The 115,343-nt window shown below is 59.7% G+C and carries 98 protein-coding genes, 2 tRNA genes and 1 pseudogene (2 of these 101 cut by a window edge); 63 read left to right on the top strand and 38 right to left on the bottom strand.

Translation table 11 applies throughout. The annotated features are described in order from the left end of the window. A protein-coding gene (gene cytX / locus IB250_RS24735) for a putative hydroxymethylpyrimidine transporter CytX (protein ID WP_192346007.1) crosses the window boundary here: on the top strand, positions 1-1,265 show its 3' portion. Its footprint begins 28 nt before the window's first position; only the last 1,265 of its 1,293 coding nucleotides appear in the window; its start codon lies beyond the left edge, outside the window; it ends in the stop codon at positions 1,263-1,265. On the opposite strand, the gene IB250_RS24730 is transcribed toward cytX, so the two are convergent. Next, complete coding sequence (locus IB250_RS24730) at positions 1,234-1,980, bottom strand: RsiV family protein (protein WP_123500103.1); 747 nt, start codon at positions 1,978-1,980, stop codon at positions 1,234-1,236. The genes cytX and IB250_RS24730 overlap by 32 nt on opposite strands. A gap of 229 nt (positions 1,981-2,209) precedes the next feature. On the opposite strand from IB250_RS24730, the gene IB250_RS24725 reads away from it, so the two are divergent. The 9 genes from IB250_RS24725 (at position 2,210) to IB250_RS24685 (ending at position 11,588) form a co-directional block, all read left to right on the top strand. After that, complete coding sequence (locus IB250_RS24725) at positions 2,210-2,827, top strand: NUDIX domain-containing protein (protein ID WP_123500105.1); 618 nt, start codon at positions 2,210-2,212, stop codon at positions 2,825-2,827. Further along, positions 2,818-3,270: a DUF1249 domain-containing protein gene (locus IB250_RS24720; RefSeq protein WP_123500106.1), complete on the top strand. Its 453-nt coding sequence runs from the start codon at positions 2,818-2,820 to the stop codon at positions 3,268-3,270. Before IB250_RS24725 ends, IB250_RS24720 begins: the two co-directional genes overlap by 10 nt. Before the next feature lie 111 nt (positions 3,271-3,381). Continuing rightward, positions 3,382-4,197, top strand: a complete 816-nt coding sequence (gene cpdA, locus IB250_RS24715; protein ID WP_192346005.1) for a 3',5'-cyclic-AMP phosphodiesterase — start codon at positions 3,382-3,384, stop codon at positions 4,195-4,197. A gap of 148 nt (positions 4,198-4,345) precedes the next feature. Beyond that, the gene (locus tag IB250_RS24710; protein ID WP_192346003.1) at positions 4,346-4,954 is read left to right on the top strand and encodes a YqiA/YcfP family alpha/beta fold hydrolase; all 609 of its coding nucleotides are present in this window, start codon (positions 4,346-4,348) and stop codon (positions 4,952-4,954) included. A gap of 54 nt (positions 4,955-5,008) precedes the next feature. Then, a complete protein-coding gene (gene parE / locus IB250_RS24705) occupies positions 5,009-6,913 on the top strand; it encodes a DNA topoisomerase IV subunit B (RefSeq protein ID WP_192346001.1) in 1,905 nt (634 codons plus the stop codon). Continuing rightward, positions 6,913-7,902 (top strand): esterase-like activity of phytase family protein, encoded by a 990-nt coding sequence (locus tag IB250_RS24700; protein ID WP_192345999.1) that lies wholly within the window; start codon positions 6,913-6,915, stop codon positions 7,900-7,902. Before parE ends, IB250_RS24700 begins: the two co-directional genes overlap by 1 nt. Further along, on the top strand, positions 7,899-8,420 hold the full coding sequence (locus tag IB250_RS24695; protein WP_192345997.1) for a TIGR02281 family clan AA aspartic protease: 522 nt from the start codon (positions 7,899-7,901) through the stop codon (positions 8,418-8,420). Before IB250_RS24700 ends, IB250_RS24695 begins: the two co-directional genes overlap by 4 nt. 10 nt (positions 8,421-8,430) lie before the next feature. Beyond that, positions 8,431-10,698 carry a DNA topoisomerase IV subunit A gene (gene parC, locus IB250_RS24690; protein WP_123500118.1) on the top strand — a complete coding sequence of 756 codons (2,268 nt, stop codon included), beginning with the start codon at positions 8,431-8,433 and terminating at the stop codon, positions 10,696-10,698. A 176-nt stretch (positions 10,699-10,874) separates the two neighbouring features. Continuing rightward, entirely contained in the window at positions 10,875-11,588 is a 714-nt protein-coding gene (locus tag IB250_RS24685; protein ID WP_008074671.1) for a membrane integrity-associated transporter subunit PqiC, read from the top strand. A gap of 248 nt (positions 11,589-11,836) precedes the next feature. On the opposite strand, the gene IB250_RS24680 is transcribed toward IB250_RS24685, so the two are convergent. Beyond that, entirely contained in the window at positions 11,837-13,366 is a 1,530-nt protein-coding gene (locus tag IB250_RS24680) for an AhpA/YtjB family protein (protein ID WP_192345995.1), read from the bottom strand. A 134-nt stretch (positions 13,367-13,500) separates the two neighbouring features. On the opposite strand from IB250_RS24680, the gene serB reads away from it, so the two are divergent. After that, on the top strand, positions 13,501-14,715 hold the full coding sequence (serB, locus tag IB250_RS24675; RefSeq protein ID WP_007939616.1) for a phosphoserine phosphatase SerB: 1,215 nt from the start codon (positions 13,501-13,503) through the stop codon (positions 14,713-14,715). A gap of 129 nt (positions 14,716-14,844) precedes the next feature. Here the strand turns inward: serB and IB250_RS24670 are convergent, their stop codons facing one another. From IB250_RS24670 to IB250_RS24655, 4 genes are all read right to left on the bottom strand, one after another. Then, positions 14,845-16,635: a molecular chaperone gene (locus IB250_RS24670; RefSeq protein WP_192345993.1), complete on the bottom strand. Its 1,791-nt coding sequence runs from the start codon at positions 16,633-16,635 to the stop codon at positions 14,845-14,847. A gap of 232 nt (positions 16,636-16,867) precedes the next feature. After that, complete coding sequence (asd, locus tag IB250_RS24665) at positions 16,868-17,728, bottom strand: archaetidylserine decarboxylase (RefSeq protein WP_185022225.1); 861 nt, start codon at positions 17,726-17,728, stop codon at positions 16,868-16,870. Positions 17,729-17,746: 18 nt separating this feature from the next. Continuing rightward, positions 17,747-18,562 carry a thiosulfate sulfurtransferase gene (gene rhdA / locus IB250_RS24660; protein ID WP_192345992.1) on the bottom strand — a complete coding sequence of 272 codons (816 nt, stop codon included), beginning with the start codon at positions 18,560-18,562 and terminating at the stop codon, positions 17,747-17,749. 265 nt (positions 18,563-18,827) lie between these two features. After that, positions 18,828-20,360, bottom strand: coding sequence for an HDOD domain-containing protein (locus tag IB250_RS24655; RefSeq protein WP_192345990.1), 1,533 nt, complete (start codon positions 20,358-20,360; stop codon positions 18,828-18,830). A 165-nt stretch (positions 20,361-20,525) separates the two neighbouring features. Here IB250_RS24655 and motA point away from each other — a divergent pair, with 165 nt between their 5' ends. From motA to IB250_RS24615, 8 genes are all read left to right on the top strand, one after another. Further along, on the top strand, positions 20,526-21,377 hold the full coding sequence (gene motA, locus IB250_RS24650; RefSeq protein WP_008009851.1) for a flagellar motor stator protein MotA: 852 nt from the start codon (positions 20,526-20,528) through the stop codon (positions 21,375-21,377). Positions 21,378-21,380: 3 nt separating this feature from the next. Then, complete coding sequence (gene motB / locus IB250_RS24645) at positions 21,381-22,403, top strand: flagellar motor protein MotB (RefSeq protein ID WP_192345988.1); 1,023 nt, start codon at positions 21,381-21,383, stop codon at positions 22,401-22,403. A 271-nt stretch (positions 22,404-22,674) separates the two neighbouring features. Next, on the top strand, positions 22,675-24,768 hold the full coding sequence (gene tssI / locus IB250_RS24640; protein WP_192345986.1) for a type VI secretion system tip protein TssI/VgrG: 2,094 nt from the start codon (positions 22,675-22,677) through the stop codon (positions 24,766-24,768). Then, positions 24,765-25,331 (top strand): DUF4123 domain-containing protein, encoded by a 567-nt coding sequence (locus IB250_RS24635; RefSeq protein ID WP_123500131.1) that lies wholly within the window; start codon positions 24,765-24,767, stop codon positions 25,329-25,331. The genes tssI and IB250_RS24635 overlap by 4 nt, the downstream gene beginning before the upstream one ends. Continuing rightward, on the top strand, positions 25,328-28,021 hold the full coding sequence (locus IB250_RS24630; RefSeq protein WP_192345984.1) for a toxin VasX: 2,694 nt from the start codon (positions 25,328-25,330) through the stop codon (positions 28,019-28,021). The genes IB250_RS24635 and IB250_RS24630 overlap by 4 nt, the downstream gene beginning before the upstream one ends. Next, positions 28,012-28,962, top strand: coding sequence for a hypothetical protein (locus IB250_RS24625; protein WP_192345983.1), 951 nt, complete (start codon positions 28,012-28,014; stop codon positions 28,960-28,962). Before IB250_RS24630 ends, IB250_RS24625 begins: the two co-directional genes overlap by 10 nt. A gap of 97 nt (positions 28,963-29,059) precedes the next feature. Continuing rightward, positions 29,060-29,491 carry a hypothetical protein gene (locus IB250_RS24620; protein ID WP_192345981.1) on the top strand — a complete coding sequence of 144 codons (432 nt, stop codon included), beginning with the start codon at positions 29,060-29,062 and terminating at the stop codon, positions 29,489-29,491. A 212-nt stretch (positions 29,492-29,703) separates the two neighbouring features. Then, on the top strand, positions 29,704-29,973 hold the full coding sequence (locus IB250_RS24615; protein WP_192345979.1) for a hypothetical protein: 270 nt from the start codon (positions 29,704-29,706) through the stop codon (positions 29,971-29,973). 87 nt (positions 29,974-30,060) lie between these two features. Here the strand turns inward: IB250_RS24615 and rsgA are convergent, their stop codons facing one another. Then, positions 30,061-31,092 carry a small ribosomal subunit biogenesis GTPase RsgA gene (gene rsgA / locus IB250_RS24610; protein WP_007902636.1) on the bottom strand — a complete coding sequence of 344 codons (1,032 nt, stop codon included), beginning with the start codon at positions 31,090-31,092 and terminating at the stop codon, positions 30,061-30,063. A 107-nt stretch (positions 31,093-31,199) separates the two neighbouring features. On the opposite strand from rsgA, the gene orn reads away from it, so the two are divergent. Both orn and IB250_RS24600 read left to right on the top strand, forming a co-directional pair. Continuing rightward, positions 31,200-31,742 (top strand): oligoribonuclease, encoded by a 543-nt coding sequence (gene orn, locus IB250_RS24605; protein ID WP_008068863.1) that lies wholly within the window; start codon positions 31,200-31,202, stop codon positions 31,740-31,742. A 182-nt stretch (positions 31,743-31,924) separates the two neighbouring features. Continuing rightward, positions 31,925-32,536, top strand: a complete 612-nt coding sequence (locus tag IB250_RS24600) for a trimeric intracellular cation channel family protein (protein ID WP_030128339.1) — start codon at positions 31,925-31,927, stop codon at positions 32,534-32,536. A 101-nt stretch (positions 32,537-32,637) separates the two neighbouring features. Here the strand turns inward: IB250_RS24600 and queG are convergent, their stop codons facing one another. Then, positions 32,638-33,702, bottom strand: a complete 1,065-nt coding sequence (gene queG / locus IB250_RS24595) for a tRNA epoxyqueuosine(34) reductase QueG (RefSeq protein WP_192345977.1) — start codon at positions 33,700-33,702, stop codon at positions 32,638-32,640. A gap of 63 nt (positions 33,703-33,765) precedes the next feature. Between queG and IB250_RS24590 the strand changes: the two genes are divergently transcribed. The 12 genes from IB250_RS24590 (at position 33,766) to IB250_RS24535 (ending at position 48,775) form a co-directional block, all read left to right on the top strand. Then, positions 33,766-35,265 carry an NAD(P)H-hydrate dehydratase gene (locus IB250_RS24590; protein ID WP_192345975.1) on the top strand — a complete coding sequence of 500 codons (1,500 nt, stop codon included), beginning with the start codon at positions 33,766-33,768 and terminating at the stop codon, positions 35,263-35,265. After that, positions 35,253-35,723, top strand: a complete 471-nt coding sequence (gene tsaE / locus IB250_RS24585) for a tRNA (adenosine(37)-N6)-threonylcarbamoyltransferase complex ATPase subunit type 1 TsaE (protein ID WP_123499855.1) — start codon at positions 35,253-35,255, stop codon at positions 35,721-35,723. The genes IB250_RS24590 and tsaE overlap by 13 nt, the downstream gene beginning before the upstream one ends. After that, a complete protein-coding gene (locus tag IB250_RS24580) occupies positions 35,724-37,154 on the top strand; it encodes an N-acetylmuramoyl-L-alanine amidase (RefSeq protein WP_192345973.1) in 1,431 nt (476 codons plus the stop codon). Positions 37,155-37,162: 8 nt separating this feature from the next. After that, complete coding sequence (gene mutL, locus IB250_RS24575) at positions 37,163-39,061, top strand: DNA mismatch repair endonuclease MutL (protein ID WP_192346068.1); 1,899 nt, start codon at positions 37,163-37,165, stop codon at positions 39,059-39,061. After that, positions 39,061-40,032: a tRNA (adenosine(37)-N6)-dimethylallyltransferase MiaA gene (gene miaA, locus IB250_RS24570; RefSeq protein WP_192346066.1), complete on the top strand. Its 972-nt coding sequence runs from the start codon at positions 39,061-39,063 to the stop codon at positions 40,030-40,032. Before mutL ends, miaA begins: the two co-directional genes overlap by 1 nt. Before the next feature lie 94 nt (positions 40,033-40,126). Further along, the gene (gene hfq / locus IB250_RS24565) at positions 40,127-40,387 is read left to right on the top strand and encodes an RNA chaperone Hfq (protein WP_007902656.1); all 261 of its coding nucleotides are present in this window, start codon (positions 40,127-40,129) and stop codon (positions 40,385-40,387) included. Between the two features lie 12 nt (positions 40,388-40,399). Further along, entirely contained in the window at positions 40,400-41,701 is a 1,302-nt protein-coding gene (hflX, locus tag IB250_RS24560; RefSeq protein ID WP_008009827.1) for a ribosome rescue GTPase HflX, read from the top strand. 96 nt (positions 41,702-41,797) lie between these two features. Next, on the top strand, positions 41,798-42,970 hold the full coding sequence (gene hflK, locus IB250_RS24555) for an FtsH protease activity modulator HflK (protein WP_192345971.1): 1,173 nt from the start codon (positions 41,798-41,800) through the stop codon (positions 42,968-42,970). Beyond that, on the top strand, positions 42,970-43,839 hold the full coding sequence (gene hflC, locus IB250_RS24550) for a protease modulator HflC (RefSeq protein WP_123499847.1): 870 nt from the start codon (positions 42,970-42,972) through the stop codon (positions 43,837-43,839). Before hflK ends, hflC begins: the two co-directional genes overlap by 1 nt. A 317-nt stretch (positions 43,840-44,156) precedes the next feature. After that, complete coding sequence (locus tag IB250_RS24545; protein WP_192345969.1) at positions 44,157-45,344, top strand: ATP phosphoribosyltransferase regulatory subunit; 1,188 nt, start codon at positions 44,157-44,159, stop codon at positions 45,342-45,344. Between the two features lie 54 nt (positions 45,345-45,398). After that, on the top strand, positions 45,399-46,691 hold the full coding sequence (locus tag IB250_RS24540; RefSeq protein WP_008068879.1) for an adenylosuccinate synthase: 1,293 nt from the start codon (positions 45,399-45,401) through the stop codon (positions 46,689-46,691). Positions 46,692-46,840: 149 nt separating this feature from the next. Next, positions 46,841-48,775, top strand: coding sequence for a methyl-accepting chemotaxis protein (locus tag IB250_RS24535; protein WP_192345967.1), 1,935 nt, complete (start codon positions 46,841-46,843; stop codon positions 48,773-48,775). 91 nt (positions 48,776-48,866) lie between these two features. On the opposite strand, the gene IB250_RS24530 is transcribed toward IB250_RS24535, so the two are convergent. The 4 genes from IB250_RS24530 to IB250_RS24515 form a co-directional block, all read right to left on the bottom strand. Further along, entirely contained in the window at positions 48,867-50,432 is a 1,566-nt protein-coding gene (locus tag IB250_RS24530) for an ABC transporter permease (protein WP_192345965.1), read from the bottom strand. Then, the gene (locus tag IB250_RS24525; protein WP_192345963.1) at positions 50,432-51,442 is read right to left on the bottom strand and encodes an iron ABC transporter substrate-binding protein; all 1,011 of its coding nucleotides are present in this window, start codon (positions 51,440-51,442) and stop codon (positions 50,432-50,434) included. Before IB250_RS24525 ends, IB250_RS24530 begins: the two co-directional genes overlap by 1 nt. Positions 51,443-51,777: 335 nt before the next feature. Beyond that, a tRNA-Leu gene (locus IB250_RS24520) sits at positions 51,778-51,864 on the bottom strand. A gap of 165 nt (positions 51,865-52,029) precedes the next feature. Then, a tRNA-Leu gene (locus tag IB250_RS24515) sits at positions 52,030-52,116 on the bottom strand. A gap of 226 nt (positions 52,117-52,342) precedes the next feature. On the opposite strand from IB250_RS24515, the gene rnr reads away from it, so the two are divergent. The 11 genes from rnr to IB250_RS24460 all read left to right on the top strand — a co-directional run bounded on the left by rnr (position 52,343) and on the right by IB250_RS24460 (position 69,205). After that, a complete protein-coding gene (rnr, locus tag IB250_RS24510; RefSeq protein WP_192345962.1) occupies positions 52,343-54,982 on the top strand; it encodes a ribonuclease R in 2,640 nt (879 codons plus the stop codon). Further along, positions 54,979-55,746, top strand: a complete 768-nt coding sequence (gene rlmB / locus IB250_RS24505; protein WP_192345960.1) for a 23S rRNA (guanosine(2251)-2'-O)-methyltransferase RlmB — start codon at positions 54,979-54,981, stop codon at positions 55,744-55,746. Before rnr ends, rlmB begins: the two co-directional genes overlap by 4 nt. A gap of 310 nt (positions 55,747-56,056) precedes the next feature. After that, positions 56,057-56,479: a 30S ribosomal protein S6 gene (rpsF, locus tag IB250_RS24500; protein ID WP_095052890.1), complete on the top strand. Its 423-nt coding sequence runs from the start codon at positions 56,057-56,059 to the stop codon at positions 56,477-56,479. Between the two features lie 28 nt (positions 56,480-56,507). Next, positions 56,508-56,738, top strand: a complete 231-nt coding sequence (rpsR, locus tag IB250_RS24495; RefSeq protein WP_002551829.1) for a 30S ribosomal protein S18 — start codon at positions 56,508-56,510, stop codon at positions 56,736-56,738. 36 nt (positions 56,739-56,774) lie between these two features. Continuing rightward, entirely contained in the window at positions 56,775-57,668 is an 894-nt protein-coding gene (locus tag IB250_RS24490; RefSeq protein ID WP_007902692.1) for a hypothetical protein, read from the top strand. Positions 57,669-57,687: 19 nt separating this feature from the next. Next, the gene (gene rplI / locus IB250_RS24485; protein WP_003197251.1) at positions 57,688-58,134 is read left to right on the top strand and encodes a 50S ribosomal protein L9; all 447 of its coding nucleotides are present in this window, start codon (positions 57,688-57,690) and stop codon (positions 58,132-58,134) included. Positions 58,135-58,257: 123 nt separating this feature from the next. Continuing rightward, the gene (gene dnaB, locus IB250_RS24480) at positions 58,258-59,652 is read left to right on the top strand and encodes a replicative DNA helicase (RefSeq protein WP_008068885.1); all 1,395 of its coding nucleotides are present in this window, start codon (positions 58,258-58,260) and stop codon (positions 59,650-59,652) included. Positions 59,653-59,842: 190 nt separating this feature from the next. Beyond that, complete coding sequence (locus IB250_RS24475; protein WP_192345958.1) at positions 59,843-62,146, top strand: YgiQ family radical SAM protein; 2,304 nt, start codon at positions 59,843-59,845, stop codon at positions 62,144-62,146. Between the two features lie 318 nt (positions 62,147-62,464). Continuing rightward, positions 62,465-65,740: a DUF2126 domain-containing protein gene (locus tag IB250_RS24470; protein ID WP_192345956.1), complete on the top strand. Its 3,276-nt coding sequence runs from the start codon at positions 62,465-62,467 to the stop codon at positions 65,738-65,740. A gap of 88 nt (positions 65,741-65,828) precedes the next feature. Further along, positions 65,829-68,315, top strand: coding sequence for a circularly permuted type 2 ATP-grasp protein (locus IB250_RS24465; protein WP_192345954.1), 2,487 nt, complete (start codon positions 65,829-65,831; stop codon positions 68,313-68,315). Continuing rightward, entirely contained in the window at positions 68,315-69,205 is an 891-nt protein-coding gene (locus IB250_RS24460) for a transglutaminase family protein (RefSeq protein WP_192345952.1), read from the top strand. Before IB250_RS24465 ends, IB250_RS24460 begins: the two co-directional genes overlap by 1 nt. A 224-nt stretch (positions 69,206-69,429) precedes the next feature. On the opposite strand, the gene IB250_RS24455 is transcribed toward IB250_RS24460, so the two are convergent. Together IB250_RS24455 and IB250_RS24450 are read right to left on the bottom strand one after the other, a co-directional pair. After that, entirely contained in the window at positions 69,430-69,618 is a 189-nt protein-coding gene (locus tag IB250_RS24455; protein ID WP_007902706.1) for a hypothetical protein, read from the bottom strand. Positions 69,619-69,686: 68 nt separating this feature from the next. Next, positions 69,687-70,274, bottom strand: coding sequence for a TIGR00730 family Rossman fold protein (locus tag IB250_RS24450; protein WP_192345950.1), 588 nt, complete (start codon positions 70,272-70,274; stop codon positions 69,687-69,689). Positions 70,275-70,618: 344 nt separating this feature from the next. On the opposite strand from IB250_RS24450, the gene azu reads away from it, so the two are divergent. Next, positions 70,619-71,065, top strand: coding sequence for an azurin (gene azu, locus IB250_RS24445; protein ID WP_192345948.1), 447 nt, complete (start codon positions 70,619-70,621; stop codon positions 71,063-71,065). Between the two features lie 190 nt (positions 71,066-71,255). Here the strand turns inward: azu and nadE are convergent, their stop codons facing one another. The 3 genes from nadE to IB250_RS24430 form a co-directional block, all read right to left on the bottom strand. Continuing rightward, positions 71,256-72,083 carry an ammonia-dependent NAD(+) synthetase gene (nadE, locus tag IB250_RS24440; protein WP_123358670.1) on the bottom strand — a complete coding sequence of 276 codons (828 nt, stop codon included), beginning with the start codon at positions 72,081-72,083 and terminating at the stop codon, positions 71,256-71,258. 4 nt (positions 72,084-72,087) lie between these two features. Beyond that, on the bottom strand, positions 72,088-73,314 hold the full coding sequence (pncB, locus tag IB250_RS24435) for a nicotinate phosphoribosyltransferase (protein WP_192345946.1): 1,227 nt from the start codon (positions 73,312-73,314) through the stop codon (positions 72,088-72,090). A 264-nt stretch (positions 73,315-73,578) separates the two neighbouring features. Beyond that, positions 73,579-74,487 carry a LysR family transcriptional regulator gene (locus tag IB250_RS24430; RefSeq protein WP_192345944.1) on the bottom strand — a complete coding sequence of 303 codons (909 nt, stop codon included), beginning with the start codon at positions 74,485-74,487 and terminating at the stop codon, positions 73,579-73,581. Positions 74,488-74,671: 184 nt separating this feature from the next. Here IB250_RS24430 and IB250_RS24425 point away from each other — a divergent pair, with 184 nt between their 5' ends. The 8 genes from IB250_RS24425 (at position 74,672) to IB250_RS24390 (ending at position 84,713) form a co-directional block, all read left to right on the top strand. Next, a complete protein-coding gene (locus tag IB250_RS24425; protein ID WP_095634030.1) occupies positions 74,672-76,162 on the top strand; it encodes an aldehyde dehydrogenase family protein in 1,491 nt (496 codons plus the stop codon). Positions 76,163-76,328: 166 nt separating this feature from the next. Next, complete coding sequence (locus IB250_RS24420) at positions 76,329-77,612, top strand: NAD(P)/FAD-dependent oxidoreductase (RefSeq protein WP_192345943.1); 1,284 nt, start codon at positions 76,329-76,331, stop codon at positions 77,610-77,612. Positions 77,613-77,975: 363 nt separating this feature from the next. After that, complete coding sequence (locus IB250_RS24415) at positions 77,976-79,109, top strand: ABC transporter substrate-binding protein (RefSeq protein ID WP_192345941.1); 1,134 nt, start codon at positions 77,976-77,978, stop codon at positions 79,107-79,109. Between the two features lie 240 nt (positions 79,110-79,349). Beyond that, complete coding sequence (locus IB250_RS24410; protein ID WP_192345939.1) at positions 79,350-80,264, top strand: ABC transporter permease subunit; 915 nt, start codon at positions 79,350-79,352, stop codon at positions 80,262-80,264. Positions 80,265-80,267: 3 nt separating this feature from the next. Continuing rightward, the gene (livM, locus tag IB250_RS24405) at positions 80,268-81,551 is read left to right on the top strand and encodes a high-affinity branched-chain amino acid ABC transporter permease LivM (RefSeq protein WP_008009773.1); all 1,284 of its coding nucleotides are present in this window, start codon (positions 80,268-80,270) and stop codon (positions 81,549-81,551) included. Next, positions 81,548-82,420, top strand: a complete 873-nt coding sequence (locus tag IB250_RS24400) for an ABC transporter ATP-binding protein (RefSeq protein WP_008009771.1) — start codon at positions 81,548-81,550, stop codon at positions 82,418-82,420. The genes livM and IB250_RS24400 overlap by 4 nt, the downstream gene beginning before the upstream one ends. Further along, a complete protein-coding gene (locus IB250_RS24395; RefSeq protein ID WP_007902726.1) occupies positions 82,417-83,133 on the top strand; it encodes an ABC transporter ATP-binding protein in 717 nt (238 codons plus the stop codon). Before IB250_RS24400 ends, IB250_RS24395 begins: the two co-directional genes overlap by 4 nt. A gap of 818 nt (positions 83,134-83,951) precedes the next feature. Continuing rightward, entirely contained in the window at positions 83,952-84,713 is a 762-nt protein-coding gene (locus IB250_RS24390; protein WP_192345937.1) for an SDR family oxidoreductase, read from the top strand. Between the two features lie 47 nt (positions 84,714-84,760). Here IB250_RS24390 and IB250_RS28750 read toward each other — a convergent pair. From IB250_RS28750 to IB250_RS24355, 8 genes and pseudogenes are all read right to left on the bottom strand, one after another. After that, a pseudogene (locus IB250_RS28750) lies at positions 84,761-84,901 on the bottom strand (metal ABC transporter ATP-binding protein); the annotation flags it as partial. An 8-nt stretch (positions 84,902-84,909) separates the two neighbouring features. Continuing rightward, complete coding sequence (locus tag IB250_RS24385) at positions 84,910-86,037, bottom strand: AGE family epimerase/isomerase (RefSeq protein ID WP_192345935.1); 1,128 nt, start codon at positions 86,035-86,037, stop codon at positions 84,910-84,912. 186 nt (positions 86,038-86,223) lie between these two features. Then, a complete protein-coding gene (locus IB250_RS24380) occupies positions 86,224-86,796 on the bottom strand; it encodes a HupE/UreJ family protein (RefSeq protein ID WP_192345933.1) in 573 nt (190 codons plus the stop codon). 28 nt (positions 86,797-86,824) lie between these two features. Beyond that, positions 86,825-87,439 (bottom strand): urease accessory protein UreG, encoded by a 615-nt coding sequence (ureG, locus tag IB250_RS24375; protein WP_038360437.1) that lies wholly within the window; start codon positions 87,437-87,439, stop codon positions 86,825-86,827. A gap of 37 nt (positions 87,440-87,476) precedes the next feature. Then, positions 87,477-88,151 carry an urease accessory protein UreF gene (locus IB250_RS24370; protein WP_192345931.1) on the bottom strand — a complete coding sequence of 225 codons (675 nt, stop codon included), beginning with the start codon at positions 88,149-88,151 and terminating at the stop codon, positions 87,477-87,479. Further along, positions 88,148-88,648: an urease accessory protein UreE gene (gene ureE, locus IB250_RS24365; protein WP_192345929.1), complete on the bottom strand. Its 501-nt coding sequence runs from the start codon at positions 88,646-88,648 to the stop codon at positions 88,148-88,150. Before ureE ends, IB250_RS24370 begins: the two co-directional genes overlap by 4 nt. A gap of 260 nt (positions 88,649-88,908) precedes the next feature. Continuing rightward, positions 88,909-89,541, bottom strand: coding sequence for a TetR family transcriptional regulator (locus IB250_RS24360; RefSeq protein WP_192345927.1), 633 nt, complete (start codon positions 89,539-89,541; stop codon positions 88,909-88,911). A 156-nt stretch (positions 89,542-89,697) separates the two neighbouring features. After that, positions 89,698-90,126: a hypothetical protein gene (locus IB250_RS24355; protein WP_192345925.1), complete on the bottom strand. Its 429-nt coding sequence runs from the start codon at positions 90,124-90,126 to the stop codon at positions 89,698-89,700. A 387-nt stretch (positions 90,127-90,513) separates the two neighbouring features. Between IB250_RS24355 and IB250_RS24350 the strand changes: the two genes are divergently transcribed. Continuing rightward, positions 90,514-92,589 (top strand): AsmA family protein, encoded by a 2,076-nt coding sequence (locus IB250_RS24350; RefSeq protein ID WP_192345923.1) that lies wholly within the window; start codon positions 90,514-90,516, stop codon positions 92,587-92,589. 74 nt (positions 92,590-92,663) lie between these two features. Here IB250_RS24350 and IB250_RS24345 read toward each other — a convergent pair whose 3' ends face one another. Then, positions 92,664-93,623: a LysR substrate-binding domain-containing protein gene (locus tag IB250_RS24345; protein ID WP_192345921.1), complete on the bottom strand. Its 960-nt coding sequence runs from the start codon at positions 93,621-93,623 to the stop codon at positions 92,664-92,666. Positions 93,624-93,746: 123 nt separating this feature from the next. Between IB250_RS24345 and IB250_RS24340 the strand changes: the two genes are divergently transcribed. The 3 genes from IB250_RS24340 (at position 93,747) to IB250_RS24330 (ending at position 95,688) form a co-directional block, all read left to right on the top strand. Then, on the top strand, positions 93,747-94,385 hold the full coding sequence (locus IB250_RS24340; RefSeq protein ID WP_192345919.1) for an FMN-dependent NADH-azoreductase: 639 nt from the start codon (positions 93,747-93,749) through the stop codon (positions 94,383-94,385). Next, a complete protein-coding gene (locus tag IB250_RS24335) occupies positions 94,386-94,691 on the top strand; it encodes a DMT family transporter (RefSeq protein WP_192345917.1) in 306 nt (101 codons plus the stop codon). It begins immediately after the preceding gene. A gap of 106 nt (positions 94,692-94,797) precedes the next feature. Then, positions 94,798-95,688, top strand: coding sequence for an esterase/lipase family protein (locus IB250_RS24330; protein WP_192345915.1), 891 nt, complete (start codon positions 94,798-94,800; stop codon positions 95,686-95,688). 124 nt (positions 95,689-95,812) lie between these two features. Here IB250_RS24330 and IB250_RS24325 read toward each other — a convergent pair whose 3' ends face one another. Next, positions 95,813-96,700 carry a DMT family transporter gene (locus IB250_RS24325; RefSeq protein ID WP_192345913.1) on the bottom strand — a complete coding sequence of 296 codons (888 nt, stop codon included), beginning with the start codon at positions 96,698-96,700 and terminating at the stop codon, positions 95,813-95,815. 97 nt (positions 96,701-96,797) lie between these two features. Here IB250_RS24325 and IB250_RS24320 point away from each other — a divergent pair, with 97 nt between their 5' ends. The 3 genes from IB250_RS24320 to IB250_RS24310 all read left to right on the top strand — a co-directional run bounded on the left by IB250_RS24320 (position 96,798) and on the right by IB250_RS24310 (position 99,210). After that, complete coding sequence (locus IB250_RS24320; protein WP_007903456.1) at positions 96,798-97,586, top strand: AraC family transcriptional regulator; 789 nt, start codon at positions 96,798-96,800, stop codon at positions 97,584-97,586. A 72-nt stretch (positions 97,587-97,658) separates the two neighbouring features. Beyond that, complete coding sequence (locus tag IB250_RS24315) at positions 97,659-97,964, top strand: PsiF family protein (protein WP_123499780.1); 306 nt, start codon at positions 97,659-97,661, stop codon at positions 97,962-97,964. A gap of 232 nt (positions 97,965-98,196) precedes the next feature. Then, entirely contained in the window at positions 98,197-99,210 is a 1,014-nt protein-coding gene (locus IB250_RS24310; protein ID WP_030128291.1) for an AI-2E family transporter, read from the top strand. Between the two features lie 136 nt (positions 99,211-99,346). On the opposite strand, the gene IB250_RS24305 is transcribed toward IB250_RS24310, so the two are convergent. Then, positions 99,347-100,621 (bottom strand): Hsp70 family protein, encoded by a 1,275-nt coding sequence (locus tag IB250_RS24305; protein ID WP_192345911.1) that lies wholly within the window; start codon positions 100,619-100,621, stop codon positions 99,347-99,349. Between the two features lie 297 nt (positions 100,622-100,918). Here IB250_RS24305 and IB250_RS24300 point away from each other — a divergent pair, with 297 nt between their 5' ends. Together IB250_RS24300 and IB250_RS24295 are read left to right on the top strand one after the other, a co-directional pair. Further along, positions 100,919-101,866, top strand: a complete 948-nt coding sequence (locus IB250_RS24300; protein ID WP_192345910.1) for a DnaJ C-terminal domain-containing protein — start codon at positions 100,919-100,921, stop codon at positions 101,864-101,866. A gap of 24 nt (positions 101,867-101,890) precedes the next feature. Further along, complete coding sequence (locus IB250_RS24295) at positions 101,891-102,196, top strand: chaperone modulator CbpM (protein ID WP_192345908.1); 306 nt, start codon at positions 101,891-101,893, stop codon at positions 102,194-102,196. A 135-nt stretch (positions 102,197-102,331) separates the two neighbouring features. Here the strand turns inward: IB250_RS24295 and IB250_RS24290 are convergent, their stop codons facing one another. Next, positions 102,332-103,459, bottom strand: coding sequence for a sensor histidine kinase (locus IB250_RS24290; RefSeq protein WP_192345906.1), 1,128 nt, complete (start codon positions 103,457-103,459; stop codon positions 102,332-102,334). A gap of 242 nt (positions 103,460-103,701) precedes the next feature. Here IB250_RS24290 and IB250_RS24285 point away from each other — a divergent pair, with 242 nt between their 5' ends. Continuing rightward, a complete protein-coding gene (locus IB250_RS24285; protein WP_192345904.1) occupies positions 103,702-108,960 on the top strand; it encodes a dermonecrotic toxin domain-containing protein in 5,259 nt (1,752 codons plus the stop codon). Positions 108,961-109,028: 68 nt separating this feature from the next. On the opposite strand, the gene ureC is transcribed toward IB250_RS24285, so the two are convergent. From ureC to urtC, 9 genes are all read right to left on the bottom strand, one after another. Further along, positions 109,029-110,729, bottom strand: a complete 1,701-nt coding sequence (gene ureC / locus IB250_RS24280) for an urease subunit alpha (protein ID WP_192345902.1) — start codon at positions 110,727-110,729, stop codon at positions 109,029-109,031. Positions 110,730-110,860: 131 nt separating this feature from the next. After that, positions 110,861-111,169, bottom strand: coding sequence for an urease subunit beta (locus tag IB250_RS24275; RefSeq protein ID WP_008011171.1), 309 nt, complete (start codon positions 111,167-111,169; stop codon positions 110,861-110,863). Further along, positions 111,169-111,702 carry a GNAT family N-acetyltransferase gene (locus IB250_RS24270; protein WP_007907362.1) on the bottom strand — a complete coding sequence of 178 codons (534 nt, stop codon included), beginning with the start codon at positions 111,700-111,702 and terminating at the stop codon, positions 111,169-111,171. Before IB250_RS24270 ends, IB250_RS24275 begins: the two co-directional genes overlap by 1 nt. 5 nt (positions 111,703-111,707) lie before the next feature. Continuing rightward, positions 111,708-112,241 (bottom strand): GNAT family N-acetyltransferase, encoded by a 534-nt coding sequence (locus tag IB250_RS24265; protein WP_192345900.1) that lies wholly within the window; start codon positions 112,239-112,241, stop codon positions 111,708-111,710. Positions 112,242-112,250: 9 nt separating this feature from the next. Continuing rightward, on the bottom strand, positions 112,251-112,553 hold the full coding sequence (gene ureA, locus IB250_RS24260) for an urease subunit gamma (RefSeq protein ID WP_007907366.1): 303 nt from the start codon (positions 112,551-112,553) through the stop codon (positions 112,251-112,253). Positions 112,554-112,711: 158 nt separating this feature from the next. Continuing rightward, positions 112,712-113,551 carry an urease accessory protein UreD gene (locus tag IB250_RS24255; protein WP_192345898.1) on the bottom strand — a complete coding sequence of 280 codons (840 nt, stop codon included), beginning with the start codon at positions 113,549-113,551 and terminating at the stop codon, positions 112,712-112,714. A gap of 30 nt (positions 113,552-113,581) precedes the next feature. Next, the gene (gene urtE / locus IB250_RS24250) at positions 113,582-114,280 is read right to left on the bottom strand and encodes an urea ABC transporter ATP-binding subunit UrtE (protein WP_007907370.1); all 699 of its coding nucleotides are present in this window, start codon (positions 114,278-114,280) and stop codon (positions 113,582-113,584) included. A gap of 168 nt (positions 114,281-114,448) precedes the next feature. Further along, positions 114,449-115,318 (bottom strand): urea ABC transporter ATP-binding protein UrtD, encoded by an 870-nt coding sequence (gene urtD / locus IB250_RS24245; RefSeq protein WP_192345896.1) that lies wholly within the window; start codon positions 115,316-115,318, stop codon positions 114,449-114,451. Continuing rightward, positions 115,315-115,343, bottom strand: partial view of an urea ABC transporter permease subunit UrtC gene (gene urtC / locus IB250_RS24240; protein ID WP_192345894.1) — the 3' end only. 1,051 nt of this gene lie beyond the right edge of the window; only the last 29 of its 1,080 coding nucleotides appear in the window; its start codon lies off the right edge, out of view — the gene reads right to left on this strand; the stop codon is at positions 115,315-115,317. The genes urtD and urtC overlap by 4 nt, the downstream gene beginning before the upstream one ends.

Below are 115,343 nucleotides of genomic sequence, written 5' to 3'. Positions count from 1 at the left end.
CGGATACCGCGGTGCCGACCGACAAACGTGTCTTCGGCGGTCGTGATCTGTGTTCCCTGTGGTTCTCCCTTGGCATCGGCCTGATGGTGTTGCAGACCGGCGCGCTGCTCGCTCCAGGTCTGGGCCTGTCTGGCTCGATGCTGGCAATTTTTCTCGGCACGCTGGTCGGCGTTCTGTTGCTGGCCGCCGTCGGTGTGATCGGCAGCGACACCGGCCTGTCGTCGATGGCGGCACTCAAACTCAGCTTGGGCCGTCATGGCGCGAGTCTTCCGGCGGTGTTGAACCTGCTGCAACTGATCGGTTGGGGTTCGTTCGAAATCATCGTGATGCGCGACGCTGCCAGCCTGCTCGGCGCCCGCGCATTCAGCGAAGGCAGCCTGCTGTCGAGTCCGCTGCTTTGGACAGTTTTCTTCGGTGGTTTGGCGACTTTGCTGGCGGTCAGCGGCCCGTTGACCTTCGTGCGCAAGATCCTGCGCAAGTGGGGCATCTGGCTGCTGCTGGCCGCGTGTATCTGGCTGACCTGGAACCTGTTCGCCAAAGCCGACCTTGCGGCGTTGTGGGTGCAAGCCGGTGATGGTTCGATGCCGTTCGCCGTGGGCTTTGACATTGCGATCGCCATGCCGCTGTCCTGGCTGCCGCTGATTGCCGATTATTCGCGGTTCGGCAAGCGTGCGAAAAACGTCTTCGGCGGTACGGCGCTGGGCTTCTTTATCGGTAACTTCTGGCTGATGAGCCTGGGCGTGGCCTACACCCTGGCGTTCGCGCCGAGCGGTGAAGTGAATGCATTGCTGCTGGCATTGGCCGGTGCAGGCCTGGGGATTCCATTGCTGCTGATTTTGCTGGATGAGTCGGAAAATGCCTTTGCCGATATTCACTCGGCGGCGGTATCCAGCGGGATTCTGTTGCGCTTGAAAGTCGAGCATCTGGCCTTGGCCATCGGCGTCATCTGCACGCTGATCGCCTGCCTGGCGCCATTGGCCCAGTACCAGAACTTTCTGCTGTTGATCGGCTCGGTGTTTGCGCCGCTGTTCGGCGTGGTGCTGGTGGATCACTTCATCCTGCGCAGGCGCAGCGCTCACGTAGCGTCAGCCGCATTGCGCTGGCCGGCATTGCTCGCCTGGTTGGGCGGGGTGAGCACCTATCATTTGCTGGCCAATCTCTATCCGGACATCGGCGCAACCCTGCCGTCGCTGGTACTGGCAGGGTTGCTGCAACTGCTGCTCGGTCGGGCCTTCAGCTACGGCCGGGAAACAGTTCAGGCTTGAGAATACCGTTCAGGCGCGGGTAGGGGATCTTCAGTTCGACGTGGCCCAATGCGTAAGGCGCAAGGGTACTCACTTCGTACTTGAGGATCACCCCGCCGTAGGTCAGCGCTACGTTCTGGGTTTTCACGAAGGGCCAGCTCTTCACGAACTCCGGTTCCTGATCGAGCTTGGTGCTGATCAGCCAGCTGTTGTGCGCCACTTGGGCGGCTTTCCAGAACGCCTCTTCCTGTCCCGGGATCAACATGTCCGAGAGGGTCAGCACTTTATGCTGTTGACGTGAATAGTTGATAAAACCGCGGCCCGGCGTGCCATGGGCTCCGCCGGTGTCCAGGTAGCTGGATAATTCAACGATCACCAAGCCGTCATGCTGCTCACGTACCTTGGCTTGCAGGTAACTGCTGTAGCGCGGCCCGGCACTGCTCAAGAACTGCTCGCGATACGCCGCCAGCGTTGGCGCTACGGGGGCTTCGGGTGAGGTGCGGGTCATTTGCAACAGGCGTTTTTCGATGATGCCGTCAAGTGCAGGCTCATCGGGGAAACGCAGCGTATCGATATTCACCAACGGGCATTCAGGGTTGGCACAGCCTGGTTTCAACTGTTCCGATGCGTCGCGGGTAGTTTCCAGCGGCGCCCGATAGTTGGGCTGGAACAAACTCTGGCAGGCGCCCAGGGTTAGGGCGATGGCGGCCACGGAGGCGATTTTAAAAAGCGACATGGGCGTCCTTCATAAAACAGGGAAAGGCGAAAAGTTACCCGCTTCGACTCTCAACGAAGCAGTCAGTTCGCCACTAAGCTAATTAGAGTTGGTTTCGCCCTCACCGTCTATCCCGCTGACTGGAAAGGGGCTGCATCAAACATCGCGGGCGCGTTAGGATGGCGCGAAGTCGAGGTTGCAAGTAACAAAAAGGAGCCTCGTAACGGATTTGTAGTAAACGAGGATTGTCATGACTGATTTTGCCAACGCCATTCCGACCGCCGTTGATATCGTTCGGCGCGAAAAGTGCTACGAGGGTTTCTACAAGCTCGACCGCGTGCACTTGCGTCACGAATTGTTCGCCGGTGGCATGAGTCGCGAGATCAATCGTGAACTGTTTGTTCGCCATGATGCGGTGTGCGTGCTGCCTTACGATCCGCAGCGCGATGAAGTGGTGTTGATCGAGCAGTTTCGCGTCGGCGCCATGGGCAAGATCGATAACCCGTGGCTGATCGAACTGGTCGCCGGTCTGATCGACAAGGATGAAGTACCGGAAGAAGTTGCTCACCGCGAAGCGCAGGAGGAAGCTGGGCTTGTATTCGGGGCGCTCTGGCCGATGACCAAATATTTTCCATCGCCGGGCGGCAGTAACGAATTTGTGCATTTGTACCTGGGGCGTTGCGAGACAACCGGGGTTGGCGGCCTGCATGGGCTGGAGGAAGAGGCAGAAGATATTCGCGTCACGGTCTGGGCGTTCGAAGATGCCCTGCAAGCCGTACGCGACGGACGTATTGCCAACGCGCCAAGCATCATTGCCTTGCAATGGCTGGCTTTGAACCGCGTTGAAGTGAGGGGGTTATGGTCGTAAACAAGCTGCGCGATCGCTACCGGATCGACCTCGTGGGGCTGCAAGCCTCCTGCGAGGCCAACTACGCGCGCCTGATGCGACTGCTACCGGATATGCGTAGCGAACCGGAGGCGCGGCGCATCGCCGTCACCCACGGCGACCAGATGCTGGGCGTGCTGGCCCTCGAAGTGCTGCAGGTCTGTCCGTACACCACGACCCTGCAAATACGCCAGGAACACAGCCTGCCGTGGCTGCCGGTGCCTCAACTGGAAGTTCAGGTGTATCACGACGCGTGCATGGCCGAAGTGGTCAGCGCCGAACATGCACGACGCTTCCGGGGCATCTATCCTTACCCGAACGCCGCAATGCATCAGCCGGATGAAAAGGCTCAGCTCAATCTGTTCCTGGGGGAATGGCTGAGCCATTGCCTGGCTTGCGGTCACGAGTACGCTGTTGTGCGCTAAGAGCCCTGTGTAGTTGTGAACTGCGTCCGGTTCACAGATTTCCTCTTTTGATCGCCCCCCAGCATAATTGCGGCACTTACCCATCCCGTGATAACGCCCTGGGAGAACGCCTTGCCGAGCGTATCCACATTGACCACCGCCGATCCGGCGTTGCTGGTGCAACTCTCCGACAGCCATCTGTTTGCCGAGGCGAACGGGACATTGCTGGGCATGAATACCCGCGACAGCCTGCAACAGGTCATTGAGCTGGTATTGAAGCAGCAGCCGCAGATTGATCTGATGATTGCCAGCGGCGATCTTTCCCAGGACGGGACGCTGGAGTCGTATCAACTGTTTCGTGACCTGACCCGGCAGATTGATGCGCCGGCACGCTGGATTCCCGGTAATCATGACGAGCCGCAGGTCATGGCTGTGGCGGCGGTGCAGAGTGCGCTACTGGAGCCGGTGGTGGATATCGGCAACTGGCGGGTCACGTTGCTCGATTCGGCGGTGCCGGGGTCGGTGCCGGGGTATTTGCAGGATGAGCAATTGCAGTTACTCGCTCGCTCGTTGAGTGAGGCACCGGAGCGGCATCATCTGGTGTGTTTCCATCATCATCCGGTATCGATCGGGTGTGCCTGGATGGAGCCCATTGGCTTGCGCAATCCAGAAGCGTTGTTTGCGGTGCTGGATCGCTTTCCACAGGTGCGAGCGGTGTTGTGGGGGCATGTGCATCAGGAAATTGACCAGGTGCGCAACGGTGTGCGCCTGATCGCATCACCCTCGACCTGCATTCAGTTCGAGCCGGGCAGTGATGATTTCAAGGTGAGCGAGCAGGCGCCGGGGTATCGGTGGTTGCGGTTGTTGCCGGATGGCCAGCTCGAAACAGGCGTTGAGCGTGTCACCGGTTTCGATTTTCAGGTTGATTACGGCTCCAACGGCTACTGACAAAGCCCCTGTAGGAGCTGTCGAGTGCAACGAGGCTGCGATCTTTTGACTTTGTTTTTAAAAGCAAGATCAAAAAATCGCAGCCTCGTTGCACTCGACAGCTCCTACAGTAAACTGCGCCTCTTTACCCGACGCACAGGGCGCTCAAATGTCTGGTTCGATCCTTTATATCCACGGTTTCAACAGCGCGCCGGCGTCGAAAAAGGCCTGTCAGTTGATTAATGTGATGGAACGGCTGGGCTTGAGCGATCAGTTGCGTGTGCCGGCCTTGCATCATCATCCCCGCGAGGCCATCGGTCAGTTGGAGCAGGCGATTGCCGAGCTGGGGCGGCCGCTGCTGGTCGGCAGCTCACTCGGCGGCTACTATGCGACTCACTTGGCCGAGCGCCATTGCTTGAAAGCCCTGTTGATCAACCCTGCCGTCAGCCCGCACCGGATGTTCGACGGGTTCCTGGGGACGCAGAAAAATCTGTATACCGATGAGACTTGGGAATTGACCCACGACCACATAACGGCCCTGGCCGAGCTGGAAGTGCCGGCGCCCAAGGATCCGCAGCGGTTTCAAGTATGGTTGCAGACCGGCGACGAAACGCTGGATTATCGCCTCGCCCAGCAGTATTACCGGGCCTGTGCCTTGCGCATCCAGGCGGGCGGCGACCATAGTTTCCAGGGTTTTGCCGAGCAATTGCCGGCAATGCTGAGTTTCGCCGGCATCGGCGCAGATTTGTATCAGGCGATTGATTTCACTGCACTGTGATTTGTCGCCTCTTTTTCACCGAACACTCTTTTTACAGGCGGACGACGAGACCCCATGGCCACTCCCAGCGCTAGCTCTTATAACGCAGACGCCATCGAAGTCCTCTCGGGCCTCGACCCGGTGCGCAAACGCCCCGGCATGTACACCGACACCAGTCGGCCGAACCACCTCGCCCAGGAAGTCATCGACAACAGCGTCGACGAAGCCTTGGCCGGGCATGCGACATCGGTACAGGTCATCCTGCATGCCGATCACTCTCTGGAAGTCAGCGATGACGGCCGTGGCATGCCGGTGGACATTCACCCTGAAGAGGGTGTGTCGGGTGTCGAGCTGATCCTCACCAAGCTTCATGCGGGCGGCAAGTTTTCCAACAAGAACTACCAGTTCTCCGGCGGTCTGCACGGGGTGGGTATTTCTGTGGTCAACGCCTTGTCGACCGAAGTCCGGGTGCGTGTAAAACGCGACGGCAACGAATACCAGATGACTTTCGCCGACGGTTACAAAAAGACCGAGCTGGAAGTGGTCGGCACCGTCGGCAAGCGCAATACCGGCACCAGCGTGTTCTTTGCGCCGGACCCGAAGTATTTCGATTCACCGAAATTCTCCATCAGCCGCCTCAAGCACGTGCTCAAGGCCAAAGCCGTTCTGTGCCCGGGGCTGCTGGTCAGTTTTGAAGACAAGGCCACCGGCGAGAAAGTCGAATGGCATTACGAAGACGGCCTGCGCTCCTACCTGGTGGACGCGGTCAGCGAATTCGAACGCCTGCCGGACGAGCCGTTCTGCGGTAGCCTGGCCGGTAACAAAGAAGCGGTCGATTGGGCGTTGCTGTGGTTGCCCGAGGGCGGCGACAGCGTTCAGGAAAGCTACGTCAACCTGATCCCGACAGCCCAGGGCGGTACGCACGTCAACGGTCTGCGTCAGGGCTTGCTCGATGCGATGCGCGAGTTCTGCGAGTTCCGCAGTCTGTTGCCGCGTGGCGTGAAGCTGGCGCCGGAAGACGTCTGGGAGCGCATCGCGTTCGTCTTGTCGATGAAGATGCAGGAACCGCAATTCTCCGGTCAGACCAAGGAGCGCCTGTCATCCCGTGAAGCGGCGGCCTTTGTTTCCGGTGTGGTCAAGGATGCCTTCAGCCTGTGGCTCAACGCCAACCCGGAAACCGGCATGCTGCTGGCGGAACTGGCGATCAACAACGCCGGCCGTCGTCTGAAGGCCAGCAAGAAGGTCGAGCGTAAACGCATTACCCAAGGGCCGGCACTGCCGGGCAAACTCGCTGACTGCGCCGGGCAGGACCCGATGCGCTCCGAGCTGTTCCTGGTGGAAGGTGATTCCGCCGGCGGTTCGGCCAAGCAGGCGCGGGACAAAGAATTTCAGGCGATCCTGCCATTGCGCGGCAAGATTCTGAACACCTGGGAAGTCGACGGCAGCGAAGTGCTGGCCAGCCAGGAAGTGCATAACATCGCCGTGGCCATCGGTGTCGATCCGGGCTCGGCGGACATCGCCCAGCTGCGTTACGGCAAGATCTGCATCCTCGCCGACGCGGACTCCGACGGTCTGCACATCGCCACGTTGCTGTGCGCCTTGTTCGTCCAGCATTTCCGCCCGCTGGTGGATGCCGGTCACGTCTACGTCGCCATGCCGCCGCTGTACCGTATCGACCTGGGCAAAGAAATTTACTATGCCCTGGACGAAGCCGAGCGCGATGGCATCCTCGATCGCCTGGTAGCCGAGAAGAAACGCGGCAAACCACAGGTCACCCGATTCAAAGGTCTGGGTGAAATGAACCCGCCGCAGTTGCGCGAAACCACCATGGACCCGAACACGCGGCGTCTGGTGCAGTTGACGCTGGAAGATTTCGACGCGACCTCGGAAATGATGGACATGCTGCTGGCGAAAAAACGCGCTGGTGATCGCAAGTCCTGGCTGGAGTCCAAGGGCAACCTGGCCGAGGTTCTGGGCTGATGCGATTTGGCTGGGCCCTGGCGTGTGCGTTGCTGCTGACCTCGGTAACGGTTTCGGCAGAGCCTGCGCCCGAGCTGCGCCTGTTATCCGAGCATGCCGTCGACGGCATGCGCGGCGGCAATCTGTCGGGGCTGGCCCAGTGCGGCAAGGACCTGTGGACTGTTTCGGATCGGGACGATGATCGAATCTATCGCCTCGACACCCGCAACAACACCTGGCAAGCCGAAACCGTGCGCATCGACGTACCCGTGGCGCCCGATAGCGGTTTGCCTTGGGGCTTGCGTTCACGGACTTGGGTGGCATCGTTCGTGCGGGGCGGGAACCTGGATTTCGAAGGTATCACCTGCGACAGCGCCGGCAATCGTTACATCGTCAGCGAAGCGCACGCCGCGGTGTTGCAAGTGCCGCCAATCGGGCCTGCGTCCTGGCTGAAAATCTCGCCGATGCTGGTACGCGAAGCACGGGCCAGCGGTATGTTGCTGCACTTCAATGCATTGTTTGAAGGGCTGGCGATCAATCCGGCCGGTGACACGCTGTGGCTGGCTGCCGAACGCGAGCGCCGCGGTTTGCTGCTGATCAAGCGCCAGCAAACGGTCTGGGACTGCAAGGGTGGTTGTGTGCTGCTGAGTGAGGCAGGGGTGGAGATGCAGCCAGCGCAATTTCCCAAGGCCAGAGCGCGCTCCCGGGATTTTGCCGATCTGTCATTGTTCGACGGCAAATTGTTTACCCTTGAGCGCAATGCCTTTCAGGTTTGCCGTCGCGATGCGGTGACGGCCAAGGTCGAGCGCTGCTGGTCGTTTGCCGCCGAGGCCTTGCAGGAAAACCGTCGTTATTCACAGGCCTATGGGCTGGCGGAGGCGTTGATCGTGGACGCCGACGGCGCCTGGGTCGGTATCGACAACAATAATGGTGCGCGCGTCGACGGCGAGAAACGCCCGATTGTCTGGCGCTTTGCCGCGCCTGAAGGTGGCTGGAGTGCCAAGTCATGAGTCAACAACCGCCAGGCAAACGCGCCGGTCGAGTATTGATGGTACTGGCCTGGTGCGCGGCGTTGTTTCTGGCAACACGGTTTTTCGGTCAATGGGAAGAGCGCCAGCAAAACCCGAATGGGGTGGTCAGCTCCGAACAGGGCGAAGGTTTTATCGAAGTGAAGCTGATCAGTAACAGTCAGGGGCATTTTGTCGCCACTGGCCAGATCAATGGCCAGCCGGTGGATTTCATGCTCGACACCGGCGCGACCGATGTGGCGATCCCGGCTGAAATGGCCGAGCGACTGAAGCTGGAAAAAGGCTTTGGGGTGACCCTGAGCACGGCCAATGGCTTGAGCGAGGGTTATCGAACCCGGCTCGAGCGCCTGCAATTGGGCGACATCGTGCTGCGTGACGTTCGCGCGCTGGTGGCGCCCGGTTTGCACGGCAATCAGGTGCTGCTCGGTATGAGCGCACTGAACAAACTTGAATTTACCCAGCGCGGTGGCACCATGCTGCTGCGCCAGACAACGAACTGATGAGGCCCGCATGAGCGACTCCCTTGATCTCAGCCTGGACGGTGTAGAACGCCGGTCACTGGCTGACTTCACCGAAAATGCCTACCTCAACTACTCCATGTACGTGATCATGGACCGTGCCTTGCCGCATATCGGCGACGGCCTGAAACCGGTACAGCGGCGCATCATCTATGCGATGAGCGAGTTGGGGCTGGACGCCGATTCCAAACACAAGAAGTCGGCGCGTACCGTCGGTGACGTGCTCGGTAAGTTCCACCCGCACGGCGACTCGGCGTGCTACGAAGCCATGGTCCTGATGGCCCAGCCGTTCAGCTACCGCTACACGCTGGTCGACGGCCAGGGTAACTGGGGTGCGCCGGACGATCCGAAGTCCTTCGCCGCCATGCGGTACACCGAAGCGCGGCTGTCGCGTTATTCCGAAGTGCTGCTCAGCGAGTTGGGCCAGGGCACCGCGAACTGGGGCCCGAACTTCGACGGCACGCTGGAAGAGCCTTTGGTGTTGCCGGCGCGTTTGCCGAACATCCTGCTCAACGGCACCACCGGTATCGCCGTGGGCATGGCCACCGACGTACCGCCGCATAACCTGCGCGAAGTCGCGACCGCTTGCGTGCGCTTGCTGGACGAGCCGAAAGCCACGGTCGAGCAGCTCTGCGAACACATCCAGGGCCCGGATTACCCGACCGAAGCGGAAATCATCACGCCGCGCGCCGACCTGCTGAAAATCTACGAAACCGGCAAGGGCTCGGTGCGCATGCGCGCCGTGTACCACATTGAAGATGGCGACATCATCGTCACCGCGCTGCCGCACCAGGTGTCCGGTGCCAAGGTGCTGGAACAGATTGCGGGCATGATGCAGGCCAAGCCCTCCAAGGCTCCGCAGATCGCTGACCTGCGCGACGAGTCCGACCACGAAAACCCATGCCGCATCGTGATCATTCCCGGTGCCCGCAAAAACTTCGATCACGACGCGCTGATGCAGCACCTGTTCGCCAGCACCGAGCTGGAGTCGAGCTACCGGGTCAACATCAACATCATCGGTCTGGACGGCAAGCCGCAGTTGAAAAACCTGCGGGCCTTGCTGGTCGAGTGGCTGGAGTTCCGGGTGCAGACCGTGCGTCGTCGTCTGCAATTTCGCCTGGACAAGGTTGAGCGTCGCCTGCACCTGTTGGACGGTTTGTTGATCGCTTACCTCAATCTGGATGAAGTGATTCACATCATCCGCACCGAGGAACACCCGAAAGCCGCACTGATCGAGCGTTTCGCCCTGAGCGAAATCCAGGCCGATTACATCCTCGACACCCGTTTGCGTCAGTTGGCGCGACTGGAAGAAATGAAGCTGCGTGCCGAGCAGGATGAACTGCTCAAGGAACAAGCCAAGCTGCAAGCCCTGCTGGGCAGCGAAGCCAAGCTGAAAAAGCTGGTACGCACTGAACTGATCAAGGACGCCGAAACTTACGGCGACGACCGTCGCTCGCCAATCGTCGAGCGTGCAGAAGCCAAGGCCTTGACCGAGCACGATCTGCTGCCGAACGAGAAAGTGACTGTAGTTCTGTCGGAAAAAGGCTGGGTTCGCTCTGCCAAGGGGCACGAAATCGACGCCACTGGGCTTTCCTACAAGGCCGGAGATGGTTTCAAGGCCTTGGCGCCCGGTCGCTCCAACCAGTTTGCGGTGTTTATCGACTCCACCGGTCGCAGTTATTCGGTCGCGGCCCACACCTTGCCCTCGGCCCGAGGCCAGGGCGAACCGCTGACCGGCCGCCTGACGCCGCCGCCAGGGGCGAGTTTCGAATGTGTGCTGATGCCTGAAGACGATTCGCTGTACGTGATCGCCTCCGACGCCGGTTACGGATTCGTGGTCAAGGGTGAAGACCTGCAAGCCAAGAACAAGGCGGGCAAGGCCCTGCTGAGTTTGCCGAACAACGCCAAAGTGATTCTGCCGCGCCCGGTAGCCGATCGCGAGCACAACTGGCTGGCCTCGGTGACCACCGAAGGTCGGCTGCTGATTTTCAAAATCAGCGATTTGCCACAATTAGGTAAAGGAAAAGGGAATAAGATCATCGGGATTTCCGGTGAACGTGTTGCCAGTCGCGAAGAATATGTCACGGACATTGCCGTTTTGCCGGAGGGTGCCACTTTGGTGCTGCAGGCCGGAAAACGTACCTTGTCACTGAAGGCGGACGACCTCGAACACTACAAAGGTGAGCGTGGGCGTCGCGGTAACAAACTGCCACGTGGCTTTCAGAGGGTTGATGCGCTGTTCGTCGAAAACCTCAATTAAGCGTCCTAGAGCGCTCGATCTACGATTTAACGCGTAGATCGACGCTTTGCCGCTGGAGTCGGAACGCATATTCACGGATGATATGGCCTTTCAAGCGCCGGCGTAGCCGAGCGTTCTTCATATTTTTTGAGTATTTTCACTGTGGTTAGCCTTGTGGCAGCCACCTGGATGGGACGATGACTGCTCTGCGCCTTCCTTTTATTTTGATGCTCGCCGGCGTACTTGGCCTGGCGGGTTGCAGCGTTCACCAACCGGTGTCGCTGTATCAGCTGGACAGCGGAAGTCCGGCTCAGCCTGCGCAAAGCGCGGGCATGGCGGTATTGCTGGGCCCGGTAACGGTTGCCGACTACCTGCAACGCGAAACCTTGTTGCAGCGTCAGCCCGATGGCAGCCTGCAAGCTTCGGCTGATGGTCGTTGGGCGGGTAGCCTGTCTTCCGACATCGATCAGCTGTTGCTGCGTCAGGTCGCCGGCCATCTGGACAGCCAGCGCGTTGTCCTGGCACCGGCGACATTAGGCTTCACGCCGGATGTTCAGGTGCTGCTGACGATCACGCGTCTGGACTCGGGTGCATCGCAACCGGCGATCCTTGATGCCCAATGGCGGCTGATTGACCGTCGTGGTCAGGTGCGCGATAACCGCATCATTCATCTGCAGGAACAGCACACTGGCGGGACTGCGGCTCAGGTTCAGGCTCAGGGTGTGTTGCTGCAGCGTCTGGCCGAGCAGCTGTCGACGGCGCTCAAGCCACTGGCGAATCAGCCGCCGATCGCCGAAGCACCTCGCAAGCCAGCTGCCAAACCAGTGACACCGGCAGCAGAACCGGAGAAGCAGCCGAAAATCCCGATGGCTTCGCCGATTCGCACGGATATGGAAGTGTTCAGGTTCTAAGCCTGGATTGAGTCCAGAACAAAGCCCGCCTTGTGCGGGCTTTGTTGTTTGTGGCGCGTACTGATCATTCCCACGCTCTGCGTGGGAATGCAGCCGTGACGCTCTGCGTCACATCGGTGCCAGGTTCTGGGTATGAGGTGGGGCTGGAACGCGGAGCGTCCCTGGAGGCATTCCCACGCAGAGCATGGGAACGATCAGCCCGCAGACAATCACTCATCTGCGGGCTTCTTTATAGCGGGGGCTAGCGTTTACGCCCGGCGTTCGTGCATCCGTGCCAGTTGCCGTTCCAGCATCGACGGATAAGGCTCCATCAGGCGCTCTACGCAACATGCACCTTCAGGGCTTGCGATCGGGCGAATCCGCGCACGCTGGCGAATCAGCGCGTCGTCACTGATCTTGCGCTCAACCAGCAGCAGGTTGCGGCTGTGTTGCGACAGGGCCAGTGCATCCTGAGCGGTTTCAGTCAGCAGCAAATCGATCTGGCTCAAGCCGAACAACTCGTCACCCAGCGTCAGACCCAGCTGCAATTGCAGGGTGATGCCGCTGTCGGCGACTTCGATCTGCAACTGATGACCCAAGGCACGCAGCAACTCGCCGCAGCAGATGGCATTGGTCAGGTAATCGTCGCCGCTGTCTTCGGTGTGGAACAGCATCAGCGTGCTGCCATCGTTCAGGGTGTGCAGTTCGCTCTGGTAGAGCGACGCGGCCTGATCGAGGCAATCGCGGTAGCGTTTCAGCAGCTCTTCCAGACGTGCGCGGGGCAGGCGGCGCAATTGATCTTGCGCACCCAGCTGCACGGCCAGTACCGCGCTGTGCTGCGGCAGGTTCGATACCTTCGGTTTTACGACTGGTTTCGGTGTGCTGTCTGTCGCGTCGTCACGCAGATCGGCAAACGGATCTTCGTCGTCCTCATCGTCCTCGACGGTGCTGACTATGCGTCGTGGCGCAGGCTTGAGACCTGCCACCGGTCGGGTTTCATCGAAGCTCGGATCACGCAGGTTGCGCACTTCGAAGGCTGGATCGGTCTCTTCGTCGTCATCGCTGTCGTCGAACTCGGGCTCCGGAACAGGCTCCGGTTCGGCCGGCTCTGGTGCGAAATTGGCGTGTAGCTGACGAGCGAGATCGCCAACTTCATCCTGACGCTCGGTGGCCGGGGTGTATTCGTCGATATTGCGCAGCCACACCCGCAATTGCAGCAGTGGTGTGGAGATATTGCGCCCCAGGCGCAGGCTCAAGGCCAGGGACAGCGCCAACAGAATCGCACTCAGAATGCCCATGCTTTGCAGGCTGATGGTCATCGGCTGCTGGAACTGGTCCATGTCCAGGCTGATGCGCAGTTGCCCGGCGGTCACGTCCTGGAAAGTGATCTTGCTCTGGTACATGCCCTCGGCTTCGCCCAAGAGGCTATGCTTGGGGCGCTGACCGGCTTCGGCGAGGATGCGGTTATCCACGCTGTAGATGGCGGCGTGGGCCACCAGTTTGTTCTTGGTCAGGTTGTTGAGCAGCACGTTCAGGCTGAGGATGTCATTGGACACCAACAGTTCCGTGGCCGAGGTCGCGGTCTGGGTGGTCAGGCTTTCGCCCAGGGCATCCGCCTGCTCGTGCATGGCCTGCTTGAACTGCAAACCCATCACACAGGCATAGATCACCAGGGCCAGAGCGACCAGGATCACGTTATGGCTGGCAATGCGCAATGCAATCGGTACACGGCGATGACGCAGTGCCCGGAAGATCAGCAGAAAGAAGTTATCGGTTTTTACTGGCGTGGGCCGGTTCACTTGAGCTCGGCTCTTTGTCCGTGAAGTTGACGCGCAGTATAGCGACAGGCCCTAGGCCGTCAAAGCGCTCGCGGTGCCCGATGGTCACTGAAAATGGGTAGAATGCGGTTTTTTTCCACCTGCGGGGGTGCGCCTTGCGCGAAATCGTCCTGATAAACATCACGGGAGTCGACCGTCCGGGTCTGACTGCGGCCATTACCGGCGTTCTGGCCCAGGGTGGTGTGAACATTCTCGACATTGGTCAGGCGGTGATCCACGACACCCTGTCGTTTGGCATCCTGGTTGAAATTCCCGATACCGAACAAGGTAACTCGGTGCTCAAGGACATCCTGTTCAAAGGCTATGAGCTTGAGCAACAAGTGCGTTTCACGCCGGTGTCCGAAGAGGATTACCAGCAGTGGGTCGGCAATCAGGGCAAGAAACGCCACATTGTCACCCTGCTCACCCGCAAAGTGACCGCCGAGCAATTGCAGCGCGTGAGCTCGATCACCGCCAAATATGGGCTGAACATCGATCATATCGATCGCCTGTCCGGGCGCATGCCGCTGGACACTCCGGCCGACAAAGGCAAAGGCTGCATCGAGTTTTCCGTGCGCGGCGAGGCGGCGGACCCGCAAGCGCTGCGGGCCGAATTCCTCAGCGTTGCTCAAGAATTGAACGTCGATATCGCCTTCCAGGAAGATTCACTGTTCCGCCGTAACCGCCGCCTGGCGGTGTTCGACATGGACTCGACGCTGATCGAAGCCGAAGTCATCGACGAACTGGCCAAGGCCGCCGGTGTGGGCGACCAGGTGTCTGCGATTACCGAACGGGCGATGGCCGGCGAGCTGGACTTCCGCGCCAGCTTCAAAGAGCGCCTGGCCTTGCTGCAAGGTCTGGACGTCAGCGTGCTGGATTCCATCGGCGCCTCGCTGCGCCTGACCGAAGGCGCCGAAACCCTGTTCGCCGAACTCAAGCGTCTGGGCTACAAGACGGCGATTCTGTCGGGCGGCTTCACCTACTTCGCCAAGCAACTGCAGGCCAAGCTGGGCATCGACTATGTATTTGCCAACGAACTGGAAGTGGTCGACGGCAAGGTGACTGGCGTGGCGGTCGAGCCGATTGTCGATGCGCAACGCAAGGCGGATCTGCTGCGTGAGCTGGCGCATAAGGAAGGTTTGCGTCTGGAGCAGACGATTGCCGTCGGTGACGGTGCCAACGACCTGCCGATGCTGGCGATTGCCGGGCTGGGTGTAGCGTTCCGTGCCAAGCCGCTGGTCAAGCAATCGGCGAAACAGGCGATTTCCACCCTTGGGCTGGATGGTGTGCTGTATCTGCTGGGCTTCCGGGATCGCGACGGGCAGCTCTGAGTTTCAGGTTGTCTGGGCGGGCCTCTTCGCGAGCAAGCCCGCTCCCACATTGATCGTGTGATCGACATAGATCCAATGTGGGAGCGGGCTTGCTCGCGAAGGGCGCGCCGCGGTTTTACAGACGTACGCTCAAAGCGACTTCCACAACGAATCAAATTCTTCCGTTACCCCGACCACGCCGTTCCCCGCGTCGTTTTCGTTTCTGGCGGTCTCAAGCGAACGGTAGGCAAACTGATTGAAGCTGTTGGTGCTCGCCACCCGACGCTCCAGCCCGGCCCGGCGTTCCTCGCCGTTGGTATTGATCAACACCTTATTGCCTTCCTGGAACGGCAGGCGCGGCGTGAGCAGGGTGGCCGGCAGGTCGATGGCACTGATGGCGGGCAGTAACAGCCCGCGCAAGTACTGGCTGTGCTCGTCGTGGGAGCGTATCAGCTGCAGGCCGCAGGGTTCGGCGCAAGGCGCGACTTGCTCGATACCCATCTGCGTGCCGCCGCCCCGCACCTGGCGGATCCAGCGCACCACTGCAATGCTCCAGCCTTGACCGGCGACATCCTCGATACCGACCATTTCGCCAGCCTGTAGCTCGGCGGGCACCGCGCCGGGCCAGGCCAGGCAATAGCCGCCAGGACTGTGATTGATCACCGGCAGCGCATAGGTCGGGAAATGCTGCTGGCGGTCGGATGCCTCGTGGCTGTCATCGTTTTGAAGGTGCGGGTATTCGATCTCTTCGTAGGGCAGCAGCGTGTCTGCCGTGCCATGAGGGGCGGCGTCGAAGGCGTGGCGCCATTGGTCTTTGGCGCGAGCTGTCGGGTCGGTCGCCGAGAACTGCGCGGGGCGGGCGCCGGGTTTTTTCAGGATGTCGTTGAACGAGCGTTGCCCGCCCAGATAAAAGTGCAAAGCGCTCATACCCACGCACAGGGTCAACGTGCCGTGGCCGACAGTGCGCTGGAAACTGCGCTCGGCGGCCTGGCCCCAGGCGGCATGCAGGTGTTGCAGCGTATCCAGATTCAGCCCCACCGGAATGGGCAACGGCGAGACCTTGTCGGCCGACTGCTGCAGATGGTTTTCGATGGCCATGACCAAGGGGTGCGGGTCGATTCCCAGCAAACGCTCCTGTTGTTCGGCGAGGAATTTGGAGCGGTAGCGCGGCCCGGTGTCGAGATCCGGGGCGATGGCAAACAGCCCGTCGTCCGGTTTGGCCGGTTGCAGCTTGATCCACTGGCTCCAGGGCTCGAGCACCTCGGCGAGCCGGGCGATCTGGTTCTGGCGCAGCTGATTGCAACGTGAAGCGCCTAGCAGAAGGGCGACGATGTAGGTTTGCTCGATGCTCAGCTTTTGCGTCTGGCTGGCCAGTTCATCGCGCACACTCAGATTTTGCAGTTGGAACTGACAGCCAATCCGATACAGCTGATGCAGTTCCAGCCACAGGTTTTCGGGCACCGGGCAATAGAGTTCAGTGGCGCGGATCAATGCGCCGTCCAGGCAATGGATTGCCCGCTGCAAAGCCTGGGTCAGCAGCGGCGCGCGATCCTTACTGAAGCGCGGCGTGACGCGAATGACGATTTGCTTGTAGCCGATCGCCAAGTGGCTCTGCAACGCCTGGCAAAGGTTGGCGATCTTGCGCGAGCGCTCGTCGAGCACAATGGTCTGATGCAGGAAATGCCGCTCCAGGTGCTTGCAGACGTAATACACCTCGGGCCGCAGCAGTTCGAGCAATTGCAGGCGATTGTCGCTGGGGGTGAGCAGTTGATTAAGTTCGCTCAAGCCTTGATACAACTGGCGAGCGGTTTCGCCGATGTTGGCTTTGGGCAGGTTGGCGATCCAGCGCTTGAGGTCGCGAGGCGTGGCTTCGCAGAAAGACAGACGCGACTGCGTCGGGATCGGTGCGCGTAGCAGCAAGACAGGATTGGTCTCATTCATGCCGTAGACAAACTCCGACCGGGAAATGGGCAGTGAATGACTTGACTGTAGCAGCTATGAACGTTGGAGGGAGTATCGCGATATTTGCGTCACGCTTGCCCTCGCAGGAGCTGCCGAAGGCTGCGATCTTTTTTCAGAGCGCGCCGTAGATCAAGATCAAAAGATCGCAGCCTTCGGCAGCTCCTACAGGGGGATGTGCCGCCCGGAAGAATTCGGGGCGGCGGGCCCGGGATCAGGCGCTTGGCAAGCCGATGCTCTGACCCATCTGCACTGGCGAAAGAGCGCCCAGTCCTTCAGCCCATTTCACTTGATCCGGCCCGAACAGCACGACAGCCGTAGAGCCGAGTTTGAAGCGACCCAGCTCCGCGCCTTTTTCCAGATGGATCGGCGCACGGGCGGCTTCATCGTAACGGAAGGTTTTCAGCTCGCGTTTTGGCGGCGTGATCAGCCCGGCCCAGACAGTTTCGATCGACGCCACAATCATCGCACCCACCAGCACTACGGCCATCGGGCCGCGTTCGGTGTCGAAAATGCACGCCACACGCTCGTTGCGCGCGAACAGCTCCGGTACGTTTTCAGCGGTGGTCTGGTTGACCGAGAAGATGCGGCCGGGGATGTAGACCATCTCGCGCAGAGTGCCGGCCAGCGGCATGTGCACGCGGTGGTAATCCTTGGGCGACAGGTAAATGGTGGCGAAATCACCGCCCATGAATGGCGCTGCGTTGGCCGCGTCACCCCCCAGCAGTTCCAGCACGCTGAAGCTATGACCCTTGGCCTGGAAAACGCGACCGTGTTCGATCGGGCCAAGCTGGCTGACGGCGCCATCGGCCGGGCTGAGGATCGCGCCTGGGGTTGGGTCCAGCGGGCGCGCGCCGTCTTTCAAGGCGCGGGTGAAGAACGCATTGAAGTGCTCGTAAGCCGTCAGGTCTTCGACCAGCGCCTGGGACATGTCCACTTGGTAACGCTTGGCGAACCAGGCGGTAAGGGCGTTCTTGAACCAGCGCACGCGGCATTCGGCAATGCAGCCGGCCAGTCGCGAAAGCAAGTGATGGGGCAGCAGATACTGGCTGAGGATAAACAAACGCTTATTCATTAACTGTCCTTAAAAACCTTAAATCTCTACGGGCGTGTCGGGATGGTTGCCCCATTCGCCCCAGGAGCCGGCGTAGCCTTTGACCCGCGGATAACCGAGCGACTTGGCTACTAGATACGTGAAGCCAGAACGATGATGAGTCTGGCAGTGGGTAATGACTTCTTTGTCTTTGGTGATACCGAGTTGTTCCAGGATTTTTGGCATGTCGGTGCGGATGCGCAGGTTGCGCGCCTGATCCATGCCCGCTGTCCACTCGAAATTGACCGCACCGGGAATATGCCCGCCCTTGGCCGCCAGCACTTTCTCGCCGGAGTATTCCAGCGGCCCGCGTGCGTCCCAGATCGCCAGGTCGGCGGCACCGAGACGGCTTTGCAGGTATTCGCGGGTGGCGGTGGGTTCGTCGTGCAGCGTCAGGGCGACCGGTCCACCGACCGCTGGCGGGATCTGGATCGACATGGGCATGCCTTCTGCGAGCCAGGCCGTCAGGCCACCGTTGAGATAGTGGTAATGGTTGTGGCCGATGACATCCAGCAGCCAGATAAAGCGCCCGGCCCAACCGCCGCCTTCGTCGTCATAGACGACATAGACTGCATCGGGGTTGTGTCCCAGTTCGCCGAACAATGCTTCAAGAGCGGCTTGGGTCGGCAGCAGGCCTGGCGCAGGCGCCTGACCCAGTTGGGTGCGTTTTGGATCGACAAAGCGTGCCCCGGGGATATGCCCTGCGGCATAGCGGGCGCTACTGGTCAGGTCCACCAGAATCAGTTCGCGGGAGTCGAGACGCGGGAGCAGGTCGCTCGGCTCGATCACCAGCGCCAAGCCAGAGAAGTCAGACATGTGAGGTCTCCAGAGCACAAAGGGGAGGATTGTAGCGCAGCGTCATGAGGGCCTGTTATCAGTTATTTCGGCGCAGGAAACAACGTGGCTTGTAGCAGCTGTCGAGCCCCAGCGAGGCCGCGTTCGGCTGCGTAGCAGTCGTAAAATCAGAGATTGCGGTATATCAGGCAGACCGAATTCGCCAGGTTCACGACTGCTTCGCAGCCGAACGCGGCCTCGCTGGAGCTCGACAGCTGCTACAAAGAGTGCGTCGCGGCTTAACTGGCTAGCGGTGGCTAAAGCTGTGCAGGGCCTTTTCGATGCACTGCGCGGTTTTGCCGAATGCTTGCACGGTAATTTCCGAGAACGGCCCGCCGCCCTGATCCGCCACCACGATCATGATCACCCGACCATTGTTGACCAGAGAACGCAGCAGCAGGTGTTCACCGCTGAACAGCGAACGCAGGCTGGCCGGCAACAGGGCCGAGAATTGGGCGTTGTTGGCCGGCGTCAGGCGCACCTGAGCCTGTTGTGCGAGCAGACGCTGCAGCACCGCACTCTGGCTGACCACCAGGTTCAGGCCGGCCACTTCTTTGGGCAGCCCGGCAATCTGGTGCACGCGCAGACTGGCGTGTGTGCGATCGGCCATCAGGATCATCACTCGCCGCATGCCACACGCCACCAAGGCATCTCGGGCCGACGTGGTCAAGTGCATGGCATTGGTAAACCGGCTCGGCTCCACCAGCAATTCGGCGCATTGTTTACGCCACTTCGCCAGGTCTTCGGCGGTGGGCGCCGGGGCCGGCAGCAAACCGGCGTGAACGCGGTTCATGCCCTGCGGCCAGATCAGCGCTTCGGCCGGGTGCCAGAGGTCCGGCATGGCATGTTGCCGGGCGCTGTTGGCGGCCTGTTGGTGCAACTGTTGCTGCACTTCATCCATCGGCATTTGCAGATAAAGGCTGGTCAGGTACTGCCAGCGTTCACAGTGAGGACTGTCCCAGGCCTGTTGTGCCGACAACGCCAGACCATTGGCCAGCAGCACGGTGTTGGCGGGCTGATTAAGCCAGCGCCGCAACGTCGGGTCATCATCGAGACGATTCTGTTGGCGCAGCGGGTGATCATTGTCCCGTGCGATGCGCAGGACTTTCACCAGTTCGCGTTGTTCATTGAGCAGCAGCCGATAACCCTGCTGGACCCAGATCGGCAAACGCCAGACATCCACCAGCGCCATACAGATTTCCAGCAGACGCACGCCGAACAATTGCTTTTCGACTTTGCGCGCCGACTCGCCTTTATGGATGACCCGCAGTTCCCACTCTTCAAGCAACTGCGGATGGGTCAACGCCATGGGCCACAGTGGCGAAAGAAACAACAGGCTGCCCCAGTGAATGTCCTGCCACAACCGCGCCAGGCGACTGGCAAAAAAACCATTGGCCTGTTGAGTGGCGTGCTGACTGATCAACTGAAGCTGGCGCAGGGCAACAGGAATCTGCGATTGGGGTTCGGCGGGCAGGCGCTCGAGCAATTCTTCGGTGCGTTTCAAACCGAGCCGATTGATCGCCACTTCAAGATTTTCAGCGGGCTCGGTCATGCTGCCATGGGTATGGCGGTTAGCTTCGCGAATCACGCACAAGGCCAGGGCCGGGCTGTCCTGCATCAGTTCGGCGATGTCTCGCAGCGAGCTGCGGTTGTCGCGGATGGCTTTGCAGACTTGGTCGTGACTGGCTTGCGGAACCGGCAGGCGTACGCCATCGAGAAGCTTGACCCAGCCTTCGAGCGTGGTTGGTTTTGGCGTTGGGACGTTCGTTTCGTTAGCCATGGTTGCACGCGATCATTGTCTGCATTACCTGTCCCTGCGCGGGCTAATTTAGCTTTTCGATTGAACTGGCTATAGTCTGGCGCAGTTTTGCCGATAAGGAGAAGAAGAGATTTTTTAACTTCCGAATATGACCTTGAACCCGACTCAGTAAGTGCTCTCCTACCTATGGCTAAAATTATCGGCATCATCGTCGTATTCGCGAGCGTGCTCGGCGGATACGTGCTTTCCCACGGCAAGATTGCCGCCCTCATTCAGCCTTTCGAGGTGATGATTATCGGTGGCGCGGCCCTGGGTGCATTCCTGCAGGCCAACCCCGGTCATATGACGATGCACGTGCTCAAGAAGTCTTTGGGCATGTTCAGTTCGCGTTTCAACCACACCTTCTACCTTGAAGTGTTGGGGCTGATTTACGAGATCCTCAACAAGAGCCGTCGCGAAGGCATGATGGCAATCGAAGGCGACATCGAAGATGCCGCCGCGAGCCCGATCTTCGCCAAGTACCCGGCAGTTCTGAAAGATGACCGCATGACGGCGTACATCTGCGATTACCTGCGCATCATGTCCTCCGGCAACATGGCTCCCCATGAGCTTGAAGGCTTGTTCGACATGGAACTGACCAGCCTCAAGGAAGACCTGGATCACCCCTCCCACGCAGTCAACGGTATCGCCGATGCCATGCCGGGTTTCGGTATCGTTGCGGCGGTATTGGGTATCGTAGTGACGATGGCTTCGCTGGGTGAAAGCGACCAGAAAATGATTGGCTTGCACGTAGGTGCGGCTCTGGTAGGTACCTTCTTCGGTATTCTCGCGGCCTATGGTTTCTTTGGCCCGCTGGCCCACGCTCTGGGCCACGATGCCAAGGAAGAACTGAACGTCTACGAAGCCATCAAGGCCTCGCTGGTGGCTTCGGCTTCCGGCATGCCGCCATCGCTGGCAGTGGAATTCGGTCGCAAGGTTCTGTACCCGGCGCACCGTCCTAGCTTCGCTGAGCTGGAACAAGCGGTTCGCGGTCGCTAAGTCATGGAAAATAACCAGCCGATAATCATCAAGCGCGTCAAAAAGTACGCGGGCGGGCATCACGGGGGCTCCTGGAAAATCGCCTTCGCGGACTTCGCGACGGCGATGATGGCGTTCTTCCTGGTGTTGTGGCTGTTGTCCACGGCAACGCCGGAACAGAAGATCGCCATTGCCGGTTACTTCAAGGACCCGGTCGGTTTCAGCGAAAGCGGCACGCCATACATCATCGATCTGGGCGGCTCGCCGACCCTGGCACCGGAGAACACCCTCAACCCCGAGGTGAAATCCCAGCCTCAGCCGGACAAGGTGACTATCGATTCCGAACAGGTCGAAGGTATGGCCGAGCAGGTTGAGAAAGAGCGCCTGGAATTGCTGCTGCAAGAGTTGCAGAACAAGGTCGAAGAAAACCCGCAGTTGCAGAAGTTCAAGGATCAGATTCTCTTCGAGATTACCCAGGACGGTTTGCGCATCCAGATCGTGGACGCCGAAAACCGCCCGATGTTCGACTCCGGCAGTGCGCGTCTGAAGCCGTATTTCGAAGACATCCTGCTGGCCATGGCCGACACCATCAAAGCGGTGCCGAACAAGATCAGCATCAGCGGCCACACCGATGCCAAGCCGTACTCGGGCACCGGCGACTTCGGCAACTGGGAACTCTCGGCCAACCGTGCGAACGCGGCTCGCCGTGCATTGATCGCCGGCAGCTATCCGGACGCTCAAGTAGCGCGAGTCGTGGGTTATGCCTCGTCGGCGCTGTTCGACCGGGAAAACCCGTTCAACCCGGTCAACCGCCGCATCGACATCGTCGTGCTGACCAAGAAAGCCCAGCGTGCCATCGAAGGTTCGCAAGGTGCAGAACCTGCGCCAGTGCCGACGCAAGGGCAGGGCGGCCCGGGCGAAGTGCCCACGCCGCCAGCCGATCCGAATGCCTTGCCGGCGGATAAGGAGCCGCTGCCGGCACATGAGCTTCGTGAGCGGTTGAATCTGTTTGATGATCCGGTGCCGAAACCAGCCCCCAAGCAGTGACCTACAAAAAAGCCGACAGCGATGTCGGCTTTTTTGTGCCTGCACGCTGCTCCACATCAGTATTCGCTGCCCCTTCGGTCGCAGACGTAACTTTCTGAAACGCCGGAAGGTTCGGATGGGATATCAAGATGCATCCTACATAAATCCCTTTTTCCCCTTGCTAACGTACTCGGCAGTTTGCGTTTGCTCACGCCGGGGATGGCGTGGGCATCGCGATTTGTATCTTCATTCGGCTTAAGGACGAGCCACGGAAAAGCAAAAGGATAAGCGCATGTTCGCCCCCGCCAATGCTGCTCACTTCACGTTACTGATCCCGATTGTTCCTAACGATTTCAAAGTCCTCACATTTGAAGGTACTGAAGCCATCAGTGCCTTGTATGCGATCCAGATTGAACTGGTCAGTGAACACCCTGCTTTCGATCTGGAGAGCCTGCTCAGTCAGCCCGCTTTTCTCCAGTTTGGCCTTAACGGGGAAGGTCTTCACGGTCGTATCGAAGATGTGTTCAGGGGGGAAACCGGCAAACGCCTGACCCGTTATCACCTGACCCTCGTACCGACGCTGCACTACCTGCAGTTCAGCCACAATCAGCGGATTTTCCAGAAGCTGACGGTGCCGCAAATCATCGCTCAGGTACTCAAAGGCCACGGCATTCAGGCCGATGCGTTTACCTTCCATGTCAGTACCAGCCCCGAGCGCGAGTACTGCACGCAGTATGGGGAAAGTGATTACGAGTTCGTCCAGCGCCTGTGCGCCGAAGACGGCATCGCGTGGCATCACCAGCATTCACCGCAAGGCCATGTGCTGGTGTTCACCGATGACCAGACCTGGTTCCCCAAACTGGGTGCAACCCCCTATCTGCAAGACTCCGGCATGGTGGCGGAGCACCCGGTCGTCAGCCAGTTCTCCATGCGTTTCAGCACCCGCCCCAGCACCACCACGCATCGGTACTACGACTTCCAACGCCCGAGTCTATTGCTGGAAAGCCGCTTCACCGCTGAGTTTCACCCTGAGCTTGAAGACTATCGCTATCCGGTCTCTATCGAAAACGAAAAGCGCGGCAAACAGCTGGCCCGGCAGGCGCTGGAACGGCACCGTACCGATTACCAGTTGGTCGAAGGTAAAAGCGATCAGCCAAGCCTGCGCAGCGGTCACTTCTTCGACCTGACGGAACACCCGGATAAAACTTGCAACGATTTGTGGCTGCTGCTCAGTGTGTCGCACGCCGGAAAGCAACCCCAGTCACTGGAAGAGGCGATCACCAGCGACACCAAACCCGAGGACGGCTTCACCCAAGGCTACCGCAACCGCTTCAGCGTCATTCCATGGGATGTGTTTTACCGGCCACCGCTACCTGCACCAAGACCGACGCTGGTCAGCCAGACCGCCCGCGTCACCGGCCCCGCCGGCGAGGAGATCTATTGCGATGAGTATGGTCGCGTCAAAGTCGAGTTCCCTTGGGACCGGGCCGAACTCAACAGCGAAAAAAGCAGTTGCTGGCTGCGGGTATCTACCCACTGGGCAGGTAAAAATTTTGGAGTGGTGATCATTCCGCGTATCGGCATGGAAGTCATGGTCACCTTTCTGGACGGCAATCCCGATAACCCGCTCATTACCGGGTGCGTGCCGAACAAGGTCAATGCGGTGCCCTATCCCTTGCCCGAAAACAAGACCAAAACCGTATTGCGCAGCCACAGCTCCCCCAGCACGGGGGGTTACAACGAACTGTCGATTGAAGATCGCGCCGGGCAGGAACAAATCTACCTGCGCGCCGAACGCGACCTGGAACAGCTGATCCTCAACGACAGCGATACCAAAATTGGCAACGACCGCCGCGAACAGATTATCCGTGATAGCCACAGCCTGATCGGTAACGACCGCTTTGAACAGGTGGACAACAACAGCGCTAGCCTGATCAAGGGCGACGAATTGCACACCACCGAAGGTGCGCGCAACACGCTGATCGGCGGCAACGAGGTGATCTCCATCACCGGCAACAGCAGCACGACGGCAGAGGGCACGTTGGTGATTCAGGCCGGGCCTCACGCCCATGTCACTGCGGCCAATGTGGTTATCAAGGCTGACCAGAGCCTGACGTGGGAATGTGACGGTCATTTCATCGTCATTAACTCCAGCGGGATATTCAGCAGTGTGGACATTGTCGTGGGTGGTTCGCCGCTAACTGGCCTACCCGGGCAGGCGGCACTGTCAGCAGCTCCCCAAGTCGCCGAAGCTGTGGTTATCGACACCCTTCCCATGGAAGCCCTGCTCAAACAGAACATCGTCTTTCGCGAGGCCGATTCCGGTGTTTGCCCGGTATGCAACGTTGCCCAGGAATCCCAGGAAGCAGAGAGGGGTGAAGCATGACACCAGTCATCCCGAACAAAGGACTGCTCCTGCTTGATGGCGCCCAGTACGAAGGCGCTATCGATTGGCTTAACGAGCACTACGGCGCAGATTCTCCGCAGCCGCTATTCAAGGGGACCGCTTATGAGCCGATCAGCGCCGCAGGGCCTTTTCTGCTGAATGCCTCGATTGGCAGCGCAGCCTATGCCGCGTGGTGGGGCGGCACCGACTTGCAACACAGTGTTTGGCTGGCTTCTCCACGGAGCGCCCAACAATGGCTACCGATCCTGCAACGTCGGTTGCGCATTTTTGATGAGCAGCAGCGAGAGCTGTGGTTGCGTCTGGCGGATGGCTCGGTTCTGCGACGCGCCTGGTTGGCCGGCGTGCAATGGCCAGCAGGCTTTTGGTTTGGTGTGGAAAGCGTCTGGCTACGCCATGGCAACGCGCCAGTGTGCGCTTGGGAAAACGAAGCGCCTGAATATGACTCAGCACCGGCCAATAAAGGTCTGGCCGCGCAAATCACCCTGCCTGAGCCGGTTCTGGAGGCACTGAGCCTTCCAGCCAACCCGGAGAAGAACGCATGAGTACCCAGAGTAAAATCCGCGTTGGAACCTGCCCGCTGTTCGCTGCCGTTTTGCCTCTGCGATACGCCCTTGGCCCAACCGTCGCTGTCGATTCCGAAGCCTACGACTTGCCGGCATTGAGCGGCTCGTTTCCCGAATTGGGGCCTCGTCATCCTGACTTGACCGGGCATGCGCTCAATTACACTTCGCGTTTGTTGCGCGACGGTTGGCTCTACGTCTGGGAGAGCAGCCCACCCAAGTTGGTGGAGTATCAGGTCGAGAAAGCTCAGCTCACCCAGACCCCGCGCGCGGGCAGGGTGATCGACACCCGGGTCAAACCCCATCTGGTGTTAAGAGCTGGCGACCCTGCCGGATTGGTCTGGTCGCCCGTTCGCTGGAGTGAGGCGCAGTATCGGGCCGCCAAAACAGACCCCGCCGTACGCCAGCGCATCATGCGAAGTTTTGTGCCAGGTGTCGCACCGTTCAGTGGCAAGGTCGACACCGTCGCCAAGCAGATTGGCGAATACAACGATGCGACGAGCTACGGCTGGAGCGCGGAGCCTGAAACGGAACACGCACCCAACTGGCTGAAAGCTCTCAAGCAGATGAGGGCTTGCGAACAGCAGACCTACGCCGTCATTGATGATGCATGGGGCGTGCTACTTGACCTTGCCGCGCTGATGCGTGTGCGTAAAGAAGCGTTCGACAGTTACCAGGAGCATCACGCTGAAGAGTGGGCGATAGCCAGTGTCATCAAGTCACTGAGCGAAGGCGACCGGCAACTGAGCGCACAGTTGCCGTCCATCACCCGCCATGACGAACTCCAGAGAGCCTGGAAGGATCAAGAGACCCAGAACGACCGATATACCGCAGACCTGCGGCGTCTGGCCCAACTCTGGGTGGCGTGGTTTAACACCCTGCAAGTGACCGGTGCGTCGAGCATGGACACCGCTTGCGGCCATTTCGACATTACCCAGTCGCTTGCCCGTGAGGCACTGGAATTGCATTTCGCAGCGGCTTGCCTGGGACCGGCCAGCACCAGCGTCGGGGCCGAGGCCATTACCCTCAGTCTTGAAGGTAACAAGGCTGGTAAGCCATGGTTGCTTTGGGCTTTGCTCGGGTTGCCGTCACGGCTGGGTGTTGGCGAAATCAAATACCTTGTGGACTTCAGCGATGTGGCCCGAGATAACCAGGCTGCTATTCAAGAAGGCGCCAGCAAACTCGCCAGAGCCTTTGGTTATACCGATGCGCTGAACAAGACCGCCGACAAACTGAAGCAACACAAGCCGGCCTCAAGCGTTGAGGCCCTATTTCTGTCTCTTGCCCCGGTGGCTGGGTTGCAATTGCATCAGGGTGAAAAGGGCACTGGTGCGGCGGGACGTTTGTACATGGCGGCAGCGCTGGCCCGCAGCGACCAGCGCATCCAGACCTCGGGCGTCACATCGCGTCAGTTGGGCGAGTGGTACAGCGATTTGATGGGGACACGCCAGTCAATGCCCACGCATTTGAGTGTTACACCGCTGACCAGCGGGGTGGCTGACGGTATCCCGTTCATGCATTTGGTCCCAGCCAGCACCAAGCTGCCACCGTTGCCGGTGAATCTGGCGGCGAGTGTTGAATTGAGCAGTGTGTTTGATTTGAAAAGTACGCTGAGCAAGGCGCCGATCAAGTCGATTGTGACGCTGGTGGCGGGGGTGAATTTTGTTTCATCGGGCAATGCGTTTCTTGATAACAAAACGGTCAAAAACGGTTTTAGCGCAGTCGGGGCGGCGTTTGGAGTTGGTGCGGCAGGCGCAGCTGTGTGGCAGCGAGTCGGCGAACTTGATTGGGCGGAGTCAGTCCGCCAGACCGGAAAGTTTTCAGTCTCCTCAAGGCTAATGTTGATTAAAACCTTGGGGCGTGCAGCGATTACCGCGGGGGCGCAGGTTGCCGTGTTGGCCTTCGACGTTGTGTTCTATGGGATAGAAGCCTTTGAGGCGTACCAAAAAGGCGATTTAGACACGATGGCGACGAGCCTGGCAATCGCCAGCACCGAAATGGCCGGTATCGTGCTCTATGTAAAACTTTTCCGGGCCTACCGTGCCGCACAAGTCGCCGTGATGCTCGGTGAGGCTGCGGCCATTGCAGGGGGGATGAATGCCGCACCACACCTAGCTATAAAAATACTTGGTCTCACTGTAGTGATTGTCACGGGGGTTATTGCTCGGCTCTATACAGCAGACACGCCGCTGGAGCTGTGGGTAAAAAACAGCCGTTTTGGGATCCGTCCAGACGACAACTGGTCGAACAGATACACCTTGTCCATGGATAAGCTGTACCCCATTTTGTTTCCCATCAGTTTTGATGCTCGCCGTCTGGCCGAAATGCACCCCCATCAAGGGCAAATCATCTCCACGTATCTGATGTTGAAATTGCCTGGAGAAAATGTGCCATTGACCGATGCCATGATTCACTTCAAGGGCATCGAAGTTTGGGGCGATACACTCGGCTATCACGCCGATCAAATCAAAAAGGTCGAATGGACGGGTAAAGACTTTGCTCGACACAGCGGTGCTCGCATTCCAGTGCCGGCCGGCGTCACCCCCTATCGCCGTGTGTACCATGAGGATGGCGTGCGGGATCTGCGGCGTATCGAGGGCGAATTGATTTACTCCCCACAAGAAGGACTGACGCTGCCAGCGGTAAAAATTATGGAACGAGCATGGATATGAATACGCCGGAAAAACCCCGGTACAGCGCTAAACCCACGGTCATGCTTGAAGCGGAAAAGCCCACGGGTGAACAGCCGATGGAGCTGTTCATTACCGATGAACACACCGAGCATTACCTGGCTTTGCAAGCAGGTGGCGACTCTTATCGAGGACTGATGACCGGTGTGTTGGGCGGTATTGGTGGGGTCGCAGGAATCGGGCTTGGACTTGTCAGCCTTATGCACAGCGGTGAAGCCGAAGGCCTTTTCATAATGCTTTCGATATGTACCCCGCTATTTGTAGTACCGTTCCTATGGGAAACCCTACGTCCGCTACCGCTACCTATCCTGTTTAACCGCCGCACTCGCGAAGTGTACTTTGATCATGAAGGCGAACTATTCCACGCTCCATGGGATGGTATTTCAGCCGTTGCTAATGAATTTCAACTAGTTGGCACTCACATTGGTGGCATGCAAAGCGCCTCACTAGAAGTTCGGGTGTGGCAATTTCAAAAACCGGAATCGGCGTTGATGGTCAGCCTTGGTGCGCCTTTTGGTAAATCACTGGCGATGCAAATCGGCTTTTGGGAATACATCCGTTCCTATATGAACAATGGCCCTTATTTCGACGAGCGCGGCAACCACAGTGAGTCGGATGCATTTGTACAAAGTCAGTTATCCGCGCGGCCCAGAATGAGCGAAAGTTTCATGCAAACACTGGAGCGGATAAAACAGACCAAGCAAGAGAATGGAGGTAAAAACTATCTGCGTGGTATCGACGTTCTGAGCTTGGTACTTGATCTCTGCTTTTATCCCACCTGTCGCATTCAAGAGCTCACCTACAGCATCGCCAAGCGTCGCTCCCGCAACCTTTGGCCCAAAGTTGTAACCGAACGCTTAAAAACTAATGGTCCCACGACAAGGCTTGTTGATCTCGAATGCATGCAGAAAGCCAGTGCTTGAATACCGAGGCTGGTGCGTGTGCTAGGGCAACACAATATTTTTCTAAACTAAAATCGCTTTAATCCATTGATACGCAAGGAGTGGTAATGAAAGCTGTATGGAATGCAAAAGTTGGTTTTGGGATTATGTCCTGGACTGTTGCAAGTTACGCCGTTACTACGGCGATGTTTATACTTATATTTTTCCCATTTCTTCCGCTAGTAAGCTATCTAGCGGGTTGGCCATTTGGTTTGTCAGTTTTAATAAGCATAATATTTTCGCTGTCTGCAATTTCGCAAAACGCGACCATAAAGTCAGTGTCTCAATCATCCCGGAAGGACTTAGTTTTCGTGACGAGGCTGCTGGTTACGAACGTCAAGACCTCATTCGATACGAAGATATCCAGTCAATTCGAGTTCGGCGCAACCCGTTTTTCAGGTCGCTTGAGATAAATCTGAAAGAAAAAAATCAACGGTTTTCTTTAAGTAACGTTCTTTTGTCTGATGATTTTCTTGCCGGTATGCACGCTCGCATTGATGTTAAGAGCTAAGGGTGACACCTGCTGCGTTGTCATGCCGCGCTAGCGCTTTCGAGGGGGGCGCGTTTGCTCAATAGCTGTAGGAACGATCTGAAATTTCGCGCCTGGGTTTTCAGTCGCGCAAGCATCTGCCTATAGTTCCACCGTTGCTGCCAACGTGGCGACCGATCTTAGCCGGTCTAAATACAGATGAAACCTCTCGAACGTATCCGGAGTTTTTGACCATGGCTAAGTACCACCCGCTCCAAGGCAACTTCAGCGTCAGCCCGACGCTGTACATCGACACCGAAGCCCGCGCTTCCGATCTTCTTGAAACCGCCGTCCACCGACTCAAAGCCGCGCGCAATCTACTCAACAGCGTCACCTGCCTGTGCATCAAAAACGCCGAAGGTCACGACCTGGAGCATTTCGCCAATGCTGCACACATGTTGATTCAGGACGGCTGTGACGCCTTGGATGCGCTGGGCTGGAAGCTGGAAAAAGCCGCACGCTGAAAATCAGAAAGCCGCGATTATCGCGGCTTTTTTGTCTCTGCAGGCTGGTGATCATTTTCGTAGCGTCACGAAAATGATCAAAACTACTTAGTAGCTGCTTTCAGGCAAACTGGCGATGATCGAGCGGTAGCTGTTCATCCGCTGCTGCTGCACGCGGCCTTCTTCCAATGCCTTGAGCAGGGCGCAACCCGGCTCGCGGTCGTGCTTGCAGTCACGGAAGCGGCAGGTGCCGATCAAGTCGTTGAACTCGATGAAACCGGCTTCGACGTCGGCACGGCTGACATGGCCCAGGCCGAATTCACGGATACCCGGGGAGTCGATCAACTCACCGCCACCGGGGAAGTGGAACAGTCGCGCGGTGGTGGTGGTGTGGGTGCCTTGGCCCGACAGCTCGGACAGCGGGCCGACACGGGTGTCGACTTCCGGCAGCAGGCTGTTGACCAGCGAGGACTTGCCGACGCCGGATTGGCCGACGAACACGCTGATGTGCCCGTCCAGCTGCTTTTGCAACTGTTCCATGCCATTGCCGTGGTGGGCCGACACTTCCAGCACCGGGTAACCCAGCGTGCGGTAAACCGCCAGCAAGGCATTCAGCGCCGGGGCGTTCTGCTCGTCGATCAAGTCGAATTTGTTCAGCAGCAGCAACGGCCGAATACCGGCGTGTTCCGCAGCGACCAGGTAACGGTCGATCAGGTTGGCGTGAGGCTCGGGCAGCGGCGCGAAGACGATCACGATCAGGTCGACGTTGGCCGCCACCGGCTTGAGCTGGCCACGGCTGTCGGGACGGCAGAGCTCGGTTTTACGTGGCAGTTGCGCCACGATCACGCCGATGCCCTGGTTGCCGGCACGCCACACCACCTGATCGCCGGTCACCAGCGCTGGCAGGTTAGCGCGCAAATGGCAGCGGAACACCTGGCCGGCCAATTCGCCATCGAGGGCCTCGACTTCGACCTGCACACCGAAGTGCGCGATCACCAGGCCCGTCTGTTCCGGACCCAGGTCGCCGCCTTCGAGTGCCTCGACAGCGGAGGACTCGCGTTTGGCGGCGCGGGCAGCGCGCTCGCCCTGAATCTTTTCGATGCGCCAGTTTTGACGACGATTGAGTTGGCGTTTGGCCATGGGTGTTCCGTATCGAGAATGCAGCGATTAGGTAAAACGGCCGCGAGTTTAGCACGCCCGGTGGCCTCCCTAGGCTAAACTGCGCACCTACGCCGAGGAGCCGACTCATGCAAAACCCGCTGAACCTGATCTGGATCGACCTGGAAATGACCGGTCTGAACCCTGATACCGATGTCATCATCGAGATGGCCACTATCGTCACCGACAGTAATTTGAACACCTTGGCCGAAGGTCCGGTGATCGCCATCCACCACAGCGACGAGATCCTCGCCGGCATGGACGAGTGGAATACCCGTCAGCACGGCGGTTCCGGGCTGACCCAACGGGTTCGCGACAGCCGCATCAGCATGGCCGAAGCCGAAGCCGAGACCATCGCCTTCCTGGAAAAATGGGTGCCGAAGGGCAAGTCGCCGATCTGTGGCAACAGCATCTGCCAGGATCGTCGCTTCCTTTATACCCACATGAAATCGCTGGAAAGCTACTTCCACTACCGCAACCTCGACGTGTCGACCCTTAAAGAACTGGCCGCGCGCTGGGCACCGGACGTACGCGACAGCTTCAAGAAGGGCAGCACCCACCTGGCCCTGGACGACATCCGCGAATCGATCGCCGAGTTGCAGCATTACCGCAAGAACTTCATCAAGTTCTGATTGGGTGGTGTGTCTGTTCTGACGCCTTCGCGGGCAAGCCTCGCTCCTACGGGACCTGTGTTGTACCTGTAGGAGCGAGGCTTGCCCGCGAAGAAGGCGACGCGGTCTATTTGAATGTGTGCCCCCTTTTGGTGCCGGCCCTAAATGGCTAGACTGCGCGCCTTTCTGCCAGGACCGCCACCATGTTGCTGATGCTCTATCTGATCGCCATCACTGCCGAAGCCATGACGGGCGCCCTGTCTGCGGGCCGTCGCGGCATGGACTGGTTTGGCGTGGTGCTGATTGCGTGCGTCACGGCGCTGGGCGGCGGTTCGGTACGCGACGTGCTGCTCGGCCACTACCCGCTGACCTGGGTCAAACACCCGGAATACCTGGTGCTGACCTCGGTCGCGGCGATGCTGACGATCTTCATCGCTCGCTGGATGCGCCACCTGCGTTCGCTGTTTCTGGTGCTCGATGCCGTGGGCCTGGTAGCGTTCACCCTGATCGGCTGCATGACGGCCCTGGAAATGGGCCACGGCATGCTGGTGGCCTCGGTCAGCGGTGTGATCACCGGCGTGTTTGGCGGCATCTTGCGGGACATCTTCTGCAACGACATCCCGCTGATCTTCCGCCGCGAGCTCTACGCCAGCGTCTCGTTTGCCGCGGCATGGTGCTATCTGCTCTGCATCTACCTGCAATTACCCGGTGAACAGGCGATCCTGATCACCCTGTTCGGCGGCTTCCTGCTGCGCTTGCTGGCGATCCGTTTCCATTGGGAAATGCCCAAGTTCGTTTATAACGACGAGGCCTGACACGGTCTCTGTAGCAGCTGCCGAAGGCTGCGTTCGAGGCCGCAGGACTCGCTTTGCGAAATGACGACTGCTGCGCAGCCGAACGCAGCCTTCGGCAGCTGCTACAGGAGTCCGTGTTGTTTCAGGGCCCATTCGACGTGTTCGCGCACCAGCGCCGACGGATAGTCCCGCCGTGCCTTCAGCGCTTCCAGCACCGGAATGCTTGACGGCGCATTACCCAGGCCGACCGCCAGATTGCGCAACCAGCGCTCGTAGCCCGCGCGTCTGAGCGGTGAGCCTTCGGTGCTGCTGAGGAACTTCTCTTCGTCCCACATGAACAGTTCGGCCAGTTCGGCGTTGTCCAGATTGTGCCGAGGCTTGAAATCGCTTTCGCCGGAAGGCCGGGCGAAGCGGTTCCACGGGCAGACGATCTGGCAGTCATCGCAACCGAACACCCGATTGCCGATCAGCGGCCGCAAATCTTCAGGAATCGCACTTTTCAGTTCGATGGTCAGGTACGAAATGCAGCGTCGGGCGTCCAGTACATACGGACCGACGAAGGCGTTGGTCGGGCAGATGTCCAGACAGGCGGTGCAGCGACCGCAGTGTTCGGTGGCGTGGGGCGGGTCGACCGGCAGCGGCAGGTCGACGAACAGTTCGCTGAGGAAGAAGTAGCTGCCAGCCTTGCGATTCAAGACCAACGTGTTTTTGCCGATCCAGCCTAGGCCTGCCTGTTCGGCGATGGCTTTTTCCAGCACCGGGGCGCTGTCGACAAAGGCGCGGTAGCCGAACGGGCCGATCACTGCCTGAATTTTTTCTGCCAGTTGTTGCACGCGTTTACGGATCAATTTGTGGTAATCGCGGCCCAAGGCATAACGCGAGACGTAGGCTTTTTCCGGTTCGGCCAGGCGTTTGGCCATTTCGGTGTCACCCGGCAGGTAGTCCATGCGCAGGGAAACGACTCGCAAGGTGCCCGGCACCAGTTCTTCCGGGTGCGAACGTTTGCTGCCATGGGCGCCCATGTACTCCATTTCGCCGTGGTAGCCGGCCGCGAGCCAGCGCTCCAGGTGCTGCTCATGCTCGGCCAGGTCGAGGCCGCTGATGCCGACTTGCTGAAAGCCCAGCTCGCGGCCCCAGTCCTTGATGGATTGGGCGAGGGCGGGCAGGTCTGTGGTAATAGCGGGCATGAGACGAGAGAAACCGGAGCTGAGGTGCGTATAATTCTGCCAGACATCGGAGCCTGAAGACGCATGCCGCACACTAAAGATGAATTACCCGACGCGCTGTATAGCGCCGCGCAAGTCCGAGGGCTCGATGCGAGCCTGATTGCGGCCGGTACACCGGGCTTCGAATTGATGCGGCGTGCAGCGCGGGCGACCTGGCGCGCGCTGGTCCGCCATTGGCCCACGGCCCACGAATTGAGCGTGGTGGCCGGCCACGGCAATAATGCGGGCGACGGTTACCTGGTGGCCGTGCTGGCCCGACGTGCCGGCTGGCACGTGCGGGTGCTGGCCGCCGGTGATCCCGGGCGTTTGCAGGGCGATGCCGCATCGGCCCATGCCGAGGCCGTAGCCGAAGGCGTCGCCATTCAAGACTGGAACGCGCACTGCGAATTACGTGGCATTGTGCTGGATGCCTTGCTTGGCACTGGCCTGACCGGTGAAGTGCGCGAGCCATACGCCAGTGTCATCGCCGCGATCAACGCCAGTGGGTTACCGGTTGCAGCGGTGGATATCCCCTCGGGGCTGTGCGCCGATACGGGGCGCCAGCTCGGCATTGCGGTTCGAGCAGACCTCACGGTGACGTTCATCGGCTTGAAGCTGGGTCTGTTCACCGGTGGCGCTGCGGATGTGGTTGGCGATTTGGTATTCAATGATCTGCTAGCCGCCCCTGAGACGTTTATCGGGGCCACGGTCAGTGCTCGTCGCCTGACGGCCGGTAATGTGCCGCGTCTGACCGGTCGCGCACCAACTGCCCACAAAGGCAAATTTGGCCACGTATTGCTGATCGGCGGTGATCGCGGTTTTGGCGGCGCCATCCTGCTCAGCGCACAAAGCGCCCTGCGCAGCGGCGCCGGCATGGTGTCCGTGGCCACCCGCAACGAGCATGTTCCAGCCGCCTTGGCACGTTTGCCAGAAGCGATGGTGCTCGGCACTTCGTCGGCCAATCAATTGATGGGGCTGCTTGAGAAGGTCACGGTGCTGGTCGTCGGCCCAGGGCTGGGGCAGGCCGCCTGGGGGCGCAGTCTGTTGTCGGCCGCGGCCAATGCGCCGCTGCCGCAAGTCTGGGACGCCGATGCGTTGAACCTGTTGGCCGAAGGTGGCGTGAGTTTGCCCGCCCATTGTGTTATCACGCCGCACCCTGGCGAGGCGGCGCGATTGCTGGGGCTATCGACGGCCGATGTTCAGGCCGATCGTCCTGCCGCTGCCCATGCATTGAGCAAAAAATATACAGCTGTCGTGGTGCTCAAAGGCGCCGGCAGCCTGATCGCCAGCCCCGACGGGCGTCTGGCACTGTGTCATCAGGGCCATCCGGCCATGGCATCTGCCGGTTTGGGCGATGTGCTGGCCGGTCTGGTCGGCGCCTTGCTCGCTCAGGGTATGGATGCGTATGACGCGGCATGCCTGGCGGTCTGGCTGCACGCCAATGCCGGCGAGCAACAAGGTAAATTCGGCCGCGGGCTGGCGGCCAGTGATCTGATTCCAGCCATTCGTCAGTTGTTGGAGGAGCAAGCACCGTGTCTGAAGTAACCCTGTACCTGGCTGATGAAGAGGCGATGACCGCATTCGGTGCGCGCATTGCACAAACCACTGAAGGGCACGGTCTGATTTTTCTCGAGGGGGATTTGGGTGCAGGGAAAACCACGTTGTCCCGGGGCATCATCCGTGGCCTTGGACATACAGGCGCGGTAAAAAGTCCGACCTTCACCCTGGTCGAGCCCTACGAGATCGGCGACATCCGCGCCTTCCATTTCGACCTGTACCGACTGGTCGATCCGGAGGAGCTGGAGTACCTGGGCATCCGCGACTATTTCGAAGACGATGCACTGTGCCTGATCGAATGGCCCCGTAACGGTGCAGGCTTTTTGCCAAAGCCCGACCTGACCATTACCATTAGCCCGCAAGACAGCGGGCGTTCGCTGAAAATTTTGCCCCAGGGCTCGCGTGGCGAGTCGTGGTGTGCCGCTTTGGCATTGGAATTCAATTAAATGATGGGGTTAGGTATGCGCTTTCGCGCGTTGGTTGCTGCCGTAGGATTGTTGTTTCTGGCGGTGACCGTCGACGCTGTGGCCGAGACGAAGGTCAACAGTGTTCGCCTGTGGCGGGCGCCGGACAACACGCGGCTGGTGTTTGACCTGACAGGGTCTGTCCAGCACAGCGTTTTTACCCTGACCTCCCCGGATCGGCTGGTGATCGACATCAATGGCGCAACTCTGGGGGCGCCGCTGAACGTCAACACCTCGAACACTCCTATCACCGCAATGCGCTCGGCTCAACGTACGCCGACCGACCTGCGGGTGGTCATCGACCTGAAAAAAGCCGTCACGCCAAAAAGCTTCACCCTGGCGCCAAACGCCCAATACGGCAATCGCCTGGTCGTCGACCTGTTCGACAATGCGGCCGACGCCGCGCCACCACCTGCGCCAACGCCGTCTGTGGCGACGTTGCCCGCGGTCCCTGTCGCACCCTCCGAGCCTTCGATCAAATTGCCGCCCGCCCCGGCCGGCAAGCGCGACATCATTGTGGTGATCGATGCCGGCCACGGTGGTGAAGACCCGGGAGCTTCGGGCTCTCGCGGTCAGCGTGAGAAAGACGTGGTGCTGGCCATCGCCCGTGAGCTGCAGCGTCAGGTCAATGGCATGAAAGGCTTCCGCGCCGAACTGACTCGCACCGGCGACTACTTCATTCCGTTGCGCGGTCGTACCGAAATTGCCCGTAAGAAGGGGGCTGACCTGTTCGTTTCGATCCACGCCGACGCCGCACCTTCGGCTGCTGCGTTCGGTGCGTCGGTGTTCGCCCTGTCCGACCGCGGCGCTACGTCGGAGACCGCCCGTTGGCTGGCCGACAGCGAAAACCGTTCCGACTTGATCGGCGGTGCAGGCAACGTCAGCCTCGATGACAAGGACCGCATGCTGGCCGGCGTGCTGCTCGATTTGTCGATGACCGCTTCCCTGACGTCCAGCCTCAACGTTGGCCAGAAAGTCTTGAGCAACATCGGCCGCGTCACGCCGCTGCACAAACAGCGCGTAGAGCAAGCCGGGTTCATGGTGCTGAAGTCGCCGGACATCCCGTCGATCCTGGTGGAAACCGGGTTCATCTCCAACGCCAATGAAGCTTCGAAACTCGCCGCTGCGAACCATCAGCAGGCGCTGGCGCGTTCAATCAGCAGCGGCGTACGGCAGTTCTTCCAGCAGAATCCACCGCCGGGCACTTACATTGCCTGGCTGCGTGATTCCGGCAAAATCGCCCAGGGCCCGCGTGACCATCGCGTCAATCCCGGTGAGACCCTGGCGATGATCGCCGTGCGCTATCAGGTGTCTCCGGCCACCTTGCGCAGCGCTAACAACCTCAAGAGCGACGAGCTGAAGATTGGTCAGACGTTGACCATCCCCGGCACTGAACTGGCGGCCAAAGAATGAACCAGGTGCTGACCAACGCTGCGCGCATCGAGCTGCTCAGCCCGCGGCTGGCGAACCAGATTGCCGCCGGTGAAGTGGTCGAGCGCCCGGCCTCGGTGATCAAGGAGTTGCTGGAGAACAGCCTCGACTCCGGCGCCAAACGCATCGATGTCGATGTGGAGCAGGGCGGCGTCAAGTTGCTGCGGGTGCGCGACGATGGCAGCGGCATTTCTGCCGATGACCTGCCTTTGGCTCTGGCCCGTCACGCCACCAGCAAGATTCGTAACCTGGAAGACCTTGAACAGGTGATGAGCCTGGGGTTTCGTGGTGAGGCGCTGGCGTCCATCAGCTCCGTGGCGCGTCTGACCCTGACGTCCCGCACTCGCGATGCCGATCAGGCGTGGCAGGTGGAAACCGAAGGCCGGGACATGGCGCCGCGGGTGCAACCGGCAGCTCATCCGGTGGGGACTTCGGTGGAAGTGCGCGATTTGTTCTTCAATACGCCGGCGCGCCGCAAGTTTCTCAAGACCGAAAAAACCGAATTCGATCACCTGCAAGAAGTGATCAAGCGTCTGGCGCTGGCGCGGTTCGACGTGGCGTTCCATCTGCGCCACAACGGCAAAACCATCCTCAGCCTGCACGAAGCCCACGATGACGCGGCCCGCGCCCGGCGTGTGGCGGCGATCTGCGGGGCGGGTTTCCTGGAGCAGGCGCTGCCGATCGAGATCGAGCGCAATGGCCTGCATTTGTGGGGTTGGGTCGGGTTGCCGACCTTCAACCGCAGCCAGGCGGATTTGCAGTATTTCTTCGTGAACGGCCGCGCGGTGCGCGACAAACTGGTGGCCCACGCGGTGCGCCAGGCTTATCGCGATGTGCTGTTCAACGGTCGGCACCCGACGTTCGTGCTGTTTTTCGAAGTCGATCCGGCGGGCGTCGACGTCAACGTGCACCCGACCAAGCACGAAGTACGCTTCCGTGACGGACGCATGGTTCACGATTTCCTCTATGGCACTTTGCACCGCGCTCTCGGCGATGTGCGGCCGGAAGATCATCTGGCCGCGCCTGTCGCGACCGCGATGGTGCGGCCGACCGGCATCGAAGCCGGTGAGTTCGGTCCGCAGGGCGAAATGCGTCTGGCGGCCAATGCGCTGCTGGAACAGCCTCAGGCCCAACCGTCATTCAGCACGCCGGCTGGCTCGGGCGCTGGCACCGGTTATCAGTATCAATACACGCCGCGGCCTCAGTCCGGCGTGCCCGTCGCCGAAGCTCAAGCGGCCTACCGTGAGTTTTTTGCGCCGTTACCCGAGGCCAACGCGGTCGCGCTGCCAGCCGGGCAGGACGACATTCCACCGCTGGGTTATGCGTTGGCGCAGCTCAAGGGCATCTATATTCTTTCGGAAAACGCCCAAGGCCTGGTGCTGGTGGACATGCACGCCGCCCATGAGCGGATCATGTACGAACGCCTGAAAATCGCCATGGCCAGCGAAGGCCTGAGTGGTCAGCCGCTGTTGGTGCCGGAGTCCCTGGCGGTCAGTCAGCGCGAAGCCGATTGCGCCGAAGAACACGTCGCGTGGTTCCAGCGGCTGGGCTTTGAATTGCAGCGTCTTGGCCCGGAGTCGCTGGCGATCCGGCAAATCCCCGCGCTGCTGAAACAGGCGCAAGCCAATCGATTGGTCAGTGACGTTCTGGCGGATTTGATGGAGTACGGCACCAGCGACCGGATTCAGGCACACCTGAACGAACTGCTCGGCACCATGGCCTGCCACGGCGCGATTCGAGCGAATCGGCGTCTGGCCTTGCCGGAAATGAACGGTCTGCTGCGGGACATGGAAAACACCGAACGCAGCGGTCAATGCAACCATGGCCGACCGACCTGGACCCAGCTGGGCCTGGACGATCTGGACAAACTGTTTTTGCGCGGTCGTTGATGAGCCAGCTTCCTCCTGCGATTTTCCTGATGGGGCCGACGGCTGCCGGCAAGACCGACCTGGCCATCGAACTCACCAAGGTTCTGCCCTGCGAGCTGATCAGCGTCGATTCGGCGCTGGTTTACCGTGGCATGGACATTGGCACCGCCAAGCCTTCCAAAGAGTTGTTGGCCGAATTTCCGCATCGGTTGATCGATATTCTCGATCCGGCCGAGAGTTATTCCGCTGCGGATTTTCGTCGCGATGCGCTTGAGGCCATGGCCGAGATCACCTCTCGAGGCAAAATTCCGCTGCTGGTAGGCGGCACAATGCTCTACTACAAGGCTTTGCTCGAAGGTCTGGCCGACATGCCGGCGGCCGATCCGCAGGTGCGCGCGCAAATCGAAGAAGAAGCTGCACGCCTTGGCTGGCAAGCCCTGCACGATCAATTGGCGGTCATCGATCCGCAATCGGCCGCGCGAATTCATCCGAACGATCCGCAGCGCCTCAGTCGCGCGCTGGAAGTTTATCGCGTCAGTGGTCAGAGCATGACTGAGCTACGCTTGCGACAATCTGCGCAAAGTACTGAAGCAGCCGCTTCGGGACTGCAACAATTGCCCTATACTGTCGCGAACTTGGCTATCGCCCCGGCAAATCGCCAGGTACTGCACGAGCGTATTAAACAAAGATTCACAAATATGTTGGAACAGGGATTCATCGACGAGGTCGTAGCCCTGCGAGATAGAGGTGACCTGCATTCGGGGATGCCGTCTATACGTGCTGTAGGTTATCGACAAGTCTGGGATTACCTGGATGGCAAGCTGACGCAAGCCGAGATGCAGGAGCGTGGAATCATTGCCACGCGCCAATTGGCAAAGCGCCAGTTCACCTGGCTACGCAGTTGGGCTGATTTACACTGGTTGGACAGCCTCGATTGCGACAATCTGCCGCGCGCCTTGAAATACCTTGGGACCATCTCCATATTGAGCTGAGTCCTTGCAATTGCCGTCTATCCTTGGGGGTGTGACGGCCCCAAGCCATCTGTTTACCTATTTTTTATATTGAATCCTTAAAGGAGTGCGGCACATGTCAAAAGGGCATTCGCTACAAGACCCTTACTTGAATACTTTACGTAAAGAGAAAGTGGGGGTTTCCATCTACCTGGTCAACGGGATCAAACTGCAAGGCACGATCGAGTCTTTCGACCAGTTCGTTATCCTGCTGAAAAACACCGTTAGCCAAATGGTTTACAAACACGCTATCTCTACAGTGGTGCCGGTTCGTCCAATTCGTCTGCCTAGCGCAACCGAATCCGAAGCAGGTGACGCTGAGCCAGGTAACGCCTGATAGGAGTCTCCTTTGTTCTTTGAGCGCCACGGTGGTGGTGAACGGGCAATTCTCGTTCACTTGGATGGTCAGGACCCTGAGGCGCGCGAAGATCCGCAGGAGTTTCAGGAGTTGGCAATTTCGGCTGGCGCCGAGACCGTCGCGTTTTTTAACGTGCCGCGTCATCGGCCAACCGCCAAAACCCTGATCAGCAGCGGCAAGGTCGAAGAGTTACGCGATCTGGTCAGCGCCGAACAGGTCGATCTGGTGATTTTCAATCACATTCTCACGCCCAGTCAGGAACGTAACCTCGAGCGTATTTTCGAGTGCCGCGTGATTGACCGCACGGGTTTGATTCTCGATATCTTCGCCCAACGCGCCCGCACCCATGAAGGCAAGCTCCAGGTTGAACTGGCTCAGCTTGAACACATGAGTACGCGGCTGGTTCGTGGCTGGACTCACCTTGAGCGGCAGAAGGGCGGTATCGGTCTGCGCGGCCCGGGTGAAACCCAGCTGGAAACCGACCGGCGCCTGTTGCGGGTTCGCCTGCGGCAGATCAAGGGGCGCCTGGAAAAGGTCCGCAGCCAGCGCGAGCAATCTCGTCGCGGGCGCAAACGTGCTGACATTCCGACGGTTTCACTGGTGGGTTATACCAACGCCGGCAAATCGACGCTGTTCAACTCGGTCACCGATTCCGACGTCTTCGCCGCCGACCAGTTATTCGCGACCCTCGACCCGACCTTGCGCCGACTCGAACTCGACGACCTCGGGCCGATCGTGCTGGCTGACACCGTAGGCTTCATTCGCCACCTGCCGCACAAACTGGTCGAGGCATTTCGGGCTACGCTCGAAGAGTCGAGCAACTCCGACCTGCTGCTGCATGTGATCGATGCGCATGAGCCTGAGCGTATGGCCCAGATTGAACAGGTCATGGTGGTGCTCGGGGAGATCGGGGCACAAGACTTGCCGATCCTTGAGGTATACAACAAACTCGATTTGCTCGAGGGTGTTGAGCCGCAGATCCAGCGCGATGCCGATGGCAAACCGCAGCGGGTCTGGTTGTCGGCCAAGGACGGTACCGGTCTTGACCTGCTCAAGCAGGCCGTGGCCGAACTGTTAGGCAGTGATTTGTTTGTTGGCACCTTGCGCTTGCCGCAACGTTTTGCTCGACTGCGTGCGCAGTTTTTCGAACTGGGTGCAGTGCAAAAAGAAGAACACGACGAAGAAGGCATCAGCTTGCTGGCCGTTCGCTTGCCACGGATTGAATTGAATCGACTCGTGAGCCGCGAAGGTCTGCAACCGATGGAATTCATCGAGCAACACACTTTGCAATAAAAGCCTGAGAAAGCGGTTGTGCCGCGGTGACAGGCATTCTGTAGCATTGGTCGGCGCGCCGTGGGTGCGTCTTTGCTTTATCAGATGGAGAGCGCTATGGCTTGGAATGAGCCGGGTGGCAACTCGAATAATCAGGATCCTTGGGGTGGCAAGCGCCGCAATAACGGCGACCGCAAGGGACCACCGGATCTCGACGAGGCCTTCCGAAAGCTGCAGGAAAGCCTGAACGGGTTGTTCGGTGGTGGTAAAAAACGCGGTGACGAGGGCAGTCGCCCGGGCAAGAGTGGCGGCTTCGGCGGCCTGCTCGGCATCGGCCTGGTCGTGCTGGCGGCTGTGTGGCTGTACAGCGCTGTCTACGTGGTCGACGAGCAGGAGCAAGCCGTAGTGCTGCGCTTCGGCAAGTACTATGAAACCGTCGGCCCGGGCCTGAACATCTATTTCCCGCCGATCGATCGCAAGTACATGGAAAACGTCACGCGTGAGCGTGCCTATACCAAGCAGGGTCAAATGCTGACCGAAGACGAAAACATCGTCGAAGTGCCGCTGACCGTGCAGTACAAGATCAGCAACCTGCAAGACTTCGTGCTGAACGTCGATCAGCCGGAAATCAGCCTGCAACATGCAACCGACAGTGCCTTGCGTCACGTGGTGGGTTCTACCGCCATGGATCAGGTGCTGACCGAAGGTCGTGAGCTGATGGCCAGCGAAATCAAGGAGCGTCTGCAACGCTTCCTCGATACCTACCGCACCGGTATCACCGTCACCCAGGTCAACGTACAGAGCGCAGCTGCACCGCGTGAAGTCCAGGAAGCCTTCGATGACGTGATCCGCGCCCGTGAAGACGAGCAGCGTTCGCGAAACCAGGCTGAAACCTACGCCAACGGCGTCGTGCCGGAAGCCCGTGGTCAGGCCCAGCGCATTCTCGAGGATGCCAACGGTTACCGCGACGAGACCGTCTCCCGCGCCAAGGGTGAGGCTGATCGCTTCACCAAGCTGGTGGCCGAGTATCGCAAGGCCCCTGAAGTCACCCGTCAGCGTCTGTATCTGGACACCATGCAGGAAATCTTCAGCAACACCAGCAAGGTTCTCGTGACCGGCAACAAGGATGGCCAGAACAATCTGCTGTACTTGCCGCTGGACAAGATGATTGACAGTGGTCGCAGCCCCGGCGCTCCGGTGACCGGTGCGGCAGCCAGCAGCAATGAAGTGAATGCGCGTGCGGCAGCTGATCTGCAGCAACAGCAAGCACGTACCAGGGAGAGTCGCTGATGAGCAATAAATCGCTGATCGCCCTTATTATCGGCGTCGTCGTGGCGATCGTTGCCTGGAACTGCTTCTACATCGTGGCTCAGACCGAGCGCGCGGTGATGCTGCAGTTCGGTCGCGTGGTCCAGACCGATGTTCAACCGGGCCTGCACATGAAAGTGCCTTACGTGAACAAGGTGCGCAAATTCGACGCCCGCCTGATGACACTGGATGCACCGACGCAACGCTTCCTGACGCTGGAAAAGAAAGCCGTAATGGTCGATGCCTACGCCAAATGGCGCGTGAAAGATGCCGAGCGCTTCTACACCGCGACTTCCGGCCTCAAGCAGATTGCCGACGAGCGTCTTTCCCGTCGTCTGGAGTCGGGCCTGCGTGACCAGTTCGGTAAGCGCACCCTGCACGAAGTAGTGTCCGGTGAGCGTGATGCGCTGATGGCTGACATCACCAACTCGCTGAACAAGATGGCGGAAAAAGAACTGGGCATCGAAGTTGTCGATGTCCGGGTCAAAACCATCGACCTGCCGAAGGAAGTGAACCGCAGCGTGTTCGAACGTATGAGCACCGAGCGTGAGCGTGAAGCTCGCGAGCACCGCGCCAAGGGTAACGAGCTGGCTGAAGGCATCCGTGCCGACGCCGACCGTCAACGCCGTGTGCTGCTGGCTGAAGCCTATCGTGAATCTGAAGAGGTTCGCGGTGACGGTGATGCCCAGGCTGCTGCGATCTACTCCAAGGCATACGGTCAGGATCAGGAGTTCTACGCGTTCTACCGTAGCCTGCGTGCCTACCGTGAAAGCTTCGCGAACAAATCCGACGTCATGGTCCTGGACCCGGGCAGCGACTTCTTCCGTTACCTGGAAAAAGCCAAGCCTTGATACGGCGTTGACCTGAATCATCCCCCGCCTGGCGGCTAAAACCTCGGGCGGGGTGATCCTTTGGGAAAACGTGTGTATGATGCGGCAGCCGGGAAATTCCCGGCTTTTTTGCGTCTGCACGTTTGATTGCTGTTTTTATGCAGGCGCCCGAGTTGAATGACTCGACAGGTTTTTCGAGGAAAGTGGTTGGCGAAGCCGGTTTCAGGCTTTTCGCCCCGTTGTCCATGCGCGCGGTTTGTGCGCATGGGCCGATCATTTTCTGCTTCACTCAAGGCTCGCCCAAAGGCTTGTCGCCCGGATCATAGGGGAATGGCGTAATGGCAACGGTAGACCGCTGGCTGCTGCCAGATGGCATCGAAGAAGTACTGCCACCAGAAGCTGCGCGCATCGAAATAGCGCGTCGCCAGGTGTTGGATCTGTTCCAGAGCTGGGGTTACGAGTTTGTCGTGACTCCCCATATCGAGTACCTGGAATCCCTGCTGACTGGTGCGGGCTCAGACCTCGATCTGCGTACCTTCAAGGTCATCGACCCGCAGTCGGGCCGGCAGATGGGTTTCCGTGCCGACATCACGCCGCAAGTGGCGCGCATCGATGCGCATACCCTGCGTCGCGAAGGGCCGAGCCGTCTGTGTTATGCCGGCAGCGTGCTGCACGCTCAGCCACGTGCCTTGTCGTCCTCGCGCAGCCCGATTCAACTGGGCGCCGAGTTGTACGGCGATGCCAGCCCGAGCAGCGACGTGGAAGTCATCAGCCTGATGCTGGCCATGCTGCAACTGGCCGATGTGCCAGATGTGCACATGGACCTCGGCCATGTCGGCATCTACCGCGGCCTGGCCCGCGCCGCCGGTTTGTCCGGTGAAGTCGAGCAACAGTTGTTCGATGCATTGCAACGTAAAGCCATCGACGAGGTCATTACCTTGACCGAAGGCTTGCCTACCGATCTGTCGGGCATGCTGCGAGCGCTGGTCGACCTGTGTGGCGGTCGTGAAGTGTTGAGCGCAGCGCGCGAGCGTCTGGCCAATGCGCCGGCGCCCGTGCTGGCGGCCCTGGACGATCTGCTGGCAATTGCCGAGCGTCTGTCCACGCGTTTCCCGGAATTACCGCTGTATTTCGACCTGGGCGAGTTGCGCGGCTACCACTACCACACCGGTGTAGTGTTCGCCGTGTTCGTCCCGGGTGTTGGCCAGTCCATTGCTCAGGGCGGTCGTTACGACGACATCGGCGCCGACTTCGGTCGTGCCCGTCCGGCGACTGGCTTCTCTACCGATTTGAAAACCCTGGTGACCCTGGGGCGTGCTGAAATCGAGCTACCGTCTGGCGGTATCTGGATGCCTGACAGTACGGATGCAGCACTCTGGCAGCAGGTTTGCCAGTTGCGCAGTGAGGGTCAGCGTGTCGTTCAGGCATTGCCTGGGCAGCTTTTGGCCGCCGCCCGTGAAGCGGACTGCGACCGGCAATTGATTCAGCAGAACGGGCTTTGGCAAGTATTGCCGCTGGCTTCTTGAGTTTTCCTGCCGGCCGCCGCCGGCACCAAGTTTGCGCGAATGAGGACAAGTGTTATGGGTAAGAATGTCGTAGTCCTGGGCACCCAATGGGGTGATGAGGGCAAAGGCAAGATCGTTGATCTGCTGACCGAACATGCTGCCGCCGTAGTGCGCTACCAAGGTGGCCACAACGCTGGCCACACCCTGGTGATCGACGGCGAAAAAACCGTCTTGCACCTGATTCCGTCGGGCGTGCTGCGCGAAGGCGTGCAGTGCCTGATCGGTAACGGCGTGGTGGTTGCACCCGACGCCCTGCTGCGGGAAATCATCAAGCTGGAAGAGAAAGGCGTACCGGTGCGCGAGCGCCTGCGTATCAGCCCGTCCTGCCCGCTGATCCTGTCCTACCACGTAGCGTTGGACCAGGCCCGTGAAAAGGCCCGTGGCGAGCTGAAGATCGGTACTACCGGTCGCGGCATCGGCCCGGCTTACGAAGACAAGGTTGCCCGTCGCGGTCTGCGCATCGGTGACCTGTTCCATCGCGAGCGTTTCGCCGCCAAGCTGGGCGAGTTGCTGGATTACCACAACTTCGTACTGGTCAATTACTACAAAGAACCGGCAATCGACTTCCAGAAAACACTCGACGAGTGCATGGAATACGCCGAGCTGCTCAAGCCGATGATGGTCGACGTCACCGCTGAACTGCACGAGCTGCGTCGCGCTGGCAAAGACATCATGTTCGAAGGCGCCCAAGGCTCCCTGCTGGACATCGACCACGGCACCTACCCGTACGTCACCAGCTCCAACACCACCGCGGGCGGCATCGCCACTGGTTCGGGTTTTGGCCCGATGTACCTGGATTACATCCTCGGCATCACCAAGGCTTACACCACTCGCGTGGGTTCGGGTCCATTCCCGACTGAACTGTTCGACGACGTCGGTGCTTTCCTGGCCAAGCGTGGCCATGAGTTCGGCGCTACTACCGGCCGTGCTCGTCGTTGCGGCTGGTTCGACGCCGTCATCCTGCGTCGCGCCATCGACGTCAACAGCATTTCGGGCCTGTGCCTGACCAAGCTGGACGTACTGGACGGTCTGGAAACCATCAACATCTGCGTGGGCTACAAGAATCAGGACGGTGCAGTGATCGATGCACCGACTGACGCCGACAGCTACATTGGCCTGGAGCCGGTGTACGAGCAAATGCCAGGCTGGACCGAATCCACCGTCGGTGCCAAGACCCTGGAAGAGCTGCCTCAGGCTGCACGCAACTACATCAAACGCGTCGAAGAGTTGGTCGGTGCTCCGATCGACATTATTTCGACGGGCCCGGACCGCAACGAAACCATCGTTCTGCGTCACCCGTTCGCTTAATAAGTCGTTGATGTAAAACACAAAGGCCCCTTAATTGGGGCCTTTGTCGTTTATGCCTGTCGAACGGCATGACCTTTGCTGTGAACATTGAAAAAGCATCGTTTCTGACGTGCTATCAATTTGATGGCGTCAAAGCAGAGGGATTTTCAGTGTCGGCCGTTCTCTCACTGTTACAAAGCCGTCTCTTGCGGCCCGTGTTCGTTACCCTAGGTATCGCCCTTTTGGTGCAGGTGCTGGTAGCTGTCGCTCTGACCCGGAGCACAGTGACTGCGCTGGAAGCTGATTTGGGTATGCGGTTGGACGCCGATAGCCAAAAGCTCTCTGGTGAGCTTGAGCAGGCAGGTCGTGAAGTCACGTCGAGCCTGGATAGCCTGTCCACCAGTACCCGTCAGCGCCTGACGGCCGGGCTGTCTTCGCGTCTGAAGGACGAACAGGCGCAATTGCGTACGACGCTGGAGAAGGACCTGAAGGATTCGGCCAACGACATGGCGCAGCTTCTGGCTTCGGTCGCACCTCGCGCCATGTGGGACAGCGACATTCCTACCCTGTCCGAATTCGCTCGCCGTGCCCAGCGTAATCCCAACGTTTTGTTCGTGGTCTACGACGACGCCACGGGCCAGCACCTGACGCGCTACCTCAACCGGGAGAACCCGATCAACAAGGCGCTTCTGGAAAAAGGTCAGGGCGAGCGGGCGCTGGACAAGGTACTGGATGCGGCGAAGAACGATCCGTCGGTCTACTACCTTGAAGCCTCGATCAACCCCAATGGGGTGGAGATCGGCAAGGTGTTGATGGGCGTCTCGACCGCCTCCGTGGAAACCGATGTGGCGGCGCTGGACAAGCGATTCTCGGCGCTGATCGCCAGCAGCGATCAACTGGTGGGTGACAGCCTCAAAGGCGCGGCAGCTGACAGCGCGACGGCGATGCGCGGGCGCCTGCAATCGGCACAGTCCACCGCCACTGAAATGAAAGCCAATACCACCACTGCCGTGCAGGAAGCTGCCGGGACTTTGCGCTGGCGCATCGGCATGGGCCTGGCGCTGGTAGGTTTTGGTGTGCTGCTGTTGCTCGCGGTGGTGCTGGGTCGTCGGGTGGTCAATCGCTTGAAGCTGCTGATCGCCGCCATGGATGACCTGGCGGCAGGTGAGGGTGATCTGACCAAGCGTGTGCAGATCAACAGCCAGGACGAGATTGGCGACATGGCCTCGGCGGTCAATCGCTTTGTGGATAAGTTGCAGCCGATCGTGCGGGAGGCGGGCGATGTGGCCCAGCGGACCGGCGTGGAAATCGGCGCCATGACCCTGCGCAATGCCGGCGCCGATGCCGCGGCGGGAATGCAGCGCGATGAAGTGGCCGAAAGCTTGCGCGCGTTATCGCAAATGGCTGACGAAGCTCAGTCTGAAAGCCACGCCATGCAGGCCGCTTTGCAGCAGGTGGTGGGCATTCGTCAGGCCACGGATGAAAACACCCGGACCTCGGCGAAAGTCGGCAGTCTCATTGAGGCATTGGCCGGACAAGTCGACACCGGCGCGAAAGTCATCGAGCGCCTGGCGCAGCAAAGTGAGCAGATTGAAGTGGTGCTGACGGTGATTCACGGGATCGCCGAACAAACCAACTTGCTGGCGTTGAACGCGGCCATTGAAGCGGCGCGTGCCGGCGAGACCGGTCGCGGGTTTGCCGTGGTGGCGGATGAGGTGCGGGCACTGGCGAGCAAGACTCAGAGCTCAACCGGCGACATTCAGGCTCACATTGTTGCGTTGCAGCAGGGCGCGCGCGAGGCCGTCGCGGCAATCGGGCAGGCCGGACGTCAGGCCAGCGAAGGGTTGCTGGTGTTGCGCGACAGTGCGCGGTTGCAGCAGTCGGTGCAGGCGTCGGTCGAGCAGGTGCATGCGGCGATCGGTCTGGCGACACAGGCTGCGGCGCATCAGGCGCAAGGTGCGCAGGCCGTGCGTGGGCGGGTTGAGACCATTCATGCTCAAGCTGAAAAGGCTGCTCAGGCGGTGGTGGAAACCACGGCCAGTGGCAAAGTGCTGGATGGCTTGGCGGCGCAGTTGAAGGCGAGTCTGGGGCAGTTCAGGGCCTGAAGATCAAAAGATCGCAGCCTTCGGCAGCTCCTACACAGGAATATGCGTTTCCCTGTAGGAGCTGCCGAAGGCTGCGATCTTTTTTGCTTTATCAGCGGCTCAAATACATCCGAGTCGTTAGAAGATAAACCGGCAACCCAGATACCACAATCAACAGCGCCGCATAAGGCGCCGCCGCCGCGAACTCCACATTTGCGGTATGCGCCCAGACTTCTGTCGCCAGCGTATTCAGTCCGGTGGGACTCAGCAGCAGCGTTGCCGTCAGCTCCTTCATCGCATCCAGAAACACCAGCGCAAAGGCTGCCCCCAAGGCAGGGAAGATGATCGGCAACGTCACCCGACAAAACGCGCTGAAGGACGACGCTCCCAGCGTGCGTGCGGCCTCTTCCAGTTGCGGTGCTGCCTTGTTCAGCGCCGTACGAATCGGTGCCTGCGCCAACGGCAGAAACAACAGCGCATAAGCAATCAGCAGCAGCGCGGAGGTCTGGTACAGCATCGGCACATAATGCAGGGCGAAATACACCAGAGTCAGCGCAATCACCAATCCCGGCAGCGCATGCAGCAGATACGGTAGGCGCTCGGCCCAGATTGCCAGTCGCCCTTTATGGCGCACCACCAACAATCCCACCGGTACCGCCAGCACCAGGCACAGCGCCGCACCACCGAGAGACAGCGCCAGGGACGACAACAACGCCTCGCTGATCGCGGCGACCGGGAACGCCGCCGACGAACCTACCATCAGCCAGTAAGCCAGCATCCCCAGCGGAATGCCGCTGCCGATGATCGCCAGCAGCAGGCAGTAAAGCTGTCCGACAGTCGTCCATGGCCCCAGGCGAACCTGTTGCGCCTGCCTCGCCGCGCCCTGGCCGGTGCGCACATGTCGGCCCTTGCCACGCACGCGTAGCTCCAGCCATAGCAGCACCAGACACAGCGCCAACAGCACCGCCGAGAGCATCGCTGCGTTAGCGTTGCTGAATTCCAGCTCGAACTGTTGGTAGATCGCTGTCGTGAAAGTCTGCAGCCCGATGATCGACAGCGCGCCGAACTCCACCAGCATGTGCAGCGCAATCAGCAGCGAACCGGCCAGCAGTGACGGCCAGAGCAAAGGCAGGGTGATTTTAAAGAACACGCCCCAGCGATTCTGCCCCAGGGTACGTGCGGACTCCTCCAGGGACGGATCGAGATTGCGCAGGGTTGCCGCCACTGGCAGAAAAATCAGCGGGTATTTGGACAGGGTCATCACCAGAATCGCGCCGCCTAGCCCTTCGAAGTGAGCGCTCAGGGAGACCCAGGTGAAGCTGCTGACAAATGCAGGCACCGCGAACGGCAGGCACAGGATCACGCCCCATAGCCGTCGACCTGGCAGAGTGCTGCGTTCCAGCAACCAGGCGAGCGACAGGCCAATCACGCCGCAGGCCAGGGTGACGCCCACCATCAGCGCCAGCGTGTTACGCAGCAGGCCAAGCACGTAAGGGCGCCACAACAGATGCAGCGCCTCGGCCCAGCCTGCTTGCCAGGTTTTGAGGCTGACATAAGCCAGTGGCAACAGGCTGAGCACCACCAGCAGCAAAACCGGCAGCAACAACCAGATCGACGGCCGCTTGCGCCGTGGCACGTAGCCCCCACGCAAGGCGAGGGCAGATAACGATGCGCTCATCAGTTCAGGCCAACGTCACGTTCCAGGTCCAGGGCTTCTTCGGCGTTGCCGAGATCGGCGGGCGTGACTTTCGGCGCTTGCAGTTCGCTGAACGGCTTGAGGCCGCGATCCGATTCCATGCCTTTGTGCAGCGGGTATTCGGCGGTGGTCTGGGTGATCACGCGCTGACCTTCTTCGCTGGCCATGTAGGCGAGGAATTGCTGGGCTTCTTTTGGATGTTTGCTGGATTTCAGTACAGCGGCGCTGGAAACGGTGATCAACCCGCCGACGTCGCCGCCGGTGAAGTAATGCAGTTTCGAATCGAGCTGGCCTTTTTCACGCTGCAAGGCGAACCAGTAGTAATTGTTCACCAGTACGGTGGCGACTTCGCCGTTTTCCACAGCCTTCAGCGCGACCATGTTGTTGCTGTAGGTCTTGCCGAAAGCGCGCAGGCCGGTGAGCCATTCTTCGGCGGCGTCCATGCCGTGGACTTTAATGATCGCTACGGCCTGTTCCTGGAATGCGCCGCTGGTGGGCACGAAGCCGACTTTGCCTTGCCATTTCGGGTCGGAGAATTCCATTACCGACTTGGGCAGGTCTTTTTCATCGATCAACTTGGGATTGAACGCAACCACGCGGACTCGCGCAGTGATACCGATCCAGGTGCCGTTGCCGGCGACGTAGTCCTTTGGCAGAACGGCGAGGGTGGCGGCGTCGGTCTGAGCCAGCAGGCCTTGTTCGCCGAGTTTGTTCAGTGGTGGGGATTCTTCGGTGTAGATCACGTCGGCGGGGGAGCGATCACCTTCTTCGACGATCTGGCTGGCGAGCTGGTTGCTGCTGCCCTTGCGCACATTGACGTGAATCCCGGTCCTGGCTTCGAAGGCTTTGGCGACGGCGTCGCCGACTTCCTTGTGTTGGCCGTTATAGAGTGTCAGGGAAACCGGATCGGCGGCTTGGGTGAGGGGAGTGGCGAGTGTCAGGCCGAGCAGGGTGATGGTCAGGCCGCGGCGCAGGGTATTTCGAAACATCATTCGCAGGGTTCCTCACTGTCGCATTGCAAAAACTTGTAACAATGATAAACGATATTGTTTCTCATGTGCGTCTTGCGGGTCTGAGGAGTGTTTGCTAGAGGGGTGGGGGCGAGTTTTTGTGGCGAGGGAGCTTGCTCCCGTTCGGCTGCGAAGCAGTCGTAAATCCTGAGAGTGCGGTGTAACTATTGGAATGATGAGGAGCGCTTCGCGCTCCAGCGGTAGCAAGCTCCCTCGCCACAGGGAAGTAATGGCTTGGGGTTTTCGAAAACCAGAAACGCAAAAACCCGCTTTCGCGGGTTTCTGTGAAATTCAAGATCGTGACCTTGAATTTGAATTGGTGCCCAGAAGAAGACTCGAACTTCCACGACCTTGCGGTCACCAGCACCTGAAGCTGGCGTGTCTACCAATTTCACCATCTGGGCATAATCGCAAGCGTTGCCGCTGTTGATGTGGCGCACTATACGGAGAGCATTTTGATCTGTAAACCCCTGATTTAATTTTAATAAACCGGAAGCCTTAAATGCAAAAACCCGCTTTCGCGGGTTTTTGTGTGAGCCTTGAAATTGTTCTAATCTCAAGCTCGAAATTGGTGCCCAGAAGAAGACTCGAACTTCCACGACCTTGCGGTCACCAGCACCTGAAGCTGGCGTGTCTACCAATTTCACCATCTGGGCAGTATCGGCAGCGCGTGTGCGTCGTCGATGGCGCGCACTATACGGAGCGTCTTTTTAACTGTAAACCCCCGACATCGAAAAAACCTGGAAAATTTCTCCAGTGGTATTCAAATCAGCTTTGCGATGTCGATAAAGGGCTTTAGATAGGCTGTCATAGCCTGAAATTTCCCGTTTCATTACGCCTATGCCAAACTAACCCGCATATAGACAAGGTGAAAACTCTCTAATGGCCGATTGGCAGTCCCTCGATCCCGAGGCCGCTCGTGAAGCGGAAAAATATGAAAACCCTATTCCTAGCCGCGAACTGATCCTTCAGCACCTTGCTGATCGAGGTTCGCCTGCTAACCGCGAACAGCTGGTCGAAGAGTTTGGTCTGACCACAGAAGACCAGATCGAAGCCCTGCGTCGTCGCCTGCGCGCCATGGAGCGCGACGCTCAACTCATCTATACCCGTCGCGGCACCTATGCGCCGGTGGACAAGCTCGACCTGATCCTGGGCCGCATCAGCGGTCACCGTGACGGCTTCGGCTTTCTGGTCCCGGACGACGGCAGCGACGACCTGTTCATGAGCCCGGCGCAAATGCGTCTGGTGTTCGATGGCGACCGTGCCCTGGCGCGTGTTTCCGGCCTGGACCGTCGCGGTCGCCGTGAAGGCATGATCGTCGAAGTGGTGTCCCGTGCCCACGAGACCATCGTCGGTCGTTACTTCGAAGAGGGCGGTATCGGTTTCGTCGTCGCGGACAATCCGAAGATCCAGCAAGAAGTGCTGGTGACTCCGGGCCGTAACGCCAATGCCCAGATCGGTCAATTCGTCGAAGTGAAGATCACTCACTGGCCGACGCCACGCTTCCAGCCGCAAGGCGACGTGGTCGAAGTCGTGGGTAACTACATGGCGCCGGGCATGGAAATCGATGTCGCCCTGCGCACCTACGATATTCCTCACGTCTGGCCTGAAGCGGTGCTCAAGGAAGCCGCCAAGCTCAAGCCGGAAGTCGAAGAGAAAGACAAAGAGAAGCGCATCGACCTGCGCCATTTGCCGTTCGTGACCATCGACGGCGAAGATGCACGCGACTTCGATGACGCGGTCTACTGCGAAGCCAAGCCGGGCAAGCTACGCCTGTTCTCCGGTGGCTGGAAGTTGTACGTGGCGATTGCCGACGTTTCCAGCTACGTGAAAATCGGTTCGGCACTGGATAACGAATCCCAGGTTCGTGGCAACTCGGTGTACTTCCCCGAGCGCGTCGTGCCGATGCTGCCTGAGCAGTTGTCCAACGGTCTGTGCTCGCTGAACCCGCACGTCGATCGGCTGGCGATGGTCTGCGAGATGACCATCTCCAAATCCGGCGAAATGACCGACTACTGCTTCTACGAAGCGGTGATTCATTCCCATGCTCGCCTGACCTACAACAAGGTCAGCGCCATGCTGGAGACCCCGAAAGCCACCGAAGCGCGTCAGCTCCGTGGTGAGTACACCGACGTCCTGCCACACCTCAAGCAGCTGTACGCGCTGTACAAGGTTCTGCTGGCGGCCCGTCACGTGCGTGGCGCGATCGATTTCGAAACGCAGGAAACCCGGATCATCTTCGGCTCCGAGCGCAAGATCGCCGAAATCCGTCCGACCGTTCGCAACGACGCCCACAAGCTGATCGAGGAATGCATGCTGGCGGCCAACGTGGCCACTGCAGAGTTCCTGAAGAAGCACGAAATCCCTGCGCTGTATCGCGTCCACGACGGCCCGCCGCCGGAGCGTCTGGAAAAACTGCGCGCCTTCCTTGGCGAGCTCGGTCTGTCCCTGCACAAAGGCAAGGATGGTCCGTCGCCGAAGGATTACCAGGCTTTGCTGGCGAGCATCAAGGACCGTCCGGATTTCCACCTGATCCAGACCGTCATGCTGCGTTCGTTGAGCCAAGCGGTGTACAGCGCCGATAACCAGGGCCACTTCGGCCTGAATTACGAAGCCTATACCCACTTCACCTCGCCGATTCGCCGCTACCCGGACTTGCTCACGCACCGGGCGATTCGCAGCGTCATCCATTCGAAAATGGACACCCCGCACGTTCGCCGTGCCGGTGCGATGACCATCCCGAAAGCGCGCATCTATCCGTACGACGAAGCGATCCTGGAGCAGCTCGGCGAGCAGTGCTCGATGAGCGAGCGCCGTGCCGACGAAGCGACCCGCGACGTGGTGAACTGGCTCAAGTGCGAGTTCATGAAAGACCGTGTGGGCGAGTCGTTCCCGGGTGTGATCACTGCCGTGACCGGTTTTGGTCTGTTCGTCGAACTGACCGATATCTACGTCGAAGGCCTGGTGCACGTCACCGCGCTGCCGGGCGATTACTACCACTTCGATCCTGTACACCACCGCCTCGCCGGTGAGCGTACCGGTCGCAGCTTCCGCCTTGGCGACACCGTTGAAGTTCGCGTCATGCGCGTCGACCTCGATGAGCGCAAGATCGATTTCGAGATGGCTGAAAAAACCATCAGCGCGCCGATCGGCCGCAAGAAGCGTGGGGCTGAAACCGCTGCTCCGGCTGCCTCTTCTACAAAAACAGCCGCAGAGCCGGCGCCGGCGAAAACCGGCCGTCGTCCTGCCAAGGAAAAGGCTGTCGAAGCCTATCGCCCGAGCGATGCCGCGGCAAAAAATGCCGAGTTGCGCAAAAGTCGTGAACTGAAACAGGCGTTGCTGTCTGAAGCGAAAAGCGGCGGTAAAGCGGCGTCTGGGGGAAAGACCGGGCGGTCGGCGCCTGAGAAGGCCTCCGGCGGCAAGCCAGCAAAACCGAGCAAACACCGTAAAGGCCCGCCAAAAGCGGGTTCCGCTCCAGCCGCCAGAAGCGGCGGGGCGCGTAAACCTAAGGCCAAGTCATGAGTCAGTTGGAAAAGATCTATGGCGTGCACGCTGTAGAAGCGTTACTGCGTCACCACCCAAAGCGCGTCAAGCAGATCTGGCTGGCTGAAGGCCGCAGTGATCCGCGGGTACAGACGTTGATCGAACTCGCTGCCGAAAATCGCGTAGCGGTCGGTCAGGCTGAGCGTCGTGAACTGGATGCGTGGGTAGATGGCGTGCACCAGGGCGTGGTCGCGGACGTGAGTCCGAGTCAGGTCTGGGGCGAAGCGATGCTCGACGAATTGCTCGATCGCACTGAAGGCGCACCGCTGTTACTGGTGCTCGACGGCGTGACCGATCCGCACAACCTCGGTGCTTGCCTGCGTTCCGCCGATGCGGCGGGTGCGCTGGCGGTGATCGTGCCAAAGGACAAGTCAGCCACCCTGACCCCGACGGTGCGTAAAGTCGCCTGCGGCGCGGCGGAAGTGATTCCGTTGGTGGCGGTAACCAACCTGGCGCGCACCCTGGAAAAACTCAAGCAGCGTGGCTTGTGGGTTGTCGGTACAGCGGGCGAGGCTGAGCAGGATCTGTATCAGCAAGACCTGACCGGCCCGACCATCCTGATCATGGGTGCGGAAGGCAGCGGAATGCGTCGCCTGACTCGCGATCTTTGCGATTACCTGGTGCGTCTGCCAATGGCGGGCAGTGTCAGCAGTCTCAACGTTTCCGTGGCGACTGGCGTGTGCCTGTTCGAGGCCCTGCGTCAGCGTGGCGCCAAGGCGAAGGTTGCTGCCAAGAAGTCCTGATTCAGCGGTAAACCTCTCCTGTGGGAGCTAGCCTGCTAGCGATGGCGGAGTAACATTCAGCATCAATGTTGAATGTTATTTCCTCATCGCTAGCAGGCTAGCTCCCACCGTGGTTTGTGTTTTGGGCAAATAATCGTGGTTGTTCAAATAATCACCAATTGCCTTGCGCCTCTCTTGTCCCTTCTCTACAATTGCGCCCCTTGCTGTGACGGCAGGCACGCATGTGTCTATCGCAAGCAAGTCCATAAGTGTCATTCACTCCTTGTCTGACCGCTTTTGAGCGGCAGGCTACAACCCGTAAGGAGCATTCATGCGTCATTACGAAATCATCTTTTTGGTCCACCCGGATCAAAGCGAGCAAGTCGGCGGCATGGTTGAGCGTTACACCAAGCTGATCGAAGAAGACGGCGGCAAAATCCACCGTCTGGAAGATTGGGGCCGTCGTCAACTGGCCTACGCAATCAACAATGTTCACAAGGCTCACTACGTGATGCTGAACGTTGAATGCACTGGCAAGGCCCTGGCCGAGCTGGAAGACAACTTCCGCTACAACGATGCAGTGATCCGTAACCTGGTCATCCGTCGCGAAGAAGCCGTTACCGGCCAATCCGAGATGCTCAAGGCTGAAGAAAACCGCAGTGAGCGCCGTGAGCGTCGCGACCGTCCTGAGCACTCCGACGCTGATAGCGTTGATGGTGATGACAGCGACGCCAGCGATAACGCTGACGAGTAATCCACGGACCTTTTGAGGAGCCTATTACATGGCACGTTTCTTCCGTCGTCGTAAATTCTGCCGCTTCACCGCTGAAGACGTGAAAGAGATCGATTACAAAGATCTCAACACTCTGAAAGCTTACGTATCCGAGACCGGCAAAATCGTTCCAAGCCGCATCACCGGTACCAAAGCTCGTTATCAGCGTCAGCTGGCCACCGCTATCAAGCGCGCCCGCTTCCTGGCCCTGCTGGCCTACACCGACAGCCACGGCCGCTGAGACCGGGCAGTCGACACGTAGCAAAGGATTGAATGCATGCGCGCCTTAGCTGAGTTCATCATGCGCGGCCGTATGCAGGCCACTCTGGTAGTGGCCGGATGCGCAACGTTGCCGTTGTTGTATTGGTTGGGTGCTGCCGCCGGATGCCTTGTGCTCCTGCGGCGCGGATTGAAGGACGCCTTGGGCGTTCTTGCTCTGGGACTGCTGCCGGCGTTGATCTGGTGGCTTTACTCCGACGACCCACGGGCACTTCTGGTGCTGCTGGGGTCTTCGAGCCTTGCGTTGGTTTTGCGCGCAAGCGAGTCCTGGAACCGCGTGCTGCTGGTCAGCATAGCGATGGGATTGGTGTTTTCAGTGGTGCTGGGGGCGGCTTTTGCGCCCCAGATCGAGATGCTGGCGCAGGCTTTGATAAAAGTCATGCCGTCGCTACTCGGTGATGTCTACCAGCAATTGTCGGTAGACGAGCAAGCGCGTTTCGCGTCCCTGATTGCTCCGGTCCTGACCGGCCTGATTGCGGCCTTGTTGCAAATCGTCAGTGTGCTGAGCCTGATTGTCGGGCGCTACTGGCAGGCGTTGTTGTACAACCCGGGTGGTTTTGGTCGCGAGTTTCGCGCCATCCGAATCCCGCTTTTACCGGCGATGTTGCTGCTGGTGTTGATGCTTCTGGGGCCTAACTTAGGCTCGCAGATGGCCATGTTGACACCGTTGTGCAGCGTACCGCTGGTGTTCGCCGGGCTGGCCCTGATTCACGGGCTGGTGGCGCAAAAGCGACTGGCCAAATTCTGGCTGGTGGGGTTGTACGTCACGCTGTTGCTGTTCATGCAACTGATCTATCCGTTGCTGGTGGTCTTGGCCATCGTCGACAGCCTGATTGATTTTCGCGGTCGTTCGGCACCGAAAGATGCCGATAACGCGAACGGTGAAGGTTAAAAGTTAAGAGGATTTTCACATGCAACTGATCCTTCTGGAAAAAGTCACCAACCTGGGCAACCTGGGTGACAAAGTGAACGTTAAGGCTGGTTACGGTCGTAACTACCTGCTGCCTTACGGCAAAGCTACCGCTGCGACCGCTGCCAACCTGGCTGCGTTCGAAGAGCGTCGCGCTGAGCTGGAAAAAGCCGCAGCAGACCGTAAAACTTCGGCTGAAAGCCGTGCCGCCCAACTGGCTGAGCTGGAAGTGACTATCACTGCCACCGCTGGTGACGAAGGCAAGCTGTTCGGTTCGATCGGCACCCACGACATCGCTGATGCACTGACCGCCTCTGGCGTTGAAGTTGCAAAAAGCGAAGTTCGTCTGCCGAACGGCACCATCCGCAACGTAGGCGAATTCGACGTAGCCGTGCACCTGCACGCCGAAGTTGAAGCCACCGTACGCGTTGTCGTGGTAGCAGCTTAAGCAGCACTTGTCGGCTGGCACCCTCGGGTGCTTGCCGGTAACATCGGGCACGATCCTGTTTACAGGTCGTGCCCTTTGTCTTTCTGCGGTTCCTGATTTTCTACAAACTAATTTCAAGTGGCCATGAACGATATTTCCGCTCCCGAGCAATACGATCTGCAAACCGCTGCCCTGAAGGTGCCGCCGCATTCCATCGAGGCCGAACAGGCCGTGCTCGGTGGTCTGATGCTGGACAACAACGCCTGGGAACGCGTGCTCGATCAGGTCTCGGACGGCGATTTCTATCGTCATGACCACCGTTTGATCTTCCGTGCGATCGCCAAGCTCGCCGACCAGAACTCCCCCATCGACGTCGTGACCCTTGCCGAGCAATTGGACAAGGAAGGTCAGACCTCGCAAGTCGGTGGCCTCGGCTACCTGGGTGAGCTGGCGAAAAACACGCCGTCCGTCGCCAACATCAAGGCCTATGCGCAAATCGTTCGTGCGCGGGCGACCTTACGGCAACTGATCGGCATCGCCACCGAAATTGCCGACAGCGCTTTCAACCCGGAAGGCCGCACGGCTGAAGAGATTCTCGACGAAGCTGAGCGGCAGATCTTCCAGATCGCCGAGGCCCGGCCAAAAACCGGCGGCCCGGTGAGTGTGAATGACCTGCTGACCAAGGCTATCGACCGCATCGACACGTTGTTCAACACCGACAACGCCATCACCGGCCTGTCCACCGGTTATACCGACCTCGACGAGAAGACCAGCGGCTTGCAGCCTGCCGACCTGATCATCGTCGCCGGCCGTCCGTCCATGGGTAAAACCACCTTTGCGATGAACCTGGTGGAAAACGCCGTGTTGCGCAGCGACAAGTGCGTACTGGTTTACTCGCTGGAGATGCCAGGCGAATCGCTGATCATGCGTATGCTGTCGTCCCTTGGGCGTATCGACCAGACCAAGGTCCGGGCCGGTCGCCTGGACGACGACGATTGGCCGCGCCTGACCTCGGCGGTCAACCTGCTGAACGATCGCAAGCTGTTCATCGACGACACGGCAGGTATCAGCCCCTCGGAGATGCGCGCGCGGACCCGGCGTCTGGTGCGTGAACACGGCGACATCGCCCTGATCATGATCGACTACCTGCAGTTGATGCAGATTCCAGGTTCCGGCGGCGACAACCGGACCAACGAGATTTCCGAGATCTCCCGTTCCTTGAAAGCCCTCGCCAAGGAATTCAACTGCCCCGTAGTGGCGCTGTCTCAGCTCAACCGCTCCCTGGAGCAACGACCGAACAAACGCCCGATCAACTCCGACCTCCGGGAATCCGGAGCGATCGAGCAGGATGCTGACGTGATTATGTTCGTGTACCGGGATGAGGTGTACCACCCGGAAACCGAGCATAAAGGCATCGCCGAGATCATCATCGGCAAGCAGCGGAACGGCCCGATCGGCACGTCACGACTGGCGTTCATCGGTAAGTACACCCGCTTCGAAAACCTGGCGCCGGGCAGCTACAATTTCGACGACGAATAAGTTGTGTAGTGCCTGAGAGGGCCCCATCGCGGGCAAGCCCGCTCCCACAGGGATCACACCGAACCTGTGGGAGCGGGCTTGCCCGCGATGGGGTCGCCGCAATTTCCGACCATAGCCGTCGGAATTGGTCAAATTTTGTGCTATATTCCGCGCCCGCGAAATTCAATGAAAGCCAACACCGGTTATCGACATGCAAGCAGCCAAGCCGTTATTTGACTATCCCAAGTACTGGGCCGAATGTTTCGGGCCAGCGCCATTCCTGCCGATGAGCAGGGAGGAGATGGATCAGCTTGGCTGGGATTCCTGCGACATCATCATCGTCACCGGTGATGCCTACGTCGACCACCCGTCGTTCGGCATGGCGATCATCGGCCGGCTGCTGGAGGCCCAAGGCTTCCGCGTCGGGATCATTGCGCAGCCGAACTGGCAGTCCAAAGACGACTTCATGAAGCTCGGCGAGCCAAACCTGTTCTTCGGCGTCGCGGCCGGCAACATGGACTCGATGATCAACCGCTACACCGCCGACAAGAAAATCCGTTCCGACGATGCCTACACCCCCGGTGGCCTGGCGGGCAAACGTCCGGACCGCGCGAGCCTGGTTTACAGCCAGCGCTGCAAGGAAGCCTACAAGCACGTGCCGATCGTGCTCGGTGGCATCGAAGCCTCCCTGCGCCGCATCGCCCACTACGATTACTGGCAGGACCGGGTGCGCAACTCGATCCTGATCGACGCTTGCGCCGATATCCTGCTCTACGGCAACGCCGAGCGTGCGATTGTCGAAGTCGCCCAGCGTCTGTCATTCGGTCACAAGATCGAAGACATCACCGATGTGCGTGGCACCGCGTTCATTCGTCGTGACACGCCAAAAGACTGGTTCGAGATCGACTCCACGCGCATTGACCGTCCGGGCAAGGTCGACAAGATCATCAACCCGTACGTGAACACCCAGGACACCCAGGCTTGCGCGATCGAGCAGGAAAAGGGGCCGGTTGAAGACCCGAACGAAGCGAAGGTCGTGCAATTGCTGCCGAACCCGCGCCTCACCCGGGAGAAAACGGTCATCCGCCTGCCGTCGATGGAAAAAGTCCGTGGCGACTCGGTGCTCTACGCCCACGCCAACCGCGTGCTTCACCTGGAAACCAACCCGGGCAACGCCCGTGCGCTGGTGCAGAAGCATGGCGAAGTGGACGTCTGGTTCAACCCGCCTCCGATTCCGATGACCACCGAAGAAATGGACTACGTGTTCGGCATGCCTTACGCACGGGTTCCGCACCCGGCGTACGGCAAGGAAAAGATTCCTGCCTACGACATGATCCGCTTCTCGGTGAACATCATGCGCGGCTGCTTCGGTGGCTGTACGTTCTGCTCGATCACCGAGCACGAAGGCCGGATCATCCAGAACCGTTCCGAAGAGTCGATCATTCGCGAAATCGAAGAGATCCGCGACAAGGTGCCAGGCTTCACCGGGGTGATCTCCGACCTCGGCGGCCCGACCGCGAACATGTACCGCATTGCCTGCAAGAGCCCGGTCATCGAATCCGCGTGCCGCAAGCCGTCCTGCGTGTTCCCGGGCATCTGTGAAAACCTCAACACCGATCACTCGTCGCTGATCCAGCTCTATCGCAGCGCCCGTGCCTTGCCGGGTGTGAAGAAGATCCTGATCGCATCCGGCCTGCGTTACGACCTCGCGGTCGAGTCGCCGGAATACGTCAAGGAGCTGGTGACCCACCACGTTGGTGGTTACCTGAAGATCGCCCCGGAACATACCGAGGAAGGTCCGCTCAACCAGATGATGAAACCGGGCATCGGCAGCTATGACAAGTTCAAGCGCATGTTCGAGAAGTACACCAAGGAAGCCGGGAAAGAGCAGTACCTGATTCCGTACTTCATCGCCGCTCACCCGGGCACCACCGACGAAGACATGATGAACCTGGCCCTGTGGCTCAAGGGCAACGGTTTCCGTGCCGACCAGGTGCAGGCGTTCTACCCGTCGCCGATGGCTACCGCTACCGCGATGTACCACTCGGGCAAGAACCCGCTGCGCAAGGTCACTTACAAGAGTGACGCCGTGACCATCGTCAAGAGCGAAGAACAGCGTCGCCTGCACAAGGCGTTCTTGCGTTATCACGACCCCAAAGGCTGGCCGATGCTGCGTGAAGCGTTGACCCGCATGGGCCGCGCCGATCTGATCGGGCCGGGCAAGAACCAGTTGATCCCGCTGCATCAACCGGCGACCGACAGTTACCAGAGCGCCCGTCGCAAGAACTCGACACCGGCCGGCAGCCACAAAGTGGCCGGGGAAAAGACCACCAAGATCCTGACCCAGCACACCGGTCTGCCACCGCGTGCCAGCGATGGCGGTAACCCGTGGGACAAGCGTGAACAGGCCAAGGCCGCGGCATTCGCCCGCAACCAGCAGGCGGCCAAGGAGCGCAAGGATGCGGCCAAAGGCAAGGGGCCCAAGCCTGCGCGCAAGCCGGTAGTGCCGCGCTAAGTCTCGTTTGAGCTGAACAGAACGCCAACCTTCGGGTTGGCGTGATCGTTCCCACGCTCCGCGTGGGAATGCCTCAAGGGACGCTCCGCGTCCAGTGACGCGGAGCGTCACGGGCTGCATTCCCACGCAGAGCGTGGGAACGATCAAGCCCCAACCCTCCCTCCGCCACATTTATGTGCAACTCTCCCAAACCAATTTCCCGCATCGCCCGATTTTGGTGCTGTACTGCCCTGAGCAAATCTGTGAAAGCGCCAGCCTGCCGGATGGCATAAGTCTTGCGCGCTTTCGATAACGCTTAAGGCTCGCAGGAGGCACGCCGTGTCGATTCATGTCGCATTGCATCACGTCACGCATTACCGCTACGACCGCGCCGTCGAGCTCGGTCCGCAGATCGTTCGCCTGCGCCCGGCTGCCCATAGCCGCACGCGGATACTGTCCTATGCGCTGAAAGTCTCGCCCGAGCAGCATTTCATCAACTGGCAGCAGGACCCCCAGGGCAATTACCTGGCGCGGTTGGTGTTCCCGGAGAAAACCGATGAGCTGCGGATCGAGGTCGACTTGCTGGCGGAGATGGCGGTGTTCAATCCGTTCGACTTCTTCCTCGAGCCCTACGCCGAAAAGATCCCTTTCGCCTATGCCGCGGATGAGTGCAAAGAGCTGGCGCCGTACCTGGAAACCTTGCCCCTGACGCCGAAATTCAAGGCCTATCTGGACGGCATCGATCGCACGCCGCTACCGAGCGTGGATTTCCTGGTCGCGCTCAACCAGCGCCTCAGCGAAGACATCGGCTACCTGATTCGCATGGAACCAGGCGTACAGACCCCGGAACACACTCTTGAGCATGCCTCCGGTTCCTGCCGCGACTCGGCGTGGTTGCTGGTGCAGTTGCTGCGCAACCTCGGCCTGGCGGCGCGTTTCGTGTCCGGTTACCTGATTCAGTTGACCGCCGATGTCAAAAGCCTCGACGGCCCCTCGGGCACCGAAGTGGACTTCACTGACCTGCACGCCTGGTGCGAGGTCTATTTGCCTGGCGCTGGCTGGATCGGCCTGGACGCGACTTCAGGGCTGTTTGCCGGTGAAGGACACATTCCGTTGGCGTGTAGTCCCGATCCGTCCTCTGCGGCACCGATCAGTGGCCTGGTAGAACCGTGCGAGTGCGAATTCACCCACGAAATGTCGGTCGAGCGGATTTGGGAAGCGCCGCGAGTCACGAAGCCCTACACCGAGGACCAATGGCTGGCGATTCAGGCATTGGGCCGGCAGATCGATGTCGACCTGCTTGAAGGCGACGTGCGCCTGACCATGGGCGGCGAGCCGACGTTCGTTTCCATCGATGACCCGGACGGCGCGGAGTGGAACACTGCAGCGCTTGGGCCCGACAAGCGTAGGCTGTCGGCCGAACTGTTCCAGCGCATGCGCAAGCATTACGCGCCCAAGGGACTGGTGCATTTTGGTCAGGGCAAGTGGTATCCCGGTGAGCAACTGCCGCGCTGGTCGCTGAACTGCTACTGGCGCCGCGATGGCGTACAGATCTGGCACAACAGCGCATTGATCGCCGATGAGCAGGAAGACTATGGCGCCGATGGCGAGTTGGCCGGGCGTTTTCTGGCGAGTGTCGCCGAACGCCTGAAAATTCCGACACGCTTTGTGTTCCCGGCCTACGAAGACAATTTCTATTACCTCTGGCGCGAAGGCGCTTTGCCGCAGAACGTCAGCGCCGAAGACTCACGTCTCGAAGAGCCTTTGGAGCGTGCGCGACTGCGCAAAGTCTTCAGTCAGGGGCTGGACAAGGTGATTGGCCAGGTCCTGCCGCTGGCGCGCACCGCCAAGGGCGATCAGTGGCAGAGCGGTCGCTGGTATCTGCGGGAAGAGCATTGCCGATTGGTGCCGGGGGATTCGCCGCTGGGGTATCGCTTGCCACTCGGTTCGCAGCCCTGGGTGAAGGCAGCGGAGTACCCGTTCATTCATCCTGTCGACCCGAATCAGGATTTCCCTGAGCTGCCAGGCACTGACCAGCTACAGCATCACGCTCAACCGCAAGCGGCCAACGAGCGTGCGCCAAAGATCGACGAGTCCGCCGACTGGCTGACCCGCACCGCCTTCTGCGCCGAAGCGCGAGAAGGCCGGTTGTACCTGTTCATGCCGCCACTGGAGCGGGTCGAGGACTATCTGGAACTGGTCACCGCCATCGAAGCCACCGCCGAGGAATTGCATTGCCCAGTGTTGCTGGAAGGCTATGAACCGCCGAGCGATCCGCGCCTGAGCAACTTTCGCATTACTCCGGATCCGGGCGTGATCGAGGTCAACGTCCAGCCGTCCGCCACCTGGGATGAGTTGGTGGAGCGCACCGAGTTTCTTTATGAAGAGGCGCGCCAGACGCGACTGACCACCGAGAAGTTCATGATCGACGGCCGGCACACCGGGACCGGCGGCGGCAACCATTTCGTATTGGGTGGCGCGACCCCGGCTGACTCACCGTTTCTGCGCCGTCCCGATCTGCTGCGCAGCCTGATCAGTTACTGGCATAACCATCCATCCTTGTCCTACCTGTTTTCCGGATTGTTCATCGGCCCGACGTCTCAGGCGCCGAGGGTGGATGAGGCGCGCAACGATTCGCTGTACGAACTGGAAATCGCCTTCGCTCAGATGCCGAAGCCGGGCGAGGAGTGTCCACCCTGGCTGGTGGATCGCTTGCTGCGCAATTTGCTGATCGACGTGACCGGCAACACCCACCGCGCCGAGTTCTGCATCGACAAACTCTATTCGCCGGACGGCGCCACCGGGCGCCTCGGATTGTTAGAGTTGCGAGCGTTTGAAATGCCGCCCCATGCGCGAATGAGCCTGGCTCAGCAGTTGTTGCTGCGGGCGCTGGTGGCGCGGTTCTGGCGCGAGCCTTATGCGCCGCCGAAACTGGCGCGCTGGGGCACAGAGCTGCACGACCGGTTCCTGTTGCCGCACTTTATCGAGCAGGATTTCGCTGACGTCATTGTCGACCTCAATGCCGCCGGTTATCCCGTGCGGGCCGAGTGGTTCGCAGCGCATCTGGAATTCCGTTTTCCCAAGGTCGGCGACTATGCGGTCAGCGGGATTGAGCTGGAGTTGCGTCAGGCGCTCGAGCCTTGGCATGTACTCGGCGAGGAAGGTGCGGCGGGTGGTACGGTGCGTTACGTGGATTCGTCGCTGGAGCGTTTGCAGGTCAAGCTCAGCGGCCTGCCGCCTCAGCGTTATCTGCTGACGTGCAATGGCATCCCGGTGCCATTGCAACCCACGGGTCGGGTCGGTGAGTTCGTCGCCGGCGTACGCTTTCGGGCCTGGCAACCGGCCAACTGCCTGCAACCGACCATCCCGGTCCATGCGCCGCTGGTGTTCGACGTGCTCGACACCTGGATGGGGCGTTCGCTGGGCGGTTGTCAGTACCACGTGGCCCATCCGGGCGGGCGCAACTACGACAGCCTGCCGGTGAACGCCAACGAGGCCGAGAGCCGGCGGATGGCGCGTTTCTTCCGTGTCGGACACACGCCTGGGAAACTTCCTATACCGAATCTGGAAATCAACGACGAGCTGCCGATGACTCTCGATTTGCGACGTTTCTAAACCGTACGCGACGCTCGGATTTTTCGTATATCCGGGCGTCATGAGCCTGCGTTAGTCTGACCGTTCTTTGCTGTCTGCCGAGCTTTCCATGCCTGACCTGCTTGACCGCTACCCGCTGACCGCGGGCACTTATCACGAACTGCTCGACGACAGCGGCGCCGTGCGCCCGCATTGGCGGCGGCTGTTCGATCAATTGCAACGCAGCACGCCAGCGCAACTGGTGCAGCGTCAGGCGCTGCTGACCCGACAGATCCAGGAAAACGGCGTGACCTATAACGTCTACGCCGACCCCAAGGGCGCTGACCGGCCATGGGAGTTGGACCTGCTGCCCCATGTGATTGCCGCCGATGAGTGGGAACAGTTATCGGCCGGGATCGCTCAGCGGGCGCGCTTGCTCAATGCTGTGCTGGCGGATCTGTACGGCCCTCAGCGTTTGATCGCCGAAGGCCTGCTGCCGGCTGAGCTGGTGTTCGGTCACAACAACTTCCTCTGGCCCTGTCAGGGTATTTCGCCGCCCGACGGGGCCTTTTTGCATCTGTACGCCGTGGATCTGGCGCGCACCCCTGACGGTCGCTGGTGGGTGACGGCGGACCGGACTCAAGCGCCATCCGGTGCCGGTTACGCGCTGGAAAACCGCACCATCGTGTCCCGGGCCTTTCCCGAGCTGTACCGAGATTTGAAGGTGCAGCACCTGGCCGGATTCTTTCGCACGCTCCAGGAAACGCTCGCTCGTCAGGCGCCGAGCGATGACGAAGCGCCACTGGTGGTGCTACTGACGCCGGGGCGTTTCAACGAAAGCTATTTTGAACACCTGTATCTGGCTCGCCAGCTCGGATATCCATTGGTAGAGGGCGGCGACCTGACCGTGCGGGATGCCACGGTCTACCTGAAAACCTTGAGCGGCCTGCGTCGGGTCCACGCGATCATGCGTCGGCTCGACGATGATTTTTGCGACCCGCTGGAGCTGCGCACCGACTCGGCCCTCGGCGTGCCGGGGCTGCTCGAAGCTGTGCGTCAGGGCCGGGTGCTGGTGGCCAACGCCCTCGGCAGCGGCGTGCTGGAGTCGCCAGGGTTGCTGGGTTTCCTGCCGAAGATTAATCAGTATCTGTTCGGCGAAGAGCTGATTCTGCCGTCCATCGCGACCTGGTGGTGCGGCGAAGCGCCGGTGCTGGCCCAGGCCCTGGAAAAGCTGCCGGAGCTGTTGATCAAACCGGCGTTTCCGTCGCAAAGCTTCGCCCCGGTGTTTGGTCGTGATTTGAGTGAAAAACAGCGCCAGGCACTGGCCGAGCGCATGCAGGCACGGCCTTACGCCTATGTTGCGCAAGAATTGGCGCAACTGTCCCAGGCGCCGATCTGGCAGGCCGAAGGTGGTCAATTGCAACCGCGGGCCATTGGCATGCGTGTGTATGCGGTGGCCAGTCGGGACGGCTATCGAGTACTGCCCGGCGGGTTGACCCGGGTTGCCGCCGAAGCCGACGCCGAAGTGGTGTCGATGCAGCGCGGCGGCGCCAGCAAGGACACTTGGGTGTTGGGCGATCGTCCGCCCAACGGCGAACAATGGAAAGCCCAGCGCAACATTGGCGTTCACGATCTGGTACGACGTGATCCGTATCTGCCATCGCGGGTGGTCGAGAACCTGTTCTGGTTCGGCCGTTACTGCGAGCGCTGCGATGACAGTGCACGGCTGCTGCGCATTATGCTCGCGCGCTATGTCGATGGCGATGACCCGCAAGCCCTGGAGGCGGCAGTCGATCTCGGTGAACGCCTGAATCTGTTGCCGGAGGAGGGCGAGTTGCCGGAGCGCTTGTTGGCTGCGCTGCTCGGCGATGACTGGCCGTTCAGCCTGCGCTCCAACCTGCAACGCTTGCAGTGGGCGGCGTCGCAAGTACGCGGCAAGCTCTCGCGAGAGAACTGGCAAGCGCTGGTGGAATTGCAGCGCGAGGCCATGGAACTGGAAACCGAAGAGCCTGATTTCGGCGAGCTGCTGGATTTCCTCAACCGGCTGGTGATGTCGCTGGCGGCGCTGTCCGGTTTTGCCCTTGACGATATGACTCGGGACGAAGGTTGGCGTTTCCTGATGATCGGTCGGCGGATCGAGCGGCTGCAATTCCTCAGCGGCAGTCTGGCGGCATTTCTGCGTGGCGCCGGGACTTTCGATCAGGCCGGGCTGGAATGGCTGCTGGAACTGGGCAACAGCAGCATCACCTACCGCTCGCGGTATCTGGCGGTGGCGCAATTGATCCCGGTGCTGGACCTGTTGCTACTCGACGAGCAGAACCCTCACGCGGTGTTGTTCCAGTTGAAACTGGTGACCCGCACGTTGAAACGCTTGAACGACGACTTTGGTGCGCCGCGCGAAACAGGTCTGCCACAGTTGGTGGAGCGGCTGGCGCGCTTCGATCTGGGTTGCCTGGAAAACCCACTATTTGGCGAGGCCAGTGTCCGTGCCGCCATAGAAGGGCTGGCCGATCTGTTGCAGGAGATCGCCGATGCCAGCGGACAAGTATCGGATCGCCTGGCCTTGCGCCATTTCGCCCATGTCGATGATGTCAGCCAACGCACGGTGTCCGTCTGATGAATGCCCATTACCAGATTTTCCACGACACCCACTATCACTATGACAGCCCGGTATCCCTGGCCCAGCAACTGGCGCACCTGTGGCCGCGGGCTTGCGTTTGGCAGCGCTGCACCGATCAGCAATTGCAGATCAGTCCCGATCCGACCTCGCGCCGGGATGAGCTGGATGTGTTTGGTAATCCGCTGACCCGATTGGCATTCGAGCGGCCGCACGATGAGTTGCTGGTCAATGCCAGCCTGACGGTCGAAGTGCTGGCCCGGCCATCGTTGGACTTCAACCAATCACCAGCCTGGGAAGAAACCTGCAACGCACTGACCTACAGCAGTCAGCCGCTGTCACCCGAGATACTTGAAGCCTGCCGTTACCGGTTCGAATCACCTTACGTGCATTTGAAGCGCAACTTCGTTGAGTTCTCCGAAAGTTGTTTTCCTCCTGGCCGGCCATTGCTGCTGGGGGTTCAGGCGTTGATGGAGAAGATCTTCAGCGAATTCACCTTCGACGCCGAAGCGACCCAAGTGGCGACGCCGCTGGTGGAAGTGCTGGAGAGGCGGCGCGGGGTTTGCCAGGACTTTGCACATTTGATGCTCGCTTGTGTGCGCTCCCGTGGATTAGCCGCGCGGTATATCAGCGGCTACTTGCTGACCCAGCCACCACCGGGCCAGCCTCGGCTGATCGGTGCCGATGCGTCTCATGCCTGGGTGTCGGTATTTTGTCCGGTGCTGGGCTGGGTGGATTTCGACCCGACCAATAATGTGCAACCAGCGCTGGAACACATCACCCTGGCCTGGGGCCGGGATTTTTCCGATGTGTCGCCGTTGCGTGGAGTGATCCTGGGCGGTGGCAGCCATGATCCGGAGGTTCGGGTCACAGTAATGCCATTGGAATAGTGGAGATCCAGTGTGGGAGCGAGCCTGCTCGCGATAGCGGTGTATCAGTCAAATAATTGCTAAGTGTGCCGCCGTCATCGCGAGCAGGCTCGCTCCCACATGGGGATGTGCAAGTCAGTTCTGGACGGGGAATTTTCAGACTGGACTGTGAGGGTCAGCAACATCGTTGCTGACCCTGGACACAGATCCGGTGGGCCTGATCAGATCATCGGGCCCTGAGGGTCTCAGGCGTCGGGCGCCTGATCTTTCGGTGCTTCAGTTTCGTCTGTAGCCACTTCGCCTTCGGTATCCGGGTTCAGTGCTGCTGCTTCTTCTTCAGCTGTAGCTTTCTTGCGCTGAAGCTTTTCCTCTTTCTTCTGCTCCTTGGCCAAGTCTCTCTGACGTTTGGCGAAGGAATAATTAGGTTTAGCCATGGGCGATCCTCTGGGGTCGAAGGTGAGGTTGAGCGGCGCATATTCTGCCCTGTATCGATGCCGAGCCGTTAGCTGGGTTTTTGCTCGGTCCATTTTGGCGGTACCGAGGGCTGCCAGGCGTCCAGTGCATCGAGCAGGGTTTGCGGCGATTCGCTCATTTGCAGCATGTCACGGTGCGCTTCGCGAACGAAGCCTTCGCCGACGATATGATCAAGAAAAGACGTCAATTTGCTGTAGAAACCGTTTACTTCCAGCAAACCCAGCGGTTTGCCGTGATAGCCGAGCTGGCCCCAGGTCCAGACTTCGAACAGCTCTTCCAGTGTGCCCAGGCCGCCGGGCAGAGCGATGAAGGCATCGCTGAGCTCGGCCATTCGCGCCTTGCGCGCATGCATGCCGTCGACCACTTCCAGTCGAGTCAGGCCGCTGTGGCCGATTTCCTTGTCCTTGAGGCTCTGCGGGATGATCCCGATCACTTCACCGCCGGCCGCCAGCGCGGCATCGGCAACGATCCCCATCAGCCCGACGGCGCCGCCGCCATAGACCAGAGTCAGCTTGCGCTCGGCCAATGCTCGCCCCAGGGCGACAGCCGCTTCACGATAAACCGGGTTAGTGCCAGTGCTGGCACCGCAAAATACACAAACGGACGCTAAAGACATGCCTTACTCCATGGTCATCAGGGCCACAGAGTAAAGGCAGGCTTGCCTCGTTCCAAGGGTTAAACCTCGCGTTTTGGCGTTTCATAGGTGCCACTGGCGCCGCAGGCGTAGGCGGCGAGCAAACTGCACAACAAGCTGTTGAAAGACATGACAGACGCTCCAGATGAGAGATGACGGCCCTGATGATAGGGCCGTGCCAGACGTCTGGCTGGTAGATTGTTTCGATGAGTGTCATAGCCCGAAAGTTGTATACAATTTTTGATTCAGGTCATAGGAACTTGCGAAGATTTCAGGCAGTCTTCTGTCCATTAGCACTTTTGTTAACCCTGCCTTGGAGATTCACCATGTTTGCCAAACTTGTTGCGGTATCCCTGCTGACACTGGCCAGCAGCCAATTGATGGCTGCCGAGTGCAAGACGACCATCGACTCCACCGATCAGATGTCCTTCAACACCAAGGCCATTGAAATCGACAAAAGCTGCAAGACCTTCACCGTTGAACTGACCCACTCCGGCAGCCTGCCAAAAAACGTCATGGGTCATAACTGGGTGCTGAGCAAAGAAGCCGACATGCAGCCGATCGCCACCGACGGCCTGGCGGCAGGTATCGATAAGAACTACCTGAAAGAAGGTGATGCCCGCATCATCGCCCACACCAAAGTCATCGGCGCGAAGGAAACCGACTCGGTAACTTTCGACGTGTCGAAGCTCAATGCTGCTGAAAAATACGGTTTCTTCTGCTCGTTCCCGGGCCACATCTCGATGATGAAAGGTACGGTTACCCTGAAGTAATCGAATCAAGCGCATAAAAAAGCGTCCGCTAGGGACGCTTTTTTTGTGTCTGACGGTTGACCGAGTCATCGTTCTTCGCGGGCAAGCCTCGCTCCTACAGGATTTGTGTCGTGCCCATTACCGGGGGCCGACACAAAATCTGTGGGAGCGTGGCTTGCCCGCGAAGGCGTCGGTACAGACGCCGACGTCCTTATGGCGCGAACGGCATCACGCGCTTGTGATGGGTCTTTTTGTACGTGTCGCAGATGATCTTGAACGCTTCCTCACGCACCGGTTCGCCGTGCAGGAAGGCGTCGATCTCGGCATAGGTCACCCCGTGGGACGCTTCGTCCGGTTTGCCCGGCGACAGGTCTTCGAGGTCGGCGGTCGGGATTTTTTCCACCAGCGACTCCGGCGCGCCGAAGCTGCGGGCAATCGCCCGGACCTGATTTTTCACCAGGCCGCTCAGCGGTGCGAGGTCGCAGGCGCCGTCACCGAATTTGGTGAAGAAACCCATCACCGCTTCTGCCGCGTGATCGGTGCCGATCACCAGGCCGTGAGCCGCGCCAGCGATGGTGTATTGCGCGACCATGCGCATCCGCGCCTTGGTGTTGCCCAGCACGAAATCCTTCTGCACCGCCTCCTTACCCTCGAAGGCCGCCACTTCGCTGGCCAGGGATTTGACCGCCGGGCCGATGTTTACGGTGTGGCGCTCATCGGGAGCAATGAAGTCCACTGAGGCCTGGGCATCATGTTCGTCGAACTGGACGCCATAAGGCAGGCGCACGGCGATGAACTTGTAGTTGGCATCACCAGTGCGCTCGCGCAGTTCGCGCATGGCGCGCTGGGCCAGCAGGCCGGCGGTCAGGGAGTCGACGCCGCCGCTGATGCCCAGCACCAGCGTCTTGAGCCCGGCATTGACCAGGCAGTCCTGAATGAAGGTGATCCGCCGGGCAACTTCAGCCTCGAGGGCGAGTTGATCCGCAAACGGCGGTTGGACCTTGAGCTGTTCAGCAATCTCACGCTGTACGGCTTGCATGAATTCACTCCTTGCTAGATGGGCTGGAAATGGCGGCAGGTACTTGGAAAACATGTCGCAAGTAGGCGACGAAATTCGGGTCTTTGCAGTGAGTCTTGCCAGGCTCATCAGAAATCTTGGCCACTGGCTGGCCGTTGCAGGCCGTCATTTTAAGCACGATGCTCATCGGTTCGACACCCGGAATGTCACACGTCAGGTTAGTACCGATACCGAAGCTGACATTGATCCGACCGCGCAATGCCCGAAAAATCTCCAGAGATTTGGGTAGCGTCAGACTGTCGGAAAACACCAGGGTTTTGCTCATCGGGTCGATGCCAAGCTTGTGATAGTGGGCGATGGCTTTTTCCGCCCACTGCACCGGGTCACCGGAATCGTGGCGCAAGCCGTCGAAGAGCTTGGCAAAGAACAGGTCGAAATCATTGAGGAAGGCATCGGAGGTAATGCAGTCGGTCAAGGCGATCCCCAGCAAACCCCGGTATTCGCGAACCCAACAGTCGAGGGCGGCAATCTGGCTGTCGATCAGCCGTGGACCGAGTTGCTGATGGGCCATGATCCATTCGTGAGCCATGGTGCCCAGCGGCTTCATGTCCAGCTCCCGGGACAGGTGCACGTTGCTGGTACCGACAAAGCGACCGGGGAAGTCATGCTTGAGCACGTTCACCACTTCTTCCTGCACACGGTACGAGAAGCGACGGCGAGTGCCGAAATCGGCTACTTGCAATTCGGACAATTCATCGCTACTGGCGTTGGCGTTCAGCCAGTCGAACTTGCGATAGAGCTGTTCACGGGCCTGTTCCAGAATGATTTCCCGGTAGCGATAACGGTTGCGCACTTCGCTGACCATGGCCAGTAGCGGCACTTCGAAAAGAATCACGTGCAGCCACGGCCCGCGCAGACGGATGAACAACTCGCCGTTTTCAATGCCGGTATGGATATAGCGCAGGTTAAAGCGGAACAGCCCGAGAAAGCGCAGGAAATCCGGTTTCAGAAAGCTGATGCGCTCCAGGAAACTCAACTGATCGGCGCTCAGGCTCAACTCGGCCAGGCGCTCGATCTGGAAACGGATCTCCGCCAGGTATGGGCGCAGATCCTCGCTGTTACGGCAACGAAACTCCCATTCGACTTCCACGTTCGGGTAGTTGTGCAGCACCGCCTGCATCATCGTCAGTTTGTAGAAGTCGGTGTCGAGCAGGTTCTGCACGATGCGATCGGCAAACACACTCTCGCTCATAACGGGGTTCTCCAGGCTGGCCGCGGCCCGTGGCAGCGACGTTGCAGCTGTTTCAATGAATGGGGCTAGTGGCGCATATCAGCAGTAAGGATTGCCAGCGATTTTTGCATCAGCGCGAATTGCCTCTGTAGGAGCTGTCGAGTGCAACGAGGCTGCGATCTCTTGATCTTGCTTTTAAGATCACCATCAAAAGATCGCAGCCTCGTTGCACTCGACAGCTCCTACATAGCTCCTACACAGCTCTTACATAGCGCCTACGGAGAGTTAATCGTTAGATGTGGGATTATCGATCTGCTCCAGCATCCACTTCACAAAATCCCGCACCTTGGGTACTTCCGCCGAATGCTCCGGATACGCCAGGTAATAGGCGTCGGTGCTGGGCATCGCATGCTTCCAGGGAATGACCAGTTTGCCGTCGGCCAATTCCTCTTCCACCAGAAACTTCGGCAACAGCGCCACGCCGCAGCCGACCTGGGCGGCGCGGATGCACATGTAGAAGGTTTCGAAACGCGGGCCGTGGTAGCTGTGTTCGGTGTGGTAGCCCTGGCTGTCGAACCAGTCGTGCCAGGCCTGAGGCCGGGAAGCGTTTTGCAGCAGGACCAGGTCGGTGAGTTGCGTAGGGTCGGTGAACGGCGTGTCCGGCAGGCTGCCCGGTGCGCAGACCGGCACCAGCTCCTCGCCAAACAGCTTCAGGCATTCGGTGCCGGGCCGAGAGCCTTGGCCAAAGTAGAACGCCAGGTCGCTGCGACCTTGCAATAGATCATCCGCTTCCTGTTCGCTGCACAGGTCCAGATGGATCGACGGATGGCGCAGGCGCCAACCTTTCAGGCGCGGCACCAGCCAGCGTGCACCGAAGGTCGGAGGCGTCGAGACGCGCAAGACTTCGGTATCACCGCCGTAGGAGCGCAGATAATGGGTCGACATTTCGACTTGGGTGAGGATTTTTCGCACTTCCACCAGGTACAAATCGCCGGCGGGGGTCATTTGCAGACGTCGGCGCACCCGGCGGAACAACAAGTGTTGCAACAACTCTTCGAGTTGCGCGACCTGTTTGCTCACGGCGCTCTGCGTCAGATTCAGCTCTTCGGCGGCACGGGTGAAGCTCAAATGCCGGGTCACGGCCTCGAAGCACTGCAACGCGGTGATCGACGGCAAGTAGCGTTTATTCAGCATGGGTGGTCCTTTTTCGCGTTTCTCTGTGCTCTTTTTTACCGGCAGATTCGCAGCATGAATAAACGGAATGATATCTCTCTTAAAGGTCGTTTGTTGGGTAACCTCCGGGGAGCTAAAACTACAGGTCTGATCAGCCGAATGAATCCGGCTGCACGTTTTCTGTTTTTTGCTTGAGGAGTGACCCATGGTTGCCGCATTGCTTGATCGTCTTGGTGTGAACCCGGCCCTGTACCAGAACGGCAAAGTGCCGGTGCATTCGCCAATCGATGGCAGCCGTATCGCTGCCGTGAACTGGGAAGGCGCCGCTGAAGTCGAGCAGCACATCAGTCGCGCAGATCATGCGTTCGAACTGTGGCGCAAGGTTCCGGCGCCGCGTCGTGGCGAATTGGTGCGCCAATTGGGCGACATCCTGCGCGAATACAAGGCCGACCTCGGTGAGCTGGTTTCCTGGGAAGCCGGCAAGATCACTCAGGAAGGGTTGGGTGAAGTTCAGGAAATGATCGACATCTGCGACTTCGCGGTCGGTCTGTCCCGTCAGCTGTACGGTTTGACCATTGCCTCCGAGCGTCCTGGCCACCACATGCGCGAAACCTGGCACCCGCTGGGCGTCGTCGGCGTGATCAGCGCGTTCAACTTCCCGGTCGCCGTTTGGGCCTGGAACGCCACGCTGGCGCTGGTCTGCGGCAACCCGGTGATCTGGAAACCGTCGGAGAAAACCCCGCTGACCGCGCTGGCCTGCCAGGCGTTGTTCGACCGCGTCCTGAAAAATTTCAGCGACGCACCACCGCACCTGAGCCAAGTGATTATCGGCGGCCGCGATGCCGGCGAAGCGCTGGTCGATGATCCACGTGTCGCACTGGTCAGCGCCACCGGCAGCACCCGCATGGGCCGCGAAGTGGCGCCGAAAATCGCGGCACGTTTTGCCCGCAGCATTCTCGAGCTGGGCGGCAACAACGCGATGATCCTCGGCCCAAGCGCCGATCTGGACATGGCCGTACGGGCGATTCTGTTCAGCGCCGTCGGCACCGCCGGTCAGCGTTGCACCACGTTGCGTCGCCTGATCGCCCATGAATCGGTGAAGGAGGAAATCGTCACCCGCCTCAAAGCCGCTTATTCCAAAGTGCGCATCGGCCATCCGCTAGAAGGCAATCTGATTGGGCCGCTGATCGACAAACACAGCTTCGAAAATATGCAGGACGCGTTGGAGCAGGCCTTGAGCGAAGGCGGCCGGGTGTTCGGCGGCAAGCGTCAGCTGGAAGACAAATTCCCCAACGCTTACTACGTTTCGCCAGCGATCGTCGAAATGCCGGAACAGAGCGATGTGGTGTGCAGCGAAACCTTCGCGCCGATTCTGTACGTGATCGGTTACAACGATTTTGAAGAGGCGCTGCGCCTGAACAACGCCGTGCCACAAGGCCTGTCGTCGTGCATCTTCACCACCGACGTGCGTGAAGCCGAGCGGTTCATGTCGGCGGTGGGCAGTGATTGCGGCATCGCCAACGTCAACATCGGCCCGAGCGGCGCGGAAATCGGCGGCGCGTTTGGCGGCGAGAAGGAGACGGGCGGTGGTCGTGAATCCGGTTCGGATGCATGGCGCGGGTACATGCGTCGTCAGACCAATACCGTGAACTATTCGCTGGAGTTGCCGTTGGCTCAGGGCATTACGTTCGACTGAGATGAGCTCAGATCTTTGATCCAATGAAAATCCAATGTGGGAGCGGGCTTGCTCGCGAAAGCGGTCTTTCAGTCACATAGATACTGAATACACGGACGCCTTCGCGAGCAAGCCCGCTCCCACACTGGAATGGATGTGTTTGTTAGGTTTCTGTTGGAGTCTGGCAATGCCGTTACGCGAAGAGTGTCTGTGGGAAAAACTGACGCCGCAAAGGCCCGACAACGTGGCGCTCAAGGGCGAGGTGACGGTGGATGTCTGCGTCATCGGTGCCGGTTTCACCGGTCTGTCGGCGGCGGTGCATCTGCTGGAACAGGGTAAAAGTGTCTGTGTGCTGGAAGCGCATCGCGCCGGGCATGGCGGTTCGGGGCGTAACGTCGGGCTGGTCAACGCCGGGATGTGGATTGCACCGGATGAAATCGAAGCCGGTTTCGGCGAGGCGGTCGGCAGTCAGCTCAACCGCATGCTGGGTGCGGCGCCGTCCCTGGTGTTCAGCCTGGTCGACAAATACAACATCGATTGCCAGTTACGCCGCGAAGGCACGCTGCACATGGCGCACAACGCGCGTGGTGAAGCGGATCTGCGCAGTCGCGAAGAACAATGGAAACGTCGTGGTGCACCGGTGGAACTGTTAACCGGTCAAGCCTGCGAACAAGCCACCGGCACAAAAAAGATCGCCGCCGCTCTGCTCGATCGGCGTGCCGGCACGATCAACCCGATGGCCTACACCACGGGGCTGGCGAACGCGGCCATCGGCCTCGGCGGTCAGCTGTTCGATCATTCACCGGTGACCCGACTCGAACGTCAGGGCCAGCGCTGGTCGGTGCAAACCGCCCAGGGGGCGGTGCGGGCCGAGCAGGTGGTCATCGCCTCCAACGCCTATACCGAAGGTGACTGGACGGAGCTGCGGCGCAACTTTTTCCCCGGTTATTACTATCAAGTGGCCTCGGTGCCGCTGACCGAAGACGCCGCGCAACAGATTCTGCCCGGCGGCCAGGGTTCCTGGGACACCCGGCAGGTGCTCAGCAGCATCCGTCGCGATGCCGAAGGGCGGTTGTTACTCGGCAGTCTCGGCAATGGCAACCAGAAACCGACCTGGTTCCTGAAAGCCTGGGCCGACCGGGTTCAGCAGCATTACTTTCCGTACTTGAAGCCGGTGGAGTGGGAATGCACCTGGACCGGTTGTATCGCTTTCACGCCGGATCATTTGATGCGCCTGTTTGAGCCGGCACCAGGTCTGGTGGCCGTCACCGGCTACAACGGTCGAGGCGTGACTACCGGTACAGTCGTCGGCAAAGCCTTTGCCGATTATTTGTGTAATGGAAATCCTCAGGCCTTGCCGATTCCTTTCGCGCCCATGCAGCCATTGGCAGGTGTGGGGCTGCGAAGCTGCCTGTATGAAGCCGGATTTTCGTTGTATCACGCGGGCCAGTGCCTGCGGATCGTCATCTGATTGTTGAAATATGTTGCTGGAAGCGGCGCTTTTCAGCGAAGCGGCTAGCCTGTAATGGTGCGGGTTGTAGCAGTCCCGCACCAGCAGTGTGCAGTTCGGTGACGCGGGCTGTTACAGGCTGGTTGCACATCGTTTGGCGCTGCGGTTGCAATGATGGCGCATACGGGTTGCGCCTTTAAATATAAAAGGTTTCACCTTCCGCGGTTTAGACGGTTGCACGCCCAATGAAAATGGGCCCGAAACAGTCGAAATAACAATAAGGCAGCGACTTTTTTCAGAATAAAAAACCGATGGCACGGCCCTTGCTCTGAGCATTCAGAGAAGTCGCAGTGCCAACTAAAAAAAACCTTGGAGCACCACCTCATGTCCCAGACGTTTTACAAGAAAGGCTTTCTGGCCCTCGCAGTGGCAACTGCGTTGGGTGTTTCTGCGTTTGCACAGGCTGATGTGAAAATTGGTGTGGCGGGGCCGATGACAGGCGCCAACGCCGCATTTGGCGAGCAGTACATGAAGGGTGCGCAGGCAGCGGCTGATGCAGTCAACGCCGCTGGCGGTGTCAACGGGGAAAAAATCGTACTGGTCAAAGGCGATGACGCCTGCGAACCGAAACAGGCTGTGACGGTCGCCAAGGACCTGACCAACCAGAAAGTCGCTGGCGTAGTCGGTCACTTCTGCTCCTCGTCGACCATTCCGGCCTCCGAGATCTACGACGAAGCGGGCATCATCGCGATCACTCCAGGTTCCACCAACCCGGCGGTTACCGAGCGTGGCCTGAGTGCCATGTTCCGTATGTGCGGGCGTGACGACCAGCAAGGCATCGTGGCCGGCGACTACATCGTTGATGTGCTCAAGGGCAAGAAAGTGGTGGTCCTGCACGACAAGGACACCTACGGCCAAGGTCTGGCGGATGCTACCAAGGCTCAACTGGTCAAGCGCGGTGTAACGCCAGTGCTGTATGAAGGCCTGACCCGTGGCGAAAAAGACTTCAGCACCATCGTCACCAAAATCCGCGGCGCTGGCGCCGACGTCGTTTACTTCGGTGGCCTGCACCCGGAAGCCGGTCCTCTGGTTCGTCAACTGCGTGAGCAAGGCCTCAAAGACGTCAAGTTCATGTCCGACGACGGCATCGTAACCGACGAACTGGTGACCACCGCTGGCGGTCCGCAATTCGTTGACGGCGTACTGATGACCTTCGGTGCCGACCCACGCCTGCTGCCAGACAGCAAGACCGTGGTGGACGAGTTCCGCAAGAAAGGCACCGAGCCTGAGGGCTACACCCTGTACGCCTATGCTTCGGTCCAGACCCTCGCGGCTGCCTTCAATGGCGCCAAGAAGAATGATGGCGAAGCGGCGGCCAAATGGCTGAAGGCCAACTCGGTCCAGACCGTAATGGGCAAGAAAGAGTGGGACGCCAAGGGCGACCTGAAAGTCTCCGACTACGTTGTTTACCAGTGGGACAAGGATGGCAAATACCACCAGCTGGAAAAACAGAAGTAAGGGCTGACACGATAAGTTGAACCCCACAAGTCCCTGTGGGAGCGAGCCTGCTCGCGAAGACGGACTGACAGACAGCAGCTTTGTCGAATGTTCAACCGCTTTCGCGAGCAGGCTCGCTCCCACACGGAATCAGTGGGGCCAGGCTGATCGTGGCTGACATTGCTCCGACGTAAATCTGTATTTTTCCTAGAAGAATCGCACATCACTGGTGTGCAGGTTCTCACTGCGTGAGATTGCGTTATGGATGGTATTTTCCTGCAGCAACTGGTCAACGGCCTGACCCTCGGGTCGGTCTATGGCCTGATCGCCATCGGCTACACAATGGTCTATGGCATCATCGGCATGATCAACTTCGCCCACGGCGAGGTTTACATGATTTCCGCTTACCTCGCGGCAATCAGTCTGGCTCTGCTGGCATACTTCGGTATTGAATCCTTCCCCCTGCTGATGCTTGGCACACTGGTCTTCACCATCATCGTCACGGCGGTGTATGGCTGGGTCATCGAGCGCGTCGCCTACAAACCGCTGCGCAACTCCACCCGACTGGCACCGCTGATCAGTGCCATCGGTATTTCTCTGATCCTGCAAAACTATGCACAGATTGCCCAAGGCGCCCGTCAACAAGGCGTACCGACACTGCTGACTGGTGCATGGCGAGTTGAGGTTGGAACCGGCTTCGTCCAGCTCACCTACACCAAAATCTTCATTCTGGTCGCAGCGTTTGTCGGGATGGCCCTGCTGACCTACGTCATCAAGTACACCAAGCTCGGCCGTATGTGCCGCGCCACCCAGCAAGACCGCAAGATGGCCTCGATCCTGGGGATCAACACCGATCGCGTCATTTCCTACGTGTTCATCATCGGTGCGGCGATGGCGGCCCTGGCCGGCGTGCTGATCACCATGAACTACGGCACATTCGACTTCTACGCGGGCTTCATCATTGGCATCAAGGCGTTCACCGCCGCGGTACTTGGCGGGATCGGCTCTCTGCCAGGGGCAATGCTTGGCGGGATCATTCTCGGGATCTCCGAGTCGCTGTTCTCTGGCTTGGTCAACTCGGACTACAAAGACGTTTTCAGCTTCTCGCTGCTCGTTCTCGTTCTGGTCTTTCGGCCCCAAGGCCTGCTCGGCCGTCCTCTTGTGTCGAAGGTGTAAGCGATGTCTTCAACCACTAAAAAAACCATTGATCTCAAAAGAAGCCTGGTTGACGCGATTCTTGCCGGCCTGGTGGCCCTGATTGTGTTCGGCCCGATTGTTGGCGTGGTCCTCGACGGCTACGGCTTCAACCTGGAAGCGACCCGGGTGGCATGGATTGTCGCCATCGTCATGGCTGGCCGCTTTGCCTTGAGCCTGTTCCTGCAAACCCCCAAGGGCCTGAGAATTCTCGAAGGCTTTGAAAGCACTGGCTCCGGGGTTCATGTACTGCCGCCTGATTACAAATCCCGCTTGCGCTGGATCATCCCGGTGATGATCGTCATCGCCGTTGTGTTCCCGTTTTTCTCCAACTCCTACCTGCTGGGCGTGGTTATTCTCGGGCTGATCTACGTTCTGTTGGGGCTGGGGCTGAACATCGTGGTCGGCCTGGCCGGCCTGCTCGACCTCGGTTATGTGGCGTTCTACGCCATTGGTGCCTACGGCCTGGCGCTCGGTTATCAATACCTGGGGCTGGGTTTCTGGACGGTGCTGCCGCTGGCGGCAATCACTGCCGGGTTAGCCGGTTGCATCCTGGGTTTTCCAGTACTGCGCCTGCACGGTGACTATCTGGCGATCGTGACGCTGGGGTTCGGCGAAATCATCCGGTTGATCCTCAATAACTGGCTGTCCCTGACCGGCGGCCCGAACGGTATGGCGGCTCCGTTGCCAACGTTCTTTGGCCTTGAGTTCGGCAAAAGGGCGAAAGAGGGTGGGGTGCCGTTCCATGAGTTTTTCGGCATCGCCTATAACCCGGACGTGAAGTATTACTTCATCTACGCGGTGTTGTTCCTGGTGGTACTGGCCGTGCTGCATATCAAGCACCGCTTGACCCGGATGCCGGTCGGCCGGGCGTGGGAAGCCTTGCGTGAAGACGAAATCGCCTGCCGTTCCATGGGCCTGAACCATGTACTGGTCAAGCTGTCGGCGTTCACTATCGGCGCATCGACTGCCGGTCTGGCCGGTGTGTTCTTCGCCACCTATCAGGGGTTCGTCAACCCGACCTCGTTCACCTTCTTCGAGTCGGCACTGATCCTCGCCATCGTGGTGCTCGGTGGCATGGGCTCGACCATCGGCGTGGTGATTGCGGCGTTCGTGCTGACTGTCGCCCCGGAACTGCTGCGTGGCTTCGCGGAATATCGCGTGCTGCTGTTCGGCATCCTGATGGTGTTGATGATGATCTGGCGACCGCGCGGCCTGATTCGGATCAGCCGTACCGGTGTGACCCCGCGTAAAGGAGTAGCGCCATGAGCGAAGTCGTACTCTCGGTAGACAAACTGATGATGCACTTTGGCGGCATCAAGGCTCTGAGCGATGTCAGCCTGAAGGTCAAGCGCAACTCGATCTTCGCCCTGATCGGCCCCAACGGCGCCGGCAAGACCACCGTGTTCAACTGCTTGACCGGGTTTTACAAAGCGTCCGGCGGGCATATCGAACTCAACACCCGCGGTGTGAAAACCGACGTCATCAAAATGCTCGGGGAACCGTTCAAGGCCGTCGATTTCGTTTCACCCAAAAGCTTTATCAACCGACTCCGCTACAAGATGTTTGGTGGTACGCACCTGATCAACCGTGCCGGTCTGGCGCGGACTTTCCAGAACATTCGCCTGTTCAGGGAAATGTCGGTGCTGGAAAACCTGCTGGTGGCCCAGCATATGTGGGTCAACCGCGGCATGCTGGCCGGCATCCTCAACACCAAGGGATACCGCAAGGCCGAAAGCGATGCGCTGGACCATGCGTTCTACTGGCTGGAAGTGGTGGATCTGGTGGACTGCGCCAACCGCCTGGCCGGTGAGCTGTCCTACGGTCAGCAACGCCGTCTGGAGATCGCCCGGGCCATGTGTACCCGGCCGCAGATCATCTGTCTCGACGAACCGGCCGCCGGCCTCAACCCTCAGGAAACCGAAGCGCTGAGCGCGATGATCCGGCTGCTGCGCGACGAGCACGATCTGACCGTGGTGCTGATCGAACACGACATGGGCATGGTAATGAGTATTTCCGACCACATCGTTGTACTGGACCACGGCGTTGTCATTGCCGAGGGAGGGCCTGAAGCGATTCGACACGATCCGAAAGTGATTGCTGCCTATCTGGGCGCCGAAGAAGAGGAAGTGGTATGAGTAAACCCATCCTCGAACTCAAGGATCTGGATGTGTTCTACGGGCCGATTCAGGCCCTGAAGAAAGTCTCGTTGCACATCAATGAAGGTGAAACCGTCAGCCTGATCGGCTCCAACGGCGCCGGCAAATCGACCCTGCTGATGTCTATCTTCGGCCAGCCGCGGGCGGCTGACGGGCAAATCGTCTATCAGGGTGTGGATATCACCCATAAGTCGTCCCACTACATCGCGTCCAACGGTATCGCTCAATCGCCGGAAGGCCGGCGGGTATTCCCTGACATGACCGTCGAGGAAAACCTGTTGATGGGTACCATTCCAATTGGTGACAAGTACGCCAAGGAAGACATGCAGCGCATGTTCGAGTTGTTTCCACGGCTCGAAGAGCGGCGTACCCAACGCGCCATGACCATGTCCGGCGGCGAGCAACAAATGCTCGCCATCGCCCGGGCGCTCATGAGCCGGCCAAAGCTGTTGCTGCTCGATGAGCCGAGCCTGGGGCTGGCGCCGATCGTGGTGAAACAGATCTTCGCGACCCTGCGGGAACTGGCCAGCACCGGCATGACCATCTTCCTGGTGGAGCAGAACGCCAACCACGCCCTCAAGTTGTCGGACCGGGCGTACGTGATGGTCAACGGCGAGATCCGCCTCAGCGGCACCGGCAAGGAGCTGCTGGTGAACGATGAGGTGCGTAACGCCTACCTTGGCGGCCACTAGACCGAAGAGCCCAAAAAACGCCCTGACACACTCAACGTCAGGGCGTTTTTTTATGCCCGCAAATCACCGAAGGCTGCGATCTTTTGATCTTGCTTTGAGGTGTTTGTGGAAAAGATCGCAGCCTTCGGCAGCTCCTACACAGGATGGTGCTTTGAGGTAAAGGGAAATTGTGGAAAACAATATTCACGACCTCTCAAAGCGCGACATAAAGCCGCTGCAAATTGCTGTTTTATCACGGTTTTGACTTGTCCCCGTTTGCTGTGGAGCTGGCTGTGAATAACGTGGGAGTAGCTGGCTGCAAGCCTTTGAATCCGTGGCTTGCAGCGATGTGATTGTTTTTTGATCAGGTGTTTTTGCTGGACCTCGAGCCGGCTTTGTCAACCTTTTTGTTAGAAGCAAAAACGGTATGAAACGAGGTGGACAAGCCTGTGGATAAGTCTGTGGTTAAACTCTGGAAAGAGTCGGCTGAGGGCCGTAGTTACTGGCTTGGAGCCATCGTCGGTTTGACCGCCCGGTCGTGCAAATTGCCCGGGGCTACACAGCAGGCACCTGAGGGTCAAGCAAAAAACTTTATAATCTGCCCGCAAAGCCTTATAGGCAGCGGCTTTCAGCTTTTGCACTTGCCCCCGGAAACTGTGGACCGGCCTGTGGATAAGGTGCGCGTACATGGCTGCAAGCCACAGCCCATATGGCGTTGCCGGTGTTGATTGTTTTTTGTACGGTTTTTGCGATGGTTGCCGCTGTGGACAAGGCCGGGCATGCTGGCAACTGATTTTCTATTCCAAGGGCTGTCGATCAGCCGAAGCAAGGAGAACACGATGTCCAACACCCTGTTTATTACCGGCGCGACTTCCGGTTTTGGTGAAGCCTGCGCCCGTCGTTTTGCCGAAGCCGGCTGGAAACTGGTGCTGACAGGTCGTCGTGAAGAGCGCCTCAATGCCCTGTGCGCCGAGTTGTCGAAGCAGACCGAGGTTCATGGCCTGGTGCTCGACGTACGGGATCGCAAGGCCATGGAGCAAGCGATTGCCAACCTGCCGCCGTCCTTCGCCAAGCTGCGCGGGCTGATCAACAACGCCGGCCTGGCCTTGGGCGTGGACCCGGCTCCCAAGTGCGATCTTGATGATTGGGACACCATGGTCGACACCAATATCAAAGGCCTGATGTACAGCACTCGCCTGTTGTTGCCGCGTTTGATCGCTCACGGTCGTGGCGCCAGCATCGTCAACCTCGGTTCCATCGCCGGCAACTACCCGTACCCGGGCAGCCATGTGTATGGCGCGAGCAAGGCGTTCGTCAAACAGTTCTCCCTGAACCTGCGTTGCGACCTGCAAGGGACTGGCGTGCGGGTCAGCAACATCGAGCCGGGCCTGTGCGAGAGCGAGTTCTCGCTGGTGCGTTTCGCCGGTGACCAGGAGCGTTACAACGCCACTTACGCCGGTGCCGAGCCGATCCAGCCGCAAGACATCGCCGAGACCATTTTCTGGGTGCTCAACGCACCGGCCCACATCAACATCAACAGCCTTGAGCTGATGCCGGTGAGCCAGACCTGGAGCGGGTTTGCGATTGAGCGTAAGGCGTAAGGCCAAGTAACGGCTGTTCGCGGGCAAGCCTGTCAGTTAAGGAGCGAAACCTGTGGGAGCGGGCTTGCTCGCGAAAGCGGTGTGTCATTCAACATTGATGTTGGCTGAACCGACGCCTTCGCGAGCAAGCCCGCTCCCACATGGATTGCGCTTAACTGACTGGCATTGAGGCTTGCCCGCGAAAGCAATCTCTCAGTCAGCGCAAATACTCGGCCAGCCCGCGATAGCAGGTCGCCAAGTGATAAGGCGTAGTCGAAGGCATGTCCTTGCGGCTCACTTCGCCCTGCTCATCGCGACACTCATACCAGCCGCCCGCATGCAAAAAGCGCTGTTGCAGCGCCTGCAATTGGCGCTGCACAGAGGCTTCGCTGCCCGGGCGCAAGGTCAGGGCGCGCAGGTATTCGGCCTGGGCCCAGATGCGTTGGGTCGCATCACGAGGATGGTCGTCCAGTTCCAGCATCGCGCGCACAGCACCTGTGTGCTGATCCACACCCAGTTGCTCAGTCAGCGTAAAGGCGTGGTCCAGCGAGGCATGCAATTTGGAGCCGCGCAGCAAGGGTGAGGACTCCAGCAGGAAATACCATTCGAACTGATGGCCCGGCTCGAACCAGTTATCCACAGCCCCAAGCGGCTTTTCCATCAACACCGCGTGTTGCGGGTCAATGAAGCGCTTTTGCATGGCTGTGCATAACTCGACAAGCGCACTCTGCACGGCAACGTCCTCGCGCACCGAAAGGATGGCAAGGAAGGCTTCGGCCAAATGCATCAATGGATTTTGCAGCGGCCCGGCGTTGAGCGAGGACCAATCACGGTCCAGGCTGGCTTCGTACAGGCCGTCGCCTGTGGCGAAGCGCTGCGCCAACACTTCCAGCGTGGCGTTGAGTACCGACTCCACCAGCGGTTCGCGAACCTTGTCCCAATAATGGGCGCAGGCGAACAGGATGAAGGCGTGGGTGTAGAGGTCTTTGCGCTGATCCAGCGGCTCACCTTGCGGGTCGATGCTGTAGAACCAGCCGCCATGCTCGGCATCGTGGAAATGCTGTTGCAAGGAGCGGAACAGCGCCGCCGCCCGTTCTTCGGCCTGAGGCACTTGGCCGATCAGGCTGGAAAACAGGTACAGCTGCCGCGCGCAAGCCATGGCCCGATAGCGCTGCGGTGGCAACGGCTGATGCTCGGCGTCCAGCGCTTCATAAGGCAATGCCATGTTGGCATTCCAGCCGGGGCCTTGCCAGAGCGGCACGATCACGTCCTGGAAGTGCTGTTGCACCGAGGCGAACAGGGCGGTCAATTCAGGCTGGGAAGCGGAGCGGGAAACATGCGGCATTGGCTGGCGTCGTCACGGCAGGGTTAATTGCGCGACATGTTAGCAGGCCTGAGAGACGCGGTGTCTGTCAGGCCGTCTTCGCGGGCAAGCCTCGCTCCTACAGGTTATTCGTCGTACGTAATCCGACCACAACTCCTGTAGGAGCGAGGCTTGCCCGCGAAGAGGCCATAACAGACGATAAAGAAATCAACCCGCCAGCAACCACACCCCAGTCGCCGCCGAAGCCGCACCCGCCAACCGAACCAGTGGTGCGGCGGCCTGAGGCAGGACGCGAACCACCGCATAACCCGCTGCATGCAAAGCCGCTGTCGCCACCACAAACCCCGCCGCATACGCCCAAGGGCTCGACATCTCCGGCAGTTCCAGACCATGAGCCACGCCATGAAACAGTGCGAACAACGCAGTCGCAGCCACCGCCAGGCTCAACGGCGGACGCACCGCCAAAGCCACCGCCAGGCCCAACGCCAATACCGATGCCGCAATCCCGCTTTCCAGTGCTGGCAGGTTCAACCCTTCAAAGCCCAGCAGCCCGCCGATCAGCATAGTGCCCACGAATGTGCAGGGCAGTGCCCAGCGTGCAGAACCTTTCTGCTGCGCGGCCCACAACCCTACGGCAACCATCGCCAACAAATGATCGAGACCGCCGATCGGGTGGCTGATGCCGGCCATCAGGCCATTGTCGCCGTGCCCAGGATGCGCGAATGCGATGGCCGGGGTCAGCAGCAGGGCCATGGCGCCCAGAATGCGTTTCAGTGTCATGGATAAGCTTCCTTGTTGATAAATGTGATCAGGCCGCAGTCAGCAAACCCTGGCGTTCGATGAAGGCGATGATTGCTTCCAGACCCTGGCCGGTTTTCTGGTTGCTGAAGACGAACGGTTTGCCGTTGCGCATGCGTTGGGTGTCGCTGTCCATCATCTCTAGCGAGGCGCCTACCAGCGGCGCCAGGTCGATCTTGTTGATCACCAGCAAATCGGATTTGCAGATCCCCGGCCCGCCCTTGCGCGGCAGTTTGTCGCCGGCCGAAACGTCGATCACGTAGATAGTCAGGTCCGACAATTCCGGGCTGAAGGTCGCCGAAAGGTTGTCACCGCCGGACTCCACCAGAATCAGGTCCAGCCCCGGGAAGCGCCGGTTCAGTTGATCCACGGCTTCGAGGTTGATCGAGGCGTCTTCGCGGATCGCGGTATGCGGGCAGCCGCCGGTCTCCACACCGATGATCCGCTCGGGCGCCAGGGCTTCGTTGCGCACCAGGAAGTCGGCGTCTTCGCGGGTGTAGATGTCGTTGGTCACGACGGCCAGGTTGTAGCGGTCGCGCAGGGCCAGGCACAGGGCCAGGGTCAGGGCGGTTTTGCCGGAACCGACCGGGCCGCCGATGCCGACGCGCAGAGGTTGTGTGTTCATGTGGTTCTCCAAAATAAAAGGCCCAAAATAACAGGCCCTAGGAACGGAACAGACGGCTGTACTGGCGCTCATGGGCCATGCACGCCAGGGACAGGCCGAAAGCGGCGCTGCCAGAGTGTTCGGGGTTGATTCGGGTGGCGTCTTGCTGCGCCTGTTGCAGCAGCGGCAGCAGTTCACTGGTCAGGCGCTGCGCGGCTTGCTGGCCCAGGGGCAGGGTTTTCATCAGCACCGCCAATTGGTTTTCCAGCCAGCTCCAGAGCCAGGCGGCCAGCGCATCTTGCGGGCTGATCTGCCAGGCGCGGGCCGCCAGCGCCCAGCCAAGGGCCAGGTGTGGTTCAGGGCATTGGTCGAGAAAGGCCCGGGCCGGCGCATCCAGTTCCGGTAAACCGTTGAGCAGTTGCTTCAGCGAATAGCCCATCTGCCGGCTTTCCTGATGCAGCTCACGGGTTTCCCGGCTGGCGCGATGTTCTTCGCAGTGTTGCAGCAGTTCGGCCCAGTTTTCTTCGGCCGCAGCGGTGCAATGGGCGAGCAGTAGCGGCGCTTCGAAACGCGCCAGGTTCAGCAGCAACTGATCGCTGATCCAGCGCCGCGCGCTGTCGGGATTGTCCACTCGGCCGTTATCCACAGCCATCTCCAAACCCTGGGAATAGCTGTAGCCGCCGATCGGCAGCTGCGGGCTGGCCAGACGCAGCAGCGCCCAGGCCGGGTTCATAAGCGCACGCCGAACTGGTGCAGTTTGGGCGGGTAGTTGAAATCCTCGTCACCGTGCCGCGAATGGTGATGGCCGCCGCCGTAGGCGCCATGTTCCGGCTGGAATGGCGCTTCAATGTTCTCGGCATTGGCGCCCAGTTGCTCGAGCATGGCCTTGAGCACGTAATCGTCGAGCAGGCGCAGCCAGCCATCGCCGACTTGCAGGGCTACATGGCGATTGCCCAAGTGATAGGCGGCGCGGGTCAGTTCGAAAGCGTTGGCGCAGGTGACGTGCAGCAGTTGTTCGGGGCGAGCACAGACGCGAACCACGCGCCCGTCTTCGGCTTGCAGGCATTCGCCGTCATACAGGGGCGGCTGACCGCGCTCCAAAAACAACCCGACGTCTTCATCCTCGGCACTGAAACAGCGCAAACGGCTTTTGCTCCGGGCTTCGAAGTTCAGGTGCAACTCGGCGGCCCAGACGGGTTGAGGGTCGATTCTGCGATGAATCACCAGCATCGGAAGGCTTCCAGCAATGGACAATGCTCAGGGATAGAGCAAGGGGCTTGCCAATCGGGGGAAACGTAGGAAATGCCTGTCGGGGCGGAGTGGGAGGGCGGGAAGCTGGATTAACTTGGTGCGAATTATTGTTGAGCGCACCAAATTGCAGCGAAGTAGAGGGTCCATGTGGGAGCGGGCTTGCTCGCGAAGGCAGTCTTCCAGTCACATGGATGCTGGATGTACCGACGCTTTCGCGAGCAAGCCCGCTCCCACAGGGATTACTCGGTGCTGCCCAATCCCTGCCAGTGCTTGAGGCCAATAAAGATAAACCGCAGCTGCTGAGTGATTTTCGCCTGGGGCGTCAGATGCTCCGGCAACGCCTGCGCCGGTGGATCGATGATGTCCGGCAGGGTGGCGAACACGCTTTTGACGATCAGATCAGCCATGACGCTCAAGCCTGCGAGGTCCAGATGCTGCAGTTTCGGCATCAGCGACAAGTCCGCCGCCAGGTCCGAGCTGATGTCTTCGCGCAAGCGGCCAATGGCCTGGCGCACTGGCAGCGAGCCGCCGTACTGCTCGCGGGCAAGAAACAGGAACTGCGAGCGATTGGCGGTGACCACATCGAGAAAGATCCGCACCGAGGCATCGATGATGCCGCCCATGACGAATTCGTTATGGCGCACCAGGCGAATAGTTTCACGAAAGGTCTGACCGACTTCGCTCACCAGCACCAGGCCCAGTTCATCCATGTCGGCGAAATGCCGGTAGAAACCGGTGGGTACGATCCCGGCGGTTCTGGTCACTTCGCGCAGGCTCAGGCTGCCGAATCCTCGGCCGCTTTCCATCAAGTGGCGGGCAGCGTCCATCAGGGCGTTGCGGGTCTGTTGTTTCTGTTCGGCGCGGGGCAGCATCGCAAGGGTGTTTTCTGGACAGGACAGCGGCGCACTCTAGCAAATCGGCTTCGCTGGCGTCGAACGACTATCGGGAGATCACGCGGGGAAATGCAGCTTCTATAAAGTCAAAAGCCCAATCCGGGGATTGGGCTTTTTTTCGGGGCCGCCATGGGCTTAGCTCACAGCGCTGTTGCGTTCGATCGCACGGTCACCACCACCTTCAGCAAGGGTTTGACCCTGTGGAGTGCGATCGGAACCACCTTCAGCAAGAGTTTGGCCTTGTGGCGTGCGATCGGAGCCACCTTCAGCAAGGGTCTGGCCTTGTGGAGTGCGGTCAGAACCGTCAGCGGCCAGCGTTTGACCTTGTGGAGTACGATCCGAGCCATCTTGAGTGATCAGGCCTTTTTCTTTCAGGCGATCATTACCGCCTTCGGCCAGGGTCTGACCTTGTGGTGTGCGGTCGGAACCATCAGCGGCAACGGTCTGGCTGAACACCGAGTGGCTGTCTTTGACTTGTGGAGTGGCCTGATCAGCGGCCGGCAAAGCAAAAGCGGTGCTGGCTAACATCGAGAGGGTCAGGCTAAGCAGTAATTCGCGTTTCATGATGGGTTGCTCCTTGGGAGGGCGATAAAGTGGGTACGAGGGCAATGCTACTCTCGATAAGTCGATACAAAAGTTCATAAACGCAATGGTAATAATCAACAGAATTGATTGTTCGGCCGCAGCGCTCTAGAACGGTTGTTTCCGGCGAGCTTTTTTGCACTGAGGTGGGTGTTTTCGACCCACTCTCGCTTCGCAAAAGTGCGGGTGCGGTAACGCCGGATGAGGGGGCAGGATGTCCCCGGCCGATTATTTGAGTGTTAAGTGCCTATTCGGTTAAACCTGCGCGCCATTTCCCAGTCCTAGATTTCATGGCAGGCCGGTTCTGGCCTAACGTTTCATCAGTGCGTCGCTGTCGGGACGCTCAGTCGTATTCAGGAGCCCTGTGCAATGACGCGCACTCGTAAAATTCTCGCCTGGACCTTTGCCAGCCTCGTTGTCCTGCTGGCCGTCCTGGTATTGATCATTGCGTTCTTCGATTGGAACCGGATCAAGCCGCCCCTGAACGCCAAAGTGTCCGAAGAACTGCATCGTCCGTTCGCCATCAATGGCAATCTTGCGGTGATCTGGCAGCGTCAGACTGACGAGGGCGGTTGGCGGGCCTGGGTGCCGTGGCCGCATGTGGTGGCTGAGGACCTGACCCTGGGCAATCCGGACTGGTCGAAACAACCGCAGATGGCCACCCTCAAACGCGTTGAGCTGCGCATTTCGCCGCTGGCCTTGTTGGTGCAGCGGGTGGTGATCCCGCGTATCGACCTGAGCGAACCCAATGCGAATCTGCAACGTCTGCCCGACGGTCGCGCCAACTGGACGTTCAAGTTCGACCCCAAAGACCCAAACGCCGAGCCTTCGAACTGGGTGCTGGACATCGGGGCCATCGGCTTCGACAAGGGCCACGTCACGCTCGACGACCAGAAGCTGAAAACTCAGCTTGATCTGCTTATCGATCCGTTGGGCAAGCCGATTCCATTCAGCGACATAGTCGGAGACAAGGCAGCAAAAAAAGCGGTTGAAAAGGGTGGTTCGCCACAGGATTACGCCTTCGCATTGAAGGTCAAAGGCCAATACCACGGTCAGAATCTCGCGGGCGAGGGCAAGACCGGCGGTTTGCTGGCTTTACAGGACGCCTCCAGGCCGTTTCCGCTTCAGGCGCAAATGAAGGTCGCCGACACCAGCGTCGAGCTGGCCGGTACGCTCACCGATCCATTGCACCTCGGTGCCCTGGATCTGCGCCTGAAACTGGCCGGTGCCAGCCTGGGTAATCTCTATCCACTGATCGGCGTGACCCTGCCGGATACTCCGCCTTACGCCACCGACGGGCACTTGATTGCCAAGCTGCATGAGCCGGGCGGGGCGGTGTACCGCTATGAGGCGTTCAACGGCAAGATCGGCGAGAGTGACATCCATGGCAACCTGACCTACGTGGCGAGCCAGCCGAGGCCCAAACTCAGCGGGGCGCTGGAGTCCAATCAACTGCTGTTTACCGACCTGGCCCCATTGATCGGTGCCGATTCCAACGCCAGGCAAGAGGCCCGCGGCGGCGAAAGCAAGCAGCCGGCGGACAAGCTGCTACCGGTCGAGGAGTTCAGGACTGAACGTTGGCGCGAAATGGACGCTGATGTGGAATTCACCGGCAAACGCATCGTCCACAGCGCAAGACTGCCGTTCAATGATCTCTACACCCATGTGGTGCTGACCGATGGTGTGCTCAGCCTCGAGCCCCTGCGTTTCGGCGTGGCTGGCGGCAATCTGGATGCGCAGATTCGTCTGGACGGGCGCACCGAGCCTTTGGAAGGCCGGGCCAAACTGACCGCGCGCAAGTTCAAGCTCAAGCAGCTGTTCCCCACCCTGGAGCGGATGAAAACCAGTTTCGGTGAGCTTAATGGCGACGCCGATCTTGTCGGTCGGGGCAACTCGGTAGCCAAACTGCTGGGCACTGCCGACGGTAATTTGAAGATGCTGATCAATGACGGCGCGATCAGTCGTGAGTTGATGGAGTTGGCGGGGCTCAACGTCGGCAACTATGTAGTGGGCAAGATTTTTGGCGACAAGGAAGTGAAGATCAACTGCGCGGCGGCCGATTTCGAGATCAAGGCCGGTCTGGCGACCACGCGGCTGTTCGTCTTCGATACCGAGAATGCAATCGTCTATGTCGACGGCACAGCGAACATGGCGACCGAGCAACTGGACCTGACTATCTCCCCGGAATCCAAGGGCTGGCGTTTGATTTCGCTGCGTTCGCCGCTGTATGTGCGAGGCAAGTTCATCAAGCCGGATGCGGGCGTGAAACCGGTGCCGTTAATGCTGCGCGGGGCCGGGATGGTTGCGCTGGGTGTGATTGCCGCGCCGGCGGCGGGCTTGCTGGCGCTGATAGCGCCCAGCGGTGGTGAGCCGAATCAGTGTGCGCCGTTGCTGGAGCAGATGAAGGCCGGGAAGGCGCCGGTGACGGTCAAGCCCACCAAGTAATTGGGTGTCTGCGATGACGCCTTCGCGAGCAAGCCCGCTCCCACATTAGACCGCGTTCAGACAGGCAACGCGGTCTAATGTGGGAGCGGGCTTGCTCGCGAAAGCGCTCTGGTAGGCGCTGCCTCAGGCTGCGATCTTGGCAATAGACCAGACAACCTGGCCTCCTCCTGCAACCACGCAAAAAACGCCCGCACCGGCGGATGCCGTTCGCGGCCCGGTACGCACAGTGCGCTGTATCCGGCACCGTCGACCTGAATATTCCCTCGATAAGGCAGCAGCAAACCGCTGGCCACACTTTCCGACACCAGAATGTTGCTCGCCAGCACCAGACCTTGCCCGCCGATGGCGGCTTGCAAGGCGTAATGTTCTTCGTCGTACTCACGAACCGTCGGTTGCGCGGCCAGCCAGGTTTCGCCGGATTGCGCGCACCAGGCCTCCCAGCCATGGGCGTACAGCTTGGAGTTGTGCCAGCGCACGCTGATGAGGGTCGGTACCCGACTGGGCGCCAGGGCCACTTGTTCAGGCGAGCCATAGACCCCGAAGGATTCGTCGAACAGGCACAAACCATACAGGTTCGGGTAATCGTCGAGGCTGTAACGCACCACCAGATCGACGCTGGCGTCCTGATGCAAATCGATCACTTCGCAATGAGTGTCCAGGCGCAGGCTGATGTTTGGATGGCGGGCGTAAAACCGGCTCAGCCTTGGCACCAGCCAGAGGGCGGCGAACGCGGCTGTGGTGGAAATAGTCAGGTTTGTGCCGCTGCGTTGCGGGCGCAAAGTATCGACGCTTTGCGCCACTTCCAGCAGGGCGCCGTGCAGGCTGCGGAACAGCCGTTCGCCGCACTCGGTGAGGCGCACCTGCCGTGGCAGTCGTTCGAACAACGGCACGCCAAGCCAGTTTTCCAGGGAGCGGATCTGATGGGAAACCGCCGTTGGCGTCACGGAGAGCTCTTCGGCGGCGGCCTTGAAACTCAACAGGCGCGAGGCGGATTCGAAGGCGCGCAGGGCGGTCAGCGGCAACGAGGCAAACATCTTAAAACTCCATGGGTGAAATGGATTCATCCAGACTGATTTTTGTTCATTTGAAGATAGACGGTCGCGCGCTTCAAGCTGCAACCACAAGCCGTTTCAGTTTAGCCCTTCAAGGAGATTCAGATGAGCAGAATTCTTGCCATTCACGCCAGCCCCCGTGGCGAACGTTCTCATTCCCGGCGTCTGGCCGAGGTGTTTCTTTCGGCCTGGCAGGTCCGCAACCCACAGTCGCAATTGACCCGCCGTGAAGTCGGTCGGGCGTTGATTCCGGCCGTCAACGAAGCGTTTGTGGCGGCCGCTTTTCACCCGGAGCCTGACGCACGACCGCTGTCGATGCAGGCCGACCTGGCACTGAGCGATGAATTGGTGGGGGAGTTGCTCGGCCATGATCTGTTGGTGATTTCCACCCCGATGTACAACTTCAGCGTGCCCAGCGGGCTCAAGGCCTGGGTCGATCAGATCGTGCGGCTCGGGCTGACGTTCAATCACACCCTGGACAACGGCATCGCGCAGTACGAACCGCTGGTGCAGGGCAAAAAGGCGTTGATCGTCACCAGTCGCGGCGGGTTCGGCTTCGGCCCCGGCGGTGAACTTGAAGCGATGAACCATGCAGACCCGTTTTTGCGCACCGCGTTGGGGTTCATTGGCATCACCGATGTCACCGTTGTTGCCGCCGAGGGCGAAGAGTCCGCCGAACGCACCTTCCAGGTGTCCGTGGCCGAGGCCGAGCAGCGTTTGCTGGCGCTGGCCAGGGCGTTCTAGATGGCCTGGTTGTTTTTGCTGGTCGCCGCCGGGTTCGAAGTCACCTTCGCCATGGGCATGAAGTACGCCGAAGGCTTCACCCGGCTCTGGCCCTCGGTGATTACGGTGGTGGCAGCGGTGGGCGGGATTTACTTTCTGACGCTGGCCATGCGCGAATTGCCGGTGAGCATCGCCTACCCGATCTGGACCGCCATCGGTTCACTGGGCACGGTGTTTCTAGGCTTTGCGCTGCTGGGCGAAAGCCTGACCGCGCTCAAGCTGGTGTCGGTCGGGCTGATCGTGGCGGGCGTGGTGGGGTTGAAGTAAGCGATGTCATAGACTGGTCGTTGAGTTGTCATCTTGGGTGACGATGCTTGGCTGACGCCTTGCATCCAGCCTTGCTTCATCTCACCGATCACAAGGATGTTCATCCATGTCGCAAGGTTCCGCCACGCGTTACCCGTTGGTATTGGTCCCGGGGATGCTCGGGTTTATCCGCTTGTTGCTCTATCCCTATTGGTACGGAATCATTTCGGCGCTGCGCCGGGATGGGGCGACCGTCATCGCGGTGCAGGTCTCGCCGCTCAACTCCACTGAGGTGCGCGGCGAACAATTATTGGCACGGATCGAGGAGATTTTGCGTGAAACCGGGGCCGAGAAAGTCAACCTGATCGGCCACAGCCAGGGCTCGCTGACCGCCCGTTACGCTGCGGCAAAACGCCCGGACCAGGTGGCTTCGGTGACTTCGGTGGCCGGGCCGAATCACGGCTCGGAACTGGCGGACCATCTGCACACCCATTATCCGGCTGACAGCGTCAAGGGCCGGCTCCTGAGCTTTTTACTGTGGTTGATCAGCGCGCTGATGTGCCTGCTGGAAACCGGCTATCGCGGGCCGAGACTGCCGGTGGATATCCCGGCTTCGCATCAATCCCTGACCACCGCGGGCGTGGCGCTGTTCAATCAGCGTTATCCACAGGGCCTGCCTGAAACCTGGGGCGGGCACGGCCCGGAAGTGGTCAATGGCGTGCGTTATTACTCCTGGTCCGGGACTTTACAACCGGGCAAGACCGATCGCGGGTGCAACCTGTTCGACGGGACCAATCGCAGTTGCCGGTTGTTTGCCAGGACCTTCGTGCGTGAGGCGGGGCATTGTGACGGGATGGTCGGGCGTTACAGCTCGCATTTGGGGACGGTGATCGGTGATGAATACCCGATGGATCACTTCGATATCGTCAACCAATCGCTCGGGTTGGTGGGCAAGGGTGCAGAGCCGGTGCGGTTGTTTGTCGAGCATGCGGCGCGGTTGAAGGCAGCCGGGGTTTAGCAGTCAAACCGCGTTATCGGTCATCGCGAGCAGGCTCGCTCCCACACTGGATATGCTGTGAGCACATAATTTGTGAACACCAGAGATCAACTGTGGGAGCGAGCCTGCTCGCGATGGCGCTAGATCAGGCAACGCGGATTTTACGGCCCAACACTGTCGTCCAGCGCTCCGACAAAATCACCCCACCCAACGTCAACACCCCTCCCGCCAGGTGATACAGCGCCAACTGCTCATGCAGCACCACCGCCGCAATCAGCGCCGTAATCAACGGCAGCAGATTGAAAAACAGCGTGGTCCGGCTCGGCCCCAGGCGCACCACGGCCTGCATCCACGCCAATGGCGCAAGCATCGAGGCCAGCAGGCAGGCGTAGAGCACCAGTGGGATGTTCTGCAGGGTCGGGCCGACTTTCGGTGAGGCGAGGAACAGCGGAAACAGCACCACCACAGCGACCAACACCTGTAAATACAACAACACTAGCGGCGGCAAACGCAGCTGCCATTTTTTCAGCAGGGTGCTGTAAATCGCATACGCCAGCGTGGCGATCAGCATCATCGCGTCACCCAGGTTCACCCCGTGTTCCAGCAACGCGCCAAGGCTGCCGGACGACACCACCACCAAAACACCCGCAAACGACAACACCGAGCCGGCCAGTGCACCGGCGGTCAGGCGTTGGCCGAGGCTGACAATCGCCATGGCCAGCGACATCAACGGCATCAGCGACAAAATGATCCCCATGTTGGTGGCCGAAGTCAGCGTCGCAGCGAAGTAAGCCAGGCTTTGATAAACCGCCATACCGAGTACGCCGAGGATGAAAATCCTGCCCAGATTCGGGCGGATCAACGGCCAGTGGGCGATCACCGGTTTAAGCATGAAAGGCGTGAACAGCATTGCGGCCAGTAGCCAGCGGTAGAAACCGATTTCGGCGGGAAAGATCGCGCCGACCGCGAGTTTGTTGATCACGGTGTTGCCGGCCCAAATGAAAATGGCCAGCAGGGGATAAGCGTATTGCATCGGGAAAAACCAGAACGTTAATGAAGGGTGATTATCCGCTTGTCTGAATCAATGCCTATACTTCGATCCAGACAATCTGCCTCTGATTCCGGACAGCATGAACAGCAAACACATCGACCTGCTGGATTTCAGCGAGCTGCCGGCCCCGGTCTATTTCCGTTATGCCGACTTCAACACCCATGAATACGCCTCGGCCCACCATCACCCTTGGGGCACCCTCGAGTATTCGGCCAATGGGGTCTTGCACATGGAAATCGGCAGCCGCCGCTTCATGTCGCCGCCGCAATACGCGGTGTGGGTGCCGCCCGGGACCGAGCACAGTTTCTATAGCAATCAGCCGATCAACTATCGCGCGGTCTGCCTTGCGCCGGCGCTGTGCCGCGATCTGCCGCAGCAGGCCTGCACCCTGGCGATCAGCGACATTCTCAAGGCGATCCTGAAAGACTTCGCCGCCCGCGATGTGAAAATTCCCGAGCACGATGCAGACAAGCGACTGGCTCAAGTGCTGGTGGACCAACTGCAACAGGCGCCGATGCATGAGTGTTACTTGCCCTACGCCAGCAGCACCGGGCTGCTCGCAATCCTCGAAGCCTTGCAGACCGAGCCTGGGGATAACCGGCCATTGGCGCACTGGGCCGCGCAAATTCACGTCAGCGAACGCACGTTGGCCCGGCAGTTTGTTCGGGAGTTGGGCATGAGTTTCGGTGAGTGGCGGCAACGGTTGCGGTTTCTGGCGGCGATTGAAGCGCTCGATAGCCAGCGCAGCATTCAGGAAATCGCCTTCGACATGGGGTACAGCACCGGCTCGGCATTTATCGCGATGTTTCAGCGTCAGGCCGGGTGCACGCCTGAGCAATATCGACGCAGCCACCTCGATAGCAGGTGAACGTGTAACAGGCTTTGTCTACACTCCGAAACGAGGCCGCATCCATCGGTGCGGCAACAAGGAGAACACTCCATGAAGATGTTGCGTGCCCCGTTGTTGATGGTCGGTTTGCTGCTCTGCTCCCAGGGTTTCGCCGCCACTGCCCAACAGAACAAAATGACCACCTGCAATGCCGAGGCTACCGCCAAAAGCCTCAAGGGCGACGAGCGCAAAGCCTTCATGAGCACTTGCCTCAAAGCCGCGCCTGCCGCCGATGCCGCCAAGCCCATGACCCCTCAACAAGAAAAGATGAAAACCTGCAACGCCACGGCGACCGCCCAGGCCCTCACGGGTGATGCACGCAAAACCTTCATGAGCGATTGCCTGAAGAAAAAATAAGCAGCGCGGTCAGCTCGGGAGGCTTTGTGGCGGTTGTGCTGGCCCCTTCGCGAGCAAGCCCGCTCCCACATTTATTCTCAGGCGTGCACAGAAGGTGTGTTCACAGGAGATCCAGTGTGGGAGCGGGCTTGCTCGCGAAGGGGCCGGTAAGGTCGACCGACACAATCCCTAGTGCTCGCCCCGGAACGCTGGCAGACTGCCAATCCTTTTACGTCGTTCGTTTTGAGGCTGTATGTCAGCGTTTTCTCAGCGTCAGGTCTTGTTGCTTATCAGCTGGGTCATCATTTTTGGTGGTTTGCTGCTGGTGCTCCCTCTGCGATTACTGCCCAGCCTGCTGGCCGGGTTGTTGGTGTTTGAACTGGTCAACATGCTCACGCCGCAATTGCAGCGGCTGATCGAAGGCCGCCGTGCGCGCTGGCTGGCGGTGGCGTTGCTGGGGACATTGGTGGTGAGCGTGCTGGCGCTGATCTTTGCCGGTGCGATCAGTTTTCTGCTGCACGAGGCAGAAAACCCTGGTGCTTCTCTCGACAAATTCATGGTCGTGGTCGACCGCGCGCGCGGACAGTTGCCGCCGTTCATCGACGCTTATCTACCGGCCAGTGCCGCTGAGTTTCGCGTGGCCATCGGTCAGTGGATGAGCAAGCACCTCAGCGACTTGCAACTGGTGGGCAAGGACGCGGCACACATGTTCGTGACGCTGCTGATCGGCATGGTGCTGGGGGCGATCATCGCCTTGCAGCGAGCGCCGGATGTGACCAAGCGCAAACCCTTGGCCGCGGCGCTGTTCGACCGTTTGCACCTGTTGGTCCAGGCGTTTCGCAACATCGTTTTCGCCCAGATCAAGATTTCCCTGCTCAATACCTTCTTCACCGGGATTTTTCTCGCGGTGGTCCTGCCGATGTTCGGGATCAAGCTGCCGCTGACCAAAACCCTGATCGTGCTGACCTTCCTGCTCGGCCTGCTGCCGGTGATCGGCAATCTGATGTCGAACACCTTGATCACCATCGTCGGCTTGTCGCTGTCGATCTGGGTGGCGGTGGCGGCGCTGGGTTACCTGATTGTTATCCACAAGCTCGAATACTTCCTCAACGCGCGCATCGTCGGCGGGCAGATCAGTGCCAAGTCGTGGGAGTTGCTGCTGGCAATGCTGGTGTTCGAAGCCGCGTTCGGCCTGCCGGGGGTGGTGGCGGGGCCGATTTATTACGCGTATCTGAAGAGTGAGTTGAAGCAGGTGGGGATGGTTTGATCAGGTCGAATGCATTGCCTGATCTGACGCCTTCGCGAGCAAGCCCGCTCCCACATTCGACCGAGTTCCTCCAGATGGAATGCGGTCGAATGTGGGAGCGGGCTTGCTCGCGAAGCAGGCGCAGCGGTCTTTCAGGTCAATCCATCGGGCCGTAACGCTTGGCCGCCTCGATTGCCAACCCGCTGCCGATGCTGCCGAAGATGTTCCCTTCCACATGCCGCGCATTCGGCAACATCGCCGAGACGCTGTTGCGCAGCGCCGGAATCCCGCTTGAACCGCCGGTGAAGAACACGGTATCCACCTGATCGACCCGCACATTGGCGTCTGCCAGCAATTGGGTCACGCTGTTGCGCACCCGCTCCAGCAGATTGTCGATGGCCGATTCGAACAGTGCCCGGCTCAGTTCCACGCTCAAACCCGGCTCGATCCGATCCAGTGGCACATGGCGGCTGTCGGCGTGGGTCAATTGAATCTTGGTTTCTTCCACTTCCATGGCCAGCCAGTGGCCGGCGCGCTGGTCGATCAGCTTGAACAGGCGATCGATGCCGCCGGTATCCTCGATGTCGTAACGCATGCTGCCCAGGGCCAGGGTCGACTTCTGCGAATACACCGAGTTGATGGTGTGCCAGGTCGCCAGGTTCATGTGGTGGCTGGTCGGCATATAGGCGCCGCTCTTCATCCGGCTGCCGTAGCCGAACAACGGCATCAGGCCTTGCAGGCTCAGCTGCTTGTCGAAATCGGTCCCGCCGATGTGCACACCACCGGTGGCGAGAATGTCGTCGTGACGGTTGTCGTGGTTGCGGCGCTCAGGCGACAGGCGCACCAGCGAGAAGTCCGAGGTACCACCGCCGATGTCCACAATCAGGACAAGCTCTTCTTTTTCGATGGTCGACTCATAGTCGAACGCCGCCGCAATCGGTTCGTACTGGAACGAGACGTCCTTGAAGCCGATGGCGCGGGCTACATCCACCAGGGTGTTTTCTGCTTCCTGGTCGGCCATTTCATCGTCATCGACGAAAAACACTGGCCGGCCCAGCACCACTTCCTCGAATTCCCGACCGGCAGCGGCTTCGGCACGCTTCTTCAACTGGCCGATGAACAGGCCGAGCAGGTCCTTGAACGGCATCGCCGTGCCGAGGACGCTGGTGTCGTGCTTGATCAGTTTGGAACCCAGCAGGCTCTTGAGCGAGCGCATCAGCCGGCCTTCATAGCCTTCCAGGTACTCGTGCAGCGCCAGCCGGCCGTACACCGGGCGGCGTTCTTCCATATTGAAGAAGACCACCGAGGGCAGGGTGATCTTGTCGTCCTCCAGCGCGATCAGCGTTTCCATGCCGGGGCGCAGCCAGCCGACGGTGGAGTTGGATGTGCCGAAGTCGATACCACAGGCACGGGCTGGAGATGCGTTTTTCATGTCTTTCAAGTTCCGGTTAAAAAACGGCCGCGCAGTGTATGTCAGTGCGGCGAAGATTCGTAGGCCGACTATCCGTTAAATCGCAGCGCTCAGCGCTTGAAAGATGCCCAATCACCCCCAAACTTCCCTGCATAGACTTGGCAACCCCTGGGGCGACTGCAAGAACCGCGCCCTGCTGCCGATAAACTTCTGATGCGCTGCCCGGTCACAACCTTGAGATCGGTCAATCCAAACGCTGCAAACAAGAGCATGCTGTGCCTGGCTGCGCGATTTCGATAATGGATGGTGATTCCCTCGATGGACTTCAAAGACTATTACAAGATTCTCGGTGTGGAGCCGACCGCGGACGATAAGGCGATCAAGGCCGCCTATCGAAAGCTGGCGCGCAAATACCACCCCGACGTCAGCAAGGAAAAGGACGCCGAGGCCAAATTCAAGGACGCTTCGGAAGCCTATGAAGCGCTGAAAAGCGCCGACAAGCGCGCCGAATACGACGACTTGCGCAAATACGGCCACCACGGTCAGCCCTTTCAGGGCCCACCGGGTTGGCAGAGCCGCGGTGGTTTCGGGGGTGGTGGTCAGGACACGGGCGATTTCTCAGACTTTTTCAGTTCGATCTTCGGCAACCGTGGTCCGGGTTTCGGTGGTGGTGGACGGTCGGGCCATAGCGCCGGACGTCGAGGGCAAGACGTGGAAATGGAATTACCGGTTTTTCTGGAAGAAACCCTCTCGACCGAATCGAAGAAAGTCAGCTTCCAGGTGCCGCATTACAACGCTGCCGGCCAGCATGTCAGCAACACCAGTAAAAGCCTGAACGTGAAGATCCCCGCTGGCGTGACCGACGGTGAGCGCATCCGCCTCAAGGGCCAAGGCGCTCCGGGCATCGGTGGCGGAGCCAATGGCGACTTGTACCTGACCATCCGTTTTGCGCCGCACCCCAAATTCGACGTCGAAGGCGAGAACCTGATCATCACCTTGCCGCTGGCTCCGTGGGAGCTGGCGCTGGGGACCGAAGTCGCGGTGCCGACCCTGACCGGCAAGATCAACCTCAAGGTTCCGGCCGGTAGCCAGAATGGCCAGCGCATGCGCGCCAAGGGCCACGGCCTGCTGCACAAGGCCGGCCACCGTGGCTACCTGTTCGTGCAGCTCAAGGCAGTGATGCCGAAAAAACTCGACCATGACGTCAAAGAATTGTGGGAGGAGCTGGCGAAAAAAGCCGCTTTCAATCCGCGAGAGAACTTTTGATTTTGAGATAAGGAGTAGCCAATCATGAGCGACCCCGTGATCGTTCTATTGGACCTGGCAGAATTCTGCGAGGCGACCGAACTGTCGGACGTGCATGTGATCGAGATCGTCGAACACGGCATCCTCGAACCTCAGGGAGCACAGCCCAAGGATTGGCGTTTCACCGATTATGAGCTGGTGCTGGCCAAGCGCGCTGCCAAGCTGCGGCGCGACCTGGAGCTGGAATGGGAAGGTGTCGCCCTGGCGCTGGATCTGCTGGAAGAAGTCCAGCAACTGCGGGCCGAGAACCGCATGCTCAAGCAGCGGTTGGGGCGGTTGCTGGTCGAGTAATCGTTCTGGTGTTTTTGTGTTGTCTGTCAGGTCGCCTTCGCGAGCAAGCCCGCTCCCACAGGGGATTTGCGGCGTACACAAATCAAATGTGGGAGCGGGCTTGCTCGCGAAGAATGATAACGCGGTCTACCGCCGTCAGACCTTCCTGGGCAACACCACGGTAAACATCGTGCCATCGGCCTCATTGGAGCTGACGTCGATCGTCCCTTGATGGGCCTTGACCACTTCCTTGACGATGAACAGTCCCAGACCAAGGCTGGTGGTCGGCCCGTTGAGCGCTTCGTTGGCACTGCGTACCAGCGGATCGAAAATAGTGGGGAGCGCCTCGGGTGGAATCGGCGCACCGTCGTTGTGCACGGTGAGCCGAACGCTGTCCGCTTCGCCCCTGAGGGTCAGCTTGACCGCGTTGTTGCTCGAGCCGTGTTGCAAGGCATTGCCAATCAGGTTCTGCAGCATCTGATTGAGCTTTCGGCCATCCCACACACCTTGGGTATCGCCTTCGACGCTCAATGTCGGATCGCATTGCGGATGAGCAGCGCAGGCCTGGGCAATCGCTTCACGCGCCGTATCGGCCAGATCCATGGGCGCCGGTTCGATCGGCAGGCTCTTGCCCAGGCGACTGCGGACCAGCTCCAGCAAATCGCCAATCATCACCGCCATGTGGCGGGTGCCACGCTTGATGTGGAGTGCGCAGGTCAATGCGTCGCCCTCAAGGTTGGTTTTACGCATCAGGATTTCGGTGGACATGCTCACCGCTTGCAGCGGTGCGCGCAGGTCATGGCCAAGAATTGCCAGAAAAATGTCCCGGGAGTGATTGACCTGCTCGGCATAGGCCGCCGTAGATTCGGCCAGGGCTTCGTCGATGGCCTCGTTGAAACGGATCATGTCCTGGAAATAGGCGATGTCGGGGGAGTCCAGGCTGTTGACCCACAAGCGGATCACGCAGGCGCGCAGATGACGGAACTCGCTGGTCATCTGTACCAGGTCAAACCCCACGGTATGCCGCAGCTCTCCATGGCTGGCGCCGGCTTCGTCCAGGCTCGGGGTCTTTTCCGGGCCTTCGCCACGGGCTTTGGCCAGCTGTTCGCTGGCGCTCTGGGGCTTGGTCATGTCCCGCGCAGCCGCCAGCAGGATCGACCTTGAATGGTCGCGCAGTGCGGTGCGGTCCATGGATTCGGCGGCAGGGGTGATGGTTTTGGCGAATTGCTCCCATTCATCGACGATGCGGTCAACGTGTAACACGATGAATTCGGAAAGGCGCATGGCGGTTACCTGAGTGCGAGACAGCGAGTCGCATAGTAGCGCTTTTGACTGCGAAAAGAAGACCGCTCACCGGTTGGCATAGGCCCGCGGCTGCGTGGTGGTATCTGTGTATTTTCGGCCACATGATTTTCGAAGGGTCCAGTGCCTTTTCAAGGGGGGCCTTACCCGATATTTGGTCTTTTGTTTTGGCCGAGGGTGAATAAAGCTGTTGATTCCCGACCTGACAGCAAGGTGATTGAACAGTGGCTGATTTGCATGGAAGCAATTCGCTGGAATCTGAAGCATCTCAAATCGAAAACAACGGCAAGCATTACAGTCGCGTACTCGGTGTTATCCCGGACTCGATCAGGCGTGCATCGGCGCCAAGGTTGAAAGCCCTGACGGAACTGGATCCACAGACTCCCGATTGGTATGGCGAGGCGCGAGCCATTGACCGCCAACAGCTTAAAGCATTGATTGAACGGCGCTGGCGCCTGCAGGCCGTGCTGGACAAGACGCTGGCTGATTTGCAACAGGAGATAAAGGCATTCGCCGAGCCTCTGCTCGGTTCGTTATTAAAAGAAAACTTTAATGTGGTCGAAAACGTTGATGATTGGGTCGTGCAACTTGAAGTGCCGAGCAAGATTATCTTCGGCATCGATACCGGCGCCAGTCGCGTCCGCTCATCTACCTTGTTGGAGGCGGCCTTACATAATTTCGAAACGTCAGAAACCGAGGAAGATGCATGGCGCAGCAGCTCGGGTATCTATCGCAAGGATGCCCGTGGCGTTTTTGCGCGGGTCCCGCAGATCACGTTGCCAAGGTTTGCGTCGTTATGCCGAAGTCTGAATATTGGTGAGCAATACCAGCAACACATCAAATCCATCCTGTTGCCCGCAACACCCATGGCGCAGCGAACCCTGCAGCAAGATTCAGTCGCCAGCGAGAAGGCAGCCTTTCAGGTGGCGGCGCTGGTTGCCCGGTTGAAGGGCGATATCAGCGATCATGCCTACGCCAAACTGTGCGATGTCTGTGAAAGCCGTGCGGGTGTCACCTTGTACGACCGCCCGTTGCACGCTCATCGTTTATCGCTGATGGGTTTCAGGTTGACCGGCATCGTGTTGTTCAGCGCGGTCAGCGAACCGTCGCAGATCAAACGCGCCATCGACGCCCTGACCCCCGTCACCTTGAAGTTCTGGCTGGACTGGTCGCAGCGCATTCCAGTATTGCCAGGGCGAGAATACGAGCAATACAAACTGTTGCAGGCGTTCTTTGCCAATGGTGCGCAGGGTGTGGACGATGAACTGTTGCGCAGAGAAGATATTTACCGGCAGAGCCGTTTATCCGGTCCGCTGATCGCTTATGTGCCAGAGGATCCGCAACAGCCGTTGAAGGAATACCCATCGCTGGCCGCGTTCATGACAACCCTGCTCGGTCAGTTGCGAAACACCGGGTACCAGACCTTTTTCAGCCGATTTGTGGCACACAAAGATAAAGGGCACTTTTTTGCCCGGGTCAACGAACGCCTCACGACCTTTACCTGGCAGCAGCGCGAACCTCTCGACATGGGCCCGTGGTGGCGCGAAACGGCGATCGAGAATCCCAACGCAGAACCGTTCACCAATCTCATTACCGGTGAGTTGTGGCAGACACTGTTTCTCGAACGCCGCGACAAGGCCATTGCCGATGCGCGATGCATCGCCGTGCCGACCGACGACGAAGACGCCACCGCCCGCTTCAAACGCTTGACCAGCTATCTGTCGGTTGGCTGGAACCTCTTCAATTTCACCGCGATGCTGGTGCCCGGTCTTGGCGAAGCGATGCTGGGAATCATGGTCGCGCAGATGCTCGCGGAACTGGCCGAGGGCATCGAAGACTGGAGTAAGGGTGATAAGGCGCAGGCCTCGGCGTACATCAACGGCGTGTTGATCAACTTTGCGCAGTTGGCGCTCATGGGCGCCGGGCACGTTTTGCCCAGCGGCAGGCTGGCCCCGATCAACATCTCGCCATTTGTCGAAGATCTCAAACCGGTGGAGGTGGCCGGCAAGGAGCGGTTGTGGAACCCGGACCTGAAACCCTATGAACAAGCGATGGTCTTGCCGGTGGATGCACCGGTCAGCGAAGAGGGCCTGTTGCGGTATCAAGAACAGGACCTGCTGCGGCTCGACGACAAATGCTATGCGCTGATGCAGGATCCGGAGACCGGGCAGCATCGCCTCCAGCATCCGAGCCGGCCCGATGCTTATCAGCCGCTGCTGGAGCACAACGGCGCCGGCAGCTGGAAGACCGAACTCGATCAACCGCTTGAATGGGACAAGAGCCGGTTGCTCCGGCGTCTGGGGGCTTCAGTGGATAGGTTCTCCGATGAAACCCTGGAACACATATCGGTCGTCAGCGGCGTGCATGAGGATAGGCTGCGCTGGCTCCACGTGGAGCACGAAACGCCGCCCGCCTCATTACGCGACACGCTTAAGCGCTTTAACGTGTATGCCGATGCCGAGGATTGCGCAGGACGAATTCTCGGCAATCGGATCGATGACGAATGGGCTGAGCTTGTACCGCGGTTCATGACTGAGGTGCGGGGCTGGCCCGAGGGCAAGGCCATCGAGGTTTTCGACGCAGCGAATCTGTCAGGCTCGTCGATCAAGGAGGGTTTTGCCAGTGCGTTACCGGTGCATACATTGCGCATGAGCCGACAAGAGCTTGTCGCCGGAATGTTACCTGAGCGGGTTGTCGAGTTCCTTGATGAGCATGAGCTTCGTGAACTCCTTGGCGAATGGCTGGGCGGTGACCGCCAGGCGCGTATCAAGGCCACCCGAGAGCTGCTTGGCGGGCAGGCACGACAATCGCAAAAACGACTTTTCGATTACCTGTATTCGCGTCGCGAACGCTCGGACAATCTGTTGGTGCGACGGCTCAAAAGCGACTATCCGGATCTGTCGATCAGCATGGCCGAGGATCTGTTGCGTCATGCCGATCCCGCGGACTTGCAACATTTGAACGAGAAACAACGCACGCCCCTGAACCTGGCGCAACAGGCCCGACACGCGGAGCAGCAAATACGCTTGGCTCGCGCTTATGAAGGGCTATACCTCAAAGAACTGTACAGCACCGACACGACCCGGCTGGCCTTGCACTCGCTTGAGACCCTGCCAGGCTGGCCGAGTGATCTGCGGCTGGAAATTCGCGAATACTCGGCTCAAGGCCGGTTGTTCGACAGTATCGGCCCGGTGGACGCACCGATGCGCAAGCTGTTGATTCTCGGGGAAGACGGCCAATACCAGGCACGGGATGCGCTCGATCAGCACCTGCATGGTGACGACACACTGTATGCCGCGGTGCTGCACGCGTTACCCGATACCCAGCGCACGACCCTGGGCTTTGATATCCATGAGGCGCAACGGCTGGAAAACAGGATCCAGGCACATCCGCTGGCGCGCGACCGATTTGAGCCTGTATTGCTGGAAAACCCTGTTCTCAAGCCTTTTTATGATCCGTCCATCATGCGTCTTCGTGGCGGTATGCAACGTTACGCGCAGCAGGCACCGCACGGTTTGGGCTTGCGTCGTCGAGCCTGTTCGCTATATCCGGGGTTCACACAAGAGCAGGTCGAGACCTTGCTGGCGGGGTTCACTCAAAATGGCGGCTCGGCGCATGAGCGGCTTACAGCGCTGGAGGTTGAGTTCAATCAGTTGAACCGGGAGCTGCAACGCTGGCTGAAATCGCCTACCGCCTCGTTTCGATTCAGCTCGGCGGGCCTGGCGGAGGGGCGGTCGCGAAACCTGCTCTATAAAGCGATCAGGCAATGCTGGCGCCGAGCCGGGCCACCGGGACCCGAGGCAGCGGGTGTGGTTCTGCCCCAGGCATTGCTGCTGGACAACATTCCAATGATGGGTCGCCACCTGGCGACCCTGCCGAAGCTGGAAGCCAACTTTGACCATGTCACCATGCTGAGCCTGAGCAATGGCGAGCTCACTGCGCAGGCTGAGCCTTTTTTGGAGGCGTTCCATCGGGTCAGGCAGCTCAACCTGCAAGGCAATCGGCTGACCACCCTTCCGCAGGCGGTCAGTGACATGAGCCATCTCACCGATCTGTACCTCAGTGACAACCGCATCGAACTGGATGTGCTGGCAGTCGCACGTCTGAAGAGGTTGACCCGCCTGAGGTCTTTAGACTTAAGCGGCAACCCGTTGAAGCTCAGCCCTGACGTCAGTCGGATGCCAGGCCTGCAGACACTGTTGCTAAGCGAGACGGGCCTGGACAGTTGGCCCGTAGGTCTGTTTTCCCAGCCGCGCCCCCACAATATTCATCTGGATTTGCGCTATAACCCGATCACTCGGGTACCGGATGTCGCTCCCGGCTCATTTCGCGCCGAATTGTTGGCGCGCACATTGATCAGTCAAGAGCCGCGCTGGATCTCGCCGGACAATCTGAACACCCTCAGGTTATACATCGAGTCGGTCGGCCTGGACCCCGAGCGTCTATATCCGCCCCGAGGCACGCTGGACAGTTTGGAGTGGTCCCAGGGGCTGACGGAGTCGCAATGGCTGGCCGGGCAGAAAGTCTGGTACGACGTTGAGGATGAATTCGACTCGCTACCGTTCTTCAATGAAATCCGCAGGCTCACCCAGTCCGCCGACTTCACGGCCGGCGGCGCCTATCGGGTGGACTTGACCGCCAAGGTCTGGCGGATGCTCGAGGCCATGGCACAGAACAGCGAACTGCGGGTCAGGTTGTTCGCCGAAGCCGCTGCGCCCACCGAATGCGTGGACGGTGGGACGCAACTGTTCAACGCCATGGGGGTGCAGGTGTTGATCCATGAGGCCTATGCCCTGGGGCGTCTGGACCTGATCGAACCACAATTGCTGGAACTGGCGCTGGGCAAGTCTCGCCTCGATGAGATCGGCGCCATCGCCCGTCACCGAGTCGCCACGCGGGTGGCGGCAGGCGAGCAGTTCCGACGGGTTGACGAACATGGCAATGTCACCGGCACGATCGATGAAGTGGAAGTCCACTTGGCCTACATGACCGACCTGGCCGAGCGTCTGTCTCTGCCATGGCAGGCCCGGGGCATGCAGTTCCGCAAGATCGCCGGGGTGACCCGGCAGATGATCGACGCGGCGTTCGAGCGGATCGTGGCGCTGGAGGAAGGTGATCTGCTGCCGGATCGGCTGCTTGAGCAACCTGTCTGGAAAACCTGGCTGGAGACTTCGTACCCTGATGAACTGAATGGCTTGAAACGACGGATTGACGCCATCACCGAGTTACAGGACGCGTTGCTACGTCGGGCCGAGGCGGTTGTCCCGAAGGCGAAGTCTGCCCTGGATGTGCAGGTCAACCAGTTGTGTCGCGAGTTGGGCAACGACGAAAACGACTTCGCCGAGGGTCAGCTCATGAGTGACGATGACTACACCCAGGCGCTGGAGGACATCGATCAGCAAATCAGGCAACGGTTGAGAATACTGACCCGGCAAGCGATGGATCGGGCCCGCTTAGCGCTGCTTGGGGTTGCACACCGTTAGCAATGCGGGCAAAACCAAAGGCCTCGACCCAGATGTTCGAGGCCTTTGCTTGTGACGTATCCAGCGACTCAAAACAGGAAGTAGCGCTGAGCCATCGGAAGGGTTTCTGCCGGTTCACACCACAGCAACACCCCATCGGCCTTGACCTGATAGGTCTGCGGATCGACATCGATGTTTGGCAGGTAATCGTTGTGAATCAGATCGGTTTTCTGCACGTCACGGCAACCTTTGACCACCGCGATTTTCTTTTTCAGGCCCAACGCTTCGGGCAAACCGGCCTCCTGCGCCGCCTGGCTGATAAACGTCAGGCTGGTGGCGTGCAGCGAGCCACCGTAGCTGGCGAACATCGGGCGGTAGTGCACCGGCTGCGGCGTCGGGATCGAAGCGTTGGCGTCACCCATCAGGCTGGCCGCAATGGCTCCGCCCTTGAGGATCAGCGTCGGTTTGACTCCGAAAAACGCCGGACGCCAGAGCACCAGATCCGCCCATTTACCCACTTCCACCGAGCCCACTTCATGGCTGATGCCGTGGGTGATCGCCGGGTTGATGGTGTATTTGGCGATGTAGCGTTTGGCGCGGAAGTTGTCGTTGCCTTCGCCATCACCGGGCAGCGGGCCGCGCTGCTTTTTCATTTTGTCGGCGGTCTGCCAGGTGCGCGTGATGACTTCACCGACCCGGCCCATGGCCTGGCTGTCGGAGCTGATCATCGAGAAGGCGCCGAGGTCGTGAAGGATGTCTTCGGCGGCGATGGTTTCGCGGCGAATGCGGCTCTCGGCGAAGGCCACGTCTTCGGCAATGCTCGGGTCCAGGTGATGACAGACCATCAGCATGTCGAGGTGTTCGTCGATGGTGTTGCGGGTGAACGGCCGGGTCGGGTTGGTCGAGCTCGGCAATACGTTGGCAAAACCGCAGGCCTTGATGATGTCCGGGGCATGGCCGCCGCCGGCACCTTCGGTGTGGTAGGTATGGATGGTGCGGCCCTTGAAGGCGGCGAGGGTGGTTTCGACGAAGCCCGACTCGTTGAGGGTGTCGGTGTGGATCGCCACTTGAACGTCGTACTGGTCGGCCACGTTCAGGCAGTTGTCGATGCTCGCCGGGGTGGTGCCCCAGTCTTCGTGCAGCTTGAGGCCGATGGCGCCGGCCTTGACCTGTTCGATCAGCGGTTCCGGCAGGCTGGCGTTGCCCTTGCCGGTGAAGCCGATGTTCATCGGGAAGGCATCGGCGGCCTGAAGCATGCGCGCCAGATGCCACGGCCCGGAGGTACACGTAGTGGCATTGGTGCCGGTGGCCGGGCCAGTGCCGCCGCCGATCATGGTGGTGACGCCGCTCATCAATGCTTCTTCGATCTGCTGCGGGCAGATGAAGTGGATATGCGTGTCGATGCCGCCGGCGGTGAGGATCATGCCTTCACCGGCAATGACTTCGGTGCTGGCGCCGACCGCGATGGTGACGTTCGGCTGGATGTCCGGGTTGCCGGCCTTGCCGATGGCGGCGATGCGCCCGTCCTTGAGGCCGACGTCCGCCTTGACGATGCCCCAGTGGTCGATGATCAGGGCGTTGGTGATCAGGGTGTCAACGACCTCTGCGGCCAATAACTGGCTCTGGCCCTGGCCGTCGCGAATGACTTTGCCGCCGCCGAATTTCACTTCTTCGCCGTAGGTGGTGAAGTCCTGTTCCACTTCGATCCACAGCTCGGTGTCGGCCAGACGGACCTTGTCACCGACAGTGGGGCCGAACATGTCGGCGTAGGCCTGACGGGAAATCTTCATTGGTATTCCTTGCACAAATTGATCGTTCCCACGCTCTGCGTGGGAATGCCGCCATGGACGCTCTGCGTCCGCCGTTATGTGACGCGGAGCGTCACGGGATGCATTCCCACGGGGACCGTGGGAACGATCAGTCAGTCGAGATCACCCATGATCCTGCCGGCAAACCCGAACACCCGGCGATGCCCGGCCAGGTCTACCAACTCGACCTCGCGGCTCTGCCCCGGCTCGAAGCGCACGGCGGTGCCGGCGGGGATATTCAGGCGCATGCCGCGGCTGGCGGCGCGGTCGAAGGTCAGGGCGTCGTTGGTTTCGAAGAAGTGATAATGCGAGCCGACCTGGATCGGCCGGTCGCCGCTGTTGGCCACCTTCAGGCTGAGGGTGCGGCGGCCGACGTTGAGTTCGATGTCGCCGGGCTGGATCTGGTATTCACCGGGAATCATCAATGGGCTCCTTGGAGAATCTTGTAATAGAGGGCGGTCGGTTTGTAGCGGCCGTTCGGGTCGCAGGCGTAGTCGGGGATTTCGCCGGCGCGGGTGTAACCCAAAGCCTTGTAGAAGTCTTCGGCGGGGGAGCCGGCTTCGGTGTCGAGGTAGAGCATGCCGCGCTTGTGCTGGCGGGCCGCGAGCTCAACGGCATGCATCATCTGTTGGCCCAGGCCGCGACGACGGGCATGTTCACGCACCAACAGTTTCTGCACTTCGGCGCGATTCAGCCCATTGGCTTTCTGGCACAACGTCAGCTGCACGCTGGCCTGCACCTGTTCGTCCTTGACCACCACCCACAGCAGCACGTTGCCTTTGTTCAGGTTCTCCTGGACTTCATCGAAATAGGCTCGGGCCTGGGTGGCGTCCAGATCCGCCATGAACCCGACGCTGGCGCCATAGCCGACGGCGTCGAGCAGCAAATCAATCAAACCCTGACGATAGTGCGCAAAGCTTTCAACATTGACGCGGCGCAGTTGGGCGGCGTTCATGGGTATCACTCCTTGTGGGGACCGGGTGGCATTGCACCCGGGTCGAGGATCAGTTGCATGAAGGTCAGGTCCAGCCAGCGGCCGAACTTGGTGCCCACCTGCGGCATTTGGCCGGTGACGACAAAACCGGCCCGGTCGTGCAGCCGAATCGAGGCGCCGTTACCGCTTTCGATGGCGGCGACCATCACGTGTTTGTTGCAGCCTTTGGCGCGTTCGATCAGCACTTCCATCAGTTGCGGCCCGAGGCCATTGCCCCGCTGGTCGTTGCGCACGTACACCGAGTGCTCGACCGTGTGGCGGAACCCATCGAACGGGCGCCAGTCACCGAATGAAGCGTAGCCGACTACGCTGTTGTCGCCGTCGACGATAACCAGCACCGGATAGCCCTGGTCTTGCCGGGCGCTGAACCAGGCTTGGCGGTTACCGAGGTCCACGGCCTGTTCGTTCCAGATCGCCGTGGTATTGAGTACGGCGTCGTTGTAGATGTCGCGGATCGCTGGCAGGTCGGCGAGCAGCGCATCGCGGATGTGGTAAGTCATGGCGCGGCCTCAGGCGATCGGTTGGTGAACGGTGACCAGTTTGGTGCCGTCGGGAAACGTCGCTTCGACCTGGATCTCCGGGATCATTTCCGGGATGCCTTCCATCACTTGTTCGCGGCTGAGCAGGGTGGTGCCGAAATGCATCAGCTCGGCCACGGTCTGGCCATCACGCGCGCCTTCGAGCAGGGCTGCGGAAATATAGGCCATGGCCTCCGGGTAATTGAGCTTCACGCCGCGAGCCAAACGCCGCTCAGCCACGAGGCCGGCGGTGAAGATCAGCAGCTTGTCTTTTTCGCGTGGGGTCAGGTCCATCGTTTGGAATCCATCTGGGCAGATAAAAAGGTATTCGGATTTGTGAACGAGTTACCTGTGGGAGCGAGCCTGCTCGCGATGAGGTCATCACATCCAGCGAAGATGTTGACTGTGCGATCGCCATCGCGAGCAGGCTCGCTCCCACATAAAAGCATCATTCAGGTGGCCCATATTCTTGGCTGGACAGCTTCTCGCCCCAGCAACACCGGGCGCAACAACCGCCACAAATCAATCAGCCAGCCACGTGCCAACAGCGCTTCACTGGCTAGGCATCGGGCGACCAACAGCCCCGGCAACTGCGTCAGATCCCCGCGCACGTCATTGGGCAACGAGCGGCACTTCAGCAGCAATTCGCTATCGACTTCACCCGTCACCAGCAACGTCGCAAACACCGGTTGGCCGTCCAGCCCTATCGGCGAATCCAGCAAACCATCATTGCCGACAATGCGCTGGCGTTCGTGCCAGAGCAACTGGCCATCGCGGCGTATATCCAGATGCGCCTGAAAATGTCCGAGATCGAAACGCTCGCCACTGGCCGGGCGTCCCAGCGCCACCACATCCCAGTAGAACAACCGCGCATCGCCCTCAAGGTCGATGCGGGTGCTGAGTTCCGCCTGAGCGTCGCTGAAGATAATCGTCTCTTGCGGCAGCCACTCCAACGTAGCACCGGCGGCCACGCGCAGGTCGAGTTTCTGATAAGCCGGCCCGGCCGCGCGATACCACTTGGCGGCACCGGGGCTGGTGATTTGCGCCCAGGCATGCGTGCCGACGCTGGCCGAGATGTCCAGCCGATCACCCCCGGCAATCCCGCCCGGCGGATGGACGATGATGTGCTGGCACACCTCGGGGCCTTCGGCGTACAGATGCTTCTGCACCCGCAGCGGGCCTTTGTGGCGACGCTGCACCGGGCGCGTGCTGTCGCCGAAACGGGCGTAGCCCAATTCCAGCTCGGCATGCCAGCTGGGGGTGAACAGCGTGATAGGGGCAGGTAAATTCATAATTTCAATTAATCGCCAGGAAGCTGCAGGTTAGATCGTAACCAGTCCACGGACACCCTCGGCTTCCATGTTTTCGCCGCGACCTTGCTGCACGATCTCGCCCCGGGACATGACCAGGTACTGATCGGCCAGTTCGGCGGCGAAATCGTAGAACTGTTCCACCAGCAGAATCGCCATATCACCGCGAGCCGCGAGCTGCTTGATCACCGCGCCGATTTCCTTGATCACCGACGGCTGGATGCCTTCGGTGGGTTCGTCGAGGATCAGCAGCCGTGGACGACTGGCCAGTGCTCTGCCGATCGCCAGTTGCTGTTGCTGACCACCAGACAAGTCACCGCCACGCCGTTGCTTCATTTGCAGCAGCACCGGGAACAGCTCATAGATGAACGCCGGGACTTCCTTGGCTTCGGAGCCGGGAAAGCGCGACAGGCCCATCAGCAGGTTTTCTTCCACGGTCAACCGGCCGAAGATTTCCCGGCCTTGGGGCACGTAGGCGATGCCGGCATGTACCCGTTGGTGCGGCTTGAACGTGGTGATCGGTTTGCCTTCCCAGTTCACCGCGCCTTCTTTGGCCGGCAGCAAACCCATCAGGCATTTGAGCAGGGTGGTTTTGCCCACGCCATTGCGCCCGAGCAGGCAGGTGACTTCGCCGACCTTCACCTCAAACGTCAGGCCCCGCAGGATGTGGCTACCGCCGTAGTACTGGTGCAGCTTGTCGACTTGCAGCATGTTCGAATTCCTCCCCCAGTGATCGTTCCCACGCTCTGCGTGGGAATGCATCCCGTGACGCTCCGCGTCACCCGTGCGCAGGACTTGAGCCCTGCATTGTCAGCGAGACGCGGAGCGTCCCCGGCGGCATTCCCACGCAGAGCGTGGGAACGATCATCTCCACAGCTCTCAGCGACCGAGGTAAACCTCGATCACCCGCTCATTGTCCTGCACCTGCTCCAGCGACCCTTCGGCCAGCACGCTGCCTTGGTGCAACACGGTGACGTGGTCGGCAATCGAGCCGACGAAGCCCATGTCGTGTTCCACCACCATCAGCGAATGCTTGCCCGCCAGGCTCTTGAACAGCTCGGCGGTGAATTCGGTTTCGGCGTCGGTCATGCCCGCCACCGGCTCGTCGAGCAGCAGCAGTTGCGGGTCTTGCATCAGCAACATGCCGATTTCCAGAAACTGCTTCTGACCGTGGGATAACAAACCCGCCGGGCGATTGACCGAGGCAGTCAGGCGGATGGTTTCCAGCACTTCGCTGATGCGATCTTTCTGCTCGCCACTGAGACGAGCCCGCAGGCTGGCCCATACCGACTTGTCGGTCTTCTGCGCCAACTCCAGGTTTTCGAACACGCTCAAGGCCTCGAACACCGTCGGCTTCTGGAATTTGCGACCGATACCAGCCTGGGCAATCTGCACTTCACTCATCTGCGTCAGGTCGAGGGTTTCACCGAACCAGGCTTTGCCGTGAGAGGGCCGGGTCTTGCCGGTAATCACGTCCATCAGCGTGGTCTTGCCCGCGCCGTTGGGGCCGATGATGCAGCGCAATTCGCCGACACCGATGTACAGGTTCAGAGCGTTCAGCGCCTTGAAACCATCGAAGCTGACGCTGATGTCTTCCAGGGTCAGGATGGTGCCGTGGCGGGTATTCAGGCCCGGGCCGACGCGTTGGCCGAGACCGATGGCATCGCGGCTGCTGCCCGCGTCCCTGTTGGGCTCTACGGGGAAAAATGCCGGTTCGAGCATGAATTCAGCCGTCGCAGTGATTCTCATTGTTCACCCCTCTTTTTCAGCAACC

Source organism: Pseudomonas sp. PDM09, assembly GCF_014852305.1.
Lineage (GTDB): Bacteria > Pseudomonadota > Gammaproteobacteria > Pseudomonadales > Pseudomonadaceae > Aquipseudomonas.
Note: the sequence above shows the minus strand (reverse complement) of the source record. Positions and strands in the feature narration are given on the sequence as shown.

What these genes read in the sequence shown, in the direction of transcription:
- IB250_RS24730 (WP_123500103.1), bottom strand. Translation starts at nt 1,980, where the DNA reads ATGTCGCTTTTTAAAATCGCCTCCGTGGCCGCCATCGCCCTAACCCTG.
- IB250_RS24725 (WP_123500105.1), top strand. Translation starts at nt 2,210, where the DNA reads ATGACTGATTTTGCCAACGCCATTCCGACCGCCGTTGATATCGTTCGG.
- IB250_RS24720 (WP_123500106.1), top strand. Translation starts at nt 2,818, where the DNA reads ATGGTCGTAAACAAGCTGCGCGATCGCTACCGGATCGACCTCGTGGGG.
- IB250_RS24710 (WP_192346003.1), top strand. Translation starts at nt 4,346, where the DNA reads ATGTCTGGTTCGATCCTTTATATCCACGGTTTCAACAGCGCGCCGGCG.
- parE (WP_192346001.1), top strand. Translation starts at nt 5,009, where the DNA reads ATGGCCACTCCCAGCGCTAGCTCTTATAACGCAGACGCCATCGAAGTC.
- IB250_RS24700 (WP_192345999.1), top strand. Translation starts at nt 6,913, where the DNA reads ATGCGATTTGGCTGGGCCCTGGCGTGTGCGTTGCTGCTGACCTCGGTA.
- IB250_RS24695 (WP_192345997.1), top strand. Translation starts at nt 7,899, where the DNA reads ATGAGTCAACAACCGCCAGGCAAACGCGCCGGTCGAGTATTGATGGTA.
- parC (WP_123500118.1), top strand. Translation starts at nt 8,431, where the DNA reads ATGAGCGACTCCCTTGATCTCAGCCTGGACGGTGTAGAACGCCGGTCA.
- IB250_RS24685 (WP_008074671.1), top strand. Translation starts at nt 10,875, where the DNA reads ATGACTGCTCTGCGCCTTCCTTTTATTTTGATGCTCGCCGGCGTACTT.
- IB250_RS24670 (WP_192345993.1), bottom strand. Translation starts at nt 16,635, where the DNA reads ATGAATGAGACCAATCCTGTCTTGCTGCTACGCGCACCGATCCCGACG.
- asd (WP_185022225.1), bottom strand. Translation starts at nt 17,728, where the DNA reads ATGAATAAGCGTTTGTTTATCCTCAGCCAGTATCTGCTGCCCCATCAC.
- rhdA (WP_192345992.1), bottom strand. Translation starts at nt 18,562, where the DNA reads ATGTCTGACTTCTCTGGCTTGGCGCTGGTGATCGAGCCGAGCGACCTG.
- IB250_RS24655 (WP_192345990.1), bottom strand. Translation starts at nt 20,360, where the DNA reads ATGGCTAACGAAACGAACGTCCCAACGCCAAAACCAACCACGCTCGAA.
- motA (WP_008009851.1), top strand. Translation starts at nt 20,526, where the DNA reads ATGGCTAAAATTATCGGCATCATCGTCGTATTCGCGAGCGTGCTCGGC.
- motB (WP_192345988.1), top strand. Translation starts at nt 21,381, where the DNA reads ATGGAAAATAACCAGCCGATAATCATCAAGCGCGTCAAAAAGTACGCG.
- tssI (WP_192345986.1), top strand. Translation starts at nt 22,675, where the DNA reads ATGTTCGCCCCCGCCAATGCTGCTCACTTCACGTTACTGATCCCGATT.
- IB250_RS24635 (WP_123500131.1), top strand. Translation starts at nt 24,765, where the DNA reads ATGACACCAGTCATCCCGAACAAAGGACTGCTCCTGCTTGATGGCGCC.
- IB250_RS24630 (WP_192345984.1), top strand. Translation starts at nt 25,328, where the DNA reads ATGAGTACCCAGAGTAAAATCCGCGTTGGAACCTGCCCGCTGTTCGCT.
- IB250_RS24625 (WP_192345983.1), top strand. Translation starts at nt 28,012, where the DNA reads ATGGATATGAATACGCCGGAAAAACCCCGGTACAGCGCTAAACCCACG.
- IB250_RS24620 (WP_192345981.1), top strand. Translation starts at nt 29,060, where the DNA reads ATGGAATGCAAAAGTTGGTTTTGGGATTATGTCCTGGACTGTTGCAAG.
- IB250_RS24615 (WP_192345979.1), top strand. Translation starts at nt 29,704, where the DNA reads ATGGCTAAGTACCACCCGCTCCAAGGCAACTTCAGCGTCAGCCCGACG.
- rsgA (WP_007902636.1), bottom strand. Translation starts at nt 31,092, where the DNA reads ATGGCCAAACGCCAACTCAATCGTCGTCAAAACTGGCGCATCGAAAAG.
- orn (WP_008068863.1), top strand. Translation starts at nt 31,200, where the DNA reads ATGCAAAACCCGCTGAACCTGATCTGGATCGACCTGGAAATGACCGGT.
- IB250_RS24600 (WP_030128339.1), top strand. Translation starts at nt 31,925, where the DNA reads ATGTTGCTGATGCTCTATCTGATCGCCATCACTGCCGAAGCCATGACG.
- queG (WP_192345977.1), bottom strand. Translation starts at nt 33,702, where the DNA reads ATGCCCGCTATTACCACAGACCTGCCCGCCCTCGCCCAATCCATCAAG.
- IB250_RS24590 (WP_192345975.1), top strand. Translation starts at nt 33,766, where the DNA reads ATGCCGCACACTAAAGATGAATTACCCGACGCGCTGTATAGCGCCGCG.
- IB250_RS24580 (WP_192345973.1), top strand. Translation starts at nt 35,724, where the DNA reads ATGATGGGGTTAGGTATGCGCTTTCGCGCGTTGGTTGCTGCCGTAGGA.
- miaA (WP_192346066.1), top strand. Translation starts at nt 39,061, where the DNA reads ATGAGCCAGCTTCCTCCTGCGATTTTCCTGATGGGGCCGACGGCTGCC.
- hfq (WP_007902656.1), top strand. Translation starts at nt 40,127, where the DNA reads ATGTCAAAAGGGCATTCGCTACAAGACCCTTACTTGAATACTTTACGT.
- hflK (WP_192345971.1), top strand. Translation starts at nt 41,798, where the DNA reads ATGGCTTGGAATGAGCCGGGTGGCAACTCGAATAATCAGGATCCTTGG.
- hflC (WP_123499847.1), top strand. Translation starts at nt 42,970, where the DNA reads ATGAGCAATAAATCGCTGATCGCCCTTATTATCGGCGTCGTCGTGGCG.
- IB250_RS24545 (WP_192345969.1), top strand. Translation starts at nt 44,157, where the DNA reads ATGGCAACGGTAGACCGCTGGCTGCTGCCAGATGGCATCGAAGAAGTA.
- IB250_RS24540 (WP_008068879.1), top strand. Translation starts at nt 45,399, where the DNA reads ATGGGTAAGAATGTCGTAGTCCTGGGCACCCAATGGGGTGATGAGGGC.
- IB250_RS24530 (WP_192345965.1), bottom strand. Translation starts at nt 50,432, where the DNA reads ATGAGCGCATCGTTATCTGCCCTCGCCTTGCGTGGGGGCTACGTGCCA.
- IB250_RS24525 (WP_192345963.1), bottom strand. Translation starts at nt 51,442, where the DNA reads ATGATGTTTCGAAATACCCTGCGCCGCGGCCTGACCATCACCCTGCTC.
- rnr (WP_192345962.1), top strand. Translation starts at nt 52,343, where the DNA reads ATGGCCGATTGGCAGTCCCTCGATCCCGAGGCCGCTCGTGAAGCGGAA.
- rlmB (WP_192345960.1), top strand. Translation starts at nt 54,979, where the DNA reads ATGAGTCAGTTGGAAAAGATCTATGGCGTGCACGCTGTAGAAGCGTTA.
- rpsF (WP_095052890.1), top strand. Translation starts at nt 56,057, where the DNA reads ATGCGTCATTACGAAATCATCTTTTTGGTCCACCCGGATCAAAGCGAG.
- rpsR (WP_002551829.1), top strand. Translation starts at nt 56,508, where the DNA reads ATGGCACGTTTCTTCCGTCGTCGTAAATTCTGCCGCTTCACCGCTGAA.
- IB250_RS24490 (WP_007902692.1), top strand. Translation starts at nt 56,775, where the DNA reads ATGCGCGCCTTAGCTGAGTTCATCATGCGCGGCCGTATGCAGGCCACT.
- rplI (WP_003197251.1), top strand. Translation starts at nt 57,688, where the DNA reads ATGCAACTGATCCTTCTGGAAAAAGTCACCAACCTGGGCAACCTGGGT.
- dnaB (WP_008068885.1), top strand. Translation starts at nt 58,258, where the DNA reads ATGAACGATATTTCCGCTCCCGAGCAATACGATCTGCAAACCGCTGCC.
- IB250_RS24475 (WP_192345958.1), top strand. Translation starts at nt 59,843, where the DNA reads ATGCAAGCAGCCAAGCCGTTATTTGACTATCCCAAGTACTGGGCCGAA.
- IB250_RS24465 (WP_192345954.1), top strand. Translation starts at nt 65,829, where the DNA reads ATGCCTGACCTGCTTGACCGCTACCCGCTGACCGCGGGCACTTATCAC.
- IB250_RS24460 (WP_192345952.1), top strand. Translation starts at nt 68,315, where the DNA reads ATGAATGCCCATTACCAGATTTTCCACGACACCCACTATCACTATGAC.
- IB250_RS24455 (WP_007902706.1), bottom strand. Translation starts at nt 69,618, where the DNA reads ATGGCTAAACCTAATTATTCCTTCGCCAAACGTCAGAGAGACTTGGCC.
- IB250_RS24450 (WP_192345950.1), bottom strand. Translation starts at nt 70,274, where the DNA reads ATGTCTTTAGCGTCCGTTTGTGTATTTTGCGGTGCCAGCACTGGCACT.
- azu (WP_192345948.1), top strand. Translation starts at nt 70,619, where the DNA reads ATGTTTGCCAAACTTGTTGCGGTATCCCTGCTGACACTGGCCAGCAGC.
- nadE (WP_123358670.1), bottom strand. Translation starts at nt 72,083, where the DNA reads ATGCAAGCCGTACAGCGTGAGATTGCTGAACAGCTCAAGGTCCAACCG.
- pncB (WP_192345946.1), bottom strand. Translation starts at nt 73,314, where the DNA reads ATGAGCGAGAGTGTGTTTGCCGATCGCATCGTGCAGAACCTGCTCGAC.
- IB250_RS24430 (WP_192345944.1), bottom strand. Translation starts at nt 74,487, where the DNA reads ATGCTGAATAAACGCTACTTGCCGTCGATCACCGCGTTGCAGTGCTTC.
- IB250_RS24425 (WP_095634030.1), top strand. Translation starts at nt 74,672, where the DNA reads ATGGTTGCCGCATTGCTTGATCGTCTTGGTGTGAACCCGGCCCTGTAC.
- IB250_RS24420 (WP_192345943.1), top strand. Translation starts at nt 76,329, where the DNA reads ATGCCGTTACGCGAAGAGTGTCTGTGGGAAAAACTGACGCCGCAAAGG.
- IB250_RS24415 (WP_192345941.1), top strand. Translation starts at nt 77,976, where the DNA reads ATGTCCCAGACGTTTTACAAGAAAGGCTTTCTGGCCCTCGCAGTGGCA.
- IB250_RS24410 (WP_192345939.1), top strand. Translation starts at nt 79,350, where the DNA reads ATGGATGGTATTTTCCTGCAGCAACTGGTCAACGGCCTGACCCTCGGG.
- livM (WP_008009773.1), top strand. Translation starts at nt 80,268, where the DNA reads ATGTCTTCAACCACTAAAAAAACCATTGATCTCAAAAGAAGCCTGGTT.
- IB250_RS24400 (WP_008009771.1), top strand. Translation starts at nt 81,548, where the DNA reads ATGAGCGAAGTCGTACTCTCGGTAGACAAACTGATGATGCACTTTGGC.
- IB250_RS24395 (WP_007902726.1), top strand. Translation starts at nt 82,417, where the DNA reads ATGAGTAAACCCATCCTCGAACTCAAGGATCTGGATGTGTTCTACGGG.
- IB250_RS24390 (WP_192345937.1), top strand. Translation starts at nt 83,952, where the DNA reads ATGTCCAACACCCTGTTTATTACCGGCGCGACTTCCGGTTTTGGTGAA.
- IB250_RS24385 (WP_192345935.1), bottom strand. Translation starts at nt 86,037, where the DNA reads ATGCCGCATGTTTCCCGCTCCGCTTCCCAGCCTGAATTGACCGCCCTG.
- IB250_RS24380 (WP_192345933.1), bottom strand. Translation starts at nt 86,796, where the DNA reads ATGACACTGAAACGCATTCTGGGCGCCATGGCCCTGCTGCTGACCCCG.
- ureG (WP_038360437.1), bottom strand. Translation starts at nt 87,439, where the DNA reads ATGAACACACAACCTCTGCGCGTCGGCATCGGCGGCCCGGTCGGTTCC.
- IB250_RS24370 (WP_192345931.1), bottom strand. Translation starts at nt 88,151, where the DNA reads ATGAACCCGGCCTGGGCGCTGCTGCGTCTGGCCAGCCCGCAGCTGCCG.
- ureE (WP_192345929.1), bottom strand. Translation starts at nt 88,648, where the DNA reads ATGCTGGTGATTCATCGCAGAATCGACCCTCAACCCGTCTGGGCCGCC.
- IB250_RS24360 (WP_192345927.1), bottom strand. Translation starts at nt 89,541, where the DNA reads ATGCTGCCCCGCGCCGAACAGAAACAACAGACCCGCAACGCCCTGATG.
- IB250_RS24355 (WP_192345925.1), bottom strand. Translation starts at nt 90,126, where the DNA reads ATGAAACGCGAATTACTGCTTAGCCTGACCCTCTCGATGTTAGCCAGC.
- IB250_RS24350 (WP_192345923.1), top strand. Translation starts at nt 90,514, where the DNA reads ATGACGCGCACTCGTAAAATTCTCGCCTGGACCTTTGCCAGCCTCGTT.
- IB250_RS24345 (WP_192345921.1), bottom strand. Translation starts at nt 93,623, where the DNA reads ATGTTTGCCTCGTTGCCGCTGACCGCCCTGCGCGCCTTCGAATCCGCC.
- IB250_RS24340 (WP_192345919.1), top strand. Translation starts at nt 93,747, where the DNA reads ATGAGCAGAATTCTTGCCATTCACGCCAGCCCCCGTGGCGAACGTTCT.
- IB250_RS24335 (WP_192345917.1), top strand. Translation starts at nt 94,386, where the DNA reads ATGGCCTGGTTGTTTTTGCTGGTCGCCGCCGGGTTCGAAGTCACCTTC.
- IB250_RS24330 (WP_192345915.1), top strand. Translation starts at nt 94,798, where the DNA reads ATGTCGCAAGGTTCCGCCACGCGTTACCCGTTGGTATTGGTCCCGGGG.
- IB250_RS24325 (WP_192345913.1), bottom strand. Translation starts at nt 96,700, where the DNA reads ATGCAATACGCTTATCCCCTGCTGGCCATTTTCATTTGGGCCGGCAAC.
- IB250_RS24320 (WP_007903456.1), top strand. Translation starts at nt 96,798, where the DNA reads ATGAACAGCAAACACATCGACCTGCTGGATTTCAGCGAGCTGCCGGCC.
- IB250_RS24315 (WP_123499780.1), top strand. Translation starts at nt 97,659, where the DNA reads ATGAAGATGTTGCGTGCCCCGTTGTTGATGGTCGGTTTGCTGCTCTGC.
- IB250_RS24310 (WP_030128291.1), top strand. Translation starts at nt 98,197, where the DNA reads ATGTCAGCGTTTTCTCAGCGTCAGGTCTTGTTGCTTATCAGCTGGGTC.
- IB250_RS24305 (WP_192345911.1), bottom strand. Translation starts at nt 100,621, where the DNA reads ATGAAAAACGCATCTCCAGCCCGTGCCTGTGGTATCGACTTCGGCACA.
- IB250_RS24300 (WP_192345910.1), top strand. Translation starts at nt 100,919, where the DNA reads ATGGACTTCAAAGACTATTACAAGATTCTCGGTGTGGAGCCGACCGCG.
- IB250_RS24295 (WP_192345908.1), top strand. Translation starts at nt 101,891, where the DNA reads ATGAGCGACCCCGTGATCGTTCTATTGGACCTGGCAGAATTCTGCGAG.
- IB250_RS24290 (WP_192345906.1), bottom strand. Translation starts at nt 103,459, where the DNA reads ATGCGCCTTTCCGAATTCATCGTGTTACACGTTGACCGCATCGTCGAT.
- ureC (WP_192345902.1), bottom strand. Translation starts at nt 110,729, where the DNA reads ATGAAGATTTCCCGTCAGGCCTACGCCGACATGTTCGGCCCCACTGTC.
- IB250_RS24275 (WP_008011171.1), bottom strand. Translation starts at nt 111,169, where the DNA reads ATGATTCCCGGTGAATACCAGATCCAGCCCGGCGACATCGAACTCAAC.
- IB250_RS24270 (WP_007907362.1), bottom strand. Translation starts at nt 111,702, where the DNA reads ATGAACGCCGCCCAACTGCGCCGCGTCAATGTTGAAAGCTTTGCGCAC.
- IB250_RS24265 (WP_192345900.1), bottom strand. Translation starts at nt 112,241, where the DNA reads ATGACTTACCACATCCGCGATGCGCTGCTCGCCGACCTGCCAGCGATC.
- ureA (WP_007907366.1), bottom strand. Translation starts at nt 112,553, where the DNA reads ATGGACCTGACCCCACGCGAAAAAGACAAGCTGCTGATCTTCACCGCC.
- IB250_RS24255 (WP_192345898.1), bottom strand. Translation starts at nt 113,551, where the DNA reads ATGAATTTACCTGCCCCTATCACGCTGTTCACCCCCAGCTGGCATGCC.
- urtE (WP_007907370.1), bottom strand. Translation starts at nt 114,280, where the DNA reads ATGCTGCAAGTCGACAAGCTGCACCAGTACTACGGCGGTAGCCACATC.
- urtD (WP_192345896.1), bottom strand. Translation starts at nt 115,318, where the DNA reads ATGAGAATCACTGCGACGGCTGAATTCATGCTCGAACCGGCATTTTTC.